This is a genomic window from Streptomyces sp. CB02959 (assembly GCF_002803155.1).
Lineage (GTDB): Bacteria > Actinomycetota > Actinomycetes > Streptomycetales > Streptomycetaceae > Streptomyces.
In genome coordinates this window covers 96,514-207,642 of the sequence record NZ_NNBP01000013.1, presented here as the reverse complement: position 1 = coordinate 207,642, position 111,129 = coordinate 96,514, and the positions used below count along the sequence as shown (strand labels likewise).

Below are 111,129 nucleotides of genomic sequence, written 5' to 3'. Positions count from 1 at the left end.
TTCGACCATCACCGGGGCCTCCAAGGGTTCTACGCGCGGGCGGCCGCAGCGGGCCACGCCGTGGTCAAGGCGGTGTGGGCCTGAGTTGGTCAGGTGTCGGTGGCCTCAAGGCGGCCTTCACGGGCCCCGTTCCGCGGGGCGCGGGGCTGCACCGCCCGGGCGTCCCGGCATACCCTCGGACCGACCGCTCCACCTTCGCCAGCACCGCCAACACCCCGGAAAGCCAAAGAAACTGATGCGCATTCAGGCAGCCGTCGTGGAAGCTCCCGGCGGACCCTTCACCCTTCGCGACGACCTCGTCATCGACTCGCCCCGGTCCGACGAGGTCCTGGTCAGGATCGCGGCGGCCGGTATCTGCCACACCGACCTCAGCAGCCGGCAGAAGTGGCCGCGGCAGCTCTGCCCGATGGTCTTCGGCCATGAAGGCGCCGGTGTCGTGGCGGCGGTGGGCGACGGGGTGACCGGCGTACGGCCGGGCGACAACGTGTGCCTGAGCTACCGCAGTTGCACCACCTGCGGCCAGTGCTCGGCCGGCCACCCCGCCTACTGCGAGACGGGCATCTTCGCCCTCAACGCCGGCGGCACCCGGCCTGACGGCACCAGTCCGCTGTCCCGGGCCGGGGACGGCAGCACCGTCTACGGCAGCTTCTTCGGCCAGTCCTCCTTCGCCACGTACGCCCTCGCGCACACCAGCAACGTCGTCAAGGTGCCCGCGGACCTGCCGCCGGCCGTTGCGGCGCCGCTCGGCTGTGGCGTGCAGACCGGGGCCGGCACGGTCCTCAACGTGCTGCGTCCGCCGCGGGGGGCGTCGGTGGCGGTTTTCGGCGCGGGCAGTGTCGGGCTCACCTCCGTCATGACCGCGGTCGCCGAGGGCTGCCGGGTCATCGCCGTCGATCCACTGGCGGCCCGGCGCGACAAGGCCCTGAAGTTCGGTGCCGTGGCGGCCGTCGACCCCACCGCGGTGGCGGATGTCGGGGCCGCGGTCCGCGACCACGCCGGGGGCGGCGCCCGCTTCGCCATCGACACCACCGGGCAGTCGGGGGTGATCTCCCAGGCCATCGCGGCGCTCGCCCAGCGCGGCACGCTGGCCCTGGTCGGGGTCGGCGGCCGCGCCGAATTCGACATCATGACGGTGCTGACGAAGGGCATCCGGATCCGCGGCGTCATCGAAGGGGACGCGGATCCCGCGGCGTTCCTCCCCCGCCTCGTCGACCTGTACCGCGAGGGCGTCCTCCCGCTCGACGAGATCATCACCGAGTTCCCGTTCCACGAGATCGAGGACGCCGCGCGGGCCGCGGCCGCGGGCGAGGTCGTCAAGCCCGTACTGCGCTTCCCCTGAGCGGGACGCTCCGGCGGGCGCCGGGGGCCGGCGGTGGGGGCAGCGGCCCCTCAGCGGGCCGGTCGCCCCGGCGCGGCGAAGCCGTAGTCGGCCCAGTGGTCGAGCACCTTCCGTTGGAGCGCGGCGGGATACGCGTGGCGGAAGTCGGTGGGGACGCCGTGGGTGCGCCCGGTGAAGTGTTCGGGCAGCAGGCAGCTCACGACGGCCTTGCCGCCCCGGCCGGAGCGGGCTTCCTCGGCGGTCAGGTAGGGGACCATCGGGATGCCCGGCGCGTCGGGGTACGTGTACTCGCCGGCGCCGGGGTGGTAGCGGGTGGCCATCGCCCACACCACCTGGTCGATGTCGGTGATGTCGATGTCGTCGGCGACGAGGATGACCTTGGGCACCAGCCATCCGGCGTGCGAACCGAAGAGACTGCCGGCCACCGCGTCCGCCAACCGCCGTTCGTCCATGCCGGTTTCGGCCAGTCGCCGGAGGTCGATGGAGACCACGATCCAGCACGTCGCGGCCTCGTAGGAACACCAGGCCAGATCGACCGGCAGGCCGTCGGCGCGCAGCTGGTCCAGGGCGGCGGCGGAGATCATCGTGCCCCAGATGGTGTGGTTCTCCTCCGGCGGCAGGCCCGCGACGCAGATCGGCAGGATCGGATCGGAGCGGTGGGTGACGGCCTCGACGTGGAAGACGGGTTGGGGCTTGCGCTCGGTGAACGTGTGGCCGTGGTACTCGCCCATCGGCCCCTCGGGCGCGGTCTCGTCGGGGCTGATGTACCCCTCCAGCACGATCTCGGCGTTGGCCGGGGCGTGGAGGCCGTTGGTCTCGGTGCGGACCACCTCGACGGGGCTGCCGGTCAGCGCGCCGACGTAACCGTCCTCGTCGACCTCGGCGGGCAGCGGCATGCCGGCGGCGGCCAGCGCCGCGGGCGGGGCGCCGAGCACCATGGCCCACGGTGTGGGTTCGCCCTTCTCCTGCCACATCCGGTGGATCATGCCGAGGTGCTGCTGGGGCATGGCCGGGCCGACCAGCGTGGTGGGGCCGTGGAGCATGCTGCGGCTGATCGACCAGCTCGTCCAGCGCCCGTCCGGGGTGCGCACGACGTGGAAGCCGTAGGTGCCGAAGTAGCGGCCGCCGTCCTGCTGGTGGAGCAGCGGGACCGGGAACCGCTCCAGGTCCACCGCGTCGCCCCGGAGCACGTGCTCCTTGCAGGGGCCGGTTTCCACGACGCGCGGGGCGACGGGTTCGGCGTGCATGGCGGCGATCAGCTTCTCCAGCAGTTCCCGGGGTGTGGTGTCGCGCGCCATTCCGAAGTGCGCGGCGAGCCTGCCGTAGGTGCCGGAGGTGCGGCTGCTCAGGCCGGCGGGCGCGCCGAGCAGGCGGAAGCCGGGCTCGGTGCCGGTCAGGTTCCCGAACAGCGGGGCGGGGCTGCGGGTCTCGTAGACGCGCCGGGTGACGGCGGCGGCTTCGAGGGTGGGGTCGACGGGTCGGCGGATGTCCACCGCGTCGCCCACGGCGAGCAGTTCGTCGACGAAGTCCCGGAAGTTGAGGGCACTGCCGCGTTGGGGCATGGCGAACCTTTCTCACGGAGGGGAGGCGAACGGAGGGAAGCAAGGGGTGCCGGCGCGGAGGCCGGGGTGGGGAGGGACGGCGCGGGCGTCAGCTCGGGCGCGCCGGTGGGCCGGCGGCCCCGGCGTCCGGCTCCGCCGTCCGGTCGGCCGCGTCCCGGCGCATGCCGTTCCAGCGCCGGGCGGTGGGGAGGTCCAGCCCGAACTGGTCGAGGATGCGGGCGACGAGGTCGTCGATGCCGGTGGGCCGGTTGTAGAAGGTGAGGACGGGGGGCAGCACGACGGCGCCCATCCGCGCAGGCGCACTCCGATGGGCGCGCCGGTGGCACCGGTCATCGCGACGACGAGGCGCATGGCACCGTCCTCCTCTTCCGCCCCCGCAGCCATTTACGACGTACACGTCCTATCTGGCTCCACGGTAAAGTACGTGTACGTCCTAATCAAGCGGGTGGCCGGCACCGGACGAATGCGGGGAGCAATGGCACGGAAAGAGGAAGACGCGCGGGACGTGGCCGCCGCGATCACCGGAGTCGGGCCGCTGGCCCGGCAGTTGAACCAACTGCACACCCGGCTCTGGCACGACCAGGTGGACCGCGACCTCACCGGCCCGCAGTTCACCGTCCTGAGCCTGCTCCACACCCACGGCGACATGGACCAGGGCACCCTCGGCGCCCTCGCCCACCTCGACAAGTCGACCGCCGCACCCCTGCTGGACCGCCTGCGGCGACGGGGCCTGGTCGAACTCACCAAGGATCCGGCCGACCGCCGCCGCAAGATGATCCGCATCACCGGCGGCGGACGCACCTGGGCCACCGACCTCGCCCCCGCGGTCCTCTCGGTGAACGAGCAGATCCTGGCCGACTTCTCCCCCGAGGAACGCGAGCAGTTCCTCGCCCTGCTCCACCGGGCGGTCCAGGGAGCGCCGGCCGCAACGGATTCCCCGGCGGATTCCGGCCATGATCACCAAGAAGGTGACGCTGGGTAGGGTACGCAGGTGACGACACCTCAGCCCTCGCCCCAGGATTTCGGCGGCACGCCCGGATACGGCGCGCCCGGCGGCAGCCCGTACCCCGGACCGCCGGCCGGTCCCCCGCCGCAGATACCGGGCGGTCCCCCGGCGCCGGGGGCGGCACCCTACGGCCCCGGCCCCTACGGCACTCCGCAGGCGCCCTACGGAGGGGCACCGCAGGCCCCGTACGGATACCCGGGTCCGGGCATGCCCCCGCCGGTCCCGCCCCGGCGCAACACCGGGAAGGTCTGGGGCATCATCGGGGCGGTCGCGGGCGTCCTCGTGGTCGGCGGTATCGCGTCCGCGCTGGTCTTCGGCGGCGGTGGCGGGGGCGGCGGCACCGGCGCCGCGTCCGGACCGAAGTACCGGATCACGGTGCCGCAGACACTGGCGGGCGGCACGTACACCCTCACCAAGGACATCTCCCAGCAGGCCGGCGCCTCCGTCCCCCGGGACGGCGCCAACGAGCACGGCATCACCTCCGTGGGCGGGCAGTACACCAGCGGGACCGTGTCGCTGGTGATGGTGGGGCTCTACGGCACGATCGACGACCCGCAGACCACCGTCGACCACTCCATCCGCGGCATGAAGGACGACTCCGGCACCCAGGTCGCGGTGCCGGAGAAGATTTTCACGCCCCGCGGTGGCGGCGCCCCGGTGACCTGCGGGGTCGATGTGCGCCAGGAGATGGGCCAGAAGATCACTCTGGCGTTCTGCGTCTGGGCGGACTTCCGTACGAGTGTGAACCTGGCCCGGACCGACGCCGCCGACCTGACGAAGGACCCGCGGTCGGTGGACCTCCAGGAGTTCGCGGACACCGCCGGAAAGATTCGCGCCGAGGTCACGAAGCCGTTGGGCTGAGCGGCCGTCGGCCCGTTCGCGCCCGGACCCTCAGACCGTTTCCGCGGCGCGGGGCCGCGGCTCGGGCGCGCCGCCCTCGTCGGTCGCGGCCGGCGTGCGGGCACCGGCGCGAGTCGCACCGGCCCCGGCGACGACGACCAGGACCACGCCGGCCGCGGACGTCAGGCCCGGTGTCTGGCCGAGCACCAGCAGGCCGATCAGCAGCGCGATGGCGGGTTCCAGGCTCATCAGCGTGCCGAAGGCGGCGGTGGTCAGGCGGCGCAGGGCGAGGAATTCGAGGGCGAAGGGCAGTACCGGGCTCACCGCGGCCAGCACCAGCATGATCCCGACCGCCTGCCAGGTCAGGTGCCCCCACAGCCCGGGGGCGGCGATCAGCGTCCCGATCAGGCCGGCGACGGGCATGGAGACGGCGAGGCCGCCGAGGCCGGTGACCCGGTCGCCGACGCGCTGGGTCAGCAGGATGTAGACGGCCCAGCAGCCCGCGGCGGCCAGCGCGCAGACCAGGCCGACTCCGTCCAGGCCACCGCGCCAGGGCTCGGTCAGCAGCAGCACGCCGAGCGCGGCCAGGGCCGTCCACAGTTTCCGTCCGCCGCCCGGTCCGTACAGGGAGACGGCCAGCGGGCCGAGGAATTCCAGTGCGCTCGCGGTGCCCAGCGGCAGGTGCGCGACGGCGAGCATGAAGAACAGCATCATGCCGGCGGTCGCCACCCCCAGCACGGTGCAGGCGAGCAGGTCCTGCCGGGTGAAGTCGCGCAGGCGGGGGCGTATGAGGACCAGCAGGAGAAGTCCGCCCCACGCCAGTCGCAGCCCCGCCGTGCCCAGCGCGCCGAGCTGTCCGAACAGCGGGACGGCCAGGGCCAGCCCCAGCTGGATGGAGGTCATCGAGGCGACCGCCATCAGGAAGCCGGTCTCGGCACCTCCGGGGCGCAGTCGGCCGCGGGTGGCGGTACGGAGGCGGGGCAGGGGGCCGCCCTGGGGACGCTGGGGGTCGAACGCGCTCATGGGTTCAGTAGATGCCCTGGGCATCGTTCGTGTCCACGTGCTGATCATGGACATTCCGTTCGGGAATCCCGAACAATGGAGGCATGGAAACACGCCGACTGCAACTGCTGGTGGAGCTCTCCCGGCTGGGGTCGATGCGCGCGGTCGCCGAGGCCACCGGCACCACGACCTCCACCGTCTCCCAGCAGATCGCCGTCCTCGCCCGCGAGACGGGCGCCGCGCTGATCGAACCGCACGGCCGCCGGGTCCGCCTCACCCCGGCCGGGCGCCGCCTGACCGAACACGCCGTGACCATCCTGGGCGCCGTGGAGGCCGCCCACCTCGACCTCGCCCCCGGCGCGGAACCCAACGGCACCCTGCGCACCGCCGGCTTCGCCACCGCCATCCGCGCCCACCTGCTGCCCCTGGTCACCGAGCTGGCCACCAGCCATCCGCGGGTGCACCTCCTCATCCGCGAACACGAGCCCGCCGAGGCGCTGTCACTGCTGGCCGCGGACGAGACGGACCTGGCGCTCACCTACGACTACAACCTCGCGCCCGCCACCTTCGACCCCGCGGTGCGCGCCACGCCGTTGTGGACGGCTCCCTGGGGCCTGGGCGTCCCGGCGCAGGACGCGACCGAAGGCGGGACGACGGTCGAGGTCTTCGCCCGGTTCGCCGCCCACGACTGGATCGTCAACTCCCGCAACACGGCGGACGAGACCGTCATCCGCACGCTCGCCTCCTTGGCGGGCTTCACCCCGCGCATCACCCACCGCGCAGACAATCTCGATCTGGTGCAGGGCATGATTACCGCGGGCCTCGGCGTGGGCCTGCTGCCGGCCGGCATCCCCACCTTCCCCGAGGTGCGCCTCGTCCCGCTGACCGCCCCCGACGCGGTGCTGCGCGCGTACGCCGTCGCCCGCCACGGCCGCCTGGACTGGCCCCCGCTCGCCCTGATCACCGACCTCCTCACCCAGCGGTCCGCCCGACCGGATACCGCCGGGGCACCGGGACAGGTTCGGTCCGGTGGGGCGGGTGACCACTAGGCTGCGCCGATGGAACGCGCAACCGACGTGCCCGAGAGTCCCTCCCGGCCTGCGGACCCAGCCCGGGCGAACCACTACGACAGTTTCGCCGCGGCGTACTCGGCGGAAGCCGAGAACAGCCTGGTGAACGCGTACTACGAGCGGCCCGCGATGTTGGCCCTCGCCGGCGACGTGGCCGGCCGCCGGATCCTGGACGCCGGGTGCGGCTCGGGCCCGCTGTCCGCCGCACTGCGCGACCGCGGTGCGATCGTCACCGGCATCGACGCCAGCGCCGGGATGGTGGCACTGGCCAGGCAGCGGCTCGGTGCCGACGCAGCCCTGCACGTGGGCGACCTGAGCGACCACCTGCCGTTCGCCGACGGCGCGTTCGACGACGTGGTCGCGTCGCTGGTGCTGCACTATCTGGAGGACTGGGGGCCGACGCTGGCCGAGTTGCGGCGAGTGCTCAGGCCCGGCGGCCGGCTGATCGCGTCGGTGGAGCACCCCATCGTGGCCTACACCTTCCAGGATCCTCGGCCCGACTACTTCGCGACCACGAGCTATACCTTCGACTGGGCGTTCAACGGGCAGTCCGTCCCGATGAAGTTCTGGCGCAGGCCGTTGCACGCGATGATCGATGCCTTGACCACCGCCGGCTTCCGCCTCACCGTCATCGACGAGCCGCAGCCCGACCCGGCCGCCCGTGAGCTGTTCCCCGACGACGACTTCCGGAGTCTGTCGACCAAAGCCACCTTTCTGTTCTTCGTCGTCGAGGTACCGCCGTCGGCTGGGAACTCGGACGACCTGGGCCCGTCCGGTGGGCCGCGCCGCGGGTGACGAGCGCAGGTCAGTGCTGGTCCACCCGGAACCCGTGACGGTGGTCGGCAGGGCAGGTGAAGATGCGCAAGTCGCCCCACCGGCCGATGATGACGCCGGTCTCGTCGTCGCTGGCCACGGTGAACAGGAGCGTCATGGCCGTGCCGCAGTCTTCGCAGGCAAAGGTTGCGGGCTGCGTCAGGTGCCAGGTCGGCCAGCCGCCGAGTTTCCAGCCGGCGAGGCGGGTGATGGCGTCACCGCCGTCGCCGGTCGCGCGGACCAGTTCCTCCAGCCGCGGATGGAGTTCCGCCGGCAGCTCCTCGCGGAAGGGGAAGTCGGTCACCTGCTCAGGGGTGATGGCGCACGCCCGCGGCAGATAGCCGTCCTCCTCCCACCGCGAGGGCGATGGCAGAGTCGACAACGGGCTGAGCACGTCGGCGGCCCGCCGCCAGCGCAACTCGACCACCGGGCTGATGTCGGCCTGCGGGGCGGGAGGATCCCAGTGTTCGTTGGGACACCAGAGGATCTGCAGGAGGTCGATGTCGGCGGGCCACCAGGGTCCCGGCACGTCGCTGCGGAAGATCTGTGCGACCGGCACCATGGCCGTGGCGGGCACGCCGTCCTCGCTGTTCTCGTCGGGCAGGGAGCATTCGGGCCACGGCTCGTCACTCGGCCACAGCAGCGGGCCGCCGATGGAGCTGCTCCGGTGGTCCGGCTCCGCTTGCTCGGGATGGAGTACGACTGCGTCGCGAGCGTAGGGAGCGAGTTCGGGAAGAGCGGCGAGTATCGCTTCGACTGACGGTCTGGGGGTGCGGGTCATCATGTCTTCCGGTCGGCTGGTCGTAGATCGCTCGCAGCGTATAGGCAGGGTCTGACAGCCGTTCCCCCGCGCGGTTCACCGGCGGGAGCCACAGTCGGTGGATCGTCGAAGTCATCGGCTGATGTGGCGATGCCATCGGATCTCGCCTTCGTGCCGTTCGCCGGTGGCGGTGAGCCCGGCGGCAGTGGCGACGGCGGCGGATGCCCGATGTTCGGGGTGGATGTGCGCGATGACAGTGTGCACCGGCTGCCGGCTGAGCCAGGTGACGAGTCCGCGGGCTGCTTCGGTGGCGATGCCTCTTCCCTGCCACGGGGTCCCCACCACCCAGGCGATCTCGGCGATGGGGCCGCGGCCGGTGGGGCTGACCGTCGCCTGGACCGTGCCTGTCAGGCAGGACTCGGCACGGAGCCGGATCACCCAGTTCAGCCAGGACACGGCCGGGTCGGGAGGGCCTGCGGTCATGCGCCGGTAACGAGCGCGCATGGCTTGCGGGGTGTCCGGAGTGCCGCCGATGAAGGTGTGCAGGGCCGGATCGGACAGCGCCGCGGCCATCTCCTCGGTGTGTGCAACGTGCAGCGGCAGCAGGTCCAGCCGCCTGGTGCTGATGGCCTGGGCCGCAAGGGTACTCACGCCGTGACCATCTCAGGGCGTTCGACGAGTCGGCACACCGGGGCGCCCCTGCGCGCCGTTGCGGACCGCCCGTCGACGCCCCTCGCCGTCGCGCTCGTCAGCCAATTCGACTGTGCAGGAGTTGACTTCGGGCTCCGGTGCGGCGGCCGGCAGCCGCCGTGCGCCTTCCCGGAAGGTCTCGTCCACCGCATCAGCCAGGCGTGGGTGGCCGCCTTCTCCCGAGTGGGTCCGGTCCGCCCTCACCGGCGTCCCAGCGGTCGAGGCGGTCCCGCAGTCGAGCCGGGGTGGTGAAGAGGTGCCCGCGCATCCCGGTTGCTTCGGCGGCGCGGACGTTCTCCTGGCGGTCGTCGACGAAGAGGATGCGGTGCGGCGGATCGGACAGCGCTCGCTGACACCAGTGGTAGGCGGCCGGGTCGGGTTTGGCGTGGCCGATGCGGCAGGAGAAGGCGCAGACGTCGAAGTGGCGGAGCCAGGCGTGGTGGGATGCGTAGTGGCGGGCCAGTTCCTCGGGGATGTTGGAGAGCAGGCCGATCCGCCGGCCGCGCGCCGCCAACTCCTCGACCAGGGCGACCATGGTCCCGTCGACCGCGCTCCAGCTCGCGATGTCGGTGGCGATCAGTGCGGCGATCCGCCGGTCGTCGAAGCGGGTACCGACGCGGTCGGCGACCTGCCGCCAGTAGCCGGGCCCGTCGGTCTCGCCGCGGTCGTACGGCGGGCGCACGGCCCAGTAGGCGTCCCAGAAGTCCGGTGCGGGCACGCCCGCCGTGCGGACCAGGCGCTGTCGGCCGTCGGTGGACTGCGGGCAGGCGAGGACGCCGAAGAGGTCGAAGAGAACGGTGCCGGGCGTCATCGGTCACACCGTCCGAACGGTCACGCCCGCCGCGGTCAGCCGGTCCGTGCGGTCGTCCGGGGCGGCGTCGGTGACGACGGCGTGCAGGGCGGCGGCGGGGGCGACGTGGGCGAGGGCGGTGCGGGAGAGCTTGCCGGCTTCGGCGACGGCGATGACCCGGCGGGCGCAGCCGATCGCGGTGCGTTTGATGGCGGCGTCGTCCAGGTCGTAGGCGGTGAGGCCGTGCTCCGCGGTGAGGCCGCAGCAGCCGAGGACGGCGGTGTCGAAGCGCAGGGCGGTCAGTGACGCCTCGGTCAGCGGGCCGGTTAGCGCGAGTTCCCCGGGCCGGGGTCGGCCGCCCGGCACCAGCAGGGTGAGGTGCGGGCCGTCGGCCAGGGCGTTGACGGCGTGCAGGGAGAGCGGCATGACGGTCAGTCGGCGGTCGCCCAGTGCGCGGGCCACTTCCAGGCAGGTGGTACCGCTGTCGAGGACGACCGACTCGCCGTCGGCGATCAGTCCGGCGACCTCGGCGGCGATCCGCCGCTTGGCCTCCAGTCCCTCCTGGGCGCGCAACGCGAAGGGGGGCTCCGCGCCGCGCAGCAGCAGGCTCCTGGCTCCCCCGCGGTAGCGCTCGATGACGCCCTGGGCGGCCAGCGCCTCCAGGTCGCGGCGGATGGTCATCTCCGAGGCACCGGTCAGCTCGGCCAGTTCGGCGACGCCGATGCGCCCCGCCTCACGTACGGCCTCGGTGATCCGCCTCAGTCGCTCTGTACCGGACATACCCAGATTGAACATCGCGTGTGTTTGAAATGCAAGCTTCCGCACATCTTTCTTGTTCGTTATGTTTGCTTCATGGAGACACGGACACGACCGGAGACGCGCCCGAGCACCTCACCGGGGACCCGGCTGCGGGCCGGGCGGGCGGCGACCTTCGCCTACTTCGCACTCAACGGCTTTCTGATGGGGATGTGGATCGTCCACATCCCCAGCATCGAGCACCGGGTGGGGATCAGCCATGCGGTGCTCGGCTGGCTCCTGCTGCTGCTCGGCGCGGGCGCCTTCGTCGGAATGCAGCTCGTCGGGCCGCTCACCGACCGCTTCGGCGCCCGCACTGTCGTACCCCTCAGTGCGGCACTGTGCAGCCTCACCCTGGTCCTGCCCGGACTGGCCACGCACGCCTGGGCGTTGGGGGCGGCGCTGCTGCTGCTCGGGCTCGGCAACGGCTGCCTGGACGTCAGCATGAACGCGCACGCCGTCCAGGTCGAAGGCGGCTACCGGCGGCCCGTGATGTCCACCTTCCACGCCACCTTCTCCATCGGTGGCGTACTGGCCGCCGCGGCGGGCGCGCGCACCCTCGCCCTGGGCTGGAGCCCGGCGGTGGCCCTCGGCGCGGTGGCCCTCCTGGGCCTGGTCGTCGCCGCCCTGGCCGCTCCGGCGCTGCTGCCGGCCACCAGTCGCCCGAACCGCGCCCCGGACGCGGCACCCCCCGGCTCCACCGGCCCGGATGCCGTCACCGGCTCGGTCCGGGCCCGGCGCGGCACACCCCGCCACATCTGGGTCCTGGCCGCCCTCGCCCTGATGATCATGCTCTGCGAGGGCGTGGCCAACGACTGGAGCGCGCTCCACCTCCGCACGGTCCTGGACGCGCCCGCCGCCACCGCCGCCCTCGCCTACGGGGCGTTCGCCACCACCATGACGCTCGGCCGGCTGCTGGCCGACCGGGCGGCCGCCCGCCTGGGCCCGGTGGCCATCCTCCGCTACGGCGCCGCCACCGCCGCCGCGGGCCTCACCGCGGCGGCCCTCTCCCCCTGGATCCCCCTGGCCCTGGCCGGGTGGGCGGTGTTCGGCGCCGGACTGTCCGGTTGCGTCCCCCAACTCTTCAGCGCCGCCGGCCACACCGACCCGGACAACGCCGGCGCCAACGTCTCGCGCGTCGCCGGCCTCGGCTACCTCGGCATGCTCGCCGGCCCCGCCGTGATCGGCCCCCTGACCCACGTCGTACCGCTCAACCTCACCCTCCTGCTGCCCGTGGCGTGCTGCCTCGTGGCCGCAACCACGGCCGGGATCCTGCGCCCCGGCCGCAGCCCCCGGCACACCGCCGCCGCCCCGGATGACGCCGGTGCGGCGGCCTGACCGGCCACGGACTCCGCGCGGACCGAACCCGCCGACGGGGGCGGCCGGCACCCGTGCGGGGTTCCCGCCACGGCGCCGCGGACCGGCAGTTACCCTCGTCCTCCGTCGATCGTGATTCCAGGGGGCCCGGACCGTGCGCAACGCCGTAGTGACAACCGAAGGTGACCGGATCCGTTGGGTCGAACTGCCGGGCCGGGAGCCGGTCCGCGTCTACCTGCACGGCCTGGGCTCCACCTCCCCCGCCTACTTCACGGAGAGCGCCGTCCATCCGCTGCTGACCGGTCACCGCTCGCTGCTGGTCGACCTGCTCGGCCACGGCATCAGCGACCGCCCGACGGACTTCGACTACACCCTGGAATCCCACGCCGACGCCCTCGCCAACGCCCTGACCGCGGCGGGGGCCACCGGTGCGCAGTTGATCGCCCACAGCATGGGCGGCTCGGTGGCCATCGTCCTGGCCGCCCGGCACCCGCAGTTGGTCTCCCGGCTGGTGCTGATCGACGCCAACCTGGACCCGATTCCGCACCGCCCCGGCGCGGGCGGCAGCAGCGGCATCGCCGGCTACTCCGAGCCGGAGTTCCTCGCCGGCGGCTGGGCGGAGGTGCGCGACCGGGTCGGCGCGCACTGGTGGTCCACCATGCGCCTGGCCGGCCGCGAGGCCCTGCACCGCAGCGCGGTCAACCTCACCCGCGGCACCGTGCCCACCATGCGTGAACTCCTGCTGGACCTGAAGGTTCCGCGCACCTACCTGCTGCCGGCAGCCGACGGCCCGCTCCCCGGCGCCGCCGCACTCGTCGAGGCCGGGGTGGACGTGGTCCCGATCCCGGACTGCGGACACAACATCATGCTGGACAACCCGGACGCCTTCGCCCGGGCCACCGCCGCCGCACTGACCGACCCGGAGCAGGGGTGACGGGCGAGGGGTGACGGGACGACGAGTGGCCAGGCCGCGGACGGCGACCGGCGGCCTCTCCCTTCCTTGGTGGTCGGCTCCGTAACGACCTTGGGGGCAATTGGGGTCGGGGCAGATTGGCCTGGGGTTTCGGCTGATGGATGAGTCAGCAGGTGTTGGTGCGGACGGGCACGAGCGCGGTGCTGGTCCTGCGGCGAGTGGCGCGCCTGACGGAGCGGTCGGAGACGAGGGAGGCGATCGCGGCGTGGGTTTCTCCGTAGCTCTCGCGGCGTCCGGTGTATCGCTGCAGCGGGCGCCACTTCTTCAGCTCGGCGTTGGTGTGCTCGATGCAGATCCTCACCGAGGACTGCCGTCGCTTGGCCTCCCGCCAGGCCCGGTGTTCGCCTTCGCAAGCATCCTCGCCGGGCTTCTTCGGCGGCGCGCTGATCTGGTCGGGGACGGCGAAGCCGCGGGCCGCGAGCAGGAACCGTATCTCCCGCACCGCCGCCGAGACGGTGGAGCGGTCCACCCCGTACAGATCCGCCAACGCGGCGTGCGGCAGCTGGTGACGCAGGCAGATCAGCGTGACCAGCAGCCGGTCGGTGAACACCAGCTTCACCTTGCGTCCCGCCCCGGCCAGGCGCTTCCGAAGACCCCCACGCCACTCGGCCCGATCCGACTCCCGCGCCGCCTCCCAGGGTGTCGCCAACTGGACTATCAGGTCGGCGAAGTGTTGGCGTGTCACACCAGTGAAGGCGTGATGGGACAGGGCGACACGATCCAGGGCAGCAGTCACATCTCCCGATCGTGCCGCCCGACTCTGACATTGCGTCAGCCTCGCTCAGAAGCTGTGCGATACGAGCTCCAGCCGCAACCGAACGTAGTCACAGTCCAGCGGTCCTGGACAGCGCACTCCGTCCGGCCGCCACCCATTTCGGGCGTAGAAACGCTGCGCACGGGTGTTGGACGCCCAGCACTCCAGCACACCCTCGGCGCAGCCGGCGGCCGCGGCCAGCGCAACGAACTCCCGGTGCAGAGCCCCACCCACCCCGCGCCCCCAGGCGTGCGCCAGTACCCCGATCTGGTACAGCTCGTAGTACGTCGAGGAGTCCAGGTCTTCGTGGTGCGGTGGCCCGGCAGCAAGCAGCCCGACCACCGTCCCGTCCAAGTCTTCCGCGACCAGCGTGGCGCGCGCCGGCGCGGCCAGCACCCTCGTCCAGGCGTCGCGCCGTTCGCCCCATGCACTCGGGTCGGCGAGTTCCTCCTCGGGCATGCCGCCCGCGGTGTAGTACGCGGTCCGGGTCCGGGTGTGCACGTCGGCAAGGACGTCGGCGTCCTCGGCGGTCGCCTCACGCAGTCGGACACCTTGTTTCATGCCCCTCAGGACGCCTGCACCCACCCGACTGGTTCCTCCACGGGCCCCATCGGCGGCCAAGCATGACTCGCGATGGAGGACCCGCCGCGATCCTCACGACGAGACGCCCGGCTGCCAGCACGACAGCAAGATCGATCAGAGGATATGACTCACCTCCTCAATTGCCCCCAAGGTCGTAAGTCCTTCGGGGGTTGACTCCGGAGCCGGTGTGGTGCCTGGTGTCTGGTCCGCTCAGGTGCCCGAGGTTGGCGAGGTACTACTTGTCGTTGCCGGCGAGGTAGAGGGTGAAGCCCGAGCCGAATGATCAGCGTGCTACTGTCCGCGGCATGAGCCCGGGCAACGTCGATCGCGTCGACCAGGACGCACCCCAGTTCGGCGAGGATCAACGGGCCAGCCATGGTTCGTTCGCCCTCGATGTGACCTTCTCCGCTCCGCCCGAGCGGGTCTACGCGGCGTTCGCCGAACCCGAGCTTCGCGTCCGCTGGTTCCGCCTCCCAGGCGAGTCCCAGACGGCCGAACACGAACTGGACTTCCGCGTCGGCGGCGGCGAGACGGCCCGCAACCTCTTCGTTTCCGGGGACATCCAGGAGCGCCTGGAGTACCGTTCGCGGTTCGTCGACCTGGTCCCGGCGCGGCGCCTGGTGTACGTCTACGAGGCACACGTGGACGGCGTGCGCCGCTGGGTCTCCCTGGTGACGATCGAACTCACCGCACAGGACGGCGGAACCCGCCTCGACTGGACAGAGCAGTACACCTACCTTGTCCTGAGCGGCGACGGCATGCAGGACACCGCCCACCTCCGCGGCGGCACCAGGCTCATCCTCAACGGCCTCGCCACCGTCGTCGACCCCGAGCGCTACCGCGCCTGAGGTGACCCCGGAAACCTGGACACACGGATTCATGCCCGATGCCAGTGACTTGGTGGTCGGCTCGGTTGTCCTTCGGGGGTTGGCGTGGGAGGCGGTGCTGTGGCTGGCGTGTGGTCAGGTGTCGAGGGCGGCGAGGTGGAGTCGGCAGGCGCAGTCGAGCGCGTCTGCGGGGGTGCTTGTTGGGCTGCCGGTGGGTAGCAGGGCATCCTCCAGGATCCCTACGCCAGTGCCAAGCGGGTGTTCTGGATCGTGGGCAACGGCTCCTCCCACCGCGGCCAGAAGGCCGCCGACCGGTTGGCCGCGGCGTTCCCGAATGCGGTGATGGTCCCCCCCGTGCACGCTTCATGGTTGAACCAGGTGGAGGTCTACTTCTCCGTCGTGCAGCGCAAGGTCGTCTCACCCAACGACTTCACCGACCTGACCCACGTCGGGGACCGGCTCCGAGCCTTCGAAGACCGCTACAACGCCACGGCACAGCAGTTCCAGTGGAAGTTCACACCTCCGGCCTGAACGATCTGCCGGCCAGGCTCGACCAGCACACCGCCGATCACCAGGCAGAATCCTCCACCGCGCTGGCAGCGTGATCAACCCTCGAAGGATTTACGAACTCGACCGCTTAGGGACCGAGCGGCCCGGCCCGGGCCGCAGGCAGCCCTCCCCACCAACTCTTCGACGGTGCCCGGCGGCTCAGTCGCGCCGGTCCTTCGTCCGTCCGGCCTTCCGCCAGAGCAGCGTCATGCCGCACGCCAGGACACCGAGGGCCGCGATCACGATGACGATCTTGATGACGCGGTCCAGCAACAGGTGCGCAAGGAGGTCGGACGACCCCGCGGCGAGGCCGGTCATCGCCGGCCGTCCCGCTGCCGCGACCCGGACGTACCGCGCCTTCCGCCGCCCTCGAACCGTCGGGCGGCGGCACGCAGCCCGGCGCGCACCACGGGGTCGGCGTACCGGCGGACGTCGTCGAGCCGCCCGCGGCGCTTGAGGGTCAGCGCGACGGCGAAGACCAGCAGCGCCAGCACCACCACGCCGCCCACGATCACACCGAACCTGACGAGCATGAAATTGAGGTACGTCTCCACGAGGAAGCCTCCACCCGTTCTGTCACACCTGTGATATTTCCCTGCCACTCCGTTGTATCACAGGTGTGATAGAACGGTGCCATGCCCAAGCACGTGGATCCGGAGGCCCGCCGACGCCTCGTGGTCGACGCACTGTTCCGCGTCGTCGTCCGAGACGGTCTGCAACGCACCTCGCTGCGCGCCGTCGCCGCCGAGGCGGAACTCAACATCGGCTCCCTGCGGCACTACTTCGCCAGTCAGCACGACCTGATGCAGTTCGCGATGCAGTCGATGATCGACCGGGTCAGCAGCCGCCTGCTCGCGCACCTCAAGCCGATCGACGGCCTCAGCCGCCGCCCCCGCACGGAACAACTCCGGCTCGCCGCCGCACTCCTGGCCGAACTCCTGCCCCTCGACGAGAACCGGCGCGCCGAGGTCACCGTCTTCCTGGACTTCAACGCCGCCGCCCGCACCAACCCGGCGTTCGGCGACCTGTCACGCAAGGCCGCCCGAGGCACCAGACGACTGGTGCGCGGCGTGCTCACCCGGCTCGACGACGCGGGCACCCTGCGCCCCGGCCTCGACCTCACCATCGAGACCGAGCGGCTGACGGCACTCCTGGACGGACTCGGCCTCAGCGCCGTCCTGCACCCCGACGTCCTCGATCCGCAGACCTGCGGCGATGTGCTGGTGACCCACCTCGGCGGTCTGTCGCTGCCCGGTGATATCGCACCGCTGGCACGGTAAGGACCGCCCGGACAACGAGACTTCCGGAAATCCCGGAACCGCCGGAGTCCCCGGAACCTCCCCACCTCCGGGGCTTCCGGGGCTTCCGGGGCTTCCGGGGCTTCCGGGGCTTCCGGGGCTTCCGGCGACGAGCAACGAGCAACGAGGAGACATGATGCAGCACTTCATCCGGCCCGAGGGCGCACCGCCGGTCAACGGCTACAGCCATGCGGTGGCCTTCGCCGGGCCGATGGTCGTGGTCTCCGGCCAGGTCCCCCTGGACCAGGACGGCCGACTGGTCGGTGAGGGGGACGCCGAAGCCCAGATACACCAGATCTACGCGAACCTGGCCACCGCTCTGAAGGCGGCCGGCTCCGGCCTCGACCACATCGTCAAGCTGACGGTGTACCTCACCGACCTCGCGGACCTCGACGCGTTCCGTCGCGTCCGGGACCAGTACCAGGATGCCGCACGCCCCGCGGCCTGTTCGCTGGTCCAGGTCTCCGGCCTGGTCAACCCCGCGTTCCGGGCCGAGGTCGAGGCGTGGGCGGTGGTACCGGCGGCCTCCTGAGGGCACGGCCGCCGGACGGTCGCCGCGCTGAGCCGGTTGTCGTGTGACGGGTGACTGGTGACTGGTGACGGGTGACGGGTGGGAATGCCCAGTTCGGTCGGCGCGTGACGCGTGAGAATGCGCAGCATGGACATCCGACAGTTGGCGCTGATCGAGCCGGCGCGCGCTGCCGTGCGCAGTCTGGAGACGGCACGGGCGAGCGTTGCCGCCGTACACGAGCTGCGGGACGGGCGACTGGACGTGGCGTCGATGCCGTCGCAGGCGGTCGAGCCGCTGACGACCATGGTGCGCGCCTTCAGCGGGCGCTATCCGGGGGTGTCCGTGGCGGTCAAGGCGGCCTTCACCTCCCGGGACGTGGTGGACATGGTGCGCACCGGCGCGGCCGAGCTGGGGCTGCTGGCCGTGCCGGGCCCACTGCCGGAGGGGGACGTCGTCGCGCATTCAGTCGGTGAGCAACGCTTCGTGCTGGTGGTGCGCGGCGGCGTCGACGGTGCTCCGTTCGTCGGCCGACAGACCGTGAAATGCGAGGAGCTGGAAGGCCAACGGCTGATCGTCGGGCAGCGGGGAACCGGGATGCGGGCGTATGTGGACGGGCTGCGGGAGCGCGGGATCACCTTCAGTGTCGCCGCCGAGACCGAACACCGAGTGTCCGTGCTCCCGCTCGTCCTGGCCGGAGTGGGAGTGGCGGTGCTGGCCGAGTCCTGGCGCGGCCTGGCCGAACGGGCCGGCGCCCGGGTGCTGGACATCGAACCGCGGACCACGCTGCGGATCGGGCTGGTCAGCCGTCGCTCCGGGTTGTCCCCGGCGGCACGGGCGTTCGTGACGACCGCCCTGGACTCGTCGACCCCCGGCAACTGATAGGCGCGGCCGATGACGCAGATCGGGATTGCGTCTTGGACGGGCCGAGCGGCGATTGCTGCAATCGGACGCATGACCACCCATCACATCGCCCTCATTCCCGGCGACGGCATCGGCACCGAGGTGCTGCCTCCGGCGCGGCGCGTGCTCGACGCCGTCAGCTGCCGGCACGGCTTCGGCCTCTCCTACACCTCATACGACGACTGGTCGTGCGCGCGGTATCTGCGGGAGGGCGCCATGATGCCCGAGGACGGCCTCGACCGGCTGCGCGACCAGGACGCGATCCTGCTCGGCGCGGTCGGCCACCCGGACGTACCGGACCATGTGTCGCTGTGGGGGCTGCTGATCCCGATTCGCCGCACCTTCCGGCAGTACGTCAACCTGCGGCCGATCCGGGTGTTCGAGGGCGTCGAGAGCCCGGTGCGCGGTGCGGTCCCCGGGGCGGTGGACCTCGTGGTGGTCCGCGAGAACACCGAGGGTGAGTACAGCGAGGCCGGCGGGCGGCGCAACCGGGGCTTCCCCGAAGAACTGGCCGTGCAGGAGGCGGTGTTCACCCGGGCCGGGGTGACCCGCGTGGTGGACTACGCCTTCGGCCTGGCGGCGGGCCGGAGCGGGCGGCTGACCTCGGCCACCAAGTCGAACGGCATCGTGCACACCCTGCCGTTCTGGGACGAGCTGGTCGCCGAATGCGCCACCGGCCACCCCCGCGTCGCCTGGGACCAGGAACACATCGACGCGCTGGCGGCCAAACTCGTCCTCGATCCGGCCCGTTACGACGTGATCGTCGCCTCCAACCTGTTCGGGGACATCCTCAGCGACCTGGCCGCCGCCGTGGCCGGCTCGATCGGCATCGCCCCGGCCGCCAACCTCAACCCCGAGCGCGAGTTCCCCTCGATGTTCGAGCCGGTGCACGGCTCCGCACCCGACATCGCCGGCCTGGGCGTCGCCAACCCCCTGGGGGCCATCTGGTCGGCGGCCCTGATGCTCGACCACCTGGGTCACCGGGAGGCGGCCGACGACATCACCCGCGCCTTCGCCTCCGTCCTGGCCACGACGGACGTCCGCACACCGGACCTGGGCGGCACCGCCGGCACCGCGGACTTCACCGACGAACTGCTCCGACTCCTTTGATCGGTAGGGCAGTTGAAGTCGTGATGGATGCCTGGTTGCCGAGGTGGCGGCCGGCCGCCGGGAGGTTCCTGACGTCCGTGCCCGGGCGGTCGGGTGGAGCGCACTACACCTCGTCCGGTGGACAGGGCTCGACGGGGCATTGGGGTGCCGGCCGGATTCTGTCGCGCGACGGGTCTCCGTAGCGTCGCTTTCATGATCAATCATTCAGCGGCAGGCCAGCCCGTGCGAAGGCGTCGCGGGCCCGTGGTGTACCTGGCGATCGCCTGTCTGGGCATGTGGGTGGCGATGTCGCCGCTGCTGCTCGGCGGCTTCCAGCGCGGTGACGCGCGGGAGGAGACCGGTGCACTGGCGGAGGTCTGCATCACCGCGGCGATGTGCGCGCCCGCGCTCGCCGCGCTCCTCGTGATCCGCCTGATCGAGCCCGGTGGCCGGGTGCGGGACGCGCTCGCGCTGCGCTGGCCGCGGCCGTGGGGACGCGGCGTGCGGCACTGTCTGGCAGGGCTCGCCGTGCCCGCCGGCCTGACCGTCGCCGCGCTCGCCATGGGCGCCGCCGCGGGGGCCTATCCGGTGGGTGAGCTGCGATGGAGCGCGGTGGCCGGTTGGTCGGGCGGCATGGTGGTGCAGATCGTGGTGTCGCTGCCGCAGTTCTTCGGCGAGGAACTGGGCTGGCAGGGCTACCTGTTCCCGCGACTGGCCCGGGGCGGTGGCGGGAAGCGCCTGGTGTCGGCGTATCTCCTCACCGGCTGCGCCTTCGCGCTCTGGCACCTGCCCACACTGTTGATGGGCGGTCAGTATCCGGGCCGGCCGTGGTACGTCGCCGTGCCCGCGATGCTGGTGAGTTGCACGCTCGTCCTGCCGGTCTTCACATGGCTGCGGCTGCGCTCCGACTCGGTCCTGCCCGCCGTCCTCGCGCACGCCTTCGTCAGCACGGCGAGCGTCGGCATGGTCAAGCGGTTCGCCGACCCCGACGCCGCGCTGGACCCGCTGCGCATGGGTCTCACCGGCTGGCCCGGTTGGATCGTGATGGGCGCGCTGGTCGCGTTCCTGGCCCTGACGGGCCGGCTCCGCATGCCGCCCCGCGTCCCGGCCTCCCGCACCCTCGGCGAATGAAGACCGCCCCCATCACTCCCGCCCCCAGTCCCAGTCACGGTGCCGATGCCGCCGCCGGCCGGCCGAACCTCCCTGCGCACGGTGCGGCCGAGGTGCTCGCGGAAGGGCGTCACCAGGTGTCGACGGCGTCGATGAGCACCAGGTGGTAGCCCACCTCCTGAAGCGTCAGCCAGCACTCCCACATCTTCCGGGTGGCCCCGTCGCCCCACGGATTGCCCAGACAGATCCGGCCGCCGACCGGGTCCACGTCCTTGATGAAGTAGGCGTGGTTGGCGGCCAGTCGGCCGTCCGCGATCGTCTCGCGGTCGCTGGTGCCGGGTGTGGTGGCGACGAGTGCCTGACCGCGCGCCCTGCGATCGGCGATCTCCTGGACGAGCCATGGTGAATTGAGGTCGAGCCGCTGTCCCTCGCGACCGGTGATCAGGGCCAGCGCGACGGCGACGCTGCCGCCGCTCGCGACGTCGTGGTAGTTGCCGAGCAACTGGGCGGCGGCCTTCTCGAAGTAGCCCGGCCAGGTCTCCGCGTAGCGGGCATCGTTGGTGTGGCCCTTGGCGCCCCACAGACCGCCATGGCCGTACGGCAGGTCGGGCACCAGCGTGATCGCCACCGGGCTGCCCTGGTCGTAGAGGGTGACGGTGACGGTGACCGTGCCGTTGGCCTCCAGCCGGAGGTGGCGCGGGGCGTACTGCGCGTTGGCCTGGAGCACGGCCTGCATGCTGGTCAGCAGCCAGCAGGTGTCGAACCGGCCCTGGCCCATGTCCTGCCAGGACATCGCCTCGGTCGAGGCCGAGACCCACTGCCAGTTCTCGGTGACGTACGCGCCGTCGACCTGGGCGAACGGCCCCTCGGGCAGTACCCAGCCGTGGTCGCCGCAGTCGCACCCGGCATCGTAGTCGGGCTGACTGCACGGCATCCCGGTGCCGACCAGCATCGCGCCGTACGGGCTGACCGTGCGGAGCAGCCAGCTGAAGAGTTCCTGCTGCCGCCGCCAGTCGTAGGCGGGCGCCCCCTGCGCGTCCTCGACGTGGGCGAGGGAGTCCCAGCGGTCCAGGCCCTGGGTCCCGAACCGGCGGATCACCATGTCGAGTTCGGTGGGCGGCAGCGGCATCAGCAGATTACCGACCTGGTCGAGCAGTGACCTGGCGCTGTACTGCTGCTCGTCGGCGAACAGCACACCCCATGCCTGGCGGCCGACCGCTTCGGCCCGTTGCGGGTCCGGCGGGGGACCGGCTGGCTGCCAGGGCATTTCGACCACCGGGTGGCCGCCCCGCACGTACTGGAGCCGATCGAGTCCGGCGCTGTCGCTGAATCCCTGCACCACGCCCACGGCGTCCATCAGCGCGCGGCCGCCGGGAATGAAAGGTGCGGCGACATCGGCGACCTGGCGCCAGTTGTTGCGGTGGTATCCCATGTGTTCTCCCCCGTCCGTCTCCACCCGGCCAACGAACGTACGCGGGTGGTCCGGCGGCCCGGTCGGCGACCCTGCTCAGGGCTTACTGACCGTTTCAGATTGGGTCGAAACGCTCAGTGAGCCGGATGTCAGTGGGGCCGCATAGGGTCCGGCCCATGGCTGACACTGAACTGACGACGCTGCTCGGCGTCCTGAACAGCAAGCGCAAGCACGTCCTGGGCATCCTGGAGGGCCTGGACGAGGAGGCTCTGCGGCGCCCGGTTCTACCGTCCGGCTGGACATGCCTTGGACTGGTGCACCATCTCGCTCTGGACGACGAGAAGTTCTGGTTCCGTGCGGTCGCCGCGGGGGAGCAGGCGGCGATCGAAGAGATCCTCGGCTCCGGGGAGAACGCGTGGCAGCCCGCCCCGGAGAAGACAGCCGAGGAGATCTTCGCTCTCTACCGGAAGGAAGGGGAGCTCGCCGACACCTTCCTGGCCGGCGCCGACCTGAACGCGGCCCCGAGCTGGTGGCCGGACTTCTTCGGCAACTGGCGCCTCGACAACCTGCGCGAGGTCATCCTGCACGTGATCACCGAGACCGCCACCCACGCCGGCCACTTGGACGCCGTGCGCGAACTCATCGACGGCAGGCAGAGGTTGGTTGTCACCTGACGGAAGGGCCGATCTGCTCTGCCGACCAAGATCGTCAAACGCGAGGTCCAGAGCTCAACTCGTTCTGAAACGATCAGTTGGTCCTCGGCCCGCCGCGGTGCACGGCCGCCGCCCCCTGCGCCCGGCCGACCGGCGCCCGGGACGCCGAACCCGCGTCACAGTCCGGCGGCTCGAAAGCCGCCGGACTGTGACGGGCGTTGGTGACACTTGGTGGTGGCGCCTGGTGACGGCAGTCGGTGGTGGCGCTCGGTTACGCGACGGCTTTCCGTGTCACCGCGTGCTCACCGTGCCTGGCGCCGGTTCGCATCGCCTCAGGGCGTGAAGGCCGCGGTGCCGTTCGGGGTGCCGAGGCCGGTCGGGCCGTCGTAGCCGTCGCCCGCGGTGCAGAGGTACGACGGCGAGCAGGAGCCGTTGGAGCCGGACGTGACGTCGTTCAGCGCCGAAGCGTGGGAGTAGGGGTAGGAGGCCGGGGTGTCGGACGCGCCCGGGGTGCCCGCGAGGGCGTAGACGCCGGCGATGAACGGGGCGGAGGCGCTGGTGCCGCCGTACACGTTCCAGCCGCTGGCCTGGTAGCTGTCGTAGACCGCGAGGCCGGTGGCCGGGTCGGCGACCGAGGCGACGTCCGCGACGGTGCGCTTGGCGCAACCGGTGTCCTGTTGCCAGGCCGGCTTGGCGTCGTACTGGGAGCAGCCCGAGCCGGCGCCCTCGCCGCCTGCCGAGGAGCCCCAGACGCTCTCGCTCCAGCCACGGGCACTGCCGTCCTGCTGGAGTGACGTGCCGCCGACCGCGGTGACGTACTGCGAGGCCGCCGGGTACTCGACGCCGTAACCGCTGTCACCGGAGCTGACGGTGATCGCCACGCCCGGGTGGTTGAAGTACTGCTCGTCGGACGTGGTGTCGGTCGAGTCCTCCGGACCTCCGTAGCTGTTGGAGACGAACTTGGCGCCCATGGTGACCGCGCGGTTCACCGCCGCCCCCAGGTCGTCCATGCTGGCGCTGTTCGCCTCGACCAGCAGGATGTGGCAGGAGGGGCAGGACGCGCTGACCATGTCGACGTCGAGGGATATCTCCCCGGCCCAACCGGCGTCCGGCGCCGGGTAGCTGGTGCCGCCGTTCTGGTCGACCTTCTGGAAACAGCCGTTGGCGGTGGAGCATTCCGGCAGGCCGTACTGGGAGCGGTAGGTCGCCAGGTCCTGTTCGGCGTTGGGGTCGTCGTTGGCGTCGATGATCGCCACGGTCTGACCTGAGCCGCCCGACTGGGGCAGGTTGTAGGCGCTCTGCAGGTCACTGGGGCCGAAGCCGGAGGGGGCGACGTGCGGCCGCAGCGACAGATGCTGTTTGACGTCGGTGCGGGCCACCGCGTTGCAGGCCATGTAGCCGGGCTTGGCCGGTTCCGCACACAGCCGGTGGATGGGGACGTTGGCGTGGGCCGCGGATGCGGTGGTGGACGTGTGGGGTGCGGGCGCCGCCGGTGCGGCGTGGGACGGGCCGGCGGCGATCACGCCGCCGATGACGAGGGTTGCCGCCGACAGCAGGGTCGGGACGGCGCGACGCGCCAGTCCGCTCGTGCGATCGGATCTGCCCTTTCGTAGGGAACGCAAGGGAACGACCTCCGTGGGGGAAGTGGCCGACGGTCGACGCTCCGGAGACACCTGCCGTGCCATGCTCTTCGGTGCAGAGATGTCAAGAACATGACACGTTGCGGCAGATGCAGCCATGACGCCCCGTCAGGGGTGCGTCAGTCCGCCGGTGATGAGTTGCGCACGTGCACTCACTGATGCCACCCCGGTGAGTGGTGGCTTTATGGAAAAGTAGTGAACCCTGCGTCAAGGAGACACCGAGCTACGGCAAAGGCTTGCCCTGGGTCCGTGGAACGCCCTCGCCGCCCTGCCCCGGCCTTCCGGACCCGCGTCGAACGATGCGGACGCCGACCGGACACCGACCGGACGCCCCGAAGTGGCGGCGCGCCGCACATCGCCCGGTTCGGCGAGGCCCACCGCACTCTCCCCGGCCGCCGCTCCCCTCCCCCACGCCGCAACCGCAACCGCCACAGCCACAGCCACAGCCACAGCCACAGCCACAGCCACAGCCACCCCGACCGCGACCGCGGTCAGGCGGTTCCCGATGCGGTCGGCCGCAGCAGCTCGGCGGCGAAGTCCCCGGCCGTGCGCGGCGCTCGACCGAGGACGCGCTGGACTCCGTCACCCAGTCCCGCCACGCCCTCGCGGCGGTAGTTCGCGTACAGGTCGTGCAGTCCGTCGACGATCCGGGGCGCAACCCCGCGCTCCGCCAGCCCGGCGCGCCAGGCATCGTCCAGCGGTACGTCGACATACCGCACCGGCGTGCCGAGCGCGGTTGCGAAGGACGCGGCGAGCTCGGCAAGGGTCAGTGCCGCGGGGCCGCTGATCTCGATCTCGCCGCCGGTGGGACGGTCCGCGAGGAGTTCGGCGACCGCGACCTCGGCGATGTCCCGAACGTCGACATAGCCGCGCGCACCGGGCCCGGCGGGGTCGGCCAGCGTGCCCCGTGCGAGGGCGGGTGCGGACGGCAGGAAGTTCTGCAGAAAGCGGTCGGGTTGCAGGACCGTCAACTCCTCGACGCCGGCGGCGCGCAGGCGGTCGGCGATGACGTCGTGGTTGCCGGTGACCGCGTCGGGAACGAGGTCACCGCCGAACCGCCGGGCACCGAGCTTGACGATCCGCCGGGCACCGGCTTCGACGGCGGCCACACCGAGCGCGGTCTCCGCGGCGATCTGGCCCTCGGCGAAGGGGTGCGCGAGGAAGAGGCGGTCCACGCCCACGACCGCACGGCGCACATCCGCGGCGTTCGCGGCATCCCCCCGGAAGACCTCACCGCGCACCGACCCGTCCAACGCCCCGGCGCTCGCCGCCGAACGCACCAGGAACCGCACATCGCTCCGGTCGCGCAGCGCCTCGGTCACATACCGGCCGACCGCTCCGAGCGGCGTGGCCACCAACACAGTCATCGACGGCTCCCTCCCTCGACACCATCCAGCACGACGGGCGCTACGGAGCGCCCTGCAACACCCTTTGCGGGTCGGTGAGGTGAACCGCATCGGCGCGGCGCCCTCCCGTGCCCGGGCGGCGCGGCGGACCTCGCGCCGACCACTGCGGACGTGACATGCGCGCGGCGCCGCAGGCCGGGAGGCATGGAGCCGCCCAGGCCCGGAGACCAGGCCACGCCAGGCCGGGCTTCCTACAACGTCTGTCCGAGCAGGGCGACGAACTGGGCGATGCGCTGCTCGTCGCGCTTGTAGTGGGTCCACTTGCCCACTCGGGTCGCCCGCACCAGCCCCGCCCGCTGCAGTTCGGCCATGTACGCCGACACCGTTGACTGGGCGAGCCCCGCCTTGGCCTGGATGTGGCTCACACAGACACCCACCTCGACCGGGTCGGCGATCGGCTGCATGCCTGCGAAGTGGCGCGCGGGATCCCGCAACCACAGCAGCATCTGCAACCGCATCGGGTTCGACAACGCCCGCAACGCATCGACCAGGTCGGGATCCGGTGAGGTCGCAGTCGCCGTCGCGGTGTCCGTCATGGAACCAGCGTACAGGCCGCCACCGACGTTTCGAAGAATCTCGATGCGAGGTCACCGCAGCTGCACCGCGGAAGATCAAGCACCCCCGCCGCGCGGCAGCAGCGCCTCCCCCAGCCTGCGCCAGTACGGCAGCGCGGAGCGGCCCGGCTCGATCCCGATCACCTGCACGCCGACGTGGTCGGCGCCCGCCTCCACGTGGCCGTGCAGCTTCTCGACGATGGCGTCCAGGTCCCCCCAGAACACGAAGTCGTCGACGAGCCGGTCGCTGCCGCCGTGGGCGATCTCCTCCTCCGCGTAACCGAGGCGACGGAACTTCGCGATGTTGTACGGGGTCGCCAGGTAGCCCTGGAGGTGCTCGCGGGCGACGGCGCGGGCCGTGGCGGGGTCGGACTCGAACAGCACCGGGTGCTCCACCCCGAGGAACGCGTCCGGGCCGAGGATCTCCCGCGCCTGCGCGGTGTGCGCCACATTGACGTGATAGGTGTGCGCACCGGCCGAACGGTCGCGCGCCAGCTCCAGCATCCTGGGTCCGTACGCGGCCAGGACCCGGCGCATCGGGGCCCGGGGCGCAGGGTTGTCGGACGCGAGGGCGTCCATCTCGTCGAGGTACTCGACCATCGCCGCAACGGGCTTGACCCCGGGCCGCGGCTCGCCGCCGAATCCCAGGCCGAGCACATGCCGGTCGGGATAGGCATCGGCCAGGAGGAGACTCGCGCCGTACGCCGAGCGGGCACCGCGGGACCAGATCCGGGCGATGCCGTTGACGACGTGCATCCGCTCGGTACTGGACAGCAGGAAGCCGGCGTGCGTGAGCGCCTCGCGTCCGCCGACCTCAGGGATCCAGAACGCCCGCCACCCCTGCTCCTCCACTTCCTGGATCGACTCGCGCAACTGCGCCGCCGGCTGGTTCTCGAAGTCGAAGGTGTAGATCCCGAACGTTCCGAGATCCAGCCCGTCAATGCCACCCATGGCGCATCCCCTCGTGCACGTCGCCGACACTCCGCCGCCGATCAAGAACGCATCGAACTATCGCAGAATTTCGATGTGACACGCAAGTCACCTCGCCACGCCGCGACGTCCGCGATCCGGGCCGATGGACGCCCGTCCCATGGGCGAAGGTGCCTGGAGAAATCCATAAGGGGCACCCGGGCGCCGTTCCCGTGATCTGATGTGCGGGTCCGGCAACGGGAGGGGATGACCGATGGATTGGGCTCGAACCGCTTCACTGATGGCGGCGACGATCACGATGGGGCTGGTGGCGGGCCTCCTCTACGGCTACGCCTGCTCGGTGATGCCCGCGCTGCGCCGGACGGACGACCGGACGTTCGTCGAGGTGATGCAGCGGATCAACGTGGCGATCCTCAACGGGTGGTTCTTCCTCGGCTTCGTCGGCACGCTGCTGCTGACCGGACTGGCGTTGGCACTGCATCTGGTCGGCACACGACGACCGGCCCTGTACCCGGTCGTCGCCGCCTTCGTCCTGTACCTGTCCGTGTTGGGCGTCACGCGCCGCTTCAACCTCCGACTCAACGCCGAACTGGCCGCCGCCGGACCGCCCGGGCAACTCGCCGATCCCGCACCGGTGCGGCAGCGCTTCGAGGCCGCCTGGGTGCGCTGGCACACCGTGCGCACGGTGTCGGCCACCGTCGCACTGGGCTGCCTGTGCTGGGCACTGGCGCTGGACTGAGCCGCGCCGGGTGACGCACGGCGCCCCGGTCCCGCTCAGGCATCGAGTCCACCGCGCCGGACGAGCTGGCGGGCGATGACGTTGCGTAGGATTTCGTTGGTGCCCTCGCCGACGATCATCAGCGGCGCGTCGCGGAAGTAGCGTTCGACGTCGAATTCGGTGGAGTAGCCGTAACCGCCGTGGATGCGGACGGCGTTGATGGCGATGTTCAGAGCGGTCTCGGAGGCGAAGAGCTTGGCCATACCCGCTTCCATGTCGACGCGCCGTCCGGCGTCCGCCTCCCGGGCCGCGTAGAGGGTGAGCTGACGAGCGGCGGTCAGCGAAGTCGCCATATCGGCAAGGTAGTTGGCGATCGACTGGTGTTGCCAGATCGGCTTGTCGAAGGTCTCCCGCTGCTGGGCGTAGGCCAGCGCGTCCGCCAGTGCCGCGCGCCCGACGCCGAGTGCCCGGGCGGCGACCTGGAGCCGGCCGGTCTCCAGCCCGTTCATCATCTGCCCGAACCCCTTGCCCTCGACGCCGCCGAGCACGGCGTCGGCCGGTGCCCGGTAGTCCTCGAAGGTCAGCTCGCAGCTCTCGACGCCCTTGTAGCCGAGCTTGGGCAGATCGCGGGAGACCGTCAGACCGGGGCCGTGCTCGACGAGGCGGTGACGCTCCTTGGGTGGATGCGGAGTGCCTGGAGCTATCAAGGGTCCTGGTGCCTGGGCGAGTTCCGGAAGATGCGGGAGAGGTGGAAGTTCGTCGATGCGCAGTGCTCCGCCGAGCACGTAGACGGATACGGATACGGATACGGATACCTCGGAGGGTTGGAGTCCCCGGCGGAGTGGGAGTCCCTGGCACCGGCCTTGACCGTCATCCCTGGCGGCAGGAGGCTTCGCGCGATGTCAACGCTGTCGAAGCCCCCTGCCGCGGCGGCGCCTACTCGGGCCGGTTGCCGCGGCGCCGGCGCGCCAACAGGGCCGTACCGCCGACCACAAGGCCGATGACCAGCACCTTGGCGGCCCCGTAGAGGTGCGGCAGTCCGTCCAGCCAGTCGGGAGCACGCAGAAAGACGACCGCCCCGATGCCGAGGCCGAGCAGGACGAGCACCCCACCACCGACCGGCCCCAGCCCCGCCCACCACGGGTCACTGCCGACCGGCATCGGGTCCTGGGCTTCGGGCTGCTTGTCGGTCACGAACTCTCCTTCGTCTACGTTCACCACGACGGTTCGGTCACTCGCGTCGCGTTGCGGAATCCCGCGTTTCAGACATCACATCAGGGCAGCTGCGACCATGAACACGCCCGGCGCAACCGACTCCCCCGGAACGAGACGCCGATGGCGGCCCACGGGTTGCCTTCTGCGATCATCGCCGTCGGCCACGGCCTGCCGTATCAGCACGGCCGCCCCGGCCGGTACGCCATCGACCCGCCCGCCCCCTCCGGAGACAGACACCATGACACGACCCACAACCCAGCAGACCGAACAGACCGAACAGACCCAGCAGATCGACCAGGCCGAGCAGACGGAGAATACCGAACAGGCCGCGCAGATGGATGAGTTCGAGCAGGCCGGACGATCCACGCGGGACGACGCCACGGCGGTCCACCGGCCATTCGACGCGGAGTTCTTCCGCGATCCCCATCCGGTGTACGCCCGGCTGCGGAGCTTAGGCCCGGTCCTCAAGGTCGCCCTGCCCGACGGAACCCGGGCCTGGCTCGTCACCCGCGAGGAGCACGTCCGGGCCGCCTTCAGCGATCCGCGGCTGTCGGTGAACAAGGCGCGTTCCCGCAACGGCTACCAGGGCTTCTCCCTGCCGCCCGCCCTGGACGCCAACCTCCTCAACATCGACCCCGACGACCACCTCCGTCTGCGCCGGCTGGTCTCCAAGGGGTTCACGCCGCGGCACGTCGAGCGGCTCCGCGGCCGTGTCGTCGCGGCGGCCGCCCACTACGCCGACCGCCTGGCCGACCGTCTCGCGGAGCACGGAGAGGCCGATCTCGTCGCGGAGTTCGCGAATCCGCTGCCGCTGGTCGTCATCGGCTACCTCCTGGACGTTCCCGAGCCGGACAGCAGGGCGTTCTCCGGTTGGGTCGACGCCATGTTCGCGCCTGCGCACCCCGGTCACACCGCCGAGGCCATCGAACACATCCACCGCTATCTGCTGGGCCTGATCGGGGTGCGCCGGGCGGCTCCCGGGGAGGATCTGCTGTCCTCGCTGATCGCCGCGCGGGACGCCGGCGACCGGCTGAGCGAGGACGAACTGGTCTCGCTGGCCTTCCTCCTCCTGATGGCCGGCACCGAGAACGTCCAGCACCTCATCAGCGGTGGACTGCTCGCCCTGCTGCGCCACCCCGAGCAGCTCACGGCGCTCCGCCGACGACCGGAACGCATGCCGGACGCCGTCGAGGAACTGCTGCGCCACGCCCACGCCAACCAGATGGCCGTCCGCCGGTTCCCCACCGAGGCCGTCGAGATCGCCGGGACGCGGATCCCGCCCGGGGACACCGTGCTGCTGGCACTCGCCTCGGCACACCGCGATCCGGCCCGCTATCCCGAGCCGGACCGCTTCGACATCGACCGGGCGGACACGTCCCATCTCGCCCTGGGATACGGCCTGCACTACTGCCTGGGGGCGTCGCTGGTCCGGATGGAGATCGGTACCGCGCTGAGCACGTTGCTCGAACGGTTTCCTGGTATCCGACTGGCCGTATCTGAAACGGAGTTGGAGTGGCGGCAGTCGTTCCGGTCGCATGCGCTCCGGCGGTTGCCCGTGTCCGTGCCGACGTCGGCGCCCGGGCCGGTGTCGGCGCCGGTGTAGGCGCCTGTGTCGGTGGGATGAGCCGGAGCAGGAGCGGTGCCCGCGGTCGGCGTCCGGGCCGGGGGGGGACGGAGCGTCAGAGGCCGTGCTCGCGTACCCGCTCGACCAGGGCCGCGGCCTCCGTCCGGTTGCCGACCCGGAGCTTGGCGAAGAGGTTGTTGACGTGGGTCTTGACGGTGGCGACGGAGACGTAGAGGGTCTCGGCGATGGCGCGGTTGGTGCGGCGCTCGCCGAGCAGTTCCAGGACCCGGGTCTCCTGCACCGTCAGGGCGTACGCCGCCGCGATCCGCTCCAGCGCCGTGCGGTGCGTCAGGCCGCGCACCATGGCCGAGGCGATCTCCGGGGCGAAGGTGCGGTGCCCGTCGGCGGTCGCGGTGATCGCGGAGACGATCTGGGCCCGGCCGGCGCTCTTCGTGAGGTAGCCGGCGGCGCCCGCCTTGAGCGCGCCGACGATGGAGGCGTCGTCGACGTAGGTCGTCAGGACCAGCACCGCCGGTGCCGGGTCGAGTCGGGTGAGGGCGCGGGTCGCGGCGATCCCGTCGACCCCCGGCATCCGCAGATCCATCAGCACCACGGCCGGAGCCAGGCGTCGCGCCAGGTCGACGGCGGTGGCACCGTCGGCCGCGGAACCGACCACGTCGACGTCGGGTTCGTGGTCGAGGATGGTCACCAGGCCGTCGCGGACCGCGGCCTGGTCGTCGGCGACGATCACCCGGACCGGTCGGTCACTCATAGGGCACCCGGCATTCCACGATCCACTCTCCCTCCGCTGGGCCGGCGGTCAGTCTGCCACCGACGATCTCCGCGCGCTCCCGCATGCCGGGCATGCCGTGGCCGCCGGAGATGCCTGGTTCCGGGCGTTCGGCCGGTGGTGCCAGTGGGTTGGCCACGCGTAGCAGCACGGCGTCCCGGCCCGCCTCGACGGTGATGGTGGCGGGGGTGCCGGGTGCGTGTTTGCGGGCGTTGGTGAGTGCCTCGACGGTCAGGGAGGCGATCACCTCCCCCACCGGGACGGGCACCCGGGCCGACTCGCCGCGCACGTCGACGTCGACCGTCATCCCCAGCGCGCGGGCGCCGGTGACGATCTCGCCGAGCGCCGCGTCGATGCCGGCGGGGAGCCGGCGCAGGGCGTCCACGGCGTGCTTGGCGGCCACCAGGCCGTCGGCCGCCATGACGCGTGCGCCGCGTACCCGGGCCACCACGTCCTCGTCCGCGCCACGGGCCACCGAGACCGCTTCCAACGCGTCCAGTTGGATCACCAGGCCGCCCAGCGAGTGGGCGAGGACGTCGTGGATGTCCCGGGCGATCCTGGCGCGTTCCTCCTGTACGGCTTGTTCGGCCCGGCGCTCGGCGGCGCCGCGTTCGGTACGGCGGTCGAGGCCGCTCAGGCGGCCGAGGAAGCCGAAGCCGCTGGCGGTCGTGGCGGAGATCAGCACCGAGACGGCCACCCGGGGTCCGCCGCCGGCGGCGTCGTGGGCGACGACGAAGCCGGCGACGCCGGCCGTGAGGGCGACGCTGATCCACAGTGCGGGCGTTTCGACGGCCGAGATCAGCAGGAACAGGCCGGCCGCGCCCACGAAGGCCGGGGCGGACGGGTCCGTGGGGCTGAGCCCGGCGCAGACCGCACCGCCGACCAGCAGTACGCTCCACGCCACGTCCGGCCAGGGCGGCGCGAGGACGTGCCGGACGATGGCGGTCACCGTCCACAGTGCGAGCAGCGCGCAGACCAGTGCGGTGTTCCAGGGCGGGTGGGCGGTGAAGGTGTGCAGGACCACGGCGAAGGCGATGGCCAGGACGTGCAGGGCCAGCCGGCGGAGCCGTGCCTTGTCGAGGCCGTCCCGGAACCCGCCGGCGGGCCGCCTGGGTATGTCGTTGTCGTTCCGCACGGCCCCATCTTGCCGGTGACGGCCCGGAGTGCCGTGCCCGGCGGTCGCGTTCTCCACCCTTTTCTCCAACCCGGTGGTCGATCCGTGGCGGGCGGCCCGGCCCGCAGGGTGGGAGGGGGCGGCGCGCCGCCGCCCCGCTCGTCGTCGCACAGAAGGTTCTGGGTCATGGACAATCCCACCGTCACCAACCTCACCGTCACCGTCGTCGTGCTGGGGTGGCTGCTGTCCCGTCAGCTGGTGGAGCGCCCGCTGCGGGAGAGGTCCCCGGTCGGTCTGGTCCTGATCGTCATCGGCGGGTTGGAGACCGGCTGGTACGTCACGGCTCATCCGCTGTCCCTGCGGGACGGTGTGCTGGCCGCCGTGAGCCTGGCCGTGGGGGTGGCGCTGGCGGCGGTGCGGGCGTACACCGTGCGGTTGTCGGTGCGCGGGGACCGGGTCGTGCGGAAGGGTACGCCGCTCACCGCGGCGCTGTGGGTCGCCGGTCTTGGCCAGCACTTCCTGATCAGCGCCGCGATCGCGGCCGGGATCGGCGAGGTCAGTGTCCTGTTCTACTTCGGTGTGGTGCTGCTGGCGCAGCAGCGGGTGCTGGTGGCGCGGGCCGCCACGGCGGGCCTCGCCGATCTCTGACCGGGGGCGCCCGCCGGGGTTGGGGCGCGCTCAGTTCCCGGCGTCGTCCGGGCCCGCCGCTGCCGCCGCGAAGTGGCGGATCCGGGTGGGGGTGGCCGGTTCGTAGGCGGGGATGCCCTGCGGGGTGCCGGTGGTGACGAAGGTGGCGACGGCGTCGGCGAAGGCGTCGCCGAGCGCCCGGTCGGCGGCGTCCGGGCGGCCCAGCATGGGGCTGTCGGGGTAGCTGTCGAACGTGCGGAAGAGGAAGGGCAGTTCGCTGCAGTGGCAGGCGCCGAGGACGTTGCCGGCGCCTGGGGCGGCGCGGTCGAACTGGTAGACGTAGGTGTGGTTGCCGGCGGCGGCGTGGTGGTCGGCGATCTCCAGTGCGCCGTCGCGGAACTCCGCGTCGGTCTTGGCGGCGATGGCGATCCGGCCCGGCGTGGCGTGCGGGAGCTGCCCGGCGTACCGCTGGTAGAGCTGTTCCGCCTCCCCTTCGCCGGGGGCCTGTCGGGTCAGGAGGGCCAGTGCGCCGTCGCGGCTGAGGGCCTGGATGTTCGGGTCGAGTCCTATGAAGGAGGTCATCTCGTCGCGGGTGGTGCCGATCAGCACGTCCTTGCCGTCCAGGGCGCCGGCGGTGAGTGCGTCGCGCCGGGCACGGACGGCGCCGACGCCGCCGAGCACCGGGTACATCGGCGGGGCGACACCGCCTGCCCGGGCGACCTGGGACGCCAACGTGCCGTAGGCGGCGATGAGTTGTTCGGCGGGCAGGGCGCGGAGGGCCTTGCCGGGGTCGGCCTGGTCCGTCACGTCCAGGAGGCGGAGGTATGCCCCGGCGTGCTCGGCGGCCAGGTCCGGGTCCTGCGGTGACAGGCCCCAGGGGCCGCTCTGCAGCAGGACGCGGCGGACGAGTCCGGCGGTCCGCGGCTCGGTGGCGAGCGCCAGCGCCGAGAACGCGCCGGCGGACTGGCCGCCGACCGTCACGGCGTCCGGGTCGCCGCCGAACGCGGCGATGTTGTCCCGCACCCAGTGGAGCGCCGCGACCTGGTCCTGCGCGCCGAGGTTGGCCGCGCCGATCTCGGGGAGGTGGAGGTAACCGAGCGGTCCCAGGCGGTAGTTGGCGGTGACCACGACCAGGTCGCCGCGGGCGGCGAGCCGGGCTCCGTCGTACCAGTCCCAGCCGCCCGAGCCGCTGCTGAACCCGCCGCCGTGGAACCACAGCAGGACCGGGCGGGCCGTCCCGTCCGCGCCGGATCCGTGCGGGTGCCAGATGTTCAGGGTGAGGCAGCCGTCCTCGTTCCAGTCCGGGGTGCGGCGCCCCATGACCGCTTCCAGCCGGGACGGGCCCTGGGGCGCGGCGGGTCCGGCGTGCTCCGCGTCCCGGATGCCCGGCCACCGCGGGCCGGGCCGCGGCGGGGCGAACCGCAACGCGCCGACGGGGGACGCGGCGTACGGGATCCCCCGGTAGGCCACCGCCCCTTCGTGGCTCCGCCCCCGGACCCGGCCCTGGTTCGTGGCCACGACCTGGTCGCTGTCCTGCGTCATGGTGCTCGCCTTTCGTGGGTCGCGTGTTCCGCTCACCTGCTCCGGACGTTCTATCCCGGAGGCGGCGATCCGGGCCAGCGGCCGCCAGGGAGTCGGCCGGTTGCGGGTCCGGTCACTCCGGTGGGTCCGCCCGCGGCCGGGTCAGCTCGGCGGCCTGGGCCCGCAGGTGATCCAGCATCAGGCGGGTCGAGGGGGTGAGCGGCCGCCGGTCGGGCAGGGTGACGCCGACCGTGCGGCGCACCGGTTCCAGCGCCACGGGCAGCGGCGCGATCTCCCCGTCGGTGCGCGCCACCAGCTCGGGCAGTGCCGCGATCATGTCGGTGTCGCGGACGAGGGTGCGGACGGCCAGTGCCGAGCTGCACTCGACCAGGTTGGTGGGCAGCGGCAGGCCCGCGCCGTGGAAGACCTGCTCCAACTCCTGTCGTAAGGCGGTCTGCCGGAGCGGCACGACCCACGGGTGGTCGAGCAGGTCCGCGAGGGTCAGGCCGGGGCGGGAGCGGGCCGGGTGGCCGGGGCGGGCGACCAGGAGCACCGGCTCGCTGTAGAGGGTGATCTGGCGGAGCGTCGGCTGGTCGTCGATGGGGTTGAGCCGGCCCAGGACCAGGTCGACCTCGCCGTCGAGCAGCCGTGGCACCTGGGCGTCGAAGGTGGCTTCCTGGACGACCACGGTGATGCCGGGCCGGGCCGCCTTCAGTGCCGCGATGGCTCTGGGCAGTAGGACGTTGGAACCGGCGACCAGGGTGCCGACGGTCACGGTGCCGACCTCGCCGTCGGCCAGGCCGCTGATCCGGTCGCCGGCCCGCCGCAGTTCGGCGAGGACCGACCGGGCGTGCTCGGTGAACGCCGTACCGAACAGCGTCGGCGTCGCCCCGCGGGGGCCGCGGACGAACAGTTCCACGCCCAGGATCCCTTCGAGTTCACGCAGGCTCCGGGTGACCGCGGGCTGCGCCAGTCGCAGGTGTTCGGCGGCGCGCAGCACGCTGCCGTGCTCCTCGACGGCCACCACCAGCACCAGGTGCCGCAGCTTCAACCGACTGTTCAGCAGATCCATTCCGCACTCACCCCCACCGGGCCCGCCCCTTCCCTGACATACCCAAGTGGCTATATCAGACTCGTGAATTGGTATTGGACGAGCATATCCCGCACCGCGAATGATGATCCCACGGGCCGGAACCCCAACCGGCCCGGGAACCACCGAGAGGAGCGGTATCGGTATGCAGCCGGCTCACTACATCGGCGGGGCGTTCCTGCCCCCGGAGCCCGAGGCGTCCGGCGGCGGCTTCCCGCTGGTCGACCCGGCGACCGGGGCGGTCGTCGGACGGGTTCCGGAGGCGTCCCGCGAGACGGTCGACGCCGCAGTGCGGGCGGCGCGCCAGGCACTGCGGGGCCCGTGGGGCGCGACCGGGGTACCCGAGCGGGCGGCCGCCCTGCGGATGATCGCCGACGGCATCGAGCGGCGCTTCGAGGCGTTCGTGGCGGCCGAGTGCGCCGACACCGGCAAGCCCCGCGAGCTGGCCTCGACCGTCGACATCCCGCGGGCCATCGGCAACTTCCGCTCCTACGCCGACCTGCTCTCCGCACAGGCGGAACGGGCCTACCTCACCGACGTCCCCGGCTGGAGCGGCGCCGCCGGACAGGCACTGAACTACACCGTCCGCCGCCCGCTTGGCGTGGTCGCGGTGATCGCGCCATGGAACCTCCCACTGCTGCTGCTCACCTGGAAGGTCGCCCCCGCGCTGGCGGCCGGCAACGCGGTGGTCGCCAAGCCGTCGGAGGAGACCCCCTCGACCGCGACCCTGCTGGCCGACGTGATCGACGAGGCGGGGCTGCCGGACGGTGCGTTCAACGTCGTCCACGGGCACGGGCCGGGCGCCGCGGGCGAGTTCCTCACCGGCCACCCGGACGTGGACGCGATCGCGTTCACCGGCGAGTCGGCGACCGGCACCGCCATCATGCGGGCGGCCGCCGACCACGTCACCCCGGTCTCCTTCGAGCTCGGCGGCAAGAACCCCGCGGTGGTCTTCGCCGACGCCGACCTCGACGAGGCGGTGGCCGGCACGGTCCGGTCGGCGTTCACCCACTCCGGGCAGATCTGCCTGTGCACCGAGCGGGTCTACGTCCAGCGCCCGGTCTTCGACGCGTTCGTCACCGCGCTGGGCGCCCGGGCCCGCAAGCTCTCCGGCTACGGGCCGCTGATCTCCGCGCGCCACCGCGACAAGGTGCTGTCGTACTTCCGGCTCGCCGTCGAGGAGGGCGCCACCGTCGTCGCCGGCGGCAGCGCCCCGGTCTTCGGCGACCGACGGGACCGCGGCTTCTACGCGGAGCCGACCGTGCTCACCGGGCTGCCGCCGACCGCCCGCGCGGTCCGCGAGGAGGTCTTCGGGCCGGTCTGCCACATCGCCCCGTTCGACACCGAGGAGGAGGCGGTCCGGCTCGCCAACGACAGCCCCTACGGCCTGGCGGCCACCGTCTGGACCCGCGACCTGTCCCGGGCGCACCGGGTGGCGCCGCGCATCGAAGCCGGCATCGTCTGGGTGAACTGCTGGAACCTGCGCGATCTGCGCACCCCGTTCGGCGGGCGGAAGGCTTCCGGGATCGGCCGGGAGGGCGGCGAACACTCACTGGAATTCTTCTCCGAGCCCACCAACATCTGCGTCCGGATCGGTGGGTGAGCGCGATGCGGACAGCCCCGACGACCACCACCCGCGAGGTCGGCGTCAGCGCCGCCGCCCGGCAGTTGCTGGCCGCCCACGCCACCCGTACGCCCTGCGACCCGGTGCGCGATCTGATCGACGGCGTGGACGAGGCGTACGCCGTGCAGGAGATCCTGGCCCGCTCCTGGCTGGCCGCCGGCCGCCGGCCCGTGGGCCGCAAGATCGGACTGACCTCCCGCAGCGTCCAACGCCAACTGGGCGTGGAAAGCCCGGACTTCGGGGTGCTCTTCAGCGACATGGCGGTACCGGACGGCGCCGAGGTGCCGGCCGGCGCGGTGTTGCAGCCCCGGGCGGAGGCCGAGGTGGCCCTCGTCCTGGAGCGGGACCTGACCCACGAACGGCACACCGTCGCCGACGTGTTGCGCGCCACCGCGTTCGCGCTGCCGGCGATCGAGGTGGTCGGCAGCCGCATCCGTGACTGGGACATCACGCTGACCGACACCATCGCCGACAACGCCTCCTGCGGGATGTACGTGCTCGGCAACCGCCCGGCCCGGCTGGCCGACCTGGACCTGCGGCTGTGCGGGATGGTCCTCGAACGGCGGGGGGAGCAGGTGTCCACCGGCGCCGGCGCGGCCTGCCTGGGCCATCCGCTGAACGCGGCGATCTGGCTGGCCGACACCCTGGTGCGGTGCGGTCGACCGCTGCGTGCCGGGGACACCGTGCTGACCGGGGCGCTGGGCCCGATGGTCCGCACCGCGCCCGGCGACGTGCTGGAGGCCCGGATCGAGGGCCTGGGGGATGTCCGGGTCGCGTTCGCCCGGGACGATGCGGCCGACGACGCGAGGACGACCGAGGAAGGCACCACGGCATGACCGACATCCAGGAGCTGGCCGCGACGCTCGACGACGCCGAGCGCGGCGTCCGGGCGATAGCCCCGCTCACCGAGACCGGGCCGCTCGGCGTCGCGGACGCCTACCGGGTCCAGCGGGCCGTCCTCGCCCGCCGCAAAGCCCGCGGCGAGCGGCTGATCGGCGTGAAGATGGGCTTCACCAGCCGGGCCAAGATGGTCCAGATGGGCGTCGACGACGTCATCTGGGGGCAGTTGACCGACACCATGCTCGTCGAGTCGACGCTGGACCTGAGCGGCCTGATCCAGCCGCGGATCGAGCCGGAGATCGCGTTCCTGATCGGCCGCCGGGTCCGCTCGGCCGTCGAGGCGGACGCCGCGGTCGCGGGCGTCGCGGTCGGCTACGAGGTGCTCGACTCCCGCTACCGCGACTTCGCGTTCACCCTGCCCGACGTGATCGCCGACAACGCCTCCGCCGCGGCCTTCGGCATCGGTGCCTGGCACGATCCCCGCGACCTGGGCGGCATCGACAACATCGGCCTGGTGATGGAGATCGAGGGGCGGCTCACCCAGACCGGTTCGTCGGCCGCGATCCTCGGCGACCCGATGCGCTCGCTGCGCGCCGCGGCCCGCCTCGCGGAACAGGCCGGCACCCCGTTGGAACCGGGCTGGGTGGTACTGGCGGGCGCCGCCACCGCCGCCGTACCGCTCCCCCGGAACGCGCACGTCCGGGTCACCGGGGCGGGCCTGGGCAGTGTGGCGGTGACGACGGTATGAGCGACGCGATCCTGGTCGAGGGCAAGGCCGCGCCGCGCGGGCGGTTCCCGCATGTGCGGCGGGCCGGCGACTTCGTCTTCGTCTCCGGCACCAGCTCCCGCCGGCCCGACGGCAGCTTCGCCGGCGCCACCGCCGACGACCTGGGCGTCACCCGCGTCGACATCCGCGAGCAGACCCGGGCCGTCATCGAGAACCTCCGCGATCTGCTGCGGGCGGCCGGCGGGGACCTCCGCGACGCGGTCGACCTCACCGCCTACCTGGTCAACATGCACGACTTCGGCGGCTACAACGAGGTCTACGCCGCGTACTTCGACGAGACGGGGCCGGCCCGCACCACCGTCGCGGTCCACCAGTTGCCCCATCCGCACCTGCTCATCGAGATCGCGTGCACCGCGTATCTCCCGCGCCGGGCCGACCCCCGGCCCGACGAAACCGCGTCCCGCGTGTTACCGGCCAACGAGTCCTGAGGAGCGCAAGACGATGACCCTGCCCAAGCTGTCGTGCGGAATGCCGTTCAACTTCGAGCGGTGGATCGAGGAGCACCGCGATCTGCTCCGCCCGCCGGTCGGCAACGTGCAGGTCTGGCAGGACAGCAACGTGATCGTCACCGTCGTCGGCGGTCCCAACCAGCGCACCGACTTCCACGACGACCCGATCGAGGAGTTCTTCTACCAGCTCAAGGGCAACATGGTCCTCCGGGTGATGGAGGAGGAGGGCAAGCCCCCCGTCGACGTGCAGATCAACGAGGGCGACGTCTTCCTGCTGCCGCCGCACGTGCGCCACTCACCGCAGCGGCCGGAGCCCGGCTCGATCGGCCTGGTGGTGGAGTTCGCCCGCCCCAGGGGCTGCAAGGACGCCGTCGAGTGGTACTGCACCGAGTGCTTCCACCTCGTCTACCGCGCCGAACTCCAACTCCGTTCGATCGTCGACGACCTGCCCCCGATCTTCCGCGGCTTCTACGCCGGCGAACGCACCTGCCCGCACTGCGGGGCCCGCCACCCCGGCGCGGAATGGCCCGAGCACCAGCGCCCGCAGACCCTCCCCCGCACCCGCGGTTGACCCGGGGGTCGTCCCCCGTTCCGCCCCTGTACGGGGCCCACCATGCCCCCGTGGGCGGGCCAGGCGCCCCGTCCCGCCCGCCCACGGGCCTTCGAAACGGAGTCCCGTGACCGTCAGCGACATCCACCCCCGCAACCCCACCGAACGCCACGACCGTGCCGCCGTCATCGACGTCCACACCCACCTCTTCCCGAGGATCTCCCGCGCCGAGAGCCGCATCCTGGGCGGTGCCGGGGAGCCCTGGCTGCGGGAGGTGGGCGACGGCACCGGCATGATGATGAGCGGCGCCGACGACTACCGCCCGGTCCGCGCGGAACTGTGGGAGCCCGGCAGCCGACTGGCCGCCATGGACCGCTCCGGCGTCGACGTCCAGGCGGTCTCCTCCACCCCCCTGCTGTTCGGCTACGCCGCCGACCCGGCCCGCGCCACCGACTGGTGCGAGCTGGTCAACCAGCGGATCCTGGACTTCTGCGGCCAGGCCCCGGACCGGCTGCTGCCACTGTGCCAAGTCCCGTTGCAGGACGCCGCGTCGGCCGCCGCGGCGGTCACCCGGGCCAAGGCCGCGGGCCACCGCGGAGTGCACATCGGCAACCACGTCGGGCAGCGCTACCTCGACGACGCCGACCTCCTCGCGTTCCTCGCCCACTGCGCCGACGAGGACATGCCGGTCCTCGTCCACCCGTGGGACATGCTCGGCGCCGACCGGATGGCCCGCGGGTACATGCTGCCGTGGCTGGTGGGCATGGCAGCCGAAACCCAACTCTCGCTCCTCTCCCTGATCCTGTCCGGCGGATTCGAACGGCTCCCCCGCTCGCTGCGGATGTGCTTCTGCCACGGCGGCGGCAGCTTCGCCTACCTCCTGGGCCGGGCCGACAACGCCTGGCACCACCGCGACATCGTCCGCGAGGACTCCCCTCACCCGCCCTCCTTCTACACCGACCGCTTCTCCGTCGACTCGGCCGTCTTCGACCCCAGGGCGCTGCGCCTGCTGCTGGACGTGATGGGTACCGAACGGGTCATGCTCGGCACCGACTTCCCCTTCCCGCTCGGCGAGCAGGAACCCGGCGCGGCCATCCGCGCCTGCGCCGGCCTGACCGACGCGGACCGCGCGGCGCTGCTCGGCGGCAACGCCCGCCGCTTCTTCGGCCCGGCGGCGGGCGCGCGATGAGCCCCGCCCCGCCCCGTACCAAGGTCGCGATCATCGGGTCCGGCAACATCGGCACCGACCTGATGATCAAGATGCTCAGGACCTCCGGCGTACTGAGCGTGGCCGCCCTGGCCGGCATCGACCCGGCCTCCGACGGTCTGGCCCGGGCCCGTCGTCTGGGAGTCCCCACCACCCACGACGGCGTCGGCGGCCTGCTGGCCCGCCCCGACTTCGACGCGATCGACATCATCCTCGACGCCACCTCCGCCGCCGCCCACCAGCACCACGCCACCGTGCTGGAGCCCTACGGCAAGCAGCTGATCGACCTCACCCCGGCCGCCGTCGGCCCGTTCGTCGTCCCGCCGGTCAACCTCGACGAGCACCTCCGGGCGCCCGACCTCAACATGGTCACCTGCGGCGGCCAGGCCACCGTGCCGATCGTCGCCGCGGTCTCCCGGATCACGCCCGTCCGCTATGCCGAGATCATCGCCTCGATCTCGTCCCGGTCCGCCGGACCGGGCACCCGCGCCAACATCGACGAGTTCACCGAAACCACCGCCCGCGCCCTGGAGGTGGTCGGCGGCGCGGCCCGCGGCAAGGCGGTGATCATCCTCAACCCCGCCGACCCACCGCCGCTGATGCGCGACACCGTCCACTGCGTGGTCGGCGCCGGCGCCGACGGCGCGGCCCTCACCGAGGCCATCGGCGCCATGGTCGCCGAAGTCGCCGCCTACGTGCCCGGATACCGGCTCAAACAACCGGTCCAGATCCGCCCGATCGGCCCCGGCGACCCGCTCGCCGCACTCGCCGGCGGCGGGCAGCTGGTCTCGACGTTCCTCGAAGTCGAGGGCGCCGCCCACTACTTGCCCGCCTACGCCGGCAACCTGGACATCATGACGTCCGCAGCACTGCGCGTCGCGGAAAGGCTGGCCACCCGATGACCCACGACCTCTACATGCAGGACGTCACCCTCCGGGACGGGATGCACGCCATCCGGCACCAGTACGGCCTCGACGACGTCCGCGCCATCGCCCGGGCCCTGGACGCCGCGGGGGTCGCCGCCATCGAGGTCTCCCACGGCGACGGCCTGGCCGGCTCCAGCGTCAACTACGGCCCCGGCGCGCACACCGACGAGGAGTGGATCGCGGCCGCCGCCGAGGTGGTGCGGCGCGCCACCCTCACCACCCTCCTGCTGCCCGGCATCGGCACCCTCGCCGAACTCAGGCGCGCGTACGCCCTGGGCGTGCGCTCCGTCCGCGTCGCCACCCACTGCACGGAAGCCGACACCGCCGCCCAGCACATCGGCACCGCCCGCGAACTGGGCATGGACGTCGCGGGGTTCCTGATGATGTCCCACCTGGCCGACCCGGCGACCCTCGCCGCGCAGGCCAAGCTGATGGAGTCCTACGGCGCCCACTGCGTCTACGTCACCGACTCCGGCGGCCGCCTCACCATGAACGGGGTCCGCGACCGGATCCGCGCCTACCGCGACGTCCTGGACGCCGACACCGAGATCGGCATCCACGCCCACCACAACCTCGCGCTGGGCGTCGCCAACTCCGTGGTCGCGGTGGAGCACGGCGCCCGCCGGGTGGACGCCTCCCTCGCGGGCATGGGAGCGGGCGCGGGCAACTGCCCCCTGGAGGCCTTCGCCGCCGTCGCCGACCTGATGGGCTGGCGGCACGGCTGCGACACCTTCCGTCTGATGGACGCGGCCGACGACCTGGTCCGCCCGCTCCAGGACCGACCGGTCCGGGTCGACCGGGAAACCCTCTCGCTGGGCTACGCCGGTGTCTACTCCAGCTTCCTCCGCCACGCCGAGGACGCCGCCGGGCGCTACGGCCTGGACACCCGCGACATCCTCGTCGAGGCCGGATTCCGGGGCCTGGTGGGCGGACAGGAGGACCTGATCGTGGACATCGCCCTGGACCTGGCGGAACACTCCCCCTGACGCGAACGCCCGCTCCCCGGCCGAGCCGAGAACCCTGCCCGGGGCCGGTGCGGGCCTCAGCGGGGCGCCGCGGCCACGCTGTCCAGGGCCCGCCCGATCTCGGCGGCCGGAAAGGGCGTCCGCTTGCTCTCGGTCAGCACCCGCCGGTGGAATTCGCCCAGCACCACGGCGGCCGAGGCGTGCCGGTCGACGAGCGCGGCGAGCTCCCGCGGAACGCCGTCGGGCCGGTGGCCGGCGATCCACTCCCGCAGGAAGGCGTCGCGTTCCCTCCCGCCGAACAGCTCCTCGGGCAGGTGGTGGCGGAGCAGATGGCTCACCGTGTGGCAGCGGTCGTAGACGAGGTGGTCGGTGAGGAACTCCGCCTCGGCCGGGGTCAGTTCGAAGTCGGAGCTCAGCGCGAGTCCGAAGTCCGCGAAGTACAGCCGCCGCCCATCGGTCAGGACGTTGGCGAAGTGCGCGTCGAAGTGGACGAGTCCCTTTGAGCTCATGAAGGCGGCACCGCGTGTCAGGGCGTCCTCGGCCCACAGGTACGGCGAGCCCTGCCCGCCGTCCGGGGCGGCGGTCCGGTGGTCGTGCAGCCAGTCGCCGAGGGTCTGCGGGACGTGTTCCAGGAAGAGCACCAGGCTGGCCGAAGCCCGGCCGATGGCCTCCAGGCGCTTGCGCACGGCCGCGGAGCCCTCCCAGTGCGCGACCGCCCCGTCGACGCCCCCGAGCCCGTCGGCGAACCCTTCGGGAGGGGAGTCGGGCAGCACCCGCCAGTGGTACATCAGCGGAAAGCCCTCGTAGGCGTTGCCCAGGACCCAGTTGGTGGTCATGACGTGCACCGCCAACTCGCGCCAGGCCCCGAACCCGGCCGAGCCCACCCCGTACTGGTAGAACATCGGCAGTCCGAAGAGGTTCGCCGTCGACCGCACGTTCTCCGGCCGCAACTCGGTGTCCGTCAGGGGGACCCGCTTGACGAACACCCGCGTGCCGTCGATGTCCAGCTCCGCCGACCGCCCGCCGATACCGGACCCGAGCGGGACCGCGGCGGCCACCATCCCGCCGAGCCGGCGGTCGCTGAGCAGCGCCAGGCGGGTGGCGACGGTTCCGTACGCGGCGAGCCGCGCGGGATGGCCCGGATCCGGGTGGTGCATCGACGACTCCTCGGTATCCGGAAGCGGGACTTCGGTGATCTCGTGGACGTCGTCGACCCTATCCGCCGACTTCCTAATGGGCGGCGGTCTCCTGGCGATCGTGCCGCTGCACGGCGTCGGCGGTGACGGGCGTGAAGAAGTTGATCAGGTTCCCGTCGGGGTCCCGGAAGAGCAGGGAGCGGTTGCCCCACGGCATCGTCGTCGGCTGCTGAACGAACTCGCAGGCCAGCGACGTCAATCGCCGGTACTCGGCGTCGACGTCGACGACCCGGAACTCGGTGATCACGCTGCGGTTGGCGGCCGGCTGGGCCGAGTCCCCGCCGAACAGCGCCACCGTGCGGTCGCTCGCGATCGCCAACGTGCATGACGCGGTGACGAGTTCGGCGAAGTCAGGTGTCGACCAGGTCGCGGAGACGGCGGTGACCTGTTCGTAGAACGCGACCAGGCGGGCGACGTCGTGGGTGATCACGCGGATCGAGACGAAGTTCATGAGGACTTGCTTCCTGTGAGAGGCGGCGCCGGGGAAGGGGCACCGGTTGAAGGGACGCCTCGAACGCTAGGACCGATACCGGACAGAATCCGCCCGGTATCGGAGGCAGACTTGTCCGGGTGACCACATCGACCACCCGGGTGCTCGCCCTGCTGGAGATCCTTCAGGGCGGCGGCATCCGCACCGTCCCCGACCTGGCCGCCCTCCTCGACGTGGACGAACGCACCGTCCGCCGGTACGTCGGCCACCTGCTGGATCTCGGCGTGCCCGTCGACTCGGTGCGTGGCCGCTACGGCGGATACCGGCTCGCCCCCGGCTATCGGATGCCGCCGCTGATGCTCACCGACGAGGAGGCCCTGGCCGTCGTCCTCGGCCTCCTGGCCGCGCAGCGGGCCGGGCTGGTGACCGCGTCCGCCGCTGCGGCCGAGAGCGCCGCGGCGAAACTCCGGCGGGTCCTGCCCAAGGCCCTGGCGCGGCGGTTGGAGGCACTGCTGGACACGGCCGGTTTCACCGCCCGGCCCCGCCCCGCCGCCGCTCCGGAGGCGGAGGTACTGCTCGGCCTTGCGGAGGCCACGCTCCACCAGCGGCCGGTGGAGATCGCCTACACCGACCGGACCGGCCGCGGGAGCGAGCGCACCGTCCTGCCCTACGGCCTTGTGGCGCATTCCGGACGCTGGTACCTCACCGCTGCGGACCCGGCCGCCGCCGACGGCGACACCCGGACCTTCCGACTGGACCGGATCACCGCCATGACCGTGCGGTCCGGCTCGTTCGCCGTCCCGGCAGCGTTCGACCCGGTGGCCGACGTGCTGGAGGGCCTCGCGCGGACGCCCTGGACCCACGAGGTGTCGCTGCGGATCCGCGGCAGCGCCGAACACGTCCGCAGCCGCCTCCCGCCCGGCATCGCGACCCTGTCCGCGATCCCTGCCACCGCCGCCGTCGACGGCACCGGCCCGCCGGACGGCGGCGAAGCCCCGCCGGACGGTTCCGCCGACCCTGCTGCCGACCCCGCCGCCGACCCGCACAACGGCTGGGTCCGGGTTCGGATGCGAGCCGAGCGACTGGACTGGATTCCCCCCGTACTGGCCGCTCTGGATTGCCCGTTCGTCATCGAACGCCCGGCGGAACTGCGCGACCTCGTGCAGGCGCTGGCCCGCCGGCTCGCCGAGTACGGCGCCCTCTGACACGGCCCTGGCACGGCCCCGGCACGGCGCTGTCACCGTGGCGGCCGGGTCACTCCCGCACGGCGCTCGGCACGTTGTCGACGAGGGTGAAGTAGTCGGCGGTCCCGGTGACCTCGAAGAGCCGCCGGACCACCGCCTGGAACGGGCCCGCCACCAGCAGCTTGCCCTGCCGGCGGTGGTGGGCGCGCTGCGCGCCGAGCAGGACGTGCAGGACGGTGGAGTCCGCGAAGTCGGTGAGCGAGAGGTCGACCACGGTCCGTCGGGCGTCGTGCGACTCCGCCAACGCACACGCCTCTTCCAGGAGAGCGGCACTCTCGTGGTCGAGGGAGCCGGTGACGCGGATGACGAACACCTGATCCTCAACTGCGTGGGTGACCACGGCCGGTGTGGGTGCGTGCATGAGTGACAGGATGTCACGGGTGGTGGTCGCAGGGCTCCCGGAGATCACGGTACGGCCGGAATAAGCGTGCACATGACGCGACTTCCCGACCCGGGGCGGGTCGTGGCCGGGCGCCAGGCAGTCGGGCGGCACGCCGCGCGGAAGAATTGGCCGGGGGCGGATTGCGCGCGGGAGCCGGCCAGTGGAATGGTGGGCGGCAGCCCCCTCGCACGCACGACCACGGAAGGTGAGCGGCTCCGGAAGGCCCGGAGCCCGACATGTGGTGAACTCCGCCAACCGCTCCGCCGACAGTACCTGGAGTGACGCAGCCCTGCACGCGGCACCCTACCCGGCCCTCGTGGCCGGCCCCGTGGGAACGGTGCGTCGGGCCAACGAGGCGTTCGGCAGGCTGGTACCCGGCGCCGTCGAGGGCAGCACCCTGCGCGAAGTACTGCCCGACTGGCTCTTCCTGGCCCACGACCGCCTCCCCACCACACCCGCGCCGCACGCCCCGCCACCCCGGGGCGAGGTCGCCGGGCGCAGCTTCGAGGCCCATGCGACCCGCCTGCCCGACGGCGAGGTCGTGTGGTGGCTGACCGACGACACCGACGTCCGGCTGGCCGAGCGGCAGCTGCTCCAGGAGCGCAGTCGGACCGCGTTCCTGGCCAGGGCCTCCAACGAACTGCTGTCATCGCTCAACCTCGACCGCTGTATGGAGGTGGCCGGCCGGTTGGCGGCCGCCCACCTCGCGGATGCCGCCGTCGTCATCGCGCCCCCGCGCGGGCGGGTACTGCCGATGGTGTCCGCCGACGCCACCGGGACGTCCGCCCGCCAACTGACCGGCGTCACACCGGAGATGGCCCCCGGCCTCGCGGAGGCCCTGCAGGGTTTTCCGCCGGTGGCCTCCCGGTGGATCGATCCGGCGGCGGCACCGGAGTGGCTGGTGCCCGAGGGCTTCGGGCCGGTGGGGGCGATGGTGGTCACCCCGCTGCCCGGCCACGGTGTCCCGGCCGGCGCGCTGGTCCTGCTCAGGCGCGCCCAGCACGCCGCGTTCAGCGAGAGCGAGGAGGTCTTCGCCCGGCTGTTCGCGGCGCGGGCCGGGGCGGCGATGTCCGCGGCCCGGCTCTACGCGGAACAGGCCCACATCACCGAGACGTTGATGCGCGACCTGCTGCCTCCGCGCGTCGGCCAGGTCGACGGGATCGAGTTCGCGGCCCGCTACCGTGCGGCCAAGGACGGCGAGCGGGTCGGCGGCGACTTCTACGACATCCACCCGGCCGCGGTGTCCGGGGACGAGTCCCTGGTGGTGCTGGGCGACGTGTGCGGCAAGGGGCTGGACGCCGCGGTGCTCACCGGCAAGATCCGCAACACCCTGCACGCGCTGCTGCCGATGGCCGGGGACCACGTCCGGATGCTCCGGCTGCTCAACGGCGCACTGCTCAGCTCCCATCACACCCGGTTCGCGACGCTCGTCGTCGCCTCGGCACGCCGCCGCGCGGACCGGGTGGAGCTGCGGGTGACCTGCGCCGGGCACCCCGCTCCGCTGGTCGTCCGCGCGGACGGCCGGGTGGCGGAGGCCGAGACCCTCGGCAACCTCGTCGGCGTCCTGCCGGAGATCAATGCGGTGACCGCCCCGCTCACCCTCGCCCCAGGTGAGTCCCTGGTGCTGTTCACCGACGGCATCACCGAGTCCAGAGGCGGCCCGCTGGGCGACGAACTCTTCGGCGACGCGCGGCTGCGGCGGGCCCTCGCCCACTGCGCGGGGATGCCCGCCGAGGCGGTGGCCGAACACGTCCAGATGCTCGCCGCCGAGTGGGTCGGTCCGAACAAGCACGACGACATGGCCGTGGTCACCGTCACCGCGCCCCGAGGCGCTCCCTCCCCCACGGCCGACGCTCCCCCGACGGACGGACCCGGTGCATGACGACGTCCTCGACAGTCCCGCCCCCGGCGACGACCGGAGACGAAGTCGCCCGGCACGCCGACCGGTTGTGGCAGGCGGTCCGCAGCGGTGACGAACACGCCGCCGGCGCCCGTGCCGCCCTGGCCGATGGCGTACCCGCGGAGACCCTGCTGCTGGACGTCATCGGCCGCGTCCAGCGGAAGGTCGGCGTGGAGTGGGCCGCGAACCGGCTGACCGTGGCGCAGGAGCACGCCGCCACCGCGATCAACGACCGCGTCATCGCCATGCTCGCGCAGCATCCGGATGCCGCCCCCGCACAACCGGAGCGCGGCCGGGTGACCGTGGCCTGCGTGGACGGCGAGTGGCACGCGCTGCCCGCCCGGCTGTTGGCCGAGGTGCTCCGGCTGCGCGGCTGGCGGGTCGACTACCTGGGCGCGCAGGTACCGGCCCCGCATCTGATCGCCCACCTCCACCTCACCAACCCCGATCTGGTGGCGCTGTCCGGTTCCCTGGTCACCCGGCTGCCCACCGCGCACGCCACCCTCACCGCCTGTCAGGCCACCGGTGTCCCGGTGCTGGTGGGCGGCGCGGTCTTCGGGAGCGACGGCCGCCACGCCCACCAGTTGGGTGCCGATGCCTGGGCACCGGACGCCCGGCAGGCCGCCGAGCGGCTGCGGCGCCCCCTGGCCCGCCGGGCATCGGACCACCAGGTGCTCGACGACCTGCCGCACCTGGCGGACCAGGAATACACGCTGGTCGCCGGGAGCGCCCGGCAGTTGGTGCGGGACGTGCTGGCGGGCCTGGAGTCCCGCTTCCCCGCCGTCCGGGACTACGACGACCGCCAGCGGGACCACACCGCCCAGGACATCGCCCACATCGTGGAATTCCTCGGCGCCGCCCTCTACACCGACGACAGCGAGGTCTTCAGCGGCTTCCTGGTCTGGACGGCGGACGTCCTGCACGCCCGCGCGGTACCTCCCGTATCGCTGCTGCCCGCCCTCGACCTCCTGGAGCACGGGCTCCGGGACTTCCCCCGGGCGGCGGGTCTGATCTCCCGCAGCCGGCAGGCCCTCTCCGAGGCGCTGCACGCTCCCGGCCGGCCCGACCCCGAACGGAACGACCCCGGAAAGCCCGCATGACCGACGCACCGCCCGCCCGGATACTTCGCCTCTCCTCGACTCTCATCGGCCCCGACGCGCTCAAGATCACGGTGCGGGGCGAACTCGACGTCGACAGCGCCCCCGAGTTCCAGGACGCCGTGGCCGAGCAGCTCACCGCCCACGCGGGCCTGCGGTCCCTGCACGTGGACTGCGGTGGGCTGGCGCTGTGCGACTCCATGGGCCTGTCGGCGCTGCTGATGGTCCACCGCCGCACCAGCACGCTGGGGGTGCGGCTGCACTTGGAGGAGCGCCCGCCCGCCCTAGACCGGCTGCTGACCGTGACCGGCACGCTGGAGCATCTCACCGCTCCCCCGGTCCCGCCCCGGCTCCCCCTGCACTGAGACGAAGCCGGGAACGGCCCGGGCGTGCTCCGGCGGTGTGGCAGAGTGACCTCCTGATGCACGATTCGCAGTACGGCGGGTAGGCGCACACCCGAGGCCGGATCCCGCACCACCAGGGAGGTGAACGGTGGCTCTCACAGCGGAACTTCCCGCTACCTCAGGCGAAGCGCGCGACCGCGTGCTCACCTTGCTGCACTCCTGTCACCGGCAGATCGACGACCTGGTGGTGGCCGACGCCCTGTTGATCACCTCGGAACTGGTCACCAACGCCCTGCGGCACGCCGGCGGGGTCACCGGCTTCACCGCGCGGATCCGCGGCGATCGGCTGGAGGTGACCGTCGAGGACGCCAGCCCGGTCCACCCGTTCGTCCCGCCCGACGACCGGAACGGCCGGATCGGCGGCTACGGCTGGTCGCTGGTCCGCCGACTCGCCACGTCCGTCGCCATCACGCCGACGGCGCTCGGCAAGGGCATCCACGTCGCACTGCGCCTCGGATGAGGTGCCGTGGGGGCGCGCGGCCCGAGTGACGGTCCCTGCTTTCGCCTTCCTGGGATGCCCCGGCCGGTGACCGCCGATGACCACCGGTGACCGGTCCCCCGCAGCGGTGGGATTCGCACCGGATACGCATGCCCCGGCCCGAGCCGGGTAGGCGCCGGCACAGGTGCCCGCGGGAGTCGGGCACGGAGGGAGGCGTGATGACCATCGTCGTGAACAGCACCGCGGCCCCGGCGCGCACCACGGAACGCGACGGCGGTCTCCCGGAGGTCAGGCACCCGCGTGCGGTGGCGCCCCGGGACGCCCGCGAGCTGTCCAAGCAGTTCTTCGTCCGGCTGCGCGAGCTCGAAGAGGGCACCCGTGCGTACCAGTACGCACGGAACACGCTGATCGAGATGAACATGTCGATGGTGCGTTACGTCGCCCGCCGCTACCGCCATCGCGGCGACGACATGGAGGACATCGTCCAGGTCGGCACCATTGGGCTGATCAAGGCCATCGACCGCTTCGACCTCTCCCGCGAGGTGGAGTTCTCCACCTTCGCCGTGCCCTACATCCTCGGTGAGATCAAGCGGTTCTTCCGGGACACCGGCTGGGCGGTGCACGTGCCGCGCAGGTTGCAGGAGTTGCGCACCCAACTCGCCAAGGCCAAGGAGCAGTTGCACACGGCGCTGGACCGCGACCCCACCGTCGCGGAACTCTCGGCGCACCTCGGGCTGCCGGAGGAGGAGGTGATCGAGGGCCTCGTCGCGGCCAACGGCTACTCCGCGGATTCCCTGGACACCCCGGTCGACCCCGATCCGCTCGACCAGCGGCGCGCGCTGACCGAGGTCCTCGGCGCGGACGACCCCGCCCTGGAGACCGTCGAGGACCTCCACGCCCTCGCGCCGCTGCTGCAGCGGCTCGACGACCGCGAACGGCGCATCATCGAGCTCCGCTTCGGCCAGGAGATGACCCAGTCGCAGATCGGGGCCGAACTCGGCGTGTCGCAGATGCATGTCTCCCGTCTGCTGAACCGGACGTTGAGCCGGCTGCGCACGGGCATGCTCACCGACGCCGAGCCCGACCCGTCGCCGGGCCCGTGATGCGGGGCCGGTCCGCCCCCACCTCCGCGGGGCGGACCGGCTAGCCGGTCAGCGCAGGTACTCCTCGATCACGTCGGCACCGCGCGCAGCACCGCCGCTCTCCCGTACGACCTTCTGCATCCGGTCGAGGTTGGCTCGGACCGCGGCGTCGGACGCGACCCTGGCCACCGCGGCGCGCAGCGCCTCCGCGGTCACCGTGCGCGCGTCGAGCTGTTCACCGAGTCCGAGTTCCTGCACCCGTCCGGCGTTGGCGGCCTGTTCGGGCATCTGCGGGACGGCTATCAGGCCGACTCCGTAGTACAGGGACTCCATCGTGGAGTTCATGCCGGTGTGCGAGACGAAGGCGGTGGCCCGCTGGAGCACGGCCGGCTGCGGGAACCGCGCCCGGACGTCGAACGACGCCGGAATCGGCCCCAATGCGGCGGGATCCAACCCGCCCACCGACATCGCCACGTGGTACGGCTCGCCGGCGAAGGCCTCGATGCAGGTGCGGTAGAACTCCGGGCGGTCGTTGAAGACCGTGCCCAGCGAGACGAACAGCACCGGAGCCTCGGGGTCCGGCGGCGACCACGGTTCGTCCTCGCGGCTGCCGAGCGAGGGACCTATGAAGTGGAACCGTTCGTCGAAGGAGTCGCCGGCCGGCTGGAACTCCCTGGGTATGAATACCAGGTTGAGCTTTTCGGTCGCGTCCAACAGGTTCGCCGGGTCGAGCGCGACACCGTTCTCCGCGGCGAATTCCTCGCAGTCGGGGCCGATCGCGGCGACGACCGGATTCACCCCGCCGGTCCCGTCCATGAACTGGGCGAACAGCGAATACGTCTCGTTCGACGCGAAGTTGGGGATGAGACGGACCCCCGGCAGGCCCAGCTCCTCGGCGAGGATCCGGCCGCACCAGTTCATCGCGTCGTAGCAGATCGCGTCCACCGACTCGGCGGCGCAGTGTTCCCGCAGCACGGGATAGGCCGCCCGCATTCCGGTGAACAAGTGGCGCATGAAGCGACCGAAGATCTCCGGTCCGAAGTCGCCGGTGGGGGCTTCGATGGTCGGGAGCGGCGGCAACTCCACCCAGCGGGCACCGGAGCCGGTGACCGCGTCGGCGTATTCCGCGCTGGTGGCGTAGTCCACGCGGTGGCCGCGCCGAACGAGTTCCTCGACCAGCGGCAGCGTGGGATTGATGTGGCCGTGACCGAGAAGAGCCACGAATAACAGGTGTTTCGCCATGTCGAAAATCCTAGCGATCGCGGATTTTCGCCCCGGCTCCGCCCCCTCATCCGGCGGCGCCGCCGCCATCGCCGCCGGTCATTGCTCGGACGACGGCAGCCGGCGCCCCAGGTTCCGCGCCAAGTGCCGGGCGGCGTGCGACCCTTCGCCGGTTCCCGCCGCCAGCAGTCGCAACAGCTCGATCGCTGCCTGCGCCTCCCGCAAGGTGAGCAGCGGCAGTCGTTTCTCGTCCAGATCCACCACGCCGTCGACGAGGCTGAGCAGTCGGTCGTTCATTTCACTCATGGACGGGTTAACGGCCACTAACTCTCCCGGTTACGGTCGGGCGAACGGGCGGGCGGGCGGACGGAACGGGGGGCGCGGGCGGAGTCCGGCGCAGAGCCGGGCGCGGGTGCGAGCCGGTACCGGTACCGGCACCGGCACCGGTGGCGGTGGCGGTGGCGGTGGCGGTGGGCGCGACGCTCGGCCACCGCCGGCGCGCCGTCGCTCGCGGGCGCGGCGGTGGGCGTACGTGCGGGCGCGAGGGCGGAACCGGCAGCGGTCCGCCGCTCGGCGCCTCAGCTCCCTACCGCAGTCACCAATCGCCCGGAATCCCTTCCGGGCCCGGCGACCGGGGGTCATACTGCCCCATAGCAACTCCGTCAACTCCTCGCAACCGAGGACGAGTTCGATCACGGGGGTGCATGATCATGCCCGTCCCCGAACATCCAGCCACCGCACCGTCGAACACCTCATCGACGGACCCTTCCTCCTCATCCCCCACCCCGCCAACCGAGCACGGCCGGAGCGAGGCCACCCGGCTGCTCTGTGCGGGGGTCTACTTCGACGGCCAGTTCCGCCGCCGCGTCATCCAGGAACTGGTCGAACACGAGGAACGGCCGATCGCGCCCTCGCTGGGCTACGACGCGCTGCCGGTCCTCGCCCACGCCTTGCAGGCCCGCCGCCGGGAGACGCAGACCGGGCTACTGCTGCTGGCCGTCTGGGCCGTCTTCATCGGGCTCGATCTGGCCGATGTCGGCGCGCAGACCTTGCTGCCCGTCCCCTGGTTCCTGGCGTACGCGGCGGTCTGCGTCGTGTCCTGGCTCGCCCGCGGGACCCGGAGTTCACTGTTCGCCCTGGGGCGCTCGGTGATCAAGGAGGCCACCCGCGGCCGGCTCAAGGCCGTGCTGCCGGTGCTGCCGTTCCTGATCGCCGTGGTGTACTGGGCGGCCGTACTCCTGACGCTGTTCCGCGGCGGTGATGCCTGGATCGCCGTGGTGTTCCCGATCCTGCTGGTACCGCCCGTCTGGGCGTACCGGACGCACGTCGTCTCCGTCATGCGCCATCAGCTGAGCCGCGACGCCTTCGCCAAGGGGCGGCGCGTGACACTGCCGGCCACCGCCCAGTACCAGCGGATCGGCGCGGCCATCGCGCGGGAGCAGCACGCCCGGCTGGCCATCTACGACCCGTTCCGGCCCTTCGTGGGCGCCGGCACGCCGTACAAGCCGTGGTCGGTCGCCATGGAGCTGAAGCAGACCTGGGCGGAGCCCGGGGAGCCGGCGGAAGGGGACCCACCGCCGCGGCCGCAACCCCTCTCGTTCACCAAGTCGCGGCCCGGGACCGGCACCGCGCCGCTCACCGGCCGTGAGGTCGTCGATCTGATCAAGCCCCGGCTGGAGGCACTGCGCACCTCGGCCGCGGCCACCAGTCGGGACCGGCTGCGCTCCCTCGAAGTCGAGGAACTGGTCTATCTGCCGGTCGGACTGCCGCGGGAGGAGGTGGACTACGCTCCCGACACCATCCGCGACCACCTCGACCGGGCGGTCGGCGAGGGCGCTGAGGCCCGCCGCCACTTCCTGCGAGTGCGGGTCGGGGCCTGGGACGAGCAGGTTGCGATCTGCCTGCTGGTCCGCATCCACACCCAGGGCGGGATGCTGGTGCTGGAGGTCGCCCCGCACGTCCTGACACCGGTGCGCCCGGAGTTCAAGTCGGTGGACGTGCTCGCGGCGCACGGTGGGGACGGCCCGCTGCGCGATGCCGTCCGCGGCGTGCTGACCAGCCCCTCGGCGGGGTGCGCCGCCGTGGTCTCGCTGGGCCAGGCGACGGTGTCCCTCTTCCGTACCTGGCTGGCGATGCCGCAGTACGCCCTGCCGGACGCGCCGGCCGCTTCCGTAAGGGAGTTGGGGAGCGTGGCGGAGCTCTCGCTGTTCCAGGAGATGGACATCAGCCGGTACGTGAAGACCCTGCAGGACCGGATCGCCAACGGGGTGCAGGAAGCCCTGCGGAACAAGGGCTACGAAACGGGCGTGTTCGACCAGTACATCATCAACGTCGGTGAGGGCGGGGTGTTCATCGGCGGGATGAGCGGCGGCGCGGTCGCCTCCGGCGAGCGGGCCTCGGCGAAGCACACGGACACATCGACGGATACGGGGGGCGGTCGAGGATGACGGTGGAGGACCAGGAACCGGCGGAGGGCCGGACGGCTCCCGATACGGGAACGGGCGGCTCTCCCCCGCCCGGCGACGAGGCACCGGGCGGCAAGGGGGCCGGCGGCGGCATCAGCATCGGCGTTCTGACCGGCGGCGCGGTCGCGGCCGGGGAGCGGGCCAGTGCCGAGGACCGCTCGCTGCGGGACGGCCGCCCGGCACCGCCGCTCGCGCTCGTGGACGGCGCCGCGGCGCCCGCCGTACCGCCGAGCACCGGCGGGATCAGCATCGGCGTCATGGCCGGCGGCGCCGCGGCCGCCGGCGCGGATGCCCGGGCGCTCGACGCCTCGACCCAGCCGGCGATCGACGCGCCGCCGGAACTCCGCGCGGCCCTGGGCACCCTGCGCCGACAACTCCCCCTGCTCAACGCGTCGGACGAGACGTCGGAGATCGACGCCCGGCTGGCCGACGCCGAAGCGGAGATCGACACCACCGGGCAGGTGCGACGGGACCGCCTGCAGTGGCTGCGCGACCGACTCGACCTCGGTACGACGGCCGTGGCGGGGCTCGCCTCGGCGACCGCCGTGGTGCAGCAGATCATCCAACTCCTCGGCGGCCAGGGCTAGGAGGGGTCGGCATGGCCCAGTGGAACGACGACAGACAGGATTGGGTGGAGCCGTCGCGCCCGGTCAGCGCGCTGCCGGACGGCAGGTCGCGCCGCATGCTGATCGTGACGGTCACGGTGCTCGTGCTGGTCGCGGCGGCCGTCGTCGGCCTGTGGCGACTGGCGCGCGACGACAGTCAGGACTCCCCGGGGTGGAGTGGCCTCCCATCGTCCGCGCCCAGCGTCAGCTGGTCGGGCACCCCCGGCGAACCCGGCTCCTCGTCGGGGCCGGGCGCCGTCGGCACGGCCGCCGACCCCTGCTCGGCGCTGGACCCGAACACGGCCGCGGCCTTGGGCCTGTCCCCGGGCCGCGCGGACGTCTCCGCCAACCCGCAGTCCGGACTGAAGGCGTGCAGCTGGAGCTGGACCTCGGGCGGTGTGTCCCTCACCTACGACCTGATCTACTCCAAGGACATCCCGGTGTCGCCGGAGCCCACGCCGACCAGCATCGCCAACGTCCCCTCCGCGTCGGTCACCGGGAACGACCTGGGGTGCGTGGTCCTGTGGCCCACCTCGTTCGGAAAGGCGTTCGTGCACGTCAAGTCGGACAGCGGAGCACAACCGGACCTGTGCAACACCGCAGCCGGCTTCGCCTCCCAGGTGGCTCCGCGAGTGCCCTCCTGACGCACCATCACACCGCACCTCCCCACCACCGCCGGATGCACCGTCCCGGGCAGGTATTCGAGAAGTGCCCGGGACGGTGGATTCGGTGGCTCGGCAAGGGTTCCGGACGCCAGTCGGGGAATTCTCGCCTGGCACCGAAACGTCCGGACAGCCGGATGGATCGCGACCGGGAGGTTGGCCATGACACACCTGTCCCCGTTCCGCCGAGGCGCCGCCGTGCTGGCGGGCGCCGGACTCCTCTGCGGTGTCCTCGGCACCGGCGCGGCCACCGCCGCGGGCCCGGCACCGGTCGCCGCGGGCGGTGGCCATGGCCCGTTCAAGGGCCGCGTCATCGCCCGGTCCGGTCTGGTGCTGCGGTCCGGCCCCGGGACCGCGTACCGGGCGGTGGGTTCGCTGCCGCACGGCACGGTCGTCACCTTCGTCTGCAAGGTCGACGGCCAGGACGTGCACGGCAATCCGCGCTGGTACGAACTCGGTGAGGGCCGGCCCGCCTGGGCGGCAGCGCGCTACGTCGAGACCATCGGTGCCGCGCCCGACTGGTGCCCGGCCCGGCACCGCTGAACCGCCCGCGGAGCTCCGTCCCGGCACCGTGCGGTGGCCGGGACGGTCTCCCGCGGAGAGGGCCCTGCTCTTCGCGCCTCCGCGAGGTCAGGCACTGCCAGATGCGTGGACGGCTTTGAGCAGGCCCGGGAGTGTGGGCAGGACGTCGTCGTAGAGCGTCTCCTGTTCGCAGCCGTGCCCGCCGGTTCGAGCGATCTCTTCGGCCAGATCCCGCAGGGCTGGGATGCGCATTCCGAAGCAGCCTGGAAGCCATTGCCGATAGGCTGATTGGATGTTCACAGTTCGTCGCGCCGGCCAGTACGACGGGGACGTCCTCGGCGAGATCCACGCCGCAGCCTGGGAAGCGGCTTATGCCCCCTTCTTCACTCCGGAGTTCGCCACACGTGCGATCCAGAGCAGACGAACACGATGGCACGAAAGGATCGCACAGGGAGCACGAACGATCCTGCTGGCCGAACACGACAGCCGACCTCTGGCAATGTCCGCCTCCGGCCCATCCTCGACCCGGCCGGGGCTTGCCGAGATCCATACCTTCTTCAGCCACCCCGACAGCTGGGGCAGCGGCATCGCCACCGCGCTGATGACCGAGACACTGAACCACCTGCGCAACGACGGGTTCCCCCAGGTACACCTGTGGACACTGCGCGACACACCACAATCCCGTCGCTTCTACGCCAAGTGCGGCTTCACCGAGCGCGGCACCGCACGCACCCACGACTTTGGCGATGGGAACCCCCTTGACCAGGTCGAATACGAGCGAGTGTGCTGATACTCCCAGAGGGACTCTCGCCGTCTCCCGGCCCGCTAGAGGGCTAACGGCCTCGCTGCCCAGCTGCCTTGGCGGGCGGCTGGCCGCCTGCGTTCACGGTCACGCCAGCGCCGTCATTTCTCATCGACATCTTCGAGCTGACGGTCCGCCAACTGCCTCCGAAACACGTCGACAAAGCTGTCCTAAGTGGTCGAGCCTGGAAGTCATTCGGGGGTTGACGTCGGAGTCTGCTGCGCGTAGGCCCCGACGCCTCGCGCGCAGAAGCCCGCCCGGCAGTGACACCACGATGATGTTGGCGCCTGTCACGTGGAGTTGGCCTTGGTCTGGCCCGGATGGAGTAGGCCGAGGATGGGTGCCCAGGCCGCTTCGCCGAGCAGGGCGTCGCTGCGGGCTGTCCCTCCGTAGGCAAAGGTCTTCGAGGGCGCGGCGGGGCCTTCACCCGGGAAGCGCGGCCGGTGTCCGGCGTCGTCGCGGGTCACCAGGTGGACTGGGGTGTCGGCTGCTCGGCGGCGCGCGGCCAGCTGCTCTGCGTACCGTAGGGAAGGCCACATGGCGTCGTCGCCGCCGGCGACGAGCAGGATGTCGGCGGACGCCTTCTCCACCGGGATCGTGGCGGCGTCCAAACGTCGGGCGTAGGTCCGCTCGCTGAGTTCGTACCAGCCTCGAATCGCTACCGGACCGTCGCCTTGTTCCACGGGCTGCCAGGAGTCGCCGTCCATCGGGATGAAGGGCAGCGGCTGCCCCTGCCACGTCCAGGAGGACCGCCAGGGCCGGTCCCGCCCGTCGAGCCCCGGTCCCACGTTGCACCAGACCAGCGCGTTCGGAGAGATGGCGACCACCGCGTTGACGCGCGGCTCGTGAACGGCGGTGAGCAGCGCGGCCTCGGCGCCCTTGGACCAGCCGAGGATGCCGACGCGCTCCGCTCCACGAGATTGCAGCAGGTCGACGGCCGCGACTAACGTCTCCAGCGGTACCTCGCAGATTCCCGCCGGCTGCCCCGGTCCGCCGTACCACCGGATGGCCAGCACGAGGAAACCCTTCTCGGCGAGAAGCCTCGCGCGTTGGCGGTCCACCCGGCCGCTCGACCCGGCCAGTACGACGACACCCGTGCCGTTGCCCGCGGTCGGCTCCATCAGGACCGCTTCCCAAGGGACCGTCAGTTCGTGTTCAACGATGACCACGGTGTCTCCTCTGTCGGCCGGGAATTGACCTGGAGTGAGGCTATCGGCACCCCGACGGGCCCGTCCTGTGGGCCCGCACGGCCTGCGGGTATCACCTACAGGTGCTCGGCTGCGGCAAGGCGGTGCGGTCGCGCCCGGCAAGGAGCTGCTCGAAGCGGTGGTGTGTGCCGACCGTGTGGGCGCGACCGCCTTCGTGCCGGGCGGGTCGGGGAGCGGGCACGGCAAGCTACGGGTTGTCGTGATCCACTTCTCCCGATCGGTCCTCATCTCATGCCAGTTGCCTCGGCCCGCCCGATTATCTCCAACCGCCTCGGAGCGTGAGCGGCTGAAGAAGATGGCCTACGGCCACAAGGCCGAGTACCGGCTGCGTCTGCGGGCGCAGGTGGTTCTGCACGCGGCGCGTGGACGCTCCGACGCGCGCATCGCCCGGGAGACCGGCCTGCATCTGGACACGGTGCGCAGGTGGCGAGGCCGCTTCGCCGTTCATGAACCTGGTCGCCCAGGTCATGGGCATCGAGCCCTACGCGAGCGCCAAGCGCGTGTTCTGGATCGTCGACAACGGCTCCTCCCACCGCGGCAAGAAGGCCGCCGACCGGCTGGCCGCGGCGTTCCCGAACGCGGTCATGGCCCACACCCCTGTGCATGCCTCCTGGCTGAACCAGGTGGAGATCTACCTCTCCGTCGTCCGGCGCAAGGCGGTCTCGCCCAACGACTTCACCGACCTGGCCCAGGTCAGGGACCGGCTCCTAGCCTTCGAAGACCGCTACAACGCCACGGCACAGCCGTTCCAGCTGAGGTTCACCACCTCCGACCTGGACGATCTGCTGGCCAGACGCGACCGGCACACCGCCGATCACCAGCAAGAATCCTCCGTCGCGCTCGCAGCTTGATCAACCCCCGAAGGGCTTACGAAGCCGACCACTTAGCGAGGGATGCCAGGCCGTGCTACTCCGGGGCGCTCGGGTGGGAGTGGCGGTGACAGGCGGCGGGAGGAGAAGGCCGACAGGCGGCTGCGCGAGCACGTCGGCCCCGAACAACGGGCCGACGCCTCGCGCAAGTCAACCTCGCCGCCGGAGAACTTGGCCCCGTGGAAGGAGCCGCCGCCGAAGGCACGGCGCGTCCTGGGGGCTGTTCGATCAACGACCAATCCTGGACGTGCCGATGACTATGGTAGCGGCCGTGCAAATCGGCGACCGGCTGTCGGCCGACACCTGAACGTCCGTACGCCGGGCATCGGTCATAGTCGGCATCGAGGACGTGTATCCCAGCCGTGGGTGGTCCAGGCTCGGCGGATCAGGCTGCGGACGGTGATGATCGCGTCGGTGAGGTCGAAGAAGGCTTCGATGACGGTGACCCGCCGTTCGAAGCAGCGTGCGAGCCGGTGGAAGGAGTTCTGCCAGGCGTGGGTGCGCCCTGGAATCCCCGCACAGGGCCGCCCGGCATCATCCCGCAGGGCTGTTCCCCGGCATGCTGGTGCCGCCCGTCGATGTCGTGCTCGTGGCTCAGGTCGGCGCCGTCCCCGTGGCCGCGTCGAGGGCCACGACACGGCCATTGACGGAGGCGTACACGAATCCGTAGGCGGCCGCCATGTCGCTGCCCAGCTTCTCCAGAATCCCGGTGGACCAGCGCTGGGAGCCGTCACCGGTGTCGACGGCGTAGACGGTACCGTCCTTGTCCTCGGTACTGGCGACGAAGAGCAGGTCACCCGCCAGTGCGAGCTGCGTGGGCGACAGCTGACTGGAGTTCACCTTGCGGCCCCACTTCCTCTTCCCCGTCGACGAGTCGAGCGCGTGGACTATTCCGTTTTCCGCAACGTCACCGCCGGTGACGTAGAGCATGTCGCCCGCGGCGCAGAGGCTCTGCCCGTTGAACTTGAGCCACCACTTCCCGGTGCCCTCGGCGGCGTGGAGCGCGTGGAGGTTCGTGACATCGTCGAGGACGTACACGAGTCCGCCGGACACGACGGGTGGCTGGTCGAGGCGTGCTCCGTAGTCGAGAGGGAAGGCCCACTTCCTGGCGCCGCTGGCCGCGTCCAGCGCGTACAGGGCTTTGCCGCCGCTGACGTACACGGTGCCGTCGGCCACCGCCAGACCGCTGGAGCCCTTGTCCCCCAGCGGATGGCTCCACAGCTTCCGCCCGTTGTCCGCATGCACGGCGTGCACATGGCCGTACGCCGCGATGTAGACGATTCCGTCGGTCACGACCGGTCTGTGGTCGGAGTCGGCGAAGGAGCAGAACCACTTCTTCCTGCCGTCCGCGTCCAGTGCGCACAGGCCATACGTGGTGCCGATCTGGCCGGACGCGTACACCGCCCCGTCGGCGGCCACGAGGGGGTTCCTGTACCTGTACTCCCGGGAGAAGTCGGAGGGGCCTTTCCAGCGCTTGCGTCCGGTGCGCGCGTCCAGGGCGACGATGGTCTCCTCGGTGGAGACGTACAGGGCGCCGTCGGCCACGGCGAACGGAGGCGGATTACTGTCATGGCGCGGGCCCTCGACGGCGTATTCCCACGGGTTCACCTTGGGCTTCGGTGGGGTGTGGTCGCCGGTCTTCAGGGCGATCCCGATGCCGCCGGCCACCGCAGCGGCCCCGCCCAGGCCGAGCCACAGGACGCTGCGCCGCCCGAGAGTCCTGGGCGTCCCGGATGCCGGGGTCCCGCCGGACCCCGGGGAGACGGGCGGTGCGAACGGGGTGCCCGTCTGGGTTGGCAGCTGGTGTGCCGCGTGCGGCCCCGGCGACGGCGCGGAATCGACCTGAGTGGGAATCGGAACGGGAACGGCCGCTCCTGTCCGTTCCACCTGCTCCAGCGCGGCCTGCGCTTGCGCGGCCGTGGCACGTTGCGCCGGATCCTTCGTCAGCAGGGCCGCAAGAACCGGCCACAGGCCCCCTGCACGCAGGGCAGGGCGCGGGTCCTCGGTGATCACGGCGAGTACCAGTGCGGTGAAGGTCTCGGCACTGAAGGGGGGTTGACCCTCGACGGCGCTGTAGAGCGTGGCGCCCAACGCCCACAGGTCGGTGGCGGCTGAGGGAGTCTTGCCCGCCAACTGCTCGGGCGACATGTAGGCCGGTGTGCCGATGATCGTGCCTGTGTGGGTGAGCGCCGTGGTCGAGTCCGCCATGTGCGCGATGCCGAAATCGGTGATGATGACCCGGTCGTCCATCAGCAGGACGTTGTCCGGTTTGAGGTCGCGATGGACGATGCCGGATGCGTGGGCGCGGTTCAACGCCTGCAGCATCTTCGTGCCGATCTCGGCGACTGTGCGGACCGGCAGCCCTCCGCTCTGCGCGATCGACGAGGCCAGGGAGATGCCGGTCACGTATTCCATGACGATCACGGGCGCGCCCTGGTGTTCGACCACGTCGTGCACCGTGATGATCCCGGGATGGTTGAGCCGTGCTGCGGCGCGCGCCTCCCGTGTCACACGCTGGAGCAGGACGTCTCGCTGCTCGGCGGTGATGCCCTGCGGGAACGTCACTTCCTTGATGGCGACGTCCCGCCCGAGCGTCTCGTCCCGACCCCGCCAGACGCGGCCCATGCCGCCCTGGCCTATCAGCTCGATCAGTCGGTACCGGCCGCCGATCAATTCCCCGTTCGCTTCTGTCACGTCGAACACCTTAGTGCTCCACGGTAGTTGCAAGGCAGGGCTTGCAGACCAGGGCGCCTGCGGGGACCGTGTCAGTTGCTCCTCATAGCGGCGGCGATTCCGGACAGGTCTTTGCCACGAGTCAATCCGCCAGCACGAACGAGAACCAGCGAGAACCTGACTGCTTCAACGCGACAAGATGCCAGCGTTTGTCTCACACGGGTGCCCCATGGGCCGGACACGGGCCACCGGCAATGAGAAAGGGACATCTGTATTACGAACCTGCATTGCCCCACCGGCCGTCCGGGCGCCGCACTTTGACCGACACCAACGCGTGCTCGTGCAGCAGGGGCCGGCCGACCCGAACCGCCTCCCCGTGCTGCGTGTCTGGGCTGGTGAGAGCGGTACACATGGGAGCGGGGCACGGCCGCCCGGGCCGTGCCCCGCTCCGCACCCGCTGCGGTCACTGGTCCTCGACGATGGCGACCACGCGCGTCCACCCTGCCCCGAGCCCGGCGAGCTTCACGGAGTGGCGAGGACTGGCGACCCGCTACGACAGGACGCCTGAAGGCTACGAAGCCGGACTGCACCTACGCGGTCCAATCATCTGGCTTCGTAGCCTCCCGGCCATCCCGTGATCTCGACTCAGAGCAGGCCTTAGCGGGCGAACAGATCCCGTAGCGAGCCGGAGGTGCGGGGCGAGCAGGTGTTCTCCAGGCAGCCGAGGTGCCACATGTGTTCGAGCGTGGCGAGCACGGTGTAGTGGTCGGCGGGGACGTTGGAGTCCTTGTGCGGGCCGCCGTGGGAGTTGATCACGATCAGTGGCGCGTCCCCGCCGCCGAGCACGGCACCCTTCGCCCCCACCGGGCTGCCGGGCCCTCCGGAGTAGCCGGAGTAGTCGTTCTCGTCCCAGTTGATGACGATGCTGGAGTTACTCGACTTCCACGTCGGGGAGTTCATGATCTTGGTGACCGTGTCGCGGAGGAACTGGTCGCCGAGCCGGATCGGCCCGTGGTCGAGACCGGAGCTGGGGGTACCGCAGTCGGGGAGGCCGACGATCGCCGCGGCGCTCGGGGATATCCCGTGCATGTCGTGGCACTGGTCGGGGCTGATCCAGGAGAAGTTGGGAACCGTGCCCGAGGCCAGGTCCGCGTCGAAGTTCTTCTCCAGCGGCACAACCTGCTTCAGCCGAGGGTTGCCCGGAGAGTTGATGTCCGAGAAGTACATGAACGGGTTGTGCTTTTGCGCGTACAGCTTCACCGTGGTGCCGTTGACGTCGCCCGGCGCGTACTCGCCCTCGAAACCGGCCTGCGGCATGGACTGCATGTACGCCTTCCAGGTCCGCCCCTTCGCCTCCAGCTGGTCGACGAGGTTACGGCCGGAGAACATGTGCGGCGTCTTGCTGGCGCTGGCCACCTGGGCGGGCGTCAGCGATGCGGAGTCGGTCGCGTCGCCCGAACCCGGGACGAACTCCTCTGGGGAACAGGTCACCGTCGCTCCCGCCTTGCAGTCGTCCCAGATGCCCTGGAAGGACCCGGAGAAGGCGGACAGGTAGTTGGGCAGGCTGGGGTGGGTGACCCCGTGGAAATTGGATGCGGTGTTGTATTTGGTGGCGAGCTGGTTGATATAGGGCGCATCGGTGGTGTTGCCGATGATCTGGGACTTCCCGTGGTTCTCCATCATGATGTAGAAGATGTGCTGTGGCACACCCTCGCCCTGCTGCGGCTCGGCAGGCGACGCGGCGGCCACCCCCATGAAGGCGCCCCCCATCGCCAGGGCCGCCGCAGCGGCGCCCGCTGCGGTCTGCTTCCAGCCGAAGGCCATCTTGCGCATGCTCCACACTCCAGTCCACGAATGCTGTCGGCAGGCAGATTGTTGGCAGCACACATCAAACCGTTCGAGGGGCGCCCCGTGAACAGTGGGCGAAGTGCACGCGAACAGGTTTCGAAGCCAGTAGACACGTGGCTGGGCCGGCGCGTCTGGCCCGAGGTGGCCGCCCTCCCTGCGGAACACCGCTCAAGCCTTCAGCGACCCGCTCCCAGAGCATCGCCCTCTCGCCGGCGCGCAAGGCGACCTGGTCGGCCAGGCCGCGGGAGTCCGCTCGACCCGAAGTCGGAAGGAAAGGCCGCTGGCCAGGCTTCCCGGGAAAGCCCGGCCCACGTCACGTCCGTCCGCTGCCCGCGGACGGGCTTCGGTTTCTTGGCTTGGCGCTGTCCGACGATCCACCGTTTGGGCAGCACGACGAAGCCTTTCTGTCCGTCGCTGCGCCGGATGATGCCCGGCCCGGAGGCGCCGACCCAGTACGGACGGGCATACAGCAGAGGGTCGACGTCGTTTGTGTCGATGAACCCCAAGACCTCGATTACCCGCTTCGTCGGCAGCGGCAGCGCCGCCAGGTCCTCGTCAGTGACGACGACCGTGCGGCCGTCGGGGGTGTTCCAGCCGCGGGCTGTCTCACTGGCGGTGAGACGTTGTCCATCGAGTGCGCAGATGCGCTGATGTCGCACCCGCCCGCCGTTCTCTGGGGTTCCTGGACCGTGGCGTGACGTCGTCCAGAGCCCCGTCGTTGGGGCTCTACGGCATGTTCCTGGGGGGTGTGGCTCTGTGGCGGACCGCTGCAACCGTCGCGTGGACCAGGGGTACAAGTGCGGGCATTTCCTGTGCGGATGCCTTCGGGGATCCGGTGTTGGACTGTGGTGGACGACGAGCTTGCGTTGATTCATGACGCGGACCGCTTCCTGAGAGAGCTACGGCTGGCCCGAGGACGGGCGGAGTCGACGACGAAGGCATACGCCGAGGGCCTGGCTCTGTTTCTGCGTTGGTGTGAGAGGGGCGGGCGGGACTGGCGGACGGCGGCCGAGGACATGGGGCTGATCATGCTGCTGTTGTCGAGGGTGGGGCTTCGGTCGCCGGGTTGCACCGCTGCGATCTGCACCTGCTGATCGACTCGCGCTCGCTGGGCTGCGCCGCCGAGGGTCCGCATCTGCACGTGATCCGGCGGCAGAACACCAACGGCGCTTGGTCAAAGTCGAGGAAACCGTGGGTGATGCCGGTGGACTTCCTGGTGGTGCAGTCCGCCGACCAGCACGCGCTGGAGCGCCACGAGATCCTCGGCGAGGCGGGGAGCGACTTCCTGCTGGTCAACCTCTTCCGCCCGCCCTACGGCCACCCAGTAAGCCCCGAGGCGATCGGGGAGTTGTGCGAGGCGCTGTCAACGCGGGCAGGACTGGGGCGCCGCGTCGGGCCGCGGATATGCCGGCATGCGATGGCCATCAACGTCGTCGACGCCGGCGGCACGCTCGATGAAGTCCAGGCCCTGCTGGGCCAGAAGAGTCCGGAGTCACCCCGCCCTTACCTGCACCCGGCCCGTTCCGGGCTGCGCGCGGCGATCGAGCGTGTTCCTTCTCTGCGGGAGCTGAACGAGGTGGGGCCGCGATGAGGGTCATCACTACAGCGCCGACGCTGGTCGAGTTCAACAGAGGCGACGCCACTGCCGCCGAGCTGATGGCCATGGTGGAGCCGGAGTTCTTGAGCGTGCTGGGATGGTCGCCCCAGATCCGATTGCTCTTCTTGCCCTATGACCATCCCTTGCTTGGCATGCCCCTGTGTCCGGTGTCCGGGTGCTCGATGCCCAGCGTCGCCAAAGGACTGTGCTCAGGGTGCTACCAGTGGCGGAAGCAGCGGGGCGAGCCGCCCATGGACAGCTTCACGGCCGAGGGACGTATCCAACGTCGCCAGATCGGTGTCCAGGACTGCTCGGTGGCACGATGTGAACGGCCCGTCTTTTCCTCGCGGACATCGTTGTACGGTGCCCATCGCAATCAACTCCATCGCCAGGAGGTGTCGCTAGCGCAGTTCCTCGCGCTTGACGACGTCATCCCGCTGCCAGGCTTCGGCTTGTGCGCGGTGGCGGCCTGCCACCGGAAGCGGCCAGGTGCTGACCCTTACTGTCACGCACACCGGGTCCGGTGGTCGCATGCCGTCCGCCATGAGCTGGTGGATGCCGGGGACGAGCAGCACTGGCGGGCAACGACCGCGCCCATCACGGCGAACAACGAGGTGAGCCTACGAGGACTCCCCGAACGCCTGGTGGCGGAAGTGCTCTACGGCCTCCAGGCCAGGCTCCAGGCCGGATTCCACACCAGCCAGACCCTGCTGCGACACCTCCTCAACCGCGCGCGAGAGCTGGAACTTTCGACACTGACAGCGGTGAAGCCTGAGGAATTCGCCCGCGGCTGCCGTGGCTTCTACGACAACCTGATCACCTTCATCCACCGGGTCGGAAAGACGCCGGAGAACGAACGGGCGAAGGACGTATGGGACGGCGCGGTCTTCGGTCACGCCGGCCGCCTGCACTTCACCGACATCCATCAGCCCTGGCTGCGCGAAGCGGTCAAGGAGTTGGCCTTCACCACCCTTCCCCAGCGTCGCGGGCGAGCCATGGCCACCGTCCAGGACATCGTCCGCGCCTTCGCGATGCTCTCCGAGAGCCTTCGCCTGCAGCGCGAGGACCGTGGCGAGGACCTTCGCGCGCTCGGCCGGCACGACATCACCGCCTTCCTCAACCGGCTCGCCTACCTGCACGGCACAGAGGCTCTTTCCACCCACAAATGGGTGGTGACCTGCCGCTGCCTTCGGGGCAACCTCGCCCAGATGCGGTCGCTGGGGCTGACCCGCTCGGGCCGACCACTGTATGGGCTGCCTGAGGACTTTGCTCTTCTTGCCGACGACATCCCCGATGAGCTGGAGGAAAGCGAAGCTGGCAAGGACCTTCCCCTGGAGGTCATGCGGCAGTTGTGCGAACACCTGCCCCGCCTCGCCGACCTCTCACGCAACGGTCCAGAGCACCAGGCGGCCACAGAACTGCTGATCGACACCGGTCGGCGCCCCCAGGAGATGTGCCGGCTGCCGCTGGAGTGCCTCGTCCAGGACAGCGACGGACAGCACGAGCTGATCTACAACAACGACAAGGCCAACCGCAAAGGCCGCCGCCTGCCGATCTCCCAGAGCACCGCAGGCGTGATCACCCGGCAGCAGGAACGGGTCCGGGCCGCGTTCCCCCACACTCCCGCAGCGGAGCTGGTGCTTCTGCCCACCTGCTTGGCCAACTCCCACGGCCGCAAAACCATCGGTTCCGGCTGGCTGTCCCAGTGCCACCGCGAGTGGGTGGGCACCCTGCCGGAGCTCCTGGCCTCCACCCGCGTCGAAGTCGACGGCCAGCTCGTCACCCGCAACCTCCCCTTCGACAAGTCCAAGATCTTCCTCTACGCCTACCGGCACGCCTACTGCCAGCGCCACGCAGACGCCGCAGTGCCACCCGACGTCTTGCGCGACTTGATGGATCACCGGCGATTGGAGACCACACAGGCGTACTACCGCGTCACCTCGCAACACCGACGCGAGGCCGTCGACCGGGTCACCACGATGCAGTTCGACCGGCACGGCAACCGCATCTGGCGCCAGGCCCAGATCCTGCTCGATGCCGAATACGCCCGTCGCGCGATCGGCGAAGTCCAAGTCCCCTACGGCCTGTGCACCGAGCCGTCCAACGTCGCCGCCGGCGGCCACGACTGCCCCGTCCGCTTCCGCTGCGTGGGCTGCGGCCACTTCCGCACCGACGTCTCCTACCTCCCCGACCTGGAGGCATACCTCGCCGACCTGCTCCGCAACCGCGAACGCCTGGCCGCCTTCACCAGCGCCGACGACTGGGCCAAGACCGAGACCATGCCCTCCGACGAGGAGATCACACGTGTCCGGCGCCTCGTCCAACGCGTCCGCGCCGACCTCGACGGCCTCACCGACGAAGACCGGGCCCAGATCCGAGAAGCCATCGCAGTGGTCCGCCGTTCCCGCACCGTCGCCCTGGGGATGCCCCGCATCCGCCAACCCCTGCCCGACGTCCGACCCGACAGGACCCTATGACCACCGCCATGGCCGATGGGCGGCGGGCCGACTCGGTCCGCCGCCGCGAACGCTTCCTCAAAGCCCTCAATGCGATGTTGCGAGGCGGCGGGGACATCACCGTCTCCGGCCTGGCCCGCGCGGCCCGGGTGGACCGCACCTTCCTCCCGCTCGAACAACAACTCACCGACACCCGCGGACAGCTCCAGGACCGGACCGACGAACTCGACGCAGCCCGGGCCGCCAACCGGGAGCTGACCCGAGCACTGAACCACAGAGCCTGAAGACGTCGCCCGCCCATGACCTGACCGACCGGATGGTGAACCGGCTGAAGACGGCCCCCTCGCGGTCGGGCCGCGGTTCCGGCGGGCAAGGCCGGGGCCGCGGCCCGACCGCTGGTGTCAGCAGGTGATGCTGCCCTTGCGCAGCGCGTGACCGCCGTCGTTGCTGTCGTCGGCCCAGTACACCGGCTTGGAACCGCTGACGCATGCGTCGGCACCGGCCACGGAGAACCCTTCGTTGTTGAGGTTGGGCATGCCGCTCGGGCGGTCGTAGACGGCCGTGGTGTCGAAGGCGCCGGCGGTGTTGACCTTCATGGTCCGGTGCTGGCCGTCGCAGGTGTCGTCGCAGACGACCCACAGGCGCGAGGCCTGCGGCTCCCACTGCAGTTCCATCACGCCGGCCATGCCGCTGTCGATGGTTGCGACGCGAGTGTAGGCGCCGGTGTCCTTCAGGACGTACCCGTAGACCGTGCCGGTGCCTTCGACGCCGACGAAGAACACCCCACCGGTGTGGCCGCCGTACCGCTTCGGGTCGTAGGCCGAGCCGGTCGACTCGTCCTTGAAGCCGGATGCGGTCAGGTAGGTGTCGGGGATCCAGGTGATGCCCTCGAAGCCGAGGTTGGAGCCCACGGACGGCAGGTCGGAGGTCAGGTTCCACTCCTTGGTGGCCTTCAGGGCGGTACCCGAACCGCTGACGTTGTACCTGAGGACGGACAGGCGACTGGTCCCGGACGCGTCGCCGTTGCGCTCGCTGGCGACGAACACGCCGCCCTGGGAACCGGCGCCGGTGAGCGTGACGCCCTCACTGTCCGGACTGCCGGAACCGCCGGGGAAGCGGAGCGTCTTGCCGGACGTCCATCCATTCGCGGTGTCCGGCTTCCAGCCGCCGGAACCGTCGCGGACCAGCCGCCACAGCTTGCCGGAGTTCTGCGCGCCCCACATCACGTTCTTCTCCTGGTACAGGCTGCTGAGGTCCTCGCCGAAGACGTTGGCTCCGTCCGCGGTCGTGACGGAGCTGCCGCCGGGCCACGCCACCGGCGAGGGACCGTCGTTGCCGCCACCGCAGTCGTTGGCGGCACCCAGGGTCACCTGGGCCGCACCGAACTCGCCGGTGCCGTCGGGACAGCGCGACCAGGAGGGCTTGGAGTGGCTGCGCCAGCTGAAGCTGTCGACCAGGGTGGTGCCGTCGGGGAGGTAGAGACGAGCCTTGTCGTCGGAGCCCAGGCCGAACGCCTTGTGCACGTCGAAGGCACGGAACGCGCCGGGGGCCAGCGTCGTGCCGGAGGCGATCGCGTACTTCGAGCCGTCGTTGCCGTCCTTGAGGATCCAGCCCGAGACGTCGACGGTGGCCGTGCCCTTGTTGTACAGCTCGATCGAGTCGTTGACGCTGCCGGTGGTCACCACCTCGTTGACACGGATGTCGCCCGCCGGGTCCGCATGGGCCGGAGGCGCCAACACCGTGCCGGCGACCAGCATGGGGCCGGCCACGGCGGCGGAGAGGGAGGCGAGCCGACGGCGCCGGCGGGGAGTGCGTATTTCGGACACGATGTGCGTCCTCCAGAGGGGGGTGACAGGGCGTCAGGAGCTTTCCGGCGCATGCTAAACGACTTCTTGCGGGCGGGGGTTCGTCCCGTGAACGCCAGCCGAATTGCGGTGCGAGGACGATCGAGCGCGCCGCCGTCCCCCCGGAGAGCCCGCGCGGGGAACACTTCCAGCTATTTCCCACTTCAGTGATGGCAGGAAGACCTCGGTCGTAGGCCGGCGGCGTTCCGGCAGCGAGGTGGGTAGCGGCCAGGACGTGCCGCACCGCCGCGGTCGCCTTCCACGCGCCCGCGTCCCACTCCTCACCGACCTGACCCAAGTGCCGCTGCGCGGTGGCAAGGGGCGGGCCCCAGCCGCCGCCGAGACGCCGCTCGGCACAGCGCTCCCGGCCATCCGCAACCGCGACTACCTCCTCGACCGCTCCGGGTCCCGGTCCGCTCCCTTGGCGATCGGCCGCCGTGTCGGTCACGACGCCAGCCGTAGTGGCCAGCCCGTCAGTCACCGGCCAGCCGGACACAACGCCCCGGACATCGGTGTCGGCGAGCGGGGTTGCCCGCTCCGCGCCCACCGAACACCCCGCGCGGCCTTCGGGCCTTGATACTCGTGCCGGCTGGCCCGGGGCAGCAAAGTGCAGCTGGTGGGCTTGTCGCAGCCGGACGAGTCGCATTGGCCGATCGGACCGCCCCTCACGACCGGTCGATACGGCGCTCGGTAAGCCCAGGGAGCGCTCAGGCAAGCCGGGCCGCCCGCCGCGACGAGGCGGGGCAATCGGTCACGGTGGCTGGGTGACCGATGAAGGCGTTTCAGTCGTGACCGGTGTCCGATGACGACTGGACCGGTCACCGGTCACCGGCGGAGCGGTCACCCGCCGGTGCCGGGCACTCCACCGGCCACCGGTCACCGAAGCCGTCACGACGGTGACCTCAGCGGACAGGTCGGCCACAGCGGGGTGCGACGGTGCGCTTCGTACAGGATGATCCGTTCCGGCCCCACGGGCCTCGGCAGGTCGGTAGCTTCCTGGCTCATGAGCGCACATCGAGCTTCTCCGGGCGAACCATGGCCTGGCTGGTCCACCAACCGGGCAGTTCAGGCCGCGTACGGCAAGCACCTGGTCCGCATCGGCGAACTCGTCACGGCCTTGTTGTACGTGCATATCCAGGAGCGCCGAGACCTGGTGGCCGCGCACAGCACCCGCTGTCAGGACCTCGTTGACTTCCAGGTCAGCAGCCTTGCGCTGGAGTACCGGGACGATCTGCTGGAGACCGCGGCCGTCCTGGATGCGCTCGCCCTGTGCCACGGCCACGGCAGCTACCTGCCTCGGCCCTACCAGGAGGACTCCAACCCGGTGCCGAGGGATGTGGAGCTGCGCACCGACGCCTCCGACGTCGCTAGCTTGCTGGTGGCCTACGACCTCCAGAACGGGACCGGAACCACCGGTGGCGTGCCCGCAGTTTTGGAGGAGGGCTGTACCGAAGCGGAGCGGGACGCGGTTCGGGCCTACGCGCGGGGGGAGTGGATCGTCTCCCAGGAGAGCTGGCCCGACTGATCCTGGCCGGGAACTTAGGCAGACGTCACTTGACGTTGGTGGTGTTGCTGAAGAGTGCGGGGCCGGGATGGCAAGGCCCGTTCGGAGTGACCTGCGCCGGTAGGTACGGATGGGGGCACTGTCACGGCCGGCGCCTGGGGGCTTGAGCGGGCCGTGAGCAGGCGCTCGGAGGGCGTTGTCAGTGGTCGCCGATACGGTGTGAGCGACACTCAGAGGAGGGGACCATGAAGACCGAAGTGCTGCGCGCCTACCGCTTCACGCTGGCCCCCTCCCCCGCCCAGGAGCAGAAGCTGTTGCGCTGGTGCGGCAACACCCGGCTCGCCTTCAACTACGCGCTCGCCGCGAAGAAGGCGGCACATGTGCAGTGGCGGGCCAAGGTCGACGAGCTCGTCGCCGGCGGGACGCCGGAGGCGCAGGCGCGGAAGCAGACGAAGGTCCCGATCCCGTCGAAGCCGACCGTCCATGAGGTGTTCAACGCCGAGCGCGGCGACACCCGGGAGGGTGTCGAGGGCGTGTGTCCGCGGTGGCACGAAGTGAACACCTACGTCTTCCAGTCTGCGTTCATCGACGCCGACCGCGCCTGGAAGAACTGGCTGGAGTCCTTCACGGGCAAGCGGGCCGGCCGCCGCGTGGGCCACCCACGGTTCAAGAAGCGCGGCCGCGCCCGGGACTCCTTCCGGCTGCACCACGACGTGAAGAAGCCCGGCATCCGCCTGACCACGCACCGGCGCCTGCGGCTGGCCTCGTTCGGTGAGGTGCGGCTGCACGACTCCGGCAAACGCCTGTTCCGCCAAGTCGCCCGCGATGAAGCAGTCGTGCAGTCGGTGACGGTCTCTCGCGGCGAGCACCGCTGGTACGCGTCCGTGCTGTGCAAGGTCACCCTGGACGTCCCCGACCGTGCGTCGCGTGCGCAGGCCGAGCGGGGCGAGGTCGGCGTCGACATTGGCGTGAAGGTCCTCGCCGCCCTGTCCAAGCCCCTGGGTGTGTGGGCAGGTGGACGTCGGCGCGGACGGGATGCTGATCGTCAATCCGCGGCCGCTGCGCGACGCGCGGCAGCCCGGCGGTTGGTGAAGGCACAGCGGGCGTTGTCGCAGCCGCAGAAGGGCTCCGTGCGGTGGGAGAAGGCGCGCCGTCGCGTCGGCCGGTTTGCTCGAACTGTGGATGGCAAAACCCACGCCTGGCGCTGTCCGACAGGACGTTCTACTGCACGACCTGTGGTCTGACGATGGACCGGGATCTCCACTCGGCCCACAACATCGAACGACACGCAGAATCACCCCACGTCGCCTCTGATACAGGGGAGACGCAAAACGCCCGCCGAGCACCCGTCGGACTTCCCGGCCCCCGGGCCGGGAAGCAGGAGCAACGAAGCGGGAAGACGCCGGCCCGGATGGGCCTGCGCCACCTCGGCGGAGCAATCCGCCGACGCTCCCCTATCCAGCCCACGAACAGGCAAAGCTGTTCTGAAGCCGCAGGTCACGAAGTGGCCAGCCCACGGGCGCGGAGAGCGATCGTTCCACCTGTGGGTCGACGCCGACCACAACGGCTGCGACACCCGGCAGGAAGTCCTCCTCGCCGAGGCGGTGAAGAAGCCGAAGAAGAGCGAGGACTGCAGGCTGACCGGCGGGACCTGGCGCTCGTACTACGACGACAAGACCGTCACCGACGCCCGCAGGCTCGACATCGACCACGTCGTCCCGCTCGCCGAAGCGTGGGACGCCGGCGCCTCGAAGTGGACGACCGACCGGCGCGAGCAGTACACCAACGACCTGACGGCGCCCCGCAGTCTCGTCGCCGTCAGCTCCGGGCCCAATCGGGCCAAGGGCGACAAGGACCCCGCCGAGTAGATGCCACCCGCGAAGGACGCCACCTGCACCTACGCCGCCGACTGGGTCGCCACCAAGCTCCGCTGGGCCCTGGCCGCCGACCGCGAGGAGAAGAACGCCCTGGCCAAGATCGCGGCTGGGTGCCCGGACACGACGGTCAGCTACACCCCGGCCCAGTAACCCGGCCCACTGCCAGGGGGAGGAAGCAGCCTCACGGATCCGATATGATCATGGTGCAGCTTCGGCCCGCGGAACAGCGGGGGGAAGTCGCGCGTCTGTGGTCCAAGGAAAGACGTCCACCAACCGGTGGGAGATGCAGGTGCAAGGCCTGCCGGGCGCTCCATCAGAAGGTCCCCTCCATACCAGGAGGGGACCTTCGCCGTTGGGAGCTGCGGCCGCGCCATCGGTCACTTACGATTTTCCGGTGGGGCGGTTCGTCCCGAAAGTCACCGGTCATCGTGAGGAGCCGTCGTGAGCGACCAGTCGGCCGACGTGCCGCTCGATCGAGCGGCCGGGGCAGCATCCTGAGGGCGCGTACTCCTGGCGTCGGGCGAGAACGCCGGAGTAGTTGGGGGTTTGCCGTGTACTGTCCGCGTGCTGTTCAGGTGTTCTGCTACGACAGTATCTTGGTGGCCACGGATGCCGCTTCGGCAATCAGCTTGTTGTCGTAGGCGGCGTCCTTCGTGCCGCGGTTGGACATGATCGCCATGACGATGGGTGCGGCGCCTGGGGGCCACACGACGGCGATGTCGTTTCGTACAGCGTAGACACCGCCTCCGCCGGTCTTGTCACCGACCGTCCACCCCTTGGGTACTCCGGCCCTGATGAGTTCGTCTCCGGTGGTGTTGGTCCGCAGCCACTGGGTGAGCTGTTCGCGTTCGTCCTTGCCCAGGGCGTCCCCGAGAACGAATGCCCGCAGGTCTGCTGCCCACGCGCGGGGCGTGGTGGTGTCTTGTGTGGCACCGGGAGACCACTGGTTCAGTTCCGGTTCGCGGCGTTCCACTTTGGTAGTGGTGTCACCTGTCTCTGCGAGAGCGGCGGCCAGGCCCTTCGGCCCGCCCAGTGCGTCGAACAGGAGGTTGGCCGCGGTGTTGTCGCTGTAGCGGACGGCTGCGTCACACAGATCACTCAGGGTCATTCCGGTATCGACATGCTTCTCGGTGACCGGAGAGTAGTCGACCAAATCACTCCGGGAGTACTTGATCACCTTGTCCATGCCGCTCAAGGAGTACTTGCGTAGGACGGCACCGGCGGCGAACGCCTTGAAGGTGGAGGCGTACGCGAACCGCTCATCAGCGTTGAAGGCCACCTCCCGCCCATTGCCCGTGTTGACCGCATAGACCCCAAGCCGCGCGCCGTACTTGCGCTCCAGCTCTTTGAATTCGCCGACGTGCTGCCGCGCAGCACGATCCGACAGCGCTGTCGCGGAAGCCGGAGCCTGTGAGCTCTGGGTGCTGTCACGACCGCATGCCGCAAGTGGAAGGGCAACGAGCGTAGCGAGCCCTGCGAGAAGGACACGCCGCGCACGAGTGGCCTGCATATTCGGACCTCCAGAAAGACCGTCAGGGATGCCGAGAAGGGAGACAGCTCGGGTATGGCTCATGATCTTCCTCCGCGTTCCATACGGTCCAATACGCATACAGGCGGTTCCATGCCGATCTCGCATAGGATTGCGGTATGGACCTAGTGGGAGCATGTCGGGCGTTCGTCAGCGTGACGGAACGTGCCAGCTTCACCACAGGAGCGGCCGCAGCCCGGATGTCCCAGCCGGTGGCGAGCCGGCGCATCGCCGCCCTGGAAGAGCTCTTCGGCGAGCGCCTGTTTGAGCGGACATCGCGCAGGGCCGCCCTCAGCTCCTTCGGCCGGGACATGCTGCCGGCGGCGAGGCGGCTCGTGCAGGCAGCCGACGCGCTGCTGCACGAGGCGGAGACCGCCAAGCACAAGCCATGGCGGCTCGCCGTCCCGGGCAACTGCTCCACGGGCTCTCTCGCCCGCCTGGTCGCCGACGCGCGAGACCAAGCGGTGACCCTCGATCTCCAGACCGGTACACCGGCGCAGCGCATGGAGCTCCTTCGCTCACAGCAGGTACGCGCGGCCCTGATCGCGGCGCCCGCGGACGAAGCCACGTGGTCGGTTCCGCTCGGCCTCGCGGGCACCGCGGCAGCCGGGGCCAGGCGCGTCTATCTGGCGACTCTGCGGGCCGGGCGGGCCTGCCCGGATCCTGTCCGCAAGGTATGGATCCAGCCGGAGGACGACGTGCCGCACATCCGCGATCCGCTCACCCGGCTGCGCGACGCCCTGGGCCTGCGGCCGGTGCAGACCGCCATCGCCGCCGACCTGACGACTGCCATAGCCGAGGTGCTCTGCACGTCCGATCTGCTGCTGTGTTCCGCCACGCAGGCCGACGAACTCGGCCTCGAATGGAGGCCCATCGGTGAGATCACACTCAGCCGTGGATACAGCCTCGCAGCCGCCACGGATGTCAATGTGCAGCATGTCCAAGAACGCCTGGGCAGCGCGATCACCCGCTGCCTCGGCCCGGCTACGCGGACCGGCACTCCTCACGGAGTGGCGGCAGTATGAGTACCGAAGCGCTGCTGCACGACATCCGCCAACAGCTTCTCGACGGCGGCCTGCACGGCTGCCTGCTGGTCCGCGACCTCCGCACAGGAGCCGAGCTGGGCATCGAGCCCGACGCCCAGCTGCCCTCCGCCTCCCTGGTCAAGATTCCACTCGCTCTGGCGACGGCGGAGCGCATCAGGCGCGGAGAGCTCGACGGAGCAACAGTAATCGACGTCCAGCCCGGACGCATCACCACGCCGGGCCCCACCGGTCTGACCCGGTTCCGCCACCCCGCCCGGATCGCCCTCGACGACCTGCTCTACCTCAGCACCAGCGTGAGCGACGGATCCGCCGCCGACGTGCTGTTCGACCTCACCCCACCTACCCAAGTGGCCCACATCCTGCATGAACTGGGCCTGGACGGCATCACCATCCGGCACACCATGCGCGAACTCATCCAGACCCCCACGGAACGCTTCACTCCCGACCAGACGCACCTCGCCCACACCCTCGCCATCGAAGCCGGAACCGGCGGCCGCGGCCACCATGTACGGCAGCTCGACACCACCCGCGCCAACACTGGCAGCGCCCGCGCCTGGACCGAACTGCTCCAAGCCCTGTGGACGCCATCGGCAATCCATCCCGAAGTCGCCGCCCGAGTGCGGGACCTGATGGCCCACAACCTGCTCCGCCACAGGCTTGCCCCGGACTTCAGCTCAGACGCCAGCGACTGGTCCTCCAAGACCGGCACCCTCCTCAACCTCCGTCATGAGATGGGAGTCGTCGAGCACTCCGATGGGCATGCCTTCGCCATCGCCGTGCTCACGGAATCGCTCGTTCCGGCCAGCACCCAGCCAGGCGCCGACATTCTCATGGCTCAAGCCGCCCGCAGACTGCATGACCACCTCCGGCAGCTCTGAACCTGGGCGGCGCCACCTCGAAGCCGACTCTCACAAACGTTCCTTTGCGCGAGCAAGATCAATCACGAGCCGCCGAACCCCCGCCGACCCCGGATTCGTTCGCAGAACCCGTTCTCACTCAAAAGCGGGACGGACCCCCTTCTGAGACTTGCGTAGTGCGAAAATCCGGGCCCATGACGGACCCTCAGCAGCCTTCCCTGACCGAACGGTTGGACGCGGACGACGTCGAACGGCAGGCCTGTCCGAAGTGTGACGCCCAGCCCGGCTCGCCGTGCCGCTCGCGCGGCGGCGCGGTCGCCTCCGCCTACCACACTCGTCGCTTCACCATGGTGCCCCGGCTGAAGAAGGCGCTGAGGGTGCCGACCCCGGCCGACCGCGGACCGGGGCGGCCGTGGCGGCCGGGCACCCCGCCGCCGGCGCCGATCGACCAGGACCTGCCGAGCGCGGACATCCGTATCGGCTACGCCCGGTGCTCGACCCTTGGGCAGGAACTCGACTCCCAGCTCGACGCGCTCAGCAAGCACGGCATCCCCCGCGACAAGATCCTCAGCGAGACTCCGCGTCCGTGCCGTGCCCTCGGTCCACGGCGCACTCCTCGCCCGCTGCCAGCCGCTCGACGGCACCTCAGCGATCCCGGCACAGCGCAAGGCCCGTCGCGAGTACGCGAACCGCGTCAGCGCCCTCGGCCAGTGACCAGGACCCTCCATTCGCTGCGGCTGCCCTGAGCTGGGCCGCAGCCGCTTAGCGTTGTCCTTTCGGCGAGAACCAGTAGAGACTCTCGACCCCCGAAGCGCACTCTTGCCGTCTCCGGCCGTGAACGGAGGCATCACCAGTACGATGCGTGTCATGCATCACCTCTGTGACTGACCAGCGATCGTTCCGTGGCCCTCCGCAGGCCGCAGGGCACACACGACGTCATTCCGTCGCTCGTCCCGGTCATCGTTCGGGACGTCACACTGCTGGAGTCATTGGTGTTCTTCGCTCGACGCCGCCCTCACGGAAGTCTTGTCGCGCTCCTGCGTGATAACGCCGACTTCCGACGCCTCTTCTGTGCTTCCGCTCTAAGCCTGACCGGTGACTGGTTCACTTTCGTCGCCCTCAGCAGCTTCGTCTACCGCCATACGGGCTCGGCGGGCTGGACAGCGCTGCTGTTCGCCGTCAACTCCCTGCCCGGAGTTGTGCTGCTGCCGCTGATCGGTCCGCTCACCGACAGGTTCGACCGGCAACGCCTGCGCATCGCGTGTGACCTGGGCGCGATCATTCCGGTCGCCGGCCTGCTGGTTGCCTTTCACACCCGGTCCGTCCCGCTGGCCCTTGGCTGCCTGGCAGGGCTGTCCATCGCCGCCGCCATTGCGAGCCCGATCCCCGAGGCCGCACTGCCGAACCTCGTCACCTCCCGTGAGCTGCCACTGGCGCAGACCGCGCTCGGAAGCCTTTACTCGGCGGGCCTGTTGGTGGGAGCCGGCCTGGGGGGTGTGGTCTCGGCGGCATGGGGTGCCTCGGCGACCCTCATCATCGACGGTGCGTCCTTCGCTGTCTCCGCACTCCTCATCGTGAGGATCAGACAGCCGCTCTCCAAGGTGATGACGACTCGTCGGATCCGGATGCGGGCCGATACAGCCGAACTCTGGACCTTCGTACGGTCCACCCCGGTAGTCTCCGCCTTTCTGCGGCTGACCGTGGGACTGCGCCTCTGCTACGGCATGGTCGGCCTGTTGCCTGTTTACGCCCTTGACCGCTTCCACGTCGGAGACTGCACGCAGCCGGAGCCGCCCTGGCGGTCTTCGGGGTCGGCTATCTTGCCCTGGCACAGGTCACAGCCCTCGGTCCCGGCATGGCCGCAGCACTGATCGGCCACATCGGAGTGGGCGCGTGCGCCATCCTCGCCCTCAACGGCCTTCAGCTCGCGACCCCCGACCACATCCGCGGCCGTGTCATGGTCCTCGTCTTCGGCCTCTCCTCCGCTTTTCAAGGCGTGTCGTCTCTCGCGGTGGCACCTCTGGCCGCGTCCATCGGCATGCCCGACACCACCCGGCTTCTCGCAGGGCTCGCTGTTGTCTACGCGATCGTTTGGGCGATCGGTGTAACACGCACGGGGAAGGCGCGAAAGATCGTCGAACCGGACACGATCCACGAGGACACCCCGGACCTCACACACTGACCCTGTCAAGAACATGCTCACCTGCACCTCTCAGGGCGGTCCGGCAATCGTGACAGCAAGGGGAAGGACCCTTGATCTTCAGGGCCACTTGTCGCCGCAGGTCACCCCCACTCGTGAATGCCCCTTAATCGTTCACCGGGATTCGCGGTGAGAACCCTCTCCGCCCGCCCGACAAGGAAATTCAGCCATGACCACGCAGCACGCACTCGCCAAGCAGCACGCAGTCGCCAAGGCGGCCGCCGCCGCGGACACCGTCCAGCAGGGAAACAGCATCAGCGACCTGCAGGACATGCACGCCGCCGTCCTGGCCGCGCTCAACCTCGGCGCCACCGAGGCGGACTGCAGACGGGAGCACAGGACATCGCTTGACAATCCTCCGGCCCCGCAAGTTGAAGTGCGGGACGGGGCTGCTGGGTCAGATCGGGTCGTTGTCCGAAGCCGGGGCACCGAGCCATCGCCCGAACCACGCACGGGTGCGCCGGAGTACGTCGATCCGGTGGTTGCGCTCCATGATCAAGTGTCCCTCGCGGGGGTAGACGACGAACTCGTGCTCGACGCCGAATCGGCACAGCGCGCGGTGGAAGTATGTTGCCTGGCCGAGTGGAACGTTCGTGTCGTCCTGGCCGTGCAGGATCAGCACCGGGGTGGTGACCTTCGAGGCGAACGAGACCGGGCTGAGCCGGTCGTGGAGGTGCGGGCCAGGCCCCTCCCAGCCGATACTGCCGCCGAGTCCGGATTCCAGGACTCCCTCCTCGCCGGTGGCTGCTTGCATGCCCCAGTCAGTGATCCCGGCGCCAATCAGCGCGGCCTTGAACCGGTCGGTCTGCCCCACCGCCCATGCGGCCATGAATCCGCCGTGGCTCCACCCGTCGATTCCGAGCCGGTCCGGGTCCGCGACCCCGTCGGCGATCAGCAGGTCGATCCCGGTGAGGATGTCGGTCCATTCCTCAAGGCCGACCTTGCCCGCGACCGCCGCCGCGAACGCGTGGCCGTGTCCCTGACCGCCCCGTGGATTGGGCAGGAAGACCGCGTATCCCGCGGCCGCAAGCCACTGAGGGGAGAACCAGGTGGTATTCAAGTCGTCGCAGTACCGGTCATAGGGGCCGCCGTGAACCAGGGTGATGAGCGGGAACGGGCCGTCCTGCCGACGCCTGCCAACCGGCAGGATCAGCAGCCCGTCCAGGTCCAGGCCGTCGCCAGCCTTGTAGGAGAGGCGCTCCTGGGTGCCCCACCTGACCCGCCGCAGATCCGGCCTGGTGTCGCTGAGCCGGACCAGCCGACCGCCGGGAGGCCCGCAGTGCACGTCCCCCGGCTCATAGGCCGTGCTCGCCAGCACAGCGACCGCCTCACCCGAACTGCTGGCGGTCATGGAATCGACACGGCCGACCCGCGTGGACACACGCACGAAGCGCCCCACGTCGGGGTCGAGCCGGTAGATCGCGGTGTCGAGGCCATCGGCGAACAGCGCCAAGGGAGCCCCGTTCTCGACCTGCACCAGCTCGGTCGGGCAGACGTCCATGCCCGCGGTCAGATTGCGATGCTCCCCAGCAGCAGCACCGGGTTCGGGCACGGCGACGTCGAAAACGGCGAGACCGCCGACCAAACCAGGAGGAGTCACCGCCAGGTAGGCCACCCGCCAGACATCGCGGACGCTCCACCAGATCGGTGAGCACGCCAGCAGCCCCATCCGACCCAGATCGAGGAGCATTCCCGTGGCGGGATCGACCACGTGCAACTCGGCGGTGAACATTCCGGGATCGAACTGCGGGCAGGACCAGCTGATGACCGCCAAGGAGCCACCGTCCGGTCGCTGGACCACGTCGACGACGTGCCTGTCGCCAAGCTCCGCCAACACCCGCAGCTCGCGAGTACCCAGGTGCAGGAGGCGCAACCGGCCAGGGGGAGCCCCCGCTCCCCATACAATCGCGTCGTCGCGCTCGGCCTTCCGGCGTTCGTCCTGCTCACTCGGCTCATCCGTGGCGATCACGGCGACCATCTCGCCACCGGCGAGCGGCCAGTGGTCCACGATCCCGCCCCGCCAGGCAGTCAGAGTCTCGCACCGCCCGCCGTCGAGTCCGACGCGGTGCAGTTGCCCGTCCGACAGGAGGAAGAGCGACGCCGAGTCCGGCGCCCACCTCGGCACACCCTCGCACGCCGTACCGCAGGCCAGCTCCCGGGGAGGTGAGCCTCCATCAGCGGCGGCGACCCACAGTGCGCCGACCGGGTGCGGACCCCGACCGGCCGAAGCCACCACGTAGGCCACCCAGGCGCCATCCGGGGAGATCACCGCGCATCGCGGCCCGTCGCTGTCCACTAGGAACTCTGCGGTCAACTCCGGTACGTTTTGACTCATACGACACGCTCACCCATTCCGTAACCCGGGATCCCCGCACATCCTGGGCCTTCAGCGTGTCACCTGTCGCGGTAAATTACGGACACACTGCGGCACCACTCTGACGAGCCATCAGGCGACAACGCCGACCCCCGTGTAGTCCTCGGGCAAGTACCCGAGAGTGCCGCGTATGGGTTCAGCGGCCCGTCATCCAGAAACAGCAGTGGTCTCACGCTCGCGGTCTCCCCATGTGCAGCCGGCCGCTTGACCGCAGCGTAGCCCGGACGGATGTCCTGTCTCAACGAAGTTGGTCGCCCACCCCTGCGCTGACCTGCGTGGACTGGATTGGGTGAGACGCGAGGACTTGATTCGTTGAGACAGATCTCGAGGGTCAGGGCCGAACGGGCTGAGCGCCGTCTCGTCTCAGGTCAGGCCGCCGCTGTACTGCTCGGGCCTTCACTTTCGGGCGCTGGCGACGCCCAAGCCGTCCATGTAGTCGCGGACTCGCGTGATCAGTCCGTTGCGGACGTGGAGTATCAGGAGCCCGGGGACGGTGAACGTGGTGGCCTTGGCGGGCAGCGTTCCCACCACGACATGCTCGGCGACGATCACTTCGGGATCGGCGGTCTCGTAGGCCGCGCCCCTCCTGACCTCCTCCACCTGGACGGGCTGGCGCCCCAGGCTGCCCGGTATCCGGCGCGCACGGCCTCACGACCCTCGAAGCTCGGGGGAAATCCGGGTGAGGCGAACGGGAACTCGTGCACCGCGTCGATGGAGTAGAGATCGGCGAGATCGTCCGGGGACTTGTCGAGCATGGCTTGGTAGTAGCAGGTCAGCACCTCGTGAGGGGTGCGAACGGCGGGTGTATCCAGAGGTGACACGCGGGTTATTCCAAGTCGACCTTTGCCGCGTCCGCGGGCATCGACGTGATCATCTGCCTCGACGCCCTGCGGCGCGAAATCGGCGGCGAGGGCAACCAGGCCGTCACCGCGCCCGCCGTCGCCCGGCGGAACGCCCTGCTGGACAAACATCTGAGCACCGGGGACAAGGTGTTCTTGGACAGTACGAACGTCGAGGTGCGCGTGAGGGCCGACCTCGTGGAGCGGGCCCGACGGCACCGACGCCGGATCGTCGCCGTGCGCTTCATGGCCGACCCGGACACCTGCCACGCTCGAAACCGCCGCCGTCCAGCCACCCAACAGCAACCACATGCAGGAGCTGCTGTACATCCCCGGCCGCATGGTGAACCGCGCGTCCGTTGCCTATCGCGGCGAAGGACAGACCGACGCCCGCGATGCCAGGATCATCGCTGACCAGGCACGCATGCGGCGGGACCTGCGGCCCATCCGCACCGGCGACGAGGACACGATCGAGCTGGCACTTCTGACCAGCCGCCGCATCGACCTGGTCGCCGAGCGAACCCGCACCGTCAACCGGCTCCGCGGTGCTGACCAGCATTTTCCCCGCTGTGGAACGGGCTGTGGAACTCACCGACGCCGGACCCCTGGTCCTCCTCGCTGGCTACCAGGCTCCGGACGCTCTGCGCCGGATCGGCCTCAGCCGGCTCACGGCCTGGCTGCGCAACCGCAAAGTCCGTGGAGCTGAGAACCTGGCCAAAGCAGCCGTGGAGGCCGGCGAACGGCAGCACACCGCCGTCGCCGGCGAGACGGTCATCGCCCAGATGGTGCACACCCTGGCAAAGGAGGTGATGGTCCTCAACGAGAAGATCACCGAGACCGAAAAGCTCATCGCCGGACGGTTTCGTGAACACGAACTGGCCGAAACAGTTCTCAGCATGCCGGGCATGGGCCCCAAGCTCGGTGCCGAGTTCCTGGTTGCGGTCAGCGGCAGCCTGGACGGCTTCCCCACCGCGGACCGGCTCGCGGCCTTCGGCGGTGTCGCTCCCGCCCCGCACGGCTCCGGGAAGACCAGCGGGAATCTGCGCCGATCACAGCGCTACCACCGACGCCTGCAGCACGTCTTCTCCACATCCGCGCTGGTCAGCTCCTGGAGCGATCCCAACTCCAAGCGGTTCTACGCCCGCAAGAGAGCCGAAGGGAAGAGCCGCATCCAGGCTGTCCTGGCGCTGGCCCGGCGACGCGTCAACGTCCTGTGGGCACTCATCCGCGACCGACGGTGCTACCAAGTCGAGCCTCCAGCAGCGGCCTGCTGAACGCTCTTCCTGCCCAGCCGGAAGCCACCGCGGTGCACTGTTCCCGCACGGCTGCGGGGTGCGAGGATCGAAAGACCTACACCTGAGCGGGGGACGCAGATGGACGTGCTGATCAGGCCCGCACGGGCCACAGAAGCCGACATACTCACCGACTTGGCACTGCGGTCCAAGGCGCACTGGGGCTATGACGCCGACTTCCTGAAAGCCTGTCGAGACGAGCTCACCGTTGCCGCGCACGAGGTTGCACGCCGACGAGCGACGGTCGCTGACAGAGGTGGCCACATCCTGGGCTTCACAACTCTTGAGGGCGAGCCACCCACAGGCGTTCTGGGCATGATGTTTGTCGAGCCGCAGGCCATTGGCCAGGGGGTCGGCCGCCTGCTGTTCGAACGCACCATCGCAGCTGGACGAGACCTGGGGTTCGCCCAGCTCACGATCGACGCGGACCCGAATGCCGAGCCTTTCTACTGCGCCATGGGTGCAGTCCGCATAGGAAGCGTCCCCTCGGGCTCCATCGCCGGCAGAGTGCTGCCGCAGATGGTTGTCACGATCCAGCGCTGAAACAGCGCCATTTGACAACCATTGGGAAGCCTCCGACTCAACCCAGGCCACCATCCCCGAGGCCGCCAAGACAACCCGCCTGGAGCGCAATGCCAGTGCTTCCTGACACGCTGACCCGTCCCGGCGGACCACACAGCGAAACCGGACTCGCCAAGCTCCCCCAGGAACAGCACGACATGGCCAGCCGCAATGCCAGGCTCGACGAGAACCCATGAACCTCAGCGCTCAAGAGCGCACCCAGCGTGACCCAGACGCAGCGAAGCCGTTGTGCAGACCGGTATCCATAACCGGGCCCCGGGACATTCGTCCCGGGGCCGTTGTGCGTGTGCACAGCTTCAGTGGACGATGCGAACCCCGGTGACGACGAGGATCGAGGCGCTGACGTAGTAGACGACGAAGGTGCCGGCGACGGTGACCTCGCGGTAGTCACGGTCGCCGCCTTTGACCGCGATGGAGCCATGGCCGTAGGGGTCGACGCTCAGAGTCTTGCCCATGGCGCGCTCGAATCCCGTGCGGGCCTCGGGCGGCATCGCCTTGCGTGCGGCTTCGGCCGGGTCGGCGTACTGGATGCGGTACGTGCTCACGCCACCCCCGCGTGGTGCTCGTCGCCGTCCTGCGGGACGCAGCCGGTGAAGTCGCCGGCCTTCAACCGCGCCAGGATCGCGTCGTCCTCGCGCTCGGCCGCGGCAGGCAGGGCCCAGCGCGCCAGGACCCGGTGGAGGTCCTGGGCCGGCGTGCGACGGACCTCGGCCTCGAAGGCGGCACGGTCTACCTCGGGGAGCACGGCATGGATTCCGTCTATCGTCGCTGGGATCTCAACGAGTTCCCCGTCGACCACAGTCGTCCACGTTGCCGGCGCGATCTCGCCCATGTGAACCTCCTCGGCTTCAGCCTCACGCTACCCGCTACCAGCCGCGGAAGAGGGCCTGGCGACACCGGTGAGAAGATCCGGTGGCTTGCCCTCGCCACGTCCGCACGCCCGTCGCCGCCATTCGTGGGCGCGGCTTCCCGTGGGGTGTGTGCCCTGCTGGGAAGCTCCGTGGCCCGGCCGGCGCTCCACCCCCTCACGCGACGCGGCGCGCCCCGTCACGGCCGTGCGGTGGTGACGGGGCGCCTTCCGGGCGTCGGCGTCGTGCGTACGACGCCAGGGACCGCGGCTCAGGCAGCAGGTGGGGCGGTGAAGGGGGCGCTCCAGGTCTGGTTGGGCTGGTACGTGCCGCATTGGTAGGTGGTCACCTTGGCTGAACGGTCGTCCAGCGCACCGCCGTTGATGTCCACGCATGCCCCCGTGGCCTGCCGGAGTTCGCCGGAGCGGTGGTAGGTCCAGCGTTGGTGCGGGTCGCTGTCGACGCAGGCGGCCAGCCGCAGGCCGGTCGGGTCGCCCGTCATGCACAGGCCGTCGTCCTGGAGACTGGAGATCAGCCCGTTGCCGCGCAGCCGCCACTGCTGGTTGGCGCCGCCGGTACAGTCCCACAGGGCGACCTCGGCACCCTTCGTCGCACCGTGGTGCGCGTCCAGGCAGAACGGTGTCTTCTGGAAGTTGCTCTGCGCGGCCTGGATCTGCCCGACCGCGTCCGCCGCCCCGCCGCAACTGCCGGGCGCCACCGTGAACATGGCGTTGTCGTGACCGCCGATCGTGGTGCTGATCGAGTCGGTGACCCGGGAGTCCTGGTGGGTCCACAGGTTGCGGGCGGTGCGGGTGCAGCTGAGGTTGCCGAAGCCGATCCGGGACAGGTCCAGTTTGTACTGCACCGACGAGGAGTTCTTGTTGAGGACGGTCACCGCGCGGCTGCCGTCGGCGAGCGGCTTGACCACGACGTCGATCCCGGCTGTGGCGGAGGCGTTGTCGCGGGAGGCGAGGTAGCCGCCGGCACCCAGCGGATCCTGGTCGACGGCGATGACGTCCTTGTTCTTCAGGATGGCGAGTTGCTCCTGGTAGTCCTCCGGGTGCGCCGCCATCTTCCGTACGTCGGTGCTGATCATCAGCGGCGAGCCCATGGCCGACCACAGCGCGAACTGGCTGCGCTGCTCGGGCGGCGTGAGCTGCTTGTTGTCGCCGATCAGCAGCATGTCGGCGTCGTTGTGGTTGCCGACACCGTTGTACCGGGCCAGCGCCACGGTGTCGGTGAAGTTCTGGTACACGCCGCCCTGGTAGGCCGATTCAGCGCTCGGGTCGTTCCAGGCGGCCTTGGGCCACACCGTGATGTCCGGGCTGACCCGCCACATCTGCCCGAGCCCGCGCACCCAGTCCATGGTCTTGTACTTGACCGACTCGGCACCCGAAGCGGCCGCCGGCGCCGACTCGTTGAAGAGGATCTTGCGGTCGTTGCCGGTGGTGGCGGTGTTCAGCGCCTTGGCCGTGGTGGTGAAGATCTGCTGCCGGTCGCTCCACGTCGTACCGCAATTGTCCAGCTTGAGCGAGTCGATGCCCCAGTACGCGAGCGAGCGGGCGTCGTTGTCCTCGTGGCCCTTGACGCCGCCGGGCACGCCCTGGCAGGTCTTCTCACCGGAGGTGCTGTAGAGCCCGGCCTCCATGCCGAGGGCGTGCAGGCGATCGGCGTAGCCGGTGAGTTCCCAGTCGAAGCCGGGCTGACTGCTGCCGCCCCAGTGCGCGGCGCCGTGCAGGTATCCGGCCGAGGTGCGCTGCATCCAGCAGTCGTCCACGGTCAGGTTCTTGTACCCGGCGGCGACAAGACCGGTGGCCTTCATCGCCTTGGCCTGGTCCTCCATGAAGTCCTGGAACGAGTAGCCGGCCCGGGTCCCGTCCAGCCGGGCCTGCGCCGCGCACGTGAACCGCGCCCAGTTGTTGAAGCCCATCATCGGTTTCTGCCCGATGGGGGTGTCGGTGTTGGCGGCACCGCTGTCTGCGGGCGCCCGGCCGGCGGTCGTTCCGGCCAGGGCGGTCGTTCCGGCCCCTCCTGACCAAGCCAGCACCACCGCGGTGCACAGCCCGGTGATCCAGCGGCGTCGTCTCATCCTTGCCTCCCTTTTCTCCCGATTCATCCCCCGTGGATGAGTGAAGTTGCTTGGTACGTTGCGTTTCCACTCAGTTTTTTTCAGAAGGTTCCAGGTGGGCATCCTGGCCGTCAAGGGGTTCGGGTGAGGTGAATTTTCCAATCGCACCGGGAAGCAACCGGCCCACACCGGATCACCCCCCTCGGGGCCGAACAGGGACCGGCTCCACATCCGTTGACGAAAGCACGGCATAGTACGCAAACTCGGCCGCCCGCAGACAAAGCCCGTTGGCCCGCCGGACCACGGACACGGCAGACGCCCACAGGCCGACCGGCACGCAGTGGTCACCGGACGCCGGCAAGAAGCGCTGGAACGGGCGCTGTCCGATCTGGCGCGACAGAAGCGTACGGAACCCGATAGCCCCAAGCACAGCTTCACCAAGGGCGCGGACAAACCCGCGCTCTTCGCGGCGATCCGCAAGGACGCTCAAGCCAAGCAGCTGCCGGTCTCTCATCTGGCGAAGCGTCACCACGTCAACCACGCCACGGTCCGGCAGGCCCTGAAGTCGCCAACGCCGCTGCCCCTCAGCGGGTTCTTCGACGCGCGAGAGCAGCCCGACGGCCTCGGAATGATCTTCCGCAACGACCAGTCGTGGCTGACGATCCAGGCGCGGTACCGGTTCGAAACAGCGGAGCCGGACCAGATCAGCTGAGACAGCATCCGGCGTCCAACCAGCCAGGACCACATCACCTGAGATTCCCGGCAATCCCCACGCCTCAAGTGAACTGGCCGCCGCACATCAGCGGCCCGACGCCGAACCAGATCATTTGAGACGGGTCACTGAGCAACGAGCAGCACGACAGCGCTCACCCTCGCGTCGGAGGCCGGCCCCGACGCGAGGGCGAGACGCGATTTGGGTATCAGCCTCAGCAGCGATCGACACGGCACCTCCGCCAGTGGCAGCCGTCCGTAGCTCGTCAGTGACCAGGTGCGGCGCCCGCCGAACACCAGGACGACAAGGAATCAGCCCTCTGGAGTGAGAGGTTGCTCAAGCTGCACCGCAAGGAGATGCTCGATCGCGTCGGCCACGGCGCGAGGGCTCCATGCGCCGTCCCAACTCCACCCCGGGGCTGGGGCCGTGCGGTGCGGTGGATCTGACGGACCAGCCGACCGCCACACCACCACCGCCCCGGCCGGGCCGGGCCGGGCCGTGCCGTGCCGTGCCGTGCCGTGCCGTGCCGTGATGAGCGTGGCCGGGCTGTTCGTGCTGGTCTTCCTCGCGCTCGCCGTACGCGGAGCCTCGCGCAGCAGCGGCGGGTGCGGGGCGGCGCCACGGTCAACATCCGCAAGGCGGTCTTCCGGCGCAACAGGTTCCACGGATTAGCCGGGCTGCCTGCCTCGCCCCGCCCGCCTCTCGGGCGACGGGGACGGGGCAGGCCGCCCGGCCCGCACCACCACCCACCCCTCCGGACAAGGAGCAGCCTCACCTTGGCACCCAACGACCCCACCCCGACCGCCGACAACGACCACACGACGACGAAGTCGAAGACGGCCCGGTTCGCTGAAACCCGCGCCCGGTGGACCGAGGCGTGGGACGAGGACGACATCTTCCACGAACTGTGGGAGGACGTACGGCGCGCCAAACGCCGGATGGCACGGCATGGCCCACTTTCTCCAGACTTCGACATGTCTCATGAGACACGCGGTCACTCCCGCGTGGCCTGCCCACGGCTGAGCGGGATTGGGATTACCGCGGCCGAACGGCCGGTGGCGTGCTCACGCAGCGATGCGTTCTCCGCGAGAAGCGTCATGATGACGGTGGCTGCCGCGTCGACCTGTTCCTGAAGGGCGTGACACTGGTCGCGGCTCTTGCGTAGCTTGCCGCGAAGCTCGGCGAGTTCCTCGGTGTGGCGCTGGTGGTGACGGCCGGCCGGGCTGGTGGCGGTACGGGCGTCCCACTCGGTGAGGAGCTCGGGGGCCCGGTTCATCGTGGCCCGGCTGATTCCGGCCTCGCGGCAGAGGTTGTTCTTGGTGAGCTTGCCGTCGGTGTGCTGGGGCTGGCCGGACAGGAGCCGTTCCATGGCGTCGCGCAGGGCCTGCTCGGTCTTGGCGGAGACGGTCACTGGCCTGCCTTCTTGAGCATCAGCGCGACCTCGTTCAGCTGGGCGTCGAGCAGAGCCCGGCGGTTGGCGGGGAGCTTGGGATCAGCTCGTAGCCGGTTCAAGGAGCCCTGTTCGGCCGTCCAGATCGGCAGGTGTTCGGGGCCGAGGATGCTGTTGGTGCATCGGGAGGGCTGGCAGCGGTCGAGGAGAGGACCTCGGTGTCCTTCGGGAACGACAGCCTCCTCGAGGCACTTGGCCCCGATGGGGTCGTCGTCGTTCATGGTGCAGTGGTTGAGCTTGCCGAAGCGGATCGAGAACCGGGTGCGCTGGAGCAGGTCGTGCTCGACCCGGAGGTCGCCGCGCTGGGCTTTGCCCGTGGCTCGTAGTTCGGCGGCCTTCTCGCGTACTGCGGCGAAGGCCTCGCGCATGCGGTCGGCGCCGGGACCGAAGCCGATGGTCTCGCCGCGGCTGTCGGCCGCGAAGAGTTCCTTGACGCGCTGGAACTTCCGCTCGGCGATGGCGTTGTCGAGATGACGGGCCCAGGACGAGGCGGGCTCCATGTAGCCGCCGGTGGTCCGGTTGGCCAGGGCACGGGTGGCGGCATGCTTGAGCTGCATGCCGACCGCGATCTCCGAGCCGGGGAAGTCTCTGGTGAGCATCGCCATGGTCCTGCGGAACATGTGCGGGGTGATGTGCTGGGGCGGGATCTCGTCCAGGCCGGTGATGTGCCGGCCTCGGTTGGCGTGGTCGACGAAGTCCTCGATCACGTCCTGGCTGGTGAACAAGGTTTCCGGATCGCGGCCTGGGACGGACGCGAACGCCAGCTCGGGGTGCTGGGAGAGCCGTTCGGCCAGCTCGATGGCCTGCGCGACCGGTTCGGTGATCCACCAGTGCTTGACCGGCAGGTCCGCGTCGAGCTTGACCTTGGTCGACTTCACGGCCGGTGTGCTGAAGTACTCGACGACGGAGCCCTTGGTGATCTCCCGGATTTCGGAGTCTCGCATCATCGAAAGGGCCGCCACGAAGATGTAGCAGGCGTTGCGCAGGGCCGTGGCCTCGCGCCCGAGCTGCCTGGGCAGCAACGCGTCGTGCCAGGGGCCGCGGCTTCCGTCGGGACGGTCGACCTCCAGCAGGTCGGGCAGCAGCCCGTACTGGACACGGCCGGCCGCGACGAGCCGTTCGACGGCGGCTCTGCGTGCGCGGCCGGTGCTGCTGGTGGCGGAGAACAGGTTCCTGAGGTCTGCGTCGAGTCCGACCATCCGGGCCAGCAGGTCCCAGTGAACCGGGCCTTCCCGTCCGGTCTGGGCGCTGGGCGGTCGGGCCGGGACACGGCTTGCCGGGTCGGCCAGCCAGGCGGTGAGCCGGCGGTCCGCTTCCGGCAGCTTGATGTCTTCCGTGCGTGCCTCGATCGCCTGCCAGCGATCGAGGGCCCGCAGGATGTCCGGGGCGAAGACAGTGATGTAGGTCCAGGCAGCCCGGACCAGCGGGAACCAGGTCTCCGGCTTGACCACGGGCGTCTTGAGCGGGCCGTTGACCGGCAGCCTGAGGGCCGCGACGGCGGACATGCCCGGCCAGGGGTCCTCCTTGAGGCCGCCGTCGGCCAGGGCCCGGCCGAACCGGTGCAGGGCCTTGATGACCACGATGTGATCGACGAGGCGGGGCTCCGGGTCCGGGTTGCTGTGATGAGCGAGGAAGCGGTGGAAGTCCTCCGCCGCCCACCGGCTGACCAGCTCGGGCAGATGCTGGTCGGCTCCGAAGGCGGCGAGCTCCCGCAGACACGTGGTCCGCGCACGGACGGTGTTGGCGACACGAGGGTCGTCTGGGAGGTGGATACCGCGGGTCAGCAGCGCCGGGTGGCGCGGGTTGAACCAGATCATGGCCAGCTCGCGGGCCAGCAGGTTCATCGCCGGAGTCAAGCCGGGAAAGGGCACGCGCATGTGCGAGGGGTGCTGGTTGACGGGTTTGCGCAGCACTCCATTGAGATCCCAGCACTCCCGCTCCGAGAAGACGGGCGGCCTGGCGCCAGGCAGCAGCGGATGGGACTGCACCACGGGCTCGTCGCCGCGGAAGATCGAAGACCTCTTCGGGAGGGGAAGCCGGCTGGTCATGACTCGAACTCCACGTGGGCGGCGAGGGGAAGCTGCAGGGTCAGCCCGTCCTCGGCGATCTGCCGGCGGGCCGTGGTGATCTCGGCGTCCGTGCGGGCCTTGATCGCCTCGTTGACGTTGATGCGGCTCTGTCCCCAAAGGGCGTGAAACGCCTGAGGGGACAGCCGCAGCTGCAGCGTGGCCAGGTGGTCGGCGAACAGCAGAAGCTGCGGGAGGTTGGAGGGCAGGACGAAGGCGTTGCGGCACTCCAGGCAGCGGGTCGGGGCGACCGGACAGAGCTGGCCGGTGCGGCCGAACGGGGAGTCGAAGGGGTCCTTGCAACTGGACACCCCTATGTCGAGCTGGCCGTCCCGCAGCTGATCGATCTCCTCCTGCGACAGTCCGAGAGCGCCGGCCGCCCCCGGCTCGGCCAGCGACCGCTCGGCTTCCTCGCTCAGCACTACCGGTCCGTTCAACGCCTGGTCCAGCCACCGCCGCTGAGCCGTGGCGATGACGTTCCCGGCGATCACCCGCAGCGTCGTGCCGTGGGCATAGTGCCTGCGGAAGGTCTGCTGCGAGTGGTCATCGGCGATGTCGCTGACCCGGCCCCTGAAGGCCAAGGCTTTCTCGACCTTGCCGGACTTGCGAAGACGCCGGATGTCGACCGGTCCCTCCACGCTGACGCCGTGGAACTCGAGCCAGTCGGAGAACTGGGAGGCCACCGTGTCCCCGCTGAACCGTCGGATCCGCAGCGTGTAGGGGTCGACGGCGGCGCGCAGGAACAGCGGGACCGGCTCGATGCCCGCCCGGCGGGCCAAAGGCGTGGCCAGCTCAACGAGCGCCTGGGTGAGAGCGGCGGCGTCCAGCTTCGGCCGCCGGGGATGGAGCAGTGCGTCGGCCTGCTCGCCCAAGGTGCTGAACGCCTGCCGGGTGCGGGCGTGGGCCCGGCCCTTGGTGAAGTCGATCACGACACTGCGCGGGCCGAACTCGATGTCGTCCTCGGTCAGTGCGCTGACCTCTTCGGACGAGCGGCCCGTGGCCGCCATCAGCAAGATCCGATAGCTGTGCAGATCGAGGTTGTGTGGGAACAGCTGGCGAACCAGGTGACGGAGCACCATCCGCTTGCCGAACTGCGGCAGCGTTCCGGGCGGCATCACCTCGCGCAGCGAGGGCGGCATCTCGTGCCACCCCGGCAGGTGCTCGGCGATCTCCTCGCAGGTCCAGGCGTCGTTCGTGATCGCCCAGAGCAGGTTCGCCAGGCGGTCCCAGCCGTCCTCGGCCGGGTCCTTCCCGGTGGCCGCCAGTTCCCAGCCCCGCCGGATCCTCGCTGTGATCGCAAGGTGATCGGACCAGGCAGCTTTCACCAGCTCCTTCTTGTCCGCGCGGGTGAACTCATCCAGCTCCTGGGTCTGTCCGCCGCGAAGACCGACATGTCCGCTCGCCCAGTGACGCAGGCCGGCCGCGACCGGGCGGTCTGGATGCTCGGCCCGGCGCGTGATGAGGATGCGCAGCTTGCCGGCGAGCGCTGCAGGCACTCGGGAGCCGGCGCCGTAGGAGGCGGGCAGCAGGCGGGTCCAGTCGGTCAGCGCGTGGGCGAGGTCCGGGTCCGGCTCACCGAGCGAGGCCTTCACCGCGTGGGGAACGTGGGCATCGACGTGCCGGCAGAACAGCGTGATGGCCTGGCGATACAACGCCGCGGCGGTCGCCGACAGCGTCGCGGAAGCAGCCTTCTCCACCCACTCGTCCGCCAGCTCGCCCGCGAGGTGTGAGCAGGTGAAAGCAGCTGGATCGAACGAGGGGCTTTGCTGGCGGCCGTCGGCGGTCAGGCCGGTCACCGTCCGGATCCCGATCCGGACGGGCTCCGCCGCCCGCGGACCGGGAAGCGGGAAGTTCCGGGTGTACTCACCGCGGCGCGGCATGGGCGTTCTCTTCCAGGTTCAGCAGGTCGCGGGCGATGGTGACGTACGAAGCGCCGTCGGCGACGGTCCACTCGCGAAAGGCGTCGTCGACCTCGCGCATCGGGTCCTTCAGATAGCGGATGTAGCGGTAGGTCGTCGATGGAAGGACATGACCGAGCCGGCGTTGGACCACCAGCAGCGGGTTGCTGGTCATGTGGTCCAGCAGCGTCGACATCGGCAGCTGCTGTCTCTCGGCGTCGCCGAGGGCCTCTCGGGTCAGGAAGATCAGCAGACGCAGGGCGAAGGTGTGCCGCAGGTCGTGATAGACCCAGCAACGACGCGGCAACTGCGGAGCGTTCTGATGGGCTGACCAGGCCTTGAGCCGGTCCCAGGCCCTCCAACGCACCCGGTCCCAGCCCGAGGCGGTCAGCATCTTGCCGCCCTGACCGATGAACAGCGCCAGCGGCTCCAGCCCGCCCCCGGTCTCCAGCACCGTGATGCGGCGCAGGTCCGGGTCCATGTCCTTGATCGATCGGGTGACGGTGCGGCCTTCGAGGACGCCCCGCACCTTCGTCTCGTCGGCCTCCAGCCGCTGGACCACGAACAGGTCCCGGTGCCGGCGCCGCAGCGTGCGCTGGGCCTTCGCCACGATCTCCGGCCGCTCGATCATCAAGTAGGGGTCAAGCAACTCCATCGCGCCGACCGGGACGTAGACCGACCGAGGCCGCTTCTGCTTCGCGCAGGCCGCCAGATCGACGTCGGCGGTCCGAGGGCGGTCACCCGCCATCAAGCCGAGTTCGGGCAGCAGCAGCGTGGACCACTCCTGGGCTCGCATCCCGGTCAGCAGCGCGAGTTCGACCGCGGCCCGATTGCGATGCGGGCGCCACCCGCTGAACGTCTCGTCGAGCTCGGCCTCGGGCGTCAGCCCACCGAACCCGACGTCCCGGAAGAACAGGTACTGCTCCAGCTCGAGATGCCGCACCCGCACGTCCGTGCTGAAGCCGCTGCCCAGCGACTCCCCCTGCGACGACCGCCACGGACTCGACGGGACGTAGCCGATGCGGACCAAGTGCTTGTAGAGGCTGACGATCGCGGCCGCATCTCGGTCCCAGGTGGTTCCCCCCACCGTGTCCTCAACGTCCGCACGCCGCCACTGCCGGAACTGCAGGATGTCCATCTCGGTGGCCGAGCGCAGGTCCGCACCGCGAGCCAGCAGGAAGCCGAGCAGCATCAGCACGGTGTAGGCGTAGGCCCGCATCGACTTCGCGTCCCGCCGGGCCAGCGCCAGACCGCGAAACCATGAGGAGACCGGCTCCACCGGCCGCATCGCGTCGTCCAGGAGGACCGGCGTACCCGCCGGCAGGCGGTACCGCTCCAGAGCCCCCGCCAGCAGGGACCGATCGATCCCCGCAACATCACCCACCCGCCACACCGCCCGGTGGTTGGCGAAGTACAGCCGCACCGACCCTCCCGTACCGACCTGAGCACGTTCGCACGTACGCAGTCACACCAACGGAAGATCACTGCGATCGCTACGGGGCGCACAAGATCTCACCCAGATGAGACACCCTCGATGTCTGGAGAAGCAATGAGTACGTAACGGCGTGCGGATCGCAGGCTGGGCATGTCGTCAGACGTCACGACTGTGGGACGGAGGTGGTGGCCCGGGTCACCGCTCGTGCCTGTCCTGGGTGGCTGAGGACGTCGGTGCTGTCGATGAACTGGTCGACGGTGCCGGTCAGCGGCAGTGCGCGGACGGCTGGATCGGTGATACGAGCCGTCAACGCCGCGGTGAAGCGTTCGGCGTGCAAGACCTGGAACGGTCTGCTGTGGTAGCTGCGCGTGGTGGGGTCGACCGGGTCGGTGAGGCCGAGATGGTTGTGGCCGGCGGCGACGGTTTCGTAGGCGCGGGCCAGGTGGTGCTCGCGGGTGTGCCAGTCGGTGGCGGTGAGGGCTGCGGAGAGGGCAGGTGTGAGGACCGCTGCCTGCGGGGTGTGAGCGAAGGCGCTTCCGAGCCATTTGCTGTACGGCGGGTAGCGGCGGTCCATGAGCAGGCAGAGCCGCATCAGATCGCGGACCAGACGGGCGGCTACGACGGCGGAGCCGAGTTCGTCGTCCACTTCGCCGCAGCGGCCGACGAAGGCCTCCTCCTGGGAGATGCGTTGCCACTGGCAGGCAAGCACGTGGAGCCAGAGATCGTGGGGATACCAGGCGAGCTGTGCGCGGGCCGGGATGAGCCGGCCGAGGCCGTCGTGGAAGATGGCGCCGGCGGTGACTTCGGCAAGCCGCTGCGTGGGGGTGGCCAGCCAGTCGGCCAGGGTGACGCCCTGGCCGGGGTCGAACCCCAGTTGCGCGATGAACCAGGTGGCTGGGTCGGTGATGTCGACGCGGTGGTGCACCGGCCCGTCGGTCGCCTGCATGACGCGGATTTCCGCCTCGGCTGTGCCGGCGAAGTGCGTGGGGTAGCCGTAGAAGGTCTTCGGCAGACGTGCGGAGAGCAGGTCCTTGATCACCGCCCCGCAGCGGGTGGCATCTTCCGGGCTCAGGAGAAGCTGGAGGCGGGGTCCCCACTCGTGGTCGGCGGAACGGGCGGTGTCGAACCCCAGGACCTCCGAGCCGCTGCCGAGGCGGGCGGCGGAGTGAGGCATGCCGGGGGCGGCCTCGTCCAGCAGGGGCCGGACGGCTTCGTTGTAGAAGCGACGGGAGAGTTCCAGCCCGGGAATGAAGGACGGCGTGGTCATGACCCGAGCCTGCCGCACCAGCATGACGTTGGGCGACGGCTTTTCCCGGCCCGACATCCACTCGATGAGACAGTTCTGAGTGTCTGGAGAACCCATTGGATCAAAGCCGCCCTCGCCCTCGCCAGTATCGCCGCGCTCCTCGTGCTGCTGAACGCCGCCGCCGGCATCCTCACCACAGCGGTAAACCAGTTGTTCACCGCCGTCCCGGGCGTGCAGATTGGCACCGAAACCACCACCGGCCTGTGGGCCGTGATCGACCAGCCCATCCGCACCTACCTCGCCGCCCACACCCAGCACCTGGCCGTCAGCGCCTCCACCGCCTACACCCTCTGGCAGATCACCGGCCTCGCCAGGTGCGGGTGGCGGCGACCCCGTCCGGTGAGCCGGGGCCGTGCCTGCCGGTGGCCGGTGGCGGCGTTCCGCTGCGGTACACGGCGGGCCATCCGGCCCTTCAGGCGGTGGCCCGTACCGGTTCGGTGCGGGCCAGTGCGGGGGCGGGGCAGGAGGCCGGGGTATGGGCGGCCGAACGGCAGTGGCCGGGCGATTCGGTGCACGCGCTGTGCGCGGTGCTGCGGAGCAGGGGGCGCACGCTGGGTGTGGTGACGTTTCTGCGCTCCGCCCATCGCACCGCTTTCGAGCGGCCGGACGCGGCGTACGCGGAGACGGTGGCGGCTCGGGTCGCGGGGGCGGTCGACCTGGCAGTGACGAAGCGGCCGTAGGCGACGCGGTCCGGCCGGGGCGACGCCGGGCCCCGTCGCGGAGCCCGGCACCGCCCCCGGCCGGGGCCCGTCCTCACGCCGCGTGCAGCGCCAGCGTCGGTGAGAGACGGGACGCCCGCACCGCGGGGTAGAGGCCCGCGATCGTGCCGATCACCAGCGTCGCGCCGAAGCCACCGCCGACCGCCCACGGCGGCACCACCCAGGGCAGCCCGCCGGAGTACGCGTACACCCCGGTCGCCGCCGCGCCGAGCGCCACGCCCGCCAGGCCGCCCAGGCCGGAGAGCATCAGCGACTCCGTGACGAACTGGATGCGGATCTGGCCCCGGGTCGCGCCGAGCGAGCGGCGCAGCCCGATCTCGTACCGCCGCTCCAGCACCGAGATGATCATGGTGTTGGCGACCCCGACGCCGCCGACGAGCAGCGCGATGCCGCCCAGGCCCAGCAGCATGCTGCTGAACGCCCCCTCGGTCGCCGCCTTGGCCTGGAGCGCCGACGACGGGTCGGTGACCTTCACGTTCTGCGGGTTCTGCGGGTCGACCGTCGCCGCCATGACCTTGCGCACGTCCTGCACCGCCGCGTCGGCCGAGCGCTCGTACACCGACGTCGGGTGGCCCTTGAAGCCCAGCAGGCGCTTCGCACCCTCCCAGCCGACCAGGGCGGAGCGTTCGATCTCCGGGGCGAGCGGCAGCGGGGCGAGGATGCCGACCACGGTGAAGTACCGGTTGCCGATCCACACCTGCTGGCCCGGAGCGGTGATGCCGAGACGCTCCGCGGAGACATGGCCGAGCACTACGGAGGGGTAGCGTCCGGTCGCGTTGTTGAGCCAGCTGCCGCTGTGGACCTCGCCGCGCAGCACCCGCAGCAGGTCGCCGGTGGTCGCCTTGACGACGATCCCGCCCGTGTCGTCCTTGTCGATCTTCTCGTTGCGGCGTGCGGTCGTGTCGAGGTCGGCGGTCGCGCCCACCTCCTGGACGCCCTTGATGCGGCCCACCATCCCGACGGCGTCCTCGGGCAGCTTGACGTCCTGCCCGGCGAACATCGACTCGCCGGGGGAGGCCACGAGCAGGTTGGTGCCCAGCTTGTCGAGTTCCCGGAGCAGCTGGGCCTGGCTGGAGGCGGAGATGCCCACCACCGAGATCATCGTCGCGATGCCGATGGCGATGCCCAGGGCGGAGAGCACGACCCGCATCGGCCGGCTGCGCAGCCCCGCCGAGCCGACGTGCAGTACGTCCCGGGGGCCGAGCCGGGCCGCTTTCAGCCGCCCCCGGCCGCCGGCCTCGCGGTCCGCGCGCCGCGCCCTCACTGGTCCGCTCCCGTCGCGGCGGGGGAGCGGCCGTTCCCGGAGCCGTCGCGCACATCCGTGGACGGATCGCGCATTCCCGCGGACGGATTGCGTACGTCCGCGGACGGATTGCGTACGTCCGCGACCACCTGGCCGTCCCGGATGCGCACCTCGCGCGGCAGGTCCCGGGCGATCTCGGTGTCGTGCGTGATCACCGCGATGGTGGCGCCCTCCCGGTTGAGGTCGCGCAGCAGCTTCATCACCGCTTCCCCGGACGCCGAGTCGAGTGCCCCGGTCGGTTCGTCGGCCAGCAGCAGCGCGGGTTCCCCCACGACGGCCCGCGCGATGGCGACCCGCTGCTTCTGTCCGCCGGAGAGCTGGTGCGGCTTGTGGTCGAGGCGGTCGGCGAGCCCGACCCGCTCCAGCGCTTCGGCGGCCCTGCGGCGGCGTACGGCACGGGACAGGCCCGAGTACAGCAGGCCCTCCGCGACGTTGTCGCGGGCGCTGACACCCGGCACCAGGTGGAACGCCTGGAAGACGAAGCCGACGTGCTGGGCACGCAGCGCGGAGAGCCTGCGGTCGGAGAGCGCCGCCACGTCGTGCCCCGCGATGTGGACGGACCCGGCGGTGGGGCGGTCCAGGGTGCCGATGATGTGCAGCAGCGTGGACTTGCCGGAGCCGGACGGGCCGACGATGCCGAGGAGTTCGCCCTCCTCGACGGTGAGGTCCACGCCGCGCAGGGCGGCGACCGGGCCCGGGTACTCCTTGGTGACGGCCCTGAGGCCGACGACCGTGCTCATATCTTCGGCACCCCGACCTTCATGCCCTCGCGCAGCCCGCCGCCGGACACCTCGACCCGGCCCTCGGCGAACATGCCGAGCTCGACCTTCACGTCGCGGACCGTGCCGCCCTGGACGACCTGGAGGCCGAAGCCGCCGCCGGGCAGCGCGAGCAGCGCGTTCACCGGGACGCTGAGGACGTCCTTGTGCAGTTCGCCGGTCAGGTTCACCGTGACCGGCGCCTGGTCGAAGCCGCCGACCTTGTCCGGCTTGTCGAAGGAGACGGTCAGGGTGACCTTGGGGCTGTTGTCCTGCGGGTCCTTGCCGGGCTTCGCCGTCCGGCCGACCGAGGAGACCGACCCGGCCGCGCTGCTGCCGTCCGGCAGATCCACGGTGACCTTGGTGCCCGCCTTGGCGAGCTGGGTCTCGGCGACGTCGAGCTCGAACGTCACGATGCGCTCGGAGCCGGTCGTGGTGAGGACCGGAGCGCCGGGCTGGGCCAGTTCGCCGACGGCTGCCTCGACGCTCTTGATCCGGACCTCCGCCGGGGAGAAGGCGATGTCCTGCGGCCCCACCGTTCCGGTCTGCTTGCTGTCGTGGGACTTCTGCCAGCGCTTGACGGCGGCCGCGGTCAGCTCGGTGTACTCGTCGTCCGGGGTGAAGCCGGTGTAGCCGAGCTGCGCGAGGTTGCGCTCCAGCTGCTCCACGTCCCGGCCCCGGTCGCCGGGCTTCAGAGTCCGGTACATCGGCACCGAGCCGTACATCAGCCACACCGCCCGGCCGTTGACCTCGTACAGCCGCTCGTTCCGCTTGACGGTCGAGCCGGTGCGCGGGGTCCAGGTCATGGTGCCTGCCGCGCCCGCGTTGACCTTGCGCTGCTTGTCGTAGCCGAGCGTTCCGTCCGCCTGGGCGCTGTCGTGCAGGTCGCGGCGCTCGACCGCGGCGGTGGCCGGGGGCAGCCCGGTGTTCCTCGGGCCGCCCGTCTCCCCGGCGGAGCCGAACTGGGTGAGAGCCAGTGACCCGGACGCCACGGCGAGTATTGCCGCGGCGGCCACCATGACGCGTCCGCGCCTCATCGCCCGGCACTTTCGCACGCCGCGTTGGCCTTCTCGAACTTCTTCATGTCCTTCTGCTGTACGGCGGGCGCCTGCGCCATCCCGCCCTCGAACTTCGGGTCGGGCATGTCGATGCCGTTCTTGCGCATGCACCGGGCGAAGGCGAGCATCTTGTCCTTCTGGGCCTGGGTGATCTCCTTGGCCCCGCCGACTGATTTGTCCTGGCATGCCTTGAACGCCTTCTCCATCTCCTTCTTGCTCTTGCCGCCGCCCTTGATGGTCATTCCGCGGCCGTCCTCGCCCGGCTTCGGCTCCGGGACGTCCAGGCCCTGCTCCCGCAGACACTTCCGGTGCTCCAGGGCCCGGTCCGCGTCCGTCTTTTTGGTGTCCGAAGCAGAGCCGCCGCTCTTGGTTCCGCTTCCGCTTCCGCCGCCGTCGCCCGAGCAGGCGGTGGCCGACAGGACGACGGCGGCGGCGATCAGGCAGGCGGCGACGACGCCGCGGCTTTGTGTGCGGGAGGTGGTCCGGCGGGAAATGGTCGGGTTCATGAGGACTCCTCGTCCGTTGCTGACAGGCCGGATACGTACGGCTTGAGCGTGTGCGAGGACGCGGTTTCGTTTCTCTCAGCCCGGATGCTTACACCGACGAAACATCGCTTTGGGTTAAACAGGACTCATGCGTGTGCTGGTGGTGGAGGACGAGGAATTCCTGGCCGGAATGATCGCCGAGGGGCTGCGCCGCGACGCCGTCGCGGTGGACATCGCCCCCGACGGCCGGGCGGCGCTGGACCGACTTCGGTTCGGCGCGTACGACGTGATGATCCTCGACCGCGATCTGCCGGGGCTGCACGGCGACGAGGTGTGCCGGCGGGTCGTCGGCATGCGCCTGCTGACCCGGATCCTGATGCTCACCGCGTCCGGGACGGTACGGGACCGGGTGGCCGGCCTCGGGCTCGGCGCCGACGACTACCTGACCAAACCGTTCGCGTACGACGAACTCCTCGCCCGGGTCCTGGCGCTCGGCCGCCGTGCCCGCCCCGCTCTCCCGCCGGTCCTGGAACGGGCCGGGCTGACGCTCGACACCGCCCGCCGCCAGGTCTGCCGCGACGGCCGCTACCTCTCGCTCTCCCGCAAGGAGTTCGCCGTGCTGGAGACCTTGCTGCGGGCCGAGGGCGCGGTCGTCAGCGGCGACGACCTGATCGAGGAGGTGTGGGAGGAGGACACCGGCTACCGCACCAACGCGGTCCGGGTCACCCTGTCAAAGCTCCGCGCCAAACTGGGCGCGCCCCCGGTGATCGACACGGTCCCGGGGGCCGGCTACCGCATCGGGAACGGCCCCACTGACGCGCCGGGGGACCACGGCCCCGCGACCGGACCGGTGAGCGGGCCCGCGGACCAGCCGGACGACGGCTCTGCGAACCGGCCGGGGGAGAGCCGGTGAGCAGCGAGCGCGCCCGGCTCACCGCGCTGTACGGCGGACTGCTGGTGCTGGCCGGCGCCCTGCTCGTGGGGCTGGTCTACCTGCTGGTCAGCGAGGGCCTCTATGCCAGTGTGCTGACTGCGGTGGCCCCGGCGGTCCCCGACGGGGCCACCGCCCCCGCCGTCCGGTCGGGCGTGGCCTCCACGCCCGAGCCGCCGTCGTCGGACTGGGCGCAGACCGGGGTCATGGAACCCGGGCAGGCCGCGGTGGCGAAGAGGGTCACCACCGCGGCCGGGGGCGCCGCGCTCAACCAGCTGCTGATGGTCTCCGGGGTCTCCCTCGCCGTCTACTCGGTGCTCTCCGTCGCGCTCGCCTGGTGGATGGCGGGCCGGGTGCTGCGGCCGGTCGGCGTCATCACCGCCCGCGCCCGCCGGCTCTCCGGCAGCAACCTGCACGAACGCCTCGCGCTGAAGGCCCCGCCCGGCGAGCTCAAGGAACTGGCCGACACCTTCGACGGGATGCTCGACCGGATCGAGGAGCTGGTCGCCGCCCGGCAGCGGTTCGCCGCCAACGCCGCCCACGAGCTGCGCACCCCGCTCGCCGTGCAGCGGGCCGCAGCCGAGATCGGCCTCGCCGACGACCCGCCGCCCGAGAAGGTCGCCTGGATCCGGGACAAGCTCATCGACACCGCCGCCGACAGCGAGCAGCTCATCGAGGGCCTGCTGCTCCTCGCGGTTTCCGACGAGGGCCTGCGGCGGCGCGAACGGGTCGGCCTGGACGCGACCGCGGCCACGGTGACCGAGGCGCTGGAGGCGGAGGCGAAGGCACGGTCCATCACTGTCGAGGCGGAGGCTCGGCCGGTGTCGGTCGAGGGTGACCCGGTCCTGCTGGGCCAACTCGTGCACAACCTGGTCGCCAACGCGCTGCGTCACAACCACCCCGGCGGGACGGTACGGGTCCGGGTGGGGCCGGGCGGTCTGGAGGTCGCCAACACCGGGCCGGTGGTGGACCCGGCGACCGTGCCGCTGCTGTTCGAGCCGTTCCGCCGGGCGCAGGCCCGCCGCCACGCTCCCGGTGAGGGGGCCGGCCTGGGGCTCTCCATCGTGGCGTCGATCGCGAGGGCGCACGGCGGCGAGGCGAGTGCGACGGCGAACCCGGGTGGCGGACTGACGGTCCGGGTCGTGCTGCCGACGTGCCCGTAGCGGGGCGGCCGGCGGCCCGGTGGATCAGCGGCGGTAGAAGATCCGGTCCCGGTACTCCGTCATCACGCGCCCGTTCCACTCGTGGCCGCCGTCGACGTTCGCCGAGCGCAGCAGCGGCGGCTCCACGCCCCGCTAGCGGCTCGGGCCGCCGCCCGGAGATCACGACCTGGTGCCCGGCGGTGCGCAGCAGCCGGGCGGTGGCGGCCCCGATTCCCGTTCCCCCGCCTGCCCGCCTGCCCGCCTGCCCGCCTGCCCGCCTGCCCGCCTGCCCGCCTGCCCGCCTGCCCGCCAGGACAACACGCTGTTCCGGCATGCGAGTTCGCCTCCGAAGGTGGTCGTATTCGGCTTCCGGTTCCCCGCGCTGTGAGCATACGAATCGTCGGCGCCACCGGGTGGATCGGATGCCGCTGTCGTCGGCAGCGGGGCAGGAACAGAGCCTCGTCAGACAGCGCACAGTCCACAATGCACAGTCCACAGTGCACAGGACGACCGAGGTGGCGGCAGGCCGGCAGGAGCGTGGTGGCCGTCCTGCCGTCTTCGGCGGATGGCCGGTCGTCAGGCGGCGTCGGTGCGCACCGCGGCGACGACCGCCATCGTCGCGTAGCCCATCGTGAAACTGCCGCCCTGTGCGTCGATGGCGGCCCCGACGCCCGCCAGCACCTCCGCCAGCGCGGCCGGCGGGACCCTGGTGAAGGCGCCGAGGGTGGGCATCTGGTCCAGCCAGGCATCCCGGGTGTAGGTCCACTCCCAGTCGTAGCGCCACTGCTCCGGTTCGTCGAACCGGCCCGTGTTCCGGATCCCGTCGGCGGTCCTGGCGAACACCGGGCGGTAGGCGTCCAGGGCCCCCTTCGCCATCGCCGTGACGTCGAACGCCGCGTCGGGCAGCACCCGCCGGCAGACCTCGGCGACGGCGTCCGCCACGTCGGAGGGGAACCGGAAGACGTTCCAGAACGGTGCCAGCAGGCCGCCGGGGCGCAGTGCCCGGGCGGCCTTGTCCGCGCCCGCGACCGGGTCGATCCAGTGCCAGGCCGTGCCGGCGACCACCGTGTCGTAGTTCCGGTTGCCGGGCTCCCAGTCCTCGAACCTCGCGACGTCGGTCTCGGTGCCGAAGCGCCGTGCCACGTCGGCCATCCGTGCGTCGGGCTCGACCCCGAGCACCCGGCAGCCGGCCGCCTGGAACTGCCGGGCGGCGATGCCCGTTCCGCAACCGACGTCGAGGACGTCGAGGCCGGGGCGACCGGCGACGATCCGCTGCACCAGGGCGTCGGGATAGCGGGGGCGGGCCCGGTCATAGCGTTCGGCGTCCGAGCCGAACGACTGTGCAAGCCGGCGGTGCCGAGAAGGTTCGGGGTGCCCGGAGGGCGATAAAGTGGGCATGCGCCCACTATGGTGGGCACGCGCCCACTCGTCAACCGGGTGGGCGGCAATCGGGAACCGGCCGACGAAGAAGAAGGTGCACCGTGCCCACAGGGGTGGCCATCCGCGACGTGCGGGAGCAGCTGTTCGACGCCGCCGAGCGCATCCTGCTGCGGGACGGGCCGAACGCACTGACCAGCCGGGCGGTCACCACGGAGGCGGGCTGCGCCAAAGGCGTGCTGCACCGGCACTTCGCCGATTTCGACGCCTTCCTGGCCGAGCTCGTACGGGACCGGATCGGCCGGATCGACGAACAGGCCGCCGCCCTGCGGAAGTCCGCCGGAACCGGCACCGTCGCCGGCAACCTCACCACCGCGGTGCAGGAGGTGTTCGGATCGGTCGCCGTGGCCATCGTCGGCCTGTTCATCTCACGCGACGGCCTGCGCGCCCGCCTCCGGCAGGGCGGCTCGGTCGGCATCCCTCTCCTCACGGAGGCCACCGCGATGATCGCCGCCTACCTGGACGCCGAGCGCGAGCTGGGCCGGGTCGCGGCCGACGCCGATACCGGCACCCTGGCGCCCACCCTGATCGGGGCCGGCCACCTGCTGTTCGCCGACCGGGAGAGCCCGACGCCGGACACCGCGGCCGTCCGCAAGGTCGTGGCGACGGTCATCGCCGCGGTGACGCGGGAGCCGTGACGCGAGACGCGTGACGCGGGGGTCCTGATACGAGAGTCGTGACGCAAGAGTGCGACGTGACTCCCGACCCGACTCCCGATAGGAGCCTCGTGAGGCCAGGGCCGTAGAGCCGAGAGTCCCGGTGTCCGCCGCCTCGCGGAGGTCGTCGGCGGGCGTCACACCTGGCGCTTGAGGTGGCCGGCGAGAAGTCGCTGCCAGCCGCTCCTGGCCTGTTCCCACTCGTCGGGGCAGCCTTCGGCGCGGTCCTCGGTGACCCGTCCACCGGCACCGACGAGATCCTCGTGCCGGGTCGGGTGCGCACCGTAGACGTAGCAGGCGTAGTTCGCCGCGCGCTGACCGTCCAGGCTGTGCTCGTCGAGCAGATCCGCCTCGTCGAACGGGGTCTCCTCGGCGGCCAGAGCGTAATCCTCCGCGACGGCCAGGGCCTTGGCCTCCCCGGCGCGGCCCTGGCCGATCAGCAGCACCGCGGCGAGTTGGTCGGCCACGTCCTCCTCCCGGCCGGTGAAGCGCAGACCGAGGCGGTCGATCAGGGCGTGGGCGCTCTCGTGGTAGGCGGTCTCCTCCAGTACGGCGGCCGCATGCGCATCGCCGGCACCCGGGGCGCCCCGCCGGTCGGCGTGCGCGAAGCGGTCGCGTATCTCCTCGACGTGCTCCGCGCAGAAGTCGACGGTGCCGGTCTCCGGGTCGTAGGCGGGTTCGGCCGCACCGCACGAGCGGACCACGAGCGGTATGCGGTGCGGCACCTCGACGGTGTCGTTGAGTCGCTCGGCCGCCTTGTCCAGGATGCGCCGGGTGCGCAGATACGCAGTGGCAGACGCCGCCTTGCCGCCCGTGCGGTACTGGACGACGAAGCCGCCCGAGCTGCCCTTGCCGTGGGTCCGGCGGGAGGCGGCGTCCGCCGGATCGGCCGCCTCCTGGCCCGCCGTGCAGCCGGTCACCGCGGCCGCCAGGGCCAGCGTCAGCACTGCCCGTGTGCCGTTCCCCGTCCGGCGCCCCATGCCTGCTCCTTCCCGCGCCGCACGCCGCGGTGGTCCATCCGTTCGTCCGAGGGGGAAAGAGGCATATCCGGAGCCTGAGGTTCCCGTCGATGGGCGGACATGCCGGGAATCACCAGAGTTTGTCGATGTCTCCTGAGTGGAGCGCGATGCGGCTGCCCCGGAACGACGCGCGGTCCCGCCGGGCGCGGGGCGAGAAGAAGTCGGCCATGGTGACCTTGTCGAATCCGGGCCGGTCGCTGGGGAAGGGCGCCTGCGGTGTGCCGCCGACCAGGACGGTGTCCGGGAGGTGGTGCCAGCCCGCGCTTTCGTAGAACGCGCGCAGCGGTCGGTCGCAGGTGAACAGTCCCAGGTCGTATGCGTCGGTGGCCAGCGCCTCCCGGGCCGCGGCGACCAGGCGCCGGCCGTGCCCGCGGCCGCGTGCCTCCCGGTGCGTCACCACCGTGCTCAGGCCACCGGCGACGTAGCCGCGGCCGGCGTGGGTGATCTCCTTGGTGAGGATGTCCAGGGCGGCGAGGACGGTCCCGTCGGCGAGCAGCAGCATCGACCGCGGCCGCAGTGCGGGGTCGTGCACCGGGGCGTCGAGCCGGGGGATCACGCCGGGCTCCGAGGGCCACGCCTGCTCCTGGATCTCCCCCACCTGGGTGCGGAGTTCGACGGGCGTGGCGGCTTCGGGGAACGTGAGGATCTGCACCCGCTGATTCTGTACCGGCGGAGTGCGGGCACCGCAACGGGTTTTCCCGGTACCGCCGGCGGGCGCCATCCGACGTCGGCGTCCGAGGGCGGTCAGGACAGGATCTCGACGTAGCCGTCGGTTCCGTGCACGCGGATCCGCTGCCCGTCCCGGATCAGCCGGGTGGCCTGCTCCACGCCCACCACGGCCGGCAGGCCGTACTCCCGGGCGATCACCGCGCCATGGGTCATCAGGCCGCCCACCTCCGTCACCAGGCCCGCGATTCCGACGAACAGCGGCGACCAGCTGGGGTCCGTGAAGGTCGTGACGAGGATGTCGCCGGCTTCGAGATCGGCCTCCGCCATGTCGAGGATGACGCGGGCCCTCCCCTCGATGCTCCCGACCGAAACCGGTAGGCCGATCAGGGCGCCGGCCGGCACGTCGTCGCGCCGGTACGCGCCGGTCACGGCCTCACCATCCGAGGTGAGCACCCGGGGCGGGGTGAGCGCCTGGTGCGACCGGAACGCGTCCTTGCGCTGCTGGATGAGCCGGTCGTCCACCTGGTGCGAGCGCACGGCGTCGTGGAACTCCTGGAACGTGAGGTAGAAGACGTCCTCCTTGTCAGGAACGACGCCGGCCTGCACGAGGCGCTCGGCCTCCTCCAGCAGGGCCTGCTTGTAGACGAAGTAGCGGCTGATGATGCCGTACTTCGGGTACTCCCGGTACCCGATGAAGGTTCTGACGCGGTCGATCATCCGCTTGGCCTCGTCGGCCTTCCGGTCCCCGTCCGGCAGCGCCCGCAAGCGGGACAGTACGTCCTGTTCCTTCTCCCGCGCCTTCTGCCGCCCTTGCTCGAAGCGCCGCTCGGCGGCGCCCGGCTCGAAGTTCCGGACGTTGTCGAGGATCACGGGCACGAGGGTGGTGGGGCGCTCGCGCCAACGTGGCCGCGTGATGTCGATCTCGGCGACGCAGCGCATGCCGTACCGGTCGAGGTAGGACTCCATGGCGGCACGCGCTTCGGTCCCGCCCGCGAGCTTCGCCAGCTCGTCCAGGAACCCTTCGTCCTCGGCGCCGTCGTCCTGGACGCCCTGCAGGAACGCCACCACCTCCGGCCGCGGGCGGATCACGTCCGCGACGTCGAGCAGCGCCAGTCCCATCTCCGACGTGACGTTGTCGGGGGCGGACAGCGTCAGCGTGTCAGCCGCGTTCTTCTCGCCCAGCCACCCCTGCAGCTTGTCGTTGAGCCACCACGTGGCCCCCATCCCCGCCATGATCGCCTGGATGCTCAGCGGATCGCCGAGGACCCGCTTGTGCTCCTCGAAGGCCGCCAGCAGGAAGTCGAAGAGCTCCGGGCCGGTCTTCGTCCGGATGTCGCGCTCCAGGGCGGCGACGGATGCCCGGCTGCGTTCGATCAGCTCGGTGACGATGCGCGGATCGGTCTCGATCGGGTCGGACGCACGGCCGGCCGGCGGTCCGCCGGGACCCGCGTCCGGGATCAGCGGGATGAAGTCGTCGCCGTCCAGAACGGTCTCCAGCGCGTCCCTGACCAGCGGATCGCCCTTCCCCATGACGTCCAGGAGGGCGGCGCGGCTCGCGGGCGAGGCCAGGCGCCGGGTGACGTCGACGAAGAGCCTGCCGCCGGCCTCGTGCATCGGCACCATGGCAGTCAGCTGCCACATGGAGAGCCCCAGGGGCTTCATGGGGTCGGTCATCATCTGCTGGTGGCCGACGGAGACGTAGACGTGATTCTCCTGGTCTCCGGTCTCGGGGATGGGGAACAGCGTCGTGATCGGCCGGCTCTGCACGATCTGGAAGTCATCGTCGACCAGGCACCATTCGATGTCCTGCGGGCGCCCGAAGTGCGCTTCGATCCGCCGCCCGAGCCGCACGAGCCGCACGACCTGCGCGTCCGTCAGCGCCGGCTGCTGCTGCCGCTGCGAGTCGATCTCCACTTCCCGCGTACCGCCGGCCGGCAGGGCGTGCACGGCACGCTCTTTGGCGGCGATCGCCTTGGCGACGACTTCGCCGTGCCGCACCTTGAAGACGTCCGGGTTCACCAGGCCGGAGACCAGGGCCTCGCCGAGGCCGAAGCCGGCGTCCACGGTGGCGACGTTCCGGTTGCCCGTGACGGGGTCGGCCGTGAACAGGATGCCGGCCGCTTGCGGGAAGGCCATCTGCTGTACGACGACGGCCATCCGGACCGTACGGTGGTCGATGCCGTTCCGCTGGCGGTAGGTCACGGCCCGCTCGGTGAACAGCGAGGCCCAGCACCGGCTGATGTGCTGGAGGATCGCCGTCGGCCCCACGACGTTGAGGTACGTGTCCTGCTGGCCCGCGAAGGAGGCCGTCGGCAGGTCCTCCGCCGTCGCGCTGGAGCGGACGGCGTAGGCGGCTTCCGCGCCGAGCCGGGCGAGCGCGCGGGTGATCGCCGCCGCGAGATCGCCCGGGACGGCGATCCCTTCGATGGTCCGACGGATCTCCGCGCTGAGCGTGCGGATCGCCTCCCGGTCGTCCGGGTTCAGGCGCGACAACCGATCGAGCATGTCGTCGATCGACGGCCCTTCCGCCATGACCCGCCGGAAGGCGTCCGTCGTCACGCAGAAGCCACCCGGCACGCGGATGCCTTCGATCCGCGACAGCCCGCCCAGGTGCGCGCCCTTGCCGCCGACGACCGCGATCTGCGTCTCGTCGACGTCCTGAAGATCCCACACATACCGCTCGCTCATCGCGCCACCTCCGAGGCACCCGTGCTCCGTGGCACCGCGGTGGCCGACCGCATCACCGGCGCCGCCGACTCCGTCGAAACTCCTGTCGAGCACGTCCGCATCCCTCGTTGTCTTCCCACTGTCGAGCCGGCCGGCCGCTCCGCCCGGTCGGACGACGCACACCCCCGCACCTCCGCGCCAGGCACCCGCACCCGCACTCGCACTCGCACTGCCAGTCCCACCCCGGGTTCGACGCCTTCGCGTCCCCCGTACCTCGACATCAACACACGCACGACGTGCCCCCATTTCCGCAGGTTGTGGCATCGGCCGACGATTGTGCGCCATACCCGGGGCCTTGCGGCAAGCCCCCCAGTGCGCTATACGTTGAGAGTGGCAAGGAGAGGGTTCTCCTTGCCTTTGCTTTTGCCTGTGCCTTTGTCGAAGGTGCGGTCTCAGAGGGGCGGAACGCGGGTCGCGCCCGCCCCCCGATCGGCCTTATCCGGTCGGCCGTTGGCCGACGGGGCGGGCCCCGGTGTCGTCGGGCGCGCCGGTCACCTGTTGCCACAAGTGGTCGCCGTCGCCGTCGAGTACGTGCCGGCCGATCCTTTGCTGCCAGGCCCGTTCACCGCCGTCCTCGTCGCGCCAGGACCACATGCGGGTGGTGGCCAGGTGGAGCGGGCTGAGCTCGGTGAAACCGATCGCGCCGTGCAGCTGGTGGGCGACGCGGGTGATCTCGGCCACCGAGGCGGCGGCCTGTGCGGCGGCGAGCCACGCGGTGAACTCCGCGGAGGCCGGTTCGGCCAGGGCGGACGCGGCCGCCTCGACGGCCGCGGCGACCAGGGCCGCCTCCTCCACGAGCTTGGCCTCCTCCTGCTTCACGGCCTGGAAGTGGCTCAGCGGGCGGCCGAACTGCATACGGGAGGTGGTGTGAGCGACCGTCAGCTCGACACAGCGGCGTGCGGCACCGGCGATCAGGGCGGCCCGCGCCAGGCCGGAACGCCATTCGGCCTCCCGGACCAGCGCGGCCGGAACGCGGCGGACCCGCTCGGCGGGGACGGCCACGTCGAGCAGCACCAGGTCGTCCCTGGGCTCGCCCGCCAGGTTCGTGCCCGCCACCTGCCGCCACTCGGCGGCTTCGAGGAGGAAGAGCACCGGCCCGCCGCACGGGCCCTCGGTCAGCACGACCGCGGCTTCGGCGGCCCGGGCCCACGGCACCCGGTGCAGCGTGCCGCTGACCCGCAGGGCGTCATCGGTGCCCGCCGCGCCCGAGGGTCCGACCCTGCTGTCGGTGTCCACGTGGGTGAACCGCACATCGAGTGGGCCGGCCGCCACGGTGAGCGGGCCGTCCGGGATGGCGAGCCCGGCCGCGGCCAGCAACGGGCGGGCGACGAGCAGCGTCTCGGCGAGCGGTGCCGGGGTGCCGCGGTGGCCGGCTTCCCGCGCCAGGGCCACCAGGGTGGTCGGGGCGGTGTCGAGCGGCGGCAGGGCGTCGGCGGCGCGTTCGAGGAGGGGTTCGGCGGGGGAATCGGTGCTCATCGGGACAGCTCCAGACCTCGGGTGATGATGCCGCGCAGGATTTCGTTGGTGCCGCCGCGCAGCGTGTATCCCGGCGCGTGCAGGATCGCGGTGGCCAGCAGTTCGGGGTAGCTGCCGCGGGTGGCGTCGAAGCGGGCCGCGGTCGGCAGGATCTCGCGGGCCTCGTTGACGAGTTCGCCTTCGAAGCGGGTCCCGAGGTCCTTGACCAGTGCCGCCTGCACATCGGCGGGGCGGCCGGCCGCCAGCGCCGCGGCCACCCCCAACGACAGCTGCCGGATGGACGACAGGCGCGCGGTGAGCCGGCCCACCCGCGCCTGCTGCTCGGGACTGCCCCCGCCGGTCCGCCGCAACTGTCCCACCAGAGCGGTCAGGAGCGGCAGCGTGGACAGGAAGCGCTCGGGTCCGCTGCGTTCCAGGGCCAGTTCGCCGGTGACCTGCCGCCAGCCGTCACCGGGGCGCCCGAGCAGTGCGTCGTCGGTGAGCTCGACGCCTTCCAGATGGCAGTAGTTGAAGGTGTGCTCGCCGCTGAGGAGGCGGATCGGTTCGACCCGGACGTGCGGATCGCGCAGGTCGACGATGAACTGGCTCAGCCCGGCGTGGCGGTCCTCGGACTCTCCGGTCCGGGCGAGCACGATCGCGTGGTCGTTGACGTGCGCGCCGCCGGTCCACATCTTGGTCCCGGTCAGCCGCCAGCCGTTGCCGGTCCGCTCCGCCCGGGTCCGTACCGAGGCCAGGTCGGAGCCGCTGTCCCGCTCGCTCATTC

General features: G+C 70.9%; 111 protein-coding genes and 9 pseudogenes (1 of these 120 only partly in view). 64 read left to right on the top strand and 56 right to left on the bottom strand.

Translation table 11 applies throughout. The annotated features are described in order from the left end of the window. Positions 1-84, top strand: partial view of a hypothetical protein gene (locus tag CG747_RS49695; RefSeq protein ID WP_257980628.1) — the 3' portion only. 177 nt of this gene lie to the left of the window's left edge; only the last 84 of its 261 coding nucleotides appear in the window; its start codon lies off the left edge, out of view; it ends in the stop codon at positions 82-84. Between the two features lie 151 nt (positions 85-235). After that, on the top strand, positions 236-1,339 hold the full coding sequence (locus CG747_RS22270) for an NAD(P)-dependent alcohol dehydrogenase (protein WP_100603537.1): 1,104 nt from the start codon (positions 236-238) through the stop codon (positions 1,337-1,339). 50 nt (positions 1,340-1,389) lie between these two features. Here the strand turns inward: CG747_RS22270 and CG747_RS22265 are convergent, their stop codons facing one another. Together CG747_RS22265 and CG747_RS22260 are read right to left on the bottom strand one after the other, a co-directional pair. After that, positions 1,390-2,901 (bottom strand): UbiD family decarboxylase, encoded by a 1,512-nt coding sequence (locus CG747_RS22265; RefSeq protein WP_100603536.1) that lies wholly within the window; start codon positions 2,899-2,901, stop codon positions 1,390-1,392. Between the two features lie 88 nt (positions 2,902-2,989). Continuing rightward, a complete protein-coding gene (locus CG747_RS22260) occupies positions 2,990-3,190 on the bottom strand; it encodes a hypothetical protein (protein ID WP_257980627.1) in 201 nt (66 codons plus the stop codon). 186 nt (positions 3,191-3,376) lie between these two features. Between CG747_RS22260 and CG747_RS22255 the strand changes: the two genes are divergently transcribed. Together CG747_RS22255 and CG747_RS48155 are read left to right on the top strand one after the other, a co-directional pair. Then, positions 3,377-3,883 (top strand): MarR family winged helix-turn-helix transcriptional regulator, encoded by a 507-nt coding sequence (locus CG747_RS22255; RefSeq protein WP_100603535.1) that lies wholly within the window; start codon positions 3,377-3,379, stop codon positions 3,881-3,883. Between the two features lie 9 nt (positions 3,884-3,892). Then, positions 3,893-4,768, top strand: a complete 876-nt coding sequence (locus CG747_RS48155; RefSeq protein WP_180985649.1) for a hypothetical protein — start codon at positions 3,893-3,895, stop codon at positions 4,766-4,768. 30 nt (positions 4,769-4,798) lie between these two features. Here CG747_RS48155 and CG747_RS22240 read toward each other — a convergent pair whose 3' ends face one another. Further along, positions 4,799-5,770 (bottom strand): DMT family transporter, encoded by a 972-nt coding sequence (locus CG747_RS22240; RefSeq protein ID WP_257980626.1) that lies wholly within the window; start codon positions 5,768-5,770, stop codon positions 4,799-4,801. Between the two features lie 83 nt (positions 5,771-5,853). On the opposite strand from CG747_RS22240, the gene CG747_RS22235 reads away from it, so the two are divergent. Beyond that, a complete protein-coding gene (locus CG747_RS22235; RefSeq protein WP_100603533.1) occupies positions 5,854-6,798 on the top strand; it encodes a LysR family transcriptional regulator in 945 nt (314 codons plus the stop codon). A gap of 9 nt (positions 6,799-6,807) precedes the next feature. Then, on the top strand, positions 6,808-7,614 hold the full coding sequence (locus tag CG747_RS22230) for a class I SAM-dependent methyltransferase (RefSeq protein ID WP_100603532.1): 807 nt from the start codon (positions 6,808-6,810) through the stop codon (positions 7,612-7,614). Between the two features lie 10 nt (positions 7,615-7,624). Here CG747_RS22230 and CG747_RS22225 read toward each other — a convergent pair whose 3' ends face one another. The 4 genes from CG747_RS22225 to CG747_RS22210 all read right to left on the bottom strand — a co-directional run bounded on the left by CG747_RS22225 (position 7,625) and on the right by CG747_RS22210 (position 10,652). Further along, positions 7,625-8,413, bottom strand: coding sequence for a hypothetical protein (locus CG747_RS22225; protein WP_180985648.1), 789 nt, complete (start codon positions 8,411-8,413; stop codon positions 7,625-7,627). 111 nt (positions 8,414-8,524) lie between these two features. Beyond that, a complete protein-coding gene (locus CG747_RS22220; protein WP_100603531.1) occupies positions 8,525-9,043 on the bottom strand; it encodes a GNAT family N-acetyltransferase in 519 nt (172 codons plus the stop codon). 190 nt (positions 9,044-9,233) lie between these two features. Then, entirely contained in the window at positions 9,234-9,893 is a 660-nt protein-coding gene (locus CG747_RS22215; protein WP_100603530.1) for an HAD family phosphatase, read from the bottom strand. A 3-nt stretch (positions 9,894-9,896) separates the two neighbouring features. Next, positions 9,897-10,652: a DeoR/GlpR family DNA-binding transcription regulator gene (locus CG747_RS22210; RefSeq protein ID WP_100603604.1), complete on the bottom strand. Its 756-nt coding sequence runs from the start codon at positions 10,650-10,652 to the stop codon at positions 9,897-9,899. Between the two features lie 72 nt (positions 10,653-10,724). On the opposite strand from CG747_RS22210, the gene CG747_RS22205 reads away from it, so the two are divergent. After that, positions 10,725-12,005 carry an MFS transporter gene (locus tag CG747_RS22205; protein ID WP_100603529.1) on the top strand — a complete coding sequence of 427 codons (1,281 nt, stop codon included), beginning with the start codon at positions 10,725-10,727 and terminating at the stop codon, positions 12,003-12,005. 133 nt (positions 12,006-12,138) lie between these two features. Beyond that, positions 12,139-12,918, top strand: coding sequence for an alpha/beta fold hydrolase (locus tag CG747_RS22200; RefSeq protein WP_100603528.1), 780 nt, complete (start codon positions 12,139-12,141; stop codon positions 12,916-12,918). 145 nt (positions 12,919-13,063) lie between these two features. Here CG747_RS22200 and CG747_RS22195 read toward each other — a convergent pair whose 3' ends face one another. Both CG747_RS22195 and CG747_RS22190 read right to left on the bottom strand, forming a co-directional pair. After that, positions 13,064-13,642 (bottom strand): transposase, encoded by a 579-nt coding sequence (locus tag CG747_RS22195; RefSeq protein ID WP_257980625.1) that lies wholly within the window; start codon positions 13,640-13,642, stop codon positions 13,064-13,066. 96 nt (positions 13,643-13,738) lie between these two features. Continuing rightward, positions 13,739-14,272 (bottom strand): GNAT family N-acetyltransferase, encoded by a 534-nt coding sequence (locus tag CG747_RS22190; RefSeq protein ID WP_100603526.1) that lies wholly within the window; start codon positions 14,270-14,272, stop codon positions 13,739-13,741. A 326-nt stretch (positions 14,273-14,598) separates the two neighbouring features. On the opposite strand from CG747_RS22190, the gene CG747_RS22185 reads away from it, so the two are divergent. Next, a complete protein-coding gene (locus CG747_RS22185) occupies positions 14,599-15,141 on the top strand; it encodes an SRPBCC domain-containing protein (RefSeq protein WP_100603525.1) in 543 nt (180 codons plus the stop codon). Between the two features lie 237 nt (positions 15,142-15,378). Then, positions 15,379-15,651, top strand: coding sequence for a hypothetical protein (locus tag CG747_RS22180; RefSeq protein ID WP_257980624.1), 273 nt, complete (start codon positions 15,379-15,381; stop codon positions 15,649-15,651). 177 nt (positions 15,652-15,828) lie between these two features. Here the strand turns inward: CG747_RS22180 and CG747_RS48150 are convergent, their stop codons facing one another. Both CG747_RS48150 and CG747_RS22175 read right to left on the bottom strand, forming a co-directional pair. Beyond that, on the bottom strand, positions 15,829-15,987 hold the full coding sequence (locus CG747_RS48150; protein ID WP_180985647.1) for a hypothetical protein: 159 nt from the start codon (positions 15,985-15,987) through the stop codon (positions 15,829-15,831). Beyond that, the gene (locus CG747_RS22175) at positions 15,984-16,223 is read right to left on the bottom strand and encodes a hypothetical protein (RefSeq protein ID WP_100603524.1); all 240 of its coding nucleotides are present in this window, start codon (positions 16,221-16,223) and stop codon (positions 15,984-15,986) included. The genes CG747_RS48150 and CG747_RS22175 overlap by 4 nt, the downstream gene beginning before the upstream one ends. Before the next feature lie 81 nt (positions 16,224-16,304). Between CG747_RS22175 and CG747_RS22170 the strand changes: the two genes are divergently transcribed. The 5 genes from CG747_RS22170 to CG747_RS22150 all read left to right on the top strand — a co-directional run bounded on the left by CG747_RS22170 (position 16,305) and on the right by CG747_RS22150 (position 20,598). Beyond that, entirely contained in the window at positions 16,305-16,949 is a 645-nt protein-coding gene (locus tag CG747_RS22170) for a TetR/AcrR family transcriptional regulator (protein ID WP_100603523.1), read from the top strand. A gap of 151 nt (positions 16,950-17,100) precedes the next feature. After that, the gene (locus CG747_RS22165; protein WP_100603522.1) at positions 17,101-17,499 is read left to right on the top strand and encodes a RidA family protein; all 399 of its coding nucleotides are present in this window, start codon (positions 17,101-17,103) and stop codon (positions 17,497-17,499) included. A 126-nt stretch (positions 17,500-17,625) separates the two neighbouring features. Further along, positions 17,626-18,357, top strand: coding sequence for a LysR substrate-binding domain-containing protein (locus CG747_RS22160; protein WP_257980623.1), 732 nt, complete (start codon positions 17,626-17,628; stop codon positions 18,355-18,357). A gap of 72 nt (positions 18,358-18,429) precedes the next feature. Then, positions 18,430-19,488, top strand: a complete 1,059-nt coding sequence (locus CG747_RS22155) for a tartrate dehydrogenase (RefSeq protein WP_100603521.1) — start codon at positions 18,430-18,432, stop codon at positions 19,486-19,488. Between the two features lie 243 nt (positions 19,489-19,731). Further along, entirely contained in the window at positions 19,732-20,598 is an 867-nt protein-coding gene (locus CG747_RS22150) for a CPBP family intramembrane glutamic endopeptidase (RefSeq protein ID WP_257980619.1), read from the top strand. A gap of 109 nt (positions 20,599-20,707) precedes the next feature. On the opposite strand, the gene CG747_RS22145 is transcribed toward CG747_RS22150, so the two are convergent. After that, the gene (locus tag CG747_RS22145; protein ID WP_100603519.1) at positions 20,708-22,009 is read right to left on the bottom strand and encodes a C2 family cysteine protease; all 1,302 of its coding nucleotides are present in this window, start codon (positions 22,007-22,009) and stop codon (positions 20,708-20,710) included. A 155-nt stretch (positions 22,010-22,164) separates the two neighbouring features. On the opposite strand from CG747_RS22145, the gene CG747_RS22140 reads away from it, so the two are divergent. Next, positions 22,165-22,662 carry a DinB family protein gene (locus CG747_RS22140; protein ID WP_100603518.1) on the top strand — a complete coding sequence of 166 codons (498 nt, stop codon included), beginning with the start codon at positions 22,165-22,167 and terminating at the stop codon, positions 22,660-22,662. Between the two features lie 311 nt (positions 22,663-22,973). Here the strand turns inward: CG747_RS22140 and CG747_RS22135 are convergent, their stop codons facing one another. The 4 genes from CG747_RS22135 to CG747_RS22115 all read right to left on the bottom strand — a co-directional run bounded on the left by CG747_RS22135 (position 22,974) and on the right by CG747_RS22115 (position 27,192). Then, positions 22,974-24,221, bottom strand: coding sequence for a S8 family serine peptidase (locus CG747_RS22135; RefSeq protein ID WP_100603603.1), 1,248 nt, complete (start codon positions 24,219-24,221; stop codon positions 22,974-22,976). A gap of 551 nt (positions 24,222-24,772) precedes the next feature. Beyond that, complete coding sequence (locus tag CG747_RS22125) at positions 24,773-25,648, bottom strand: NAD(P)H-binding protein (protein ID WP_100603517.1); 876 nt, start codon at positions 25,646-25,648, stop codon at positions 24,773-24,775. Positions 25,649-25,878: 230 nt separating this feature from the next. Further along, positions 25,879-26,223: a helix-turn-helix transcriptional regulator gene (locus tag CG747_RS22120; RefSeq protein ID WP_100603516.1), complete on the bottom strand. Its 345-nt coding sequence runs from the start codon at positions 26,221-26,223 to the stop codon at positions 25,879-25,881. 75 nt (positions 26,224-26,298) lie between these two features. Continuing rightward, entirely contained in the window at positions 26,299-27,192 is an 894-nt protein-coding gene (locus CG747_RS22115; RefSeq protein ID WP_100603515.1) for a TIGR03620 family F420-dependent LLM class oxidoreductase, read from the bottom strand. 232 nt (positions 27,193-27,424) lie between these two features. Between CG747_RS22115 and CG747_RS22110 the strand changes: the two genes are divergently transcribed. Further along, a complete protein-coding gene (locus CG747_RS22110) occupies positions 27,425-27,910 on the top strand; it encodes a DUF1772 domain-containing protein (protein ID WP_100603514.1) in 486 nt (161 codons plus the stop codon). 35 nt (positions 27,911-27,945) lie between these two features. Here the strand turns inward: CG747_RS22110 and CG747_RS22105 are convergent. Continuing rightward, positions 27,946-28,551, bottom strand: a pseudogene (locus CG747_RS22105) (acyl-CoA dehydrogenase family protein); the annotation flags it as partial. A gap of 274 nt (positions 28,552-28,825) precedes the next feature. Beyond that, positions 28,826-29,083 carry a hypothetical protein gene (locus tag CG747_RS22100; RefSeq protein ID WP_100603513.1) on the bottom strand — a complete coding sequence of 86 codons (258 nt, stop codon included), beginning with the start codon at positions 29,081-29,083 and terminating at the stop codon, positions 28,826-28,828. A 355-nt stretch (positions 29,084-29,438) separates the two neighbouring features. Here CG747_RS22100 and CG747_RS22095 point away from each other — a divergent pair, with 355 nt between their 5' ends. Continuing rightward, positions 29,439-30,707, top strand: coding sequence for a cytochrome P450 (locus tag CG747_RS22095; protein ID WP_100603602.1), 1,269 nt, complete (start codon positions 29,439-29,441; stop codon positions 30,705-30,707). A gap of 76 nt (positions 30,708-30,783) precedes the next feature. On the opposite strand, the gene CG747_RS22090 is transcribed toward CG747_RS22095, so the two are convergent. Both CG747_RS22090 and CG747_RS22085 read right to left on the bottom strand, forming a co-directional pair. Next, complete coding sequence (locus tag CG747_RS22090; protein ID WP_100603512.1) at positions 30,784-31,440, bottom strand: response regulator transcription factor; 657 nt, start codon at positions 31,438-31,440, stop codon at positions 30,784-30,786. Next, on the bottom strand, positions 31,433-32,593 hold the full coding sequence (locus CG747_RS22085; protein ID WP_180985646.1) for a histidine kinase: 1,161 nt from the start codon (positions 32,591-32,593) through the stop codon (positions 31,433-31,435). The genes CG747_RS22090 and CG747_RS22085 overlap by 8 nt, the downstream gene beginning before the upstream one ends. 165 nt (positions 32,594-32,758) lie before the next feature. On the opposite strand from CG747_RS22085, the gene CG747_RS22080 reads away from it, so the two are divergent. Further along, complete coding sequence (locus CG747_RS22080) at positions 32,759-33,220, top strand: hypothetical protein (protein WP_100603601.1); 462 nt, start codon at positions 32,759-32,761, stop codon at positions 33,218-33,220. Between the two features lie 30 nt (positions 33,221-33,250). Here CG747_RS22080 and CG747_RS22075 read toward each other — a convergent pair whose 3' ends face one another. Together CG747_RS22075 and CG747_RS22070 are read right to left on the bottom strand one after the other, a co-directional pair. Beyond that, positions 33,251-34,741 carry a carboxylesterase/lipase family protein gene (locus CG747_RS22075; RefSeq protein ID WP_100603510.1) on the bottom strand — a complete coding sequence of 497 codons (1,491 nt, stop codon included), beginning with the start codon at positions 34,739-34,741 and terminating at the stop codon, positions 33,251-33,253. A 112-nt stretch (positions 34,742-34,853) separates the two neighbouring features. Next, entirely contained in the window at positions 34,854-35,792 is a 939-nt protein-coding gene (locus CG747_RS22070) for a LysR substrate-binding domain-containing protein (protein WP_100603509.1), read from the bottom strand. A gap of 163 nt (positions 35,793-35,955) precedes the next feature. On the opposite strand from CG747_RS22070, the gene CG747_RS22065 reads away from it, so the two are divergent. The 8 genes from CG747_RS22065 to dmpG all read left to right on the top strand — a co-directional run bounded on the left by CG747_RS22065 (position 35,956) and on the right by dmpG (position 43,179). Beyond that, positions 35,956-37,413 carry a 2-hydroxymuconic semialdehyde dehydrogenase gene (locus CG747_RS22065; protein ID WP_100603508.1) on the top strand — a complete coding sequence of 486 codons (1,458 nt, stop codon included), beginning with the start codon at positions 35,956-35,958 and terminating at the stop codon, positions 37,411-37,413. A 5-nt stretch (positions 37,414-37,418) separates the two neighbouring features. Continuing rightward, complete coding sequence (locus CG747_RS22060) at positions 37,419-38,270, top strand: 2-keto-4-pentenoate hydratase (protein WP_100603600.1); 852 nt, start codon at positions 37,419-37,421, stop codon at positions 38,268-38,270. Then, the gene (locus CG747_RS22055) at positions 38,267-39,022 is read left to right on the top strand and encodes a 2-keto-4-pentenoate hydratase (protein WP_100603507.1); all 756 of its coding nucleotides are present in this window, start codon (positions 38,267-38,269) and stop codon (positions 39,020-39,022) included. The genes CG747_RS22060 and CG747_RS22055 overlap by 4 nt, the downstream gene beginning before the upstream one ends. Continuing rightward, entirely contained in the window at positions 39,019-39,489 is a 471-nt protein-coding gene (locus CG747_RS22050; RefSeq protein WP_100603506.1) for a RidA family protein, read from the top strand. Before CG747_RS22055 ends, CG747_RS22050 begins: the two co-directional genes overlap by 4 nt. A gap of 13 nt (positions 39,490-39,502) precedes the next feature. After that, positions 39,503-40,081, top strand: coding sequence for a 3-hydroxyanthranilate 3,4-dioxygenase (locus tag CG747_RS22045; RefSeq protein WP_100603505.1), 579 nt, complete (start codon positions 39,503-39,505; stop codon positions 40,079-40,081). Between the two features lie 106 nt (positions 40,082-40,187). Next, positions 40,188-41,249 (top strand): amidohydrolase family protein, encoded by a 1,062-nt coding sequence (locus tag CG747_RS22040; RefSeq protein ID WP_257980613.1) that lies wholly within the window; start codon positions 40,188-40,190, stop codon positions 41,247-41,249. Next, on the top strand, positions 41,246-42,169 hold the full coding sequence (locus CG747_RS22035; RefSeq protein ID WP_100603504.1) for an acetaldehyde dehydrogenase (acetylating): 924 nt from the start codon (positions 41,246-41,248) through the stop codon (positions 42,167-42,169). The genes CG747_RS22040 and CG747_RS22035 overlap by 4 nt, the downstream gene beginning before the upstream one ends. Continuing rightward, positions 42,166-43,179: a 4-hydroxy-2-oxovalerate aldolase gene (dmpG, locus tag CG747_RS22030; RefSeq protein WP_100603503.1), complete on the top strand. Its 1,014-nt coding sequence runs from the start codon at positions 42,166-42,168 to the stop codon at positions 43,177-43,179. The genes CG747_RS22035 and dmpG overlap by 4 nt, the downstream gene beginning before the upstream one ends. Before the next feature lie 56 nt (positions 43,180-43,235). On the opposite strand, the gene CG747_RS22025 is transcribed toward dmpG, so the two are convergent. Both CG747_RS22025 and CG747_RS22020 read right to left on the bottom strand, forming a co-directional pair. Next, positions 43,236-44,315 (bottom strand): hypothetical protein, encoded by a 1,080-nt coding sequence (locus tag CG747_RS22025; RefSeq protein ID WP_100603502.1) that lies wholly within the window; start codon positions 44,313-44,315, stop codon positions 43,236-43,238. A 73-nt stretch (positions 44,316-44,388) separates the two neighbouring features. Continuing rightward, positions 44,389-44,805, bottom strand: coding sequence for a VOC family protein (locus CG747_RS22020; RefSeq protein WP_100603501.1), 417 nt, complete (start codon positions 44,803-44,805; stop codon positions 44,389-44,391). A gap of 119 nt (positions 44,806-44,924) precedes the next feature. On the opposite strand from CG747_RS22020, the gene CG747_RS22015 reads away from it, so the two are divergent. Further along, positions 44,925-45,989, top strand: a complete 1,065-nt coding sequence (locus CG747_RS22015) for a YafY family protein (RefSeq protein ID WP_100603500.1) — start codon at positions 44,925-44,927, stop codon at positions 45,987-45,989. A gap of 49 nt (positions 45,990-46,038) precedes the next feature. On the opposite strand, the gene CG747_RS22010 is transcribed toward CG747_RS22015, so the two are convergent. Beyond that, positions 46,039-46,389, bottom strand: coding sequence for an STAS domain-containing protein (locus CG747_RS22010; protein ID WP_180985645.1), 351 nt, complete (start codon positions 46,387-46,389; stop codon positions 46,039-46,041). Between the two features lie 259 nt (positions 46,390-46,648). Between CG747_RS22010 and CG747_RS22005 the strand changes: the two genes are divergently transcribed. The 5 genes from CG747_RS22005 to CG747_RS21985 all read left to right on the top strand — a co-directional run bounded on the left by CG747_RS22005 (position 46,649) and on the right by CG747_RS21985 (position 51,353). Further along, positions 46,649-48,292: a PP2C family protein-serine/threonine phosphatase gene (locus CG747_RS22005; RefSeq protein WP_100603499.1), complete on the top strand. Its 1,644-nt coding sequence runs from the start codon at positions 46,649-46,651 to the stop codon at positions 48,290-48,292. After that, positions 48,289-49,410 (top strand): B12-binding domain-containing protein, encoded by a 1,122-nt coding sequence (locus tag CG747_RS22000; protein WP_100603498.1) that lies wholly within the window; start codon positions 48,289-48,291, stop codon positions 49,408-49,410. Before CG747_RS22005 ends, CG747_RS22000 begins: the two co-directional genes overlap by 4 nt. Further along, positions 49,407-49,772 carry an STAS domain-containing protein gene (locus CG747_RS21995; RefSeq protein WP_100603497.1) on the top strand — a complete coding sequence of 122 codons (366 nt, stop codon included), beginning with the start codon at positions 49,407-49,409 and terminating at the stop codon, positions 49,770-49,772. Before CG747_RS22000 ends, CG747_RS21995 begins: the two co-directional genes overlap by 4 nt. Positions 49,773-49,899: 127 nt before the next feature. Beyond that, on the top strand, positions 49,900-50,271 hold the full coding sequence (locus tag CG747_RS21990) for an ATP-binding protein (RefSeq protein WP_100603496.1): 372 nt from the start codon (positions 49,900-49,902) through the stop codon (positions 50,269-50,271). Between the two features lie 197 nt (positions 50,272-50,468). After that, entirely contained in the window at positions 50,469-51,353 is an 885-nt protein-coding gene (locus CG747_RS21985; protein ID WP_100603495.1) for an RNA polymerase sigma factor SigF, read from the top strand. A gap of 48 nt (positions 51,354-51,401) precedes the next feature. Here CG747_RS21985 and CG747_RS21980 read toward each other — a convergent pair whose 3' ends face one another. After that, positions 51,402-52,574: a macrolide family glycosyltransferase gene (locus CG747_RS21980; RefSeq protein ID WP_100603494.1), complete on the bottom strand. Its 1,173-nt coding sequence runs from the start codon at positions 52,572-52,574 to the stop codon at positions 51,402-51,404. 78 nt (positions 52,575-52,652) lie between these two features. Further along, positions 52,653-52,859: a hypothetical protein gene (locus CG747_RS21975; RefSeq protein WP_257980610.1), complete on the bottom strand. Its 207-nt coding sequence runs from the start codon at positions 52,857-52,859 to the stop codon at positions 52,653-52,655. A 404-nt stretch (positions 52,860-53,263) separates the two neighbouring features. On the opposite strand from CG747_RS21975, the gene CG747_RS21970 reads away from it, so the two are divergent. The 4 genes from CG747_RS21970 (at position 53,264) to CG747_RS21955 (ending at position 56,828) form a co-directional block, all read left to right on the top strand. Continuing rightward, a complete protein-coding gene (locus CG747_RS21970) occupies positions 53,264-55,000 on the top strand; it encodes a hypothetical protein (protein ID WP_257980609.1) in 1,737 nt (578 codons plus the stop codon). Then, the gene (locus CG747_RS21965) at positions 54,997-55,605 is read left to right on the top strand and encodes a hypothetical protein (RefSeq protein ID WP_146022125.1); all 609 of its coding nucleotides are present in this window, start codon (positions 54,997-54,999) and stop codon (positions 55,603-55,605) included. The genes CG747_RS21970 and CG747_RS21965 overlap by 4 nt, the downstream gene beginning before the upstream one ends. 11 nt (positions 55,606-55,616) lie before the next feature. Next, on the top strand, positions 55,617-56,267 hold the full coding sequence (locus CG747_RS21960) for a DUF3558 family protein (protein ID WP_100603490.1): 651 nt from the start codon (positions 55,617-55,619) through the stop codon (positions 56,265-56,267). Between the two features lie 180 nt (positions 56,268-56,447). Further along, entirely contained in the window at positions 56,448-56,828 is a 381-nt protein-coding gene (locus CG747_RS21955; protein ID WP_100603489.1) for an SH3 domain-containing protein, read from the top strand. Between the two features lie 87 nt (positions 56,829-56,915). Here CG747_RS21955 and CG747_RS48145 read toward each other — a convergent pair whose 3' ends face one another. Then, entirely contained in the window at positions 56,916-57,059 is a 144-nt protein-coding gene (locus CG747_RS48145) for a hypothetical protein (protein ID WP_180985660.1), read from the bottom strand. 40 nt (positions 57,060-57,099) lie between these two features. Between CG747_RS48145 and CG747_RS21950 the strand changes: the two genes are divergently transcribed. Further along, positions 57,100-57,597 carry a GNAT family N-acetyltransferase gene (locus tag CG747_RS21950; RefSeq protein WP_100603488.1) on the top strand — a complete coding sequence of 166 codons (498 nt, stop codon included), beginning with the start codon at positions 57,100-57,102 and terminating at the stop codon, positions 57,595-57,597. Positions 57,598-57,899: 302 nt separating this feature from the next. Here CG747_RS21950 and CG747_RS21945 read toward each other — a convergent pair whose 3' ends face one another. Continuing rightward, complete coding sequence (locus CG747_RS21945; protein ID WP_100603487.1) at positions 57,900-58,778, bottom strand: acyl-CoA thioester hydrolase/BAAT C-terminal domain-containing protein; 879 nt, start codon at positions 58,776-58,778, stop codon at positions 57,900-57,902. A 334-nt stretch (positions 58,779-59,112) separates the two neighbouring features. Between CG747_RS21945 and CG747_RS51035 the strand changes: the two are divergent. Together CG747_RS51035 and CG747_RS49690 are read left to right on the top strand one after the other, a co-directional pair. After that, positions 59,113-59,238, top strand: a pseudogene (locus tag CG747_RS51035) (helix-turn-helix domain-containing protein); the annotation flags it as partial. A gap of 25 nt (positions 59,239-59,263) precedes the next feature. Then, positions 59,264-59,668: a transposase gene (locus CG747_RS49690; protein WP_257980608.1), complete on the top strand. Its 405-nt coding sequence runs from the start codon at positions 59,264-59,266 to the stop codon at positions 59,666-59,668. A gap of 347 nt (positions 59,669-60,015) precedes the next feature. Here the strand turns inward: CG747_RS49690 and CG747_RS21935 are convergent. The 4 genes and pseudogenes from CG747_RS21935 to CG747_RS46920 form a co-directional block, all read right to left on the bottom strand. After that, positions 60,016-60,189 (bottom strand): annotated as a pseudogene (locus CG747_RS21935) (IS5/IS1182 family transposase); the annotation flags it as partial. Between the two features lie 91 nt (positions 60,190-60,280). Further along, positions 60,281-62,380 (bottom strand): PQQ-binding-like beta-propeller repeat protein, encoded by a 2,100-nt coding sequence (locus CG747_RS21930; RefSeq protein ID WP_146022123.1) that lies wholly within the window; start codon positions 62,378-62,380, stop codon positions 60,281-60,283. Positions 62,381-63,016: 636 nt separating this feature from the next. Next, positions 63,017-64,192, bottom strand: a complete 1,176-nt coding sequence (locus CG747_RS21925; protein WP_100603485.1) for an alkaline phosphatase family protein — start codon at positions 64,190-64,192, stop codon at positions 63,017-63,019. A 191-nt stretch (positions 64,193-64,383) separates the two neighbouring features. After that, positions 64,384-65,082 (bottom strand): Ku protein, encoded by a 699-nt coding sequence (locus CG747_RS46920; protein ID WP_107490319.1) that lies wholly within the window; start codon positions 65,080-65,082, stop codon positions 64,384-64,386. Here CG747_RS46920 and CG747_RS49685 point away from each other — a divergent pair. The 4 genes from CG747_RS49685 to CG747_RS21910 all read left to right on the top strand — a co-directional run bounded on the left by CG747_RS49685 (position 65,026) and on the right by CG747_RS21910 (position 68,544). Further along, on the top strand, positions 65,026-65,301 hold the full coding sequence (locus CG747_RS49685) for a site-specific integrase (RefSeq protein WP_257980607.1): 276 nt from the start codon (positions 65,026-65,028) through the stop codon (positions 65,299-65,301). The genes CG747_RS46920 and CG747_RS49685 overlap by 57 nt on opposite strands. Continuing rightward, complete coding sequence (locus tag CG747_RS21920; protein WP_257980606.1) at positions 65,274-65,798, top strand: hypothetical protein; 525 nt, start codon at positions 65,274-65,276, stop codon at positions 65,796-65,798. The genes CG747_RS49685 and CG747_RS21920 overlap by 28 nt, the downstream gene beginning before the upstream one ends. A gap of 557 nt (positions 65,799-66,355) precedes the next feature. Further along, entirely contained in the window at positions 66,356-68,281 is a 1,926-nt protein-coding gene (locus CG747_RS49680) for a site-specific integrase (protein WP_257980605.1), read from the top strand. Continuing rightward, positions 68,278-68,544 carry a hypothetical protein gene (locus CG747_RS21910; RefSeq protein ID WP_100603484.1) on the top strand — a complete coding sequence of 89 codons (267 nt, stop codon included), beginning with the start codon at positions 68,278-68,280 and terminating at the stop codon, positions 68,542-68,544. The genes CG747_RS49680 and CG747_RS21910 overlap by 4 nt, the downstream gene beginning before the upstream one ends. 117 nt (positions 68,545-68,661) lie before the next feature. Here CG747_RS21910 and CG747_RS21905 read toward each other — a convergent pair whose 3' ends face one another. Then, on the bottom strand, positions 68,662-70,017 hold the full coding sequence (locus tag CG747_RS21905) for a lamin tail domain-containing protein (RefSeq protein WP_100603595.1): 1,356 nt from the start codon (positions 70,015-70,017) through the stop codon (positions 68,662-68,664). A gap of 1,090 nt (positions 70,018-71,107) precedes the next feature. Between CG747_RS21905 and CG747_RS21895 the strand changes: the two genes are divergently transcribed. From CG747_RS21895 to CG747_RS48135, 6 genes and pseudogenes are all read left to right on the top strand, one after another. Continuing rightward, positions 71,108-71,629: a hypothetical protein gene (locus tag CG747_RS21895; RefSeq protein WP_146022120.1), complete on the top strand. Its 522-nt coding sequence runs from the start codon at positions 71,108-71,110 to the stop codon at positions 71,627-71,629. Between the two features lie 224 nt (positions 71,630-71,853). After that, positions 71,854-71,928: pseudogene (locus CG747_RS49675) on the top strand (helix-turn-helix domain-containing protein); the annotation flags it as partial. Between the two features lie 815 nt (positions 71,929-72,743). Then, positions 72,744-72,839: pseudogene (locus CG747_RS49670) on the top strand (hypothetical protein); the annotation flags it as partial. Between the two features lie 373 nt (positions 72,840-73,212). Next, positions 73,213-73,476 (top strand): DUF1524 domain-containing protein, encoded by a 264-nt coding sequence (locus CG747_RS51030; protein ID WP_374701799.1) that lies wholly within the window; start codon positions 73,213-73,215, stop codon positions 73,474-73,476. Next, the gene (locus CG747_RS51025; protein ID WP_374701798.1) at positions 73,477-73,635 is read left to right on the top strand and encodes a hypothetical protein; all 159 of its coding nucleotides are present in this window, start codon (positions 73,477-73,479) and stop codon (positions 73,633-73,635) included. It begins immediately after the preceding gene. A 91-nt stretch (positions 73,636-73,726) separates the two neighbouring features. Next, positions 73,727-73,798, top strand: a pseudogene (locus CG747_RS48135). Positions 73,799-74,068: 270 nt separating this feature from the next. Here the strand turns inward: CG747_RS48135 and bla are convergent. Further along, complete coding sequence (bla, locus tag CG747_RS21880) at positions 74,069-74,995, bottom strand: class A beta-lactamase (protein ID WP_100603481.1); 927 nt, start codon at positions 74,993-74,995, stop codon at positions 74,069-74,071. A gap of 137 nt (positions 74,996-75,132) precedes the next feature. On the opposite strand from bla, the gene CG747_RS21875 reads away from it, so the two are divergent. The 5 genes from CG747_RS21875 to CG747_RS21850 all read left to right on the top strand — a co-directional run bounded on the left by CG747_RS21875 (position 75,133) and on the right by CG747_RS21850 (position 79,098). After that, a complete protein-coding gene (locus CG747_RS21875; protein ID WP_100603480.1) occupies positions 75,133-76,038 on the top strand; it encodes a LysR family transcriptional regulator in 906 nt (301 codons plus the stop codon). Continuing rightward, complete coding sequence (locus CG747_RS21870) at positions 76,035-76,937, top strand: serine hydrolase (RefSeq protein WP_100603479.1); 903 nt, start codon at positions 76,035-76,037, stop codon at positions 76,935-76,937. Before CG747_RS21875 ends, CG747_RS21870 begins: the two co-directional genes overlap by 4 nt. 173 nt (positions 76,938-77,110) lie before the next feature. Next, positions 77,111-77,662: a hypothetical protein gene (locus tag CG747_RS21865; RefSeq protein ID WP_257980604.1), complete on the top strand. Its 552-nt coding sequence runs from the start codon at positions 77,111-77,113 to the stop codon at positions 77,660-77,662. Positions 77,663-77,818: 156 nt separating this feature from the next. Beyond that, entirely contained in the window at positions 77,819-78,787 is a 969-nt protein-coding gene (locus CG747_RS21855) for an MFS transporter (RefSeq protein ID WP_180985643.1), read from the top strand. Next, positions 78,772-79,098 (top strand): hypothetical protein, encoded by a 327-nt coding sequence (locus CG747_RS21850; RefSeq protein ID WP_100603477.1) that lies wholly within the window; start codon positions 78,772-78,774, stop codon positions 79,096-79,098. The genes CG747_RS21855 and CG747_RS21850 overlap by 16 nt, the downstream gene beginning before the upstream one ends. Positions 79,099-79,513: 415 nt before the next feature. Here CG747_RS21850 and CG747_RS21845 read toward each other — a convergent pair whose 3' ends face one another. Further along, positions 79,514-81,124 (bottom strand): S9 family peptidase, encoded by a 1,611-nt coding sequence (locus CG747_RS21845; RefSeq protein WP_257980603.1) that lies wholly within the window; start codon positions 81,122-81,124, stop codon positions 79,514-79,516. A gap of 762 nt (positions 81,125-81,886) precedes the next feature. After that, positions 81,887-82,090, bottom strand: coding sequence for a nuclear transport factor 2 family protein (locus CG747_RS49665; protein WP_257980636.1), 204 nt, complete (start codon positions 82,088-82,090; stop codon positions 81,887-81,889). Between the two features lie 266 nt (positions 82,091-82,356). Here CG747_RS49665 and CG747_RS51020 point away from each other — a divergent pair, with 266 nt between their 5' ends. The 4 genes and pseudogenes from CG747_RS51020 to CG747_RS49655 all read left to right on the top strand — a co-directional run bounded on the left by CG747_RS51020 (position 82,357) and on the right by CG747_RS49655 (position 84,379). Beyond that, complete coding sequence (locus CG747_RS51020; protein WP_180985642.1) at positions 82,357-82,743, top strand: AAA family ATPase; 387 nt, start codon at positions 82,357-82,359, stop codon at positions 82,741-82,743. Further along, positions 82,634-83,603: pseudogene (locus tag CG747_RS21830) on the top strand (IS110 family transposase); the annotation flags it as partial. The gene CG747_RS51020 and the pseudogene CG747_RS21830, both read left to right, overlap by 110 nt. Positions 83,604-83,702: 99 nt before the next feature. Further along, complete coding sequence (locus tag CG747_RS21825; RefSeq protein ID WP_100603474.1) at positions 83,703-84,164, top strand: GNAT family N-acetyltransferase; 462 nt, start codon at positions 83,703-83,705, stop codon at positions 84,162-84,164. Positions 84,165-84,253: 89 nt separating this feature from the next. Next, a complete protein-coding gene (locus CG747_RS49655) occupies positions 84,254-84,379 on the top strand; it encodes a hypothetical protein (protein WP_257980601.1) in 126 nt (41 codons plus the stop codon). 120 nt (positions 84,380-84,499) lie between these two features. Here CG747_RS49655 and CG747_RS21820 read toward each other — a convergent pair whose 3' ends face one another. The 3 genes from CG747_RS21820 to CG747_RS21810 form a co-directional block, all read right to left on the bottom strand. Then, a complete protein-coding gene (locus CG747_RS21820) occupies positions 84,500-84,748 on the bottom strand; it encodes a hypothetical protein (RefSeq protein ID WP_100603473.1) in 249 nt (82 codons plus the stop codon). Further along, a complete protein-coding gene (locus CG747_RS21815) occupies positions 84,745-85,035 on the bottom strand; it encodes a hypothetical protein (protein WP_100603472.1) in 291 nt (96 codons plus the stop codon). The genes CG747_RS21820 and CG747_RS21815 overlap by 4 nt, the downstream gene beginning before the upstream one ends. A gap of 287 nt (positions 85,036-85,322) precedes the next feature. Further along, entirely contained in the window at positions 85,323-87,140 is a 1,818-nt protein-coding gene (locus tag CG747_RS21810) for a ricin-type beta-trefoil lectin domain protein (RefSeq protein WP_180985641.1), read from the bottom strand. A 319-nt stretch (positions 87,141-87,459) separates the two neighbouring features. Here CG747_RS21810 and CG747_RS21805 point away from each other — a divergent pair, with 319 nt between their 5' ends. Further along, positions 87,460-87,831, top strand: a complete 372-nt coding sequence (locus tag CG747_RS21805; protein WP_100603470.1) for a hypothetical protein — start codon at positions 87,460-87,462, stop codon at positions 87,829-87,831. A gap of 994 nt (positions 87,832-88,825) precedes the next feature. On the opposite strand, the gene CG747_RS21800 is transcribed toward CG747_RS21805, so the two are convergent. The 5 genes from CG747_RS21800 to CG747_RS21780 form a co-directional block, all read right to left on the bottom strand. Continuing rightward, the gene (locus tag CG747_RS21800; RefSeq protein ID WP_257980599.1) at positions 88,826-89,242 is read right to left on the bottom strand and encodes a hypothetical protein; all 417 of its coding nucleotides are present in this window, start codon (positions 89,240-89,242) and stop codon (positions 88,826-88,828) included. Continuing rightward, the gene (locus tag CG747_RS49650) at positions 89,239-91,329 is read right to left on the bottom strand and encodes a hypothetical protein (RefSeq protein ID WP_257980598.1); all 2,091 of its coding nucleotides are present in this window, start codon (positions 91,327-91,329) and stop codon (positions 89,239-89,241) included. Before CG747_RS49650 ends, CG747_RS21800 begins: the two co-directional genes overlap by 4 nt. Continuing rightward, positions 91,326-93,227, bottom strand: coding sequence for a hypothetical protein (locus tag CG747_RS21790; protein ID WP_100603469.1), 1,902 nt, complete (start codon positions 93,225-93,227; stop codon positions 91,326-91,328). Before CG747_RS21790 ends, CG747_RS49650 begins: the two co-directional genes overlap by 4 nt. After that, the gene (locus tag CG747_RS21785) at positions 93,211-94,668 is read right to left on the bottom strand and encodes a site-specific integrase (protein ID WP_100603468.1); all 1,458 of its coding nucleotides are present in this window, start codon (positions 94,666-94,668) and stop codon (positions 93,211-93,213) included. Before CG747_RS21785 ends, CG747_RS21790 begins: the two co-directional genes overlap by 17 nt. Before the next feature lie 175 nt (positions 94,669-94,843). Next, positions 94,844-95,947 (bottom strand): DUF4037 domain-containing protein, encoded by a 1,104-nt coding sequence (locus tag CG747_RS21780; protein ID WP_100603592.1) that lies wholly within the window; start codon positions 95,945-95,947, stop codon positions 94,844-94,846. Between the two features lie 347 nt (positions 95,948-96,294). Between CG747_RS21780 and CG747_RS21775 the strand changes: the two are divergent. Further along, a pseudogene (locus CG747_RS21775) lies at positions 96,295-96,666 on the top strand (GAF domain-containing protein); the annotation flags it as partial. A gap of 73 nt (positions 96,667-96,739) precedes the next feature. Here CG747_RS21775 and CG747_RS21770 read toward each other — a convergent pair. From CG747_RS21770 to CG747_RS21755, 4 genes are read right to left on the bottom strand one after another with little or no spacing between them, the layout of a single operon-like run. Continuing rightward, the gene (locus CG747_RS21770; RefSeq protein WP_100603467.1) at positions 96,740-97,969 is read right to left on the bottom strand and encodes an ABC transporter permease; all 1,230 of its coding nucleotides are present in this window, start codon (positions 97,967-97,969) and stop codon (positions 96,740-96,742) included. Beyond that, complete coding sequence (locus tag CG747_RS21765) at positions 97,966-98,748, bottom strand: ABC transporter ATP-binding protein (RefSeq protein WP_257980596.1); 783 nt, start codon at positions 98,746-98,748, stop codon at positions 97,966-97,968. The genes CG747_RS21770 and CG747_RS21765 overlap by 4 nt, the downstream gene beginning before the upstream one ends. Beyond that, on the bottom strand, positions 98,745-99,803 hold the full coding sequence (locus CG747_RS21760; protein ID WP_180985640.1) for a peptidoglycan-binding protein: 1,059 nt from the start codon (positions 99,801-99,803) through the stop codon (positions 98,745-98,747). Before CG747_RS21760 ends, CG747_RS21765 begins: the two co-directional genes overlap by 4 nt. Then, complete coding sequence (locus CG747_RS21755; RefSeq protein ID WP_100603465.1) at positions 99,800-100,330, bottom strand: hypothetical protein; 531 nt, start codon at positions 100,328-100,330, stop codon at positions 99,800-99,802. Before CG747_RS21755 ends, CG747_RS21760 begins: the two co-directional genes overlap by 4 nt. 127 nt (positions 100,331-100,457) lie before the next feature. Here CG747_RS21755 and CG747_RS21750 point away from each other — a divergent pair, with 127 nt between their 5' ends. Together CG747_RS21750 and CG747_RS21745 are read left to right on the top strand one after the other, a co-directional pair. After that, positions 100,458-101,222, top strand: coding sequence for a response regulator transcription factor (locus CG747_RS21750; RefSeq protein WP_100603464.1), 765 nt, complete (start codon positions 100,458-100,460; stop codon positions 101,220-101,222). Beyond that, positions 101,219-102,403 carry a HAMP domain-containing sensor histidine kinase gene (locus CG747_RS21745; RefSeq protein ID WP_100603463.1) on the top strand — a complete coding sequence of 395 codons (1,185 nt, stop codon included), beginning with the start codon at positions 101,219-101,221 and terminating at the stop codon, positions 102,401-102,403. Before CG747_RS21750 ends, CG747_RS21745 begins: the two co-directional genes overlap by 4 nt. 24 nt (positions 102,404-102,427) lie before the next feature. Here the strand turns inward: CG747_RS21745 and CG747_RS21740 are convergent. Together CG747_RS21740 and CG747_RS21730 are read right to left on the bottom strand one after the other, a co-directional pair. Continuing rightward, positions 102,428-102,535 (bottom strand): annotated as a pseudogene (locus CG747_RS21740) (SIS domain-containing protein); the annotation flags it as partial. Positions 102,536-102,958: 423 nt separating this feature from the next. Further along, positions 102,959-103,780, bottom strand: a complete 822-nt coding sequence (locus CG747_RS21730; RefSeq protein ID WP_100603461.1) for a bifunctional 2-polyprenyl-6-hydroxyphenol methylase/3-demethylubiquinol 3-O-methyltransferase UbiG — start codon at positions 103,778-103,780, stop codon at positions 102,959-102,961. A gap of 83 nt (positions 103,781-103,863) precedes the next feature. On the opposite strand from CG747_RS21730, the gene CG747_RS21725 reads away from it, so the two are divergent. Further along, positions 103,864-104,457, top strand: coding sequence for a TetR/AcrR family transcriptional regulator (locus CG747_RS21725; RefSeq protein WP_100603460.1), 594 nt, complete (start codon positions 103,864-103,866; stop codon positions 104,455-104,457). A 155-nt stretch (positions 104,458-104,612) separates the two neighbouring features. Here the strand turns inward: CG747_RS21725 and CG747_RS21720 are convergent, their stop codons facing one another. The 5 genes from CG747_RS21720 to CG747_RS49645 form a co-directional block, all read right to left on the bottom strand. Next, positions 104,613-105,455, bottom strand: coding sequence for a DUF4344 domain-containing metallopeptidase (locus CG747_RS21720; RefSeq protein ID WP_100603459.1), 843 nt, complete (start codon positions 105,453-105,455; stop codon positions 104,613-104,615). Positions 105,456-105,564: 109 nt separating this feature from the next. Next, complete coding sequence (locus CG747_RS21715; protein WP_100603458.1) at positions 105,565-106,146, bottom strand: GNAT family N-acetyltransferase; 582 nt, start codon at positions 106,144-106,146, stop codon at positions 105,565-105,567. A gap of 92 nt (positions 106,147-106,238) precedes the next feature. Next, complete coding sequence (gene rph / locus CG747_RS21710) at positions 106,239-108,851, bottom strand: rifamycin-inactivating phosphotransferase (RefSeq protein ID WP_100603591.1); 2,613 nt, start codon at positions 108,849-108,851, stop codon at positions 106,239-106,241. 474 nt (positions 108,852-109,325) lie between these two features. Beyond that, complete coding sequence (locus CG747_RS21705) at positions 109,326-110,366, bottom strand: acyl-CoA dehydrogenase family protein (RefSeq protein ID WP_100603457.1); 1,041 nt, start codon at positions 110,364-110,366, stop codon at positions 109,326-109,328. Further along, on the bottom strand, positions 110,363-111,129 hold a 767-nt coding region (locus tag CG747_RS49645), incomplete at its 5' end, for an acyl-CoA dehydrogenase family protein (RefSeq protein ID WP_257980593.1). The genes CG747_RS21705 and CG747_RS49645, both read right to left, overlap by 4 nt.

Coding starts and splice junctions, on each gene's coding strand:
- CG747_RS21810 (WP_180985641.1), bottom strand. CDS start 87,140: ATGAGACGACGCCGCTGGATCACCGGGCTGTGCACCGCGGTGGTGCTG.
- CG747_RS21825 (WP_100603474.1), top strand. CDS start 83,703: ATGGACGTGCTGATCAGGCCCGCACGGGCCACAGAAGCCGACATACTC.
- CG747_RS21850 (WP_100603477.1), top strand. CDS start 78,772: ATGGCCGCAGCACTGATCGGCCACATCGGAGTGGGCGCGTGCGCCATC.
- CG747_RS22160 (WP_257980623.1), top strand. CDS start 17,626: ATGGACATCCGACAGTTGGCGCTGATCGAGCCGGCGCGCGCTGCCGTG.
- CG747_RS22170 (WP_100603523.1), top strand. CDS start 16,305: ATGCCCAAGCACGTGGATCCGGAGGCCCGCCGACGCCTCGTGGTCGAC.
- CG747_RS21765 (WP_257980596.1), bottom strand. CDS start 98,748: ATGAGCACGGTCGTCGGCCTCAGGGCCGTCACCAAGGAGTACCCGGGC.
- CG747_RS21895 (WP_146022120.1), top strand. CDS start 71,108: ATGAGCGCACATCGAGCTTCTCCGGGCGAACCATGGCCTGGCTGGTCC.
- CG747_RS22235 (WP_100603533.1), top strand. CDS start 5,854: ATGGAAACACGCCGACTGCAACTGCTGGTGGAGCTCTCCCGGCTGGGG.
- CG747_RS21980 (WP_100603494.1), bottom strand. CDS start 52,574: ATGGCGAAACACCTGTTATTCGTGGCTCTTCTCGGTCACGGCCACATC.
- CG747_RS21790 (WP_100603469.1), bottom strand. CDS start 93,227: ATGCCGCGCCGCGGTGAGTACACCCGGAACTTCCCGCTTCCCGGTCCG.
- CG747_RS21815 (WP_100603472.1), bottom strand. CDS start 85,035: ATGGGCGAGATCGCGCCGGCAACGTGGACGACTGTGGTCGACGGGGAA.
- CG747_RS21975 (WP_257980610.1), bottom strand. CDS start 52,859: ATGAGTGAAATGAACGACCGACTGCTCAGCCTCGTCGACGGCGTGGTG.
- CG747_RS49655 (WP_257980601.1), top strand. CDS start 84,254: ATGCCAGTGCTTCCTGACACGCTGACCCGTCCCGGCGGACCACACAGC.
- CG747_RS21985 (WP_100603495.1), top strand. CDS start 50,469: ATGACCATCGTCGTGAACAGCACCGCGGCCCCGGCGCGCACCACGGAA.
- CG747_RS49650 (WP_257980598.1), bottom strand. CDS start 91,329: ATGACCAGCCGGCTTCCCCTCCCGAAGAGGTCTTCGATCTTCCGCGGC.
- CG747_RS22215 (WP_100603530.1), bottom strand. CDS start 9,893: ATGACGCCCGGCACCGTTCTCTTCGACCTCTTCGGCGTCCTCGCCTGC.
- CG747_RS22000 (WP_100603498.1), top strand. CDS start 48,289: ATGACGACGTCCTCGACAGTCCCGCCCCCGGCGACGACCGGAGACGAA.
- CG747_RS22090 (WP_100603512.1), bottom strand. CDS start 31,440: ATGAGTGACCGACCGGTCCGGGTGATCGTCGCCGACGACCAGGCCGCG.
- CG747_RS21705 (WP_100603457.1), bottom strand. CDS start 110,366: ATGAGCACCGATTCCCCCGCCGAACCCCTCCTCGAACGCGCCGCCGAC.
- dmpG (WP_100603503.1), top strand. CDS start 42,166: ATGACCCACGACCTCTACATGCAGGACGTCACCCTCCGGGACGGGATG.
- CG747_RS22075 (WP_100603510.1), bottom strand. CDS start 34,741: ATGACGCAGGACAGCGACCAGGTCGTGGCCACGAACCAGGGCCGGGTC.
- CG747_RS22270 (WP_100603537.1), top strand. CDS start 236: ATGCGCATTCAGGCAGCCGTCGTGGAAGCTCCCGGCGGACCCTTCACC.
- CG747_RS21905 (WP_100603595.1), bottom strand. CDS start 70,017: ATGCTGGTCGCCGGCACGGTGTTGGCGCCTCCGGCCCATGCGGACCCG.
- CG747_RS22185 (WP_100603525.1), top strand. CDS start 14,599: ATGAGCCCGGGCAACGTCGATCGCGTCGACCAGGACGCACCCCAGTTC.
- CG747_RS21865 (WP_257980604.1), top strand. CDS start 77,111: ATGACGGACCCTCAGCAGCCTTCCCTGACCGAACGGTTGGACGCGGAC.
- bla (WP_100603481.1), bottom strand. CDS start 74,995: ATGCAGGCCACTCGTGCGCGGCGTGTCCTTCTCGCAGGGCTCGCTACG.
- CG747_RS49685 (WP_257980607.1), top strand. CDS start 65,026: ATGCCTTCGGGGATCCGGTGTTGGACTGTGGTGGACGACGAGCTTGCG.
- CG747_RS22115 (WP_100603515.1), bottom strand. CDS start 27,192: ATGGGTGGCATTGACGGGCTGGATCTCGGAACGTTCGGGATCTACACC.
- CG747_RS21760 (WP_180985640.1), bottom strand. CDS start 99,803: ATGAGGCGCGGACGCGTCATGGTGGCCGCCGCGGCAATACTCGCCGTG.
- CG747_RS22025 (WP_100603502.1), bottom strand. CDS start 44,315: ATGCACCACCCGGATCCGGGCCATCCCGCGCGGCTCGCCGCGTACGGA.
- CG747_RS21955 (WP_100603489.1), top strand. CDS start 56,448: ATGACACACCTGTCCCCGTTCCGCCGAGGCGCCGCCGTGCTGGCGGGC.
- CG747_RS22095 (WP_100603602.1), top strand. CDS start 29,439: ATGGATGAGTTCGAGCAGGCCGGACGATCCACGCGGGACGACGCCACG.
- CG747_RS22070 (WP_100603509.1), bottom strand. CDS start 35,792: ATGGATCTGCTGAACAGTCGGTTGAAGCTGCGGCACCTGGTGCTGGTG.
- CG747_RS22225 (WP_180985648.1), bottom strand. CDS start 8,413: ATGACCCGCACCCCCAGACCGTCAGTCGAAGCGATACTCGCCGCTCTT.
- CG747_RS22145 (WP_100603519.1), bottom strand. CDS start 22,009: ATGGGATACCACCGCAACAACTGGCGCCAGGTCGCCGATGTCGCCGCA.
- CG747_RS22010 (WP_180985645.1), bottom strand. CDS start 46,389: ATGCACGCACCCACACCGGCCGTGGTCACCCACGCAGTTGAGGATCAG.
- CG747_RS48150 (WP_180985647.1), bottom strand. CDS start 15,987: ATGACCGGCCTCGCCGCGGGGTCGTCCGACCTCCTTGCGCACCTGTTG.
- CG747_RS22165 (WP_100603522.1), top strand. CDS start 17,101: ATGATGCAGCACTTCATCCGGCCCGAGGGCGCACCGCCGGTCAACGGC.
- CG747_RS21875 (WP_100603480.1), top strand. CDS start 75,133: ATGGACCTAGTGGGAGCATGTCGGGCGTTCGTCAGCGTGACGGAACGT.
- CG747_RS21995 (WP_100603497.1), top strand. CDS start 49,407: ATGACCGACGCACCGCCCGCCCGGATACTTCGCCTCTCCTCGACTCTC.
- CG747_RS21965 (WP_146022125.1), top strand. CDS start 54,997: ATGACGGTGGAGGACCAGGAACCGGCGGAGGGCCGGACGGCTCCCGAT.
- CG747_RS22265 (WP_100603536.1), bottom strand. CDS start 2,901: ATGCCCCAACGCGGCAGTGCCCTCAACTTCCGGGACTTCGTCGACGAA.
- CG747_RS21950 (WP_100603488.1), top strand. CDS start 57,100: ATGTTCACAGTTCGTCGCGCCGGCCAGTACGACGGGGACGTCCTCGGC.
- CG747_RS21755 (WP_100603465.1), bottom strand. CDS start 100,330: ATGAACCCGACCATTTCCCGCCGGACCACCTCCCGCACACAAAGCCGC.
- CG747_RS22205 (WP_100603529.1), top strand. CDS start 10,725: ATGGAGACACGGACACGACCGGAGACGCGCCCGAGCACCTCACCGGGG.
- CG747_RS22260 (WP_257980627.1), bottom strand. CDS start 3,190: ATGGGCGCCGTCGTGCTGCCCCCCGTCCTCACCTTCTACAACCGGCCC.
- CG747_RS22080 (WP_100603601.1), top strand. CDS start 32,759: ATGGACAATCCCACCGTCACCAACCTCACCGTCACCGTCGTCGTGCTG.
- CG747_RS49690 (WP_257980608.1), top strand. CDS start 59,264: ATGAACCTGGTCGCCCAGGTCATGGGCATCGAGCCCTACGCGAGCGCC.
- CG747_RS21870 (WP_100603479.1), top strand. CDS start 76,035: ATGAGTACCGAAGCGCTGCTGCACGACATCCGCCAACAGCTTCTCGAC.
- CG747_RS22065 (WP_100603508.1), top strand. CDS start 35,956: ATGCAGCCGGCTCACTACATCGGCGGGGCGTTCCTGCCCCCGGAGCCC.
- CG747_RS22120 (WP_100603516.1), bottom strand. CDS start 26,223: ATGACGGACACCGCGACGGCGACTGCGACCTCACCGGATCCCGACCTG.
- CG747_RS22210 (WP_100603604.1), bottom strand. CDS start 10,652: ATGTCCGGTACAGAGCGACTGAGGCGGATCACCGAGGCCGTACGTGAG.
- CG747_RS21970 (WP_257980609.1), top strand. CDS start 53,264: ATGCCCGTCCCCGAACATCCAGCCACCGCACCGTCGAACACCTCATCG.
- CG747_RS21780 (WP_100603592.1), bottom strand. CDS start 95,947: ATGACCACGCCGTCCTTCATTCCCGGGCTGGAACTCTCCCGTCGCTTC.
- CG747_RS22155 (WP_100603521.1), top strand. CDS start 18,430: ATGACCACCCATCACATCGCCCTCATTCCCGGCGACGGCATCGGCACC.
- CG747_RS22125 (WP_100603517.1), bottom strand. CDS start 25,648: ATGACTGTGTTGGTGGCCACGCCGCTCGGAGCGGTCGGCCGGTATGTG.
- CG747_RS21750 (WP_100603464.1), top strand. CDS start 100,458: ATGCGTGTGCTGGTGGTGGAGGACGAGGAATTCCTGGCCGGAATGATC.
- CG747_RS21925 (WP_100603485.1), bottom strand. CDS start 64,192: ATGCGCAAGATGGCCTTCGGCTGGAAGCAGACCGCAGCGGGCGCCGCT.
- CG747_RS21720 (WP_100603459.1), bottom strand. CDS start 105,455: ATGGGGCGCCGGACGGGGAACGGCACACGGGCAGTGCTGACGCTGGCC.
- CG747_RS46920 (WP_107490319.1), bottom strand. CDS start 65,082: ATGAATCAACGCAAGCTCGTCGTCCACCACAGTCCAACACCGGATCCC.
- CG747_RS21730 (WP_100603461.1), bottom strand. CDS start 103,780: ATGCCCACTTTATCGCCCTCCGGGCACCCCGAACCTTCTCGGCACCGC.
- CG747_RS22020 (WP_100603501.1), bottom strand. CDS start 44,805: ATGAACTTCGTCTCGATCCGCGTGATCACCCACGACGTCGCCCGCCTG.
- CG747_RS22050 (WP_100603506.1), top strand. CDS start 39,019: ATGAGCGACGCGATCCTGGTCGAGGGCAAGGCCGCGCCGCGCGGGCGG.
- CG747_RS22035 (WP_100603504.1), top strand. CDS start 41,246: ATGAGCCCCGCCCCGCCCCGTACCAAGGTCGCGATCATCGGGTCCGGC.
- CG747_RS22045 (WP_100603505.1), top strand. CDS start 39,503: ATGACCCTGCCCAAGCTGTCGTGCGGAATGCCGTTCAACTTCGAGCGG.
- CG747_RS22110 (WP_100603514.1), top strand. CDS start 27,425: ATGGATTGGGCTCGAACCGCTTCACTGATGGCGGCGACGATCACGATG.
- CG747_RS48145 (WP_180985660.1), bottom strand. CDS start 57,059: ATGCGCATCCCAGCCCTGCGGGATCTGGCCGAAGAGATCGCTCGAACC.
- rph (WP_100603591.1), bottom strand. CDS start 108,851: ATGAGCGAGCGGTATGTGTGGGATCTTCAGGACGTCGACGAGACGCAG.
- CG747_RS22255 (WP_100603535.1), top strand. CDS start 3,377: ATGGCACGGAAAGAGGAAGACGCGCGGGACGTGGCCGCCGCGATCACC.
- CG747_RS21910 (WP_100603484.1), top strand. CDS start 68,278: ATGACCACCGCCATGGCCGATGGGCGGCGGGCCGACTCGGTCCGCCGC.
- CG747_RS21960 (WP_100603490.1), top strand. CDS start 55,617: ATGGCCCAGTGGAACGACGACAGACAGGATTGGGTGGAGCCGTCGCGC.
- CG747_RS22060 (WP_100603600.1), top strand. CDS start 37,419: ATGCGGACAGCCCCGACGACCACCACCCGCGAGGTCGGCGTCAGCGCC.
- CG747_RS22140 (WP_100603518.1), top strand. CDS start 22,165: ATGGCTGACACTGAACTGACGACGCTGCTCGGCGTCCTGAACAGCAAG.
- CG747_RS22055 (WP_100603507.1), top strand. CDS start 38,267: ATGACCGACATCCAGGAGCTGGCCGCGACGCTCGACGACGCCGAGCGC.
- CG747_RS22190 (WP_100603526.1), bottom strand. CDS start 14,272: ATGAAACAAGGTGTCCGACTGCGTGAGGCGACCGCCGAGGACGCCGAC.
- CG747_RS22230 (WP_100603532.1), top strand. CDS start 6,808: ATGGAACGCGCAACCGACGTGCCCGAGAGTCCCTCCCGGCCTGCGGAC.
- CG747_RS22240 (WP_257980626.1), bottom strand. CDS start 5,770: ATGAGCGCGTTCGACCCCCAGCGTCCCCAGGGCGGCCCCCTGCCCCGC.
- CG747_RS51025 (WP_374701798.1), top strand. CDS start 73,477: ATGCCACCCGCGAAGGACGCCACCTGCACCTACGCCGCCGACTGGGTC.